Source organism: Dyella sp. PARNA 12/25 (genome assembly GCF_055702865.1).
Genome location: NZ_JBVQCI010000001.1, coordinates 397,514 through 508,419 on the forward strand (window position 1 = coordinate 397,514; position 110,906 = coordinate 508,419).

A 110,906-nucleotide genomic window follows, 5' to 3' on the forward strand; every position below is an offset into this window, starting at 1 on the left:
GAGCGCAGGAATGTGTTTGAGCAGTTGATGGAGGCGGTGAAGTACAACTCGCTGGGGCAGATCAGTCACGCCTTGTACGACGTGGGTGGCGAATATCGCCGCAACATGTAAGCGAGGCGGTACGTGATGGGTGGTGATCTGTTTGGATGGACGGGCGACGAAGGGCTGGAGCCTGAGTGCGAGTACTTCTTTGCGCTGATGCCTGAGGGCCATGCTCTGCGGCGAATCGGCGAGCAGCGCGCACATGCGGTTCGCGCTGTGCAGGCGGCACGTCCTTCGCCCGTCGAGGACCATCGTCTGCATCTCTCGCTTTGCGCCCCGAAGACGCTGCAGCGTCTTCGGGCTCCGTTCGAGGAGTCGCTCAAGCGGGCGGGTGATGACGTGGTCGCTTCAACTTTTGGATTGCGCCTTGACGGGTTTGATACGTTCAACGCCGGCTTCGATCGGTCTTGCCTTGTTCTCCGTAGCGACGAGGCGACGACTGCACGTGTGCAGACGCTGAAGGATGCGATTGGCGAGGCGCTTTTCAAACATGGTTTTGGATGGGATAAGAGCAGCCTTTCGCCTCATGTGACTTTGTACTACGCGAGTGAAATCGCGCTGCCGGAAGGTATGGGTGAGCCCATTGATTGGCACGTGGATCGGTTTGTGCTGATTCGGAGTCATGTAGGGAAGCATCGGCATGATGTGATTGGGCGGTGGTCGTTGCGGGTGGCTGCTTAGGGTTTGTTGGTACTCGGCTTGGGTCGCGCGTTTTGATTTGGGGCTCGATATTGAGGCGCAGACAGGGTCCTGGCCTCATCGCCTCATCGTTGGCGTCATCCCCGCGAAGGCGGGAGGCGCTTTTCAACAGCCGAATGGCTGGTCATCCAGTGACTTTGCTTTTGGCTCTGGCCGGCTTCTCCGCCAGCGTGCCGCCTACGCGGCGGGCGTTTCGACCTTCTGCCGAAGGCCGAGTCACTTTTCTTTTGCTGGCCCAAAAGTCCCACGGGGATTAGCTTCACGTCAAAAGTAACCCAAAGAAAATGGCCTTAAGAGCGGGTTCGTCGCAGCGTCATGTTGAATAAGAGCCTTGGCGCTAACGAAGCTCTGAACCTCACGATCGCCCGACACGCGGTGCGGCTACACCGCAACGCGCCATCGCGGAGAGGACTTAAAGCGCTCGCCAGACTCGTTGCGCTTGGTAATTCGCGATGCACCTCACTTCCCCCTCTCCCCTCCGGAGAGAGGGCTGGGGTGAGGGGTGGGTGCTCGCGATAGCGCTCCGATCTGCGACACCCCGCGGAGACCTGCAACGCGCCCCATGCTAGCCTCAAGCACCTTTCACTGCTGCGGTGCCCCATGCTGATCGTCCACCACCTCAACAACTCTCGCTCCCAGCGTGTGCTCTGGCTGCTGGAAGAGCTGGGCGTGCCGTATGGGGTCCGCAAGTACCAACGCGATCCCAAAACCATGCTGGCGCCGCCGGAGTTGCGCGCGATCCATCCCCTGGGCAAGTCGCCGGTGATTGAGGATGAGGGGCAGGTGGTGGCCGAATCGGGGGCGATCATCGAATACCTGGTGGACCGCTACGACACCGGGCGTCTCGCGCCGCTGTCCGGTTTGCCCGAGCGGCAGCGCTTCACCTATTGGCTGCATTACGCGGAAGGCTCCGCCATGCCGCCGTTGCTGCTGAAGTTGGTGGCCTCGCGTATCGCCAATGCGCCTATGCCGTTCTTCGCCAAGCCCATTGCGCGGAAGATCGCCGCTACGCTGCAGCAGAGTTTTGTCGATCCGCAGCTGGCGCTGCATCTTGGCTATATCAACAACGAGCTGGCTACCACCGGCTGGTTTGTGGGCGATGAATTCAGTGCGGCAGATATTCAGATGAGCTTCCCGCTGGAAGCCGCCATGGCGCGTAGTGGCATGAATGCGAAGCTTCCGCACATTGCCGCGTTTGTCGAGCGCATTCGCAAGCGTCCCGCGTATCGCCGTGCGCTTGAACGCGGCGGTCCGTACACGTTGATCGGCTGACGCGCAACGATTCACATCCAGCGCGAGCGCGCCGCTGCACCAATACGGCGACTACGTTGTCCAGAAGGTTTGCAACCGGAGCCGCAGGTCCGCGATGGCTGCCCGCTTATCTGGCCTACGGTCTCCGGCTGCAAGCCTTCTGGACATCGCAGTCACGCGCAGTGCGTGTCGCGGCGCGAGGCGATGATGCCTGCCGGCTATAGTTGCCGAAGGCGTTGATAAGTCGGGTTGCGTGATGCAAACAGACGCCGCTGCGTCAGACACATCACGAGATAGAGCGAGCTGAGCGCCAACCCTCGCCATGTGCCGGCGTTGGTGTTGGGGTGGAACAGGAGTTCGTACACCGAGAACGCAAATAGCAGGGCTGCAGCCAGCATGCAAAGCCCCGCAGAGGCAGTGGGCGCTGTGTGCGTGTCATCGTCTTCATGCCGCCATTGTGTTGAGTCGCCTCGTAAAGAAGCGATGCGGTGGATCGTCTTCACCCTATAGAAAGCGTAAAGATCTTCTGCTGCCGTGCGTTGCCAAGGCGTCATCAAAGGTGATGGTCGGCACATTTCTCGGCGGCTGCTTTTGGGCGGCTATAACGCTTGTTGCGTTGATCACTTTCATAAGCAATGAGACGACCGCGCTCTTGCGTAAGTTGTGCGTCAGCCTGGCGCCATGTTTGCGTAAGGAAACGCAAAAAGTGCGAAAAAATGCAGTGAAAGCGCCCCAGATCCAGCCTCGTGCAAGGGATGGCAGCGTACGATGGATTTTCTACGTACGGTGGTTAGCTGTCAGGGCGTTTTGTGAAGATTCCGATACTGATGTATCACAACATCGCGCAGGTGCCTTCCGGTATCAGCGTCTATCGCAGCCTCTATGTGTCGCCAGCATCGTTTGCGCGACAGATGGGTTTGCTGCGCGCGTTGGGTTATCGCGGTGTGTCGATGGGCGATGCGATGCCTTATCTGCGCGGCGAGAAACAAGGCAAGGTCGCGGTCGTCACACTTGATGATGGTTATGTCGATAACCTGGAGTCGGCGGCGCCGATTCTGCGCCGTTACGGTTTTACCGCCACGTGTTATGTCGTCAGCAGTCGCATCGGGCAGTACAACGCGTGGGATGACGAAAAGCTAGGCATCCGCAAGCCGCTGATGACAGCCGAGCAGTTGCGCGCCTGGCATGTTGCGGGCATGGAGATTGGTGCGCACACGCGTACGCACGTGCGCCTGAGCCAATGCACCGACCAGCAGCAGGTGGACGAAATCGGCGGCTCGAAGTCCGAACTGGAAGACAAGCTCGGCGTCGCCATCACCCAATTCTGTTACCCGTATGGCGATTGTGATGAACGCGCGGTGCAGGTTGCCCGCCTTGCCGGGTACGAGGCAGCGACAACCACGCATCGCGGTCGTGCTTCTGCTGGCCCGCATACGGACTTCTGGCGGCTCCCCCGCATTCAGGTGGCACGCCATCACCTGTTGCCGCAGGTGGCGGCAAAGGTACTTACCGGCTACGAAGACCAACGCTCATGAAGTTACTTTTCGTTGGCACCAACCCAGAGAACACGGGCGCCGCAACGCACTTCGTCGCGCTGGCGCGGGCCATGGTCGAAGCCGGCCATGAAGTCGAATGCGTGGTGTCGCGCAAAGGGCTGATTGGCGAAGGCGTAGAGGCGGCGAATATTCCCACCTTCTACAGCACCTTTCGCAACGTCTATGACCTGCGCGGCTACACCAGTGTGTTGCAGCGTATCGGCAAGTTCTCTCCCGACTGGCTGGTGGGCAACTTTGGCAAGGAATACTGGCCATTAATCGCGTGTGGCCGCCTTACGCACACGCGAGTGGCGTTGTTTCGGCATCGCAATCCGCGCATGAGCAAGATTTCCGAGTACGGCATACCGCGTCTCGCGCAGCGCTTCATTGCCGTATCCGAGTATTCGCGCAACACCTACCTGGCATGGGGCGTCCCAGCTGATCTGGTGAGTATTTCCTACAACCCGATCGACACGACAGCGTTTCAGCCCGATCTGCAACGCCGCGCGCAGGTGCGGCGCGAGTTCGGTATCGATGAAGATGCCATCGTCATGGGCTTCACCGGACGCATGCATGGTGGCAAAGGCGTTGCCCAGCTGATGCAGGCGGTGAACGAAGCCATGCGGGTGCAACCGAAGCTACAGGCGCTCTGGGTAGGTAATGGCCCCGAAGAACATGTGTTGCATCAGATGGCGGAGCAAGGTGGCATGTCCACTCGTCACCATTTCACCGGATGGGTAGCCGATACCTCGCGCTATCACAACGCGTTTTCGTTTCTGGCGTTCCCTTCGGTGGAGCCGGAGACGTTCGGACGTGTTGCCATCGAGGCGGAAGCCTGCGGCGTGCCCGTGTTGGGCAGCGACATCGGTGGTGTGCCAGAAACCATGCTGGATGGTGTCACCGGCTATCTGATCGAACCCGGCAATATTGCCGCCTGGCGCGATCGCATCCTTGCCATGTGCGACGAAGTGCGGTGCAAATCGATGGGCGCCGCTGCGCGCACGTATGCCGCAGAGCATTTCAGCAATGCCGCGGTGGCTCGAGACTTCGAGCGCCTGCTTCGATACGGCAACGTCTCGCTACATCACCTGGGCCACGCGGCAATGTAACGCGTGTTGTTTTGCAAAAGACGGTGGCTTTCACCAGTCGTTGCCGTGTCGGATCAGCGCATACCATGATCAGAGCTGGGCGCTCGTTTCTTTAGCTGAAAAGCACTGCGATTCCTACGCTGGTATCAACGCAGGATGCCGTCCGCCCTCAACCTGGGTATCAAGGTATTGGCGAGGTCTCTGGTGGCCCTGGGTACATTGTCGTTAGATGTGCTGGTGGTCGACGCCAGCCAGACGACGCTCTGGGTGCGGGGATCCCATATGCTGGTTTCCAGCGTTACTTCCTCGCGCACCGTGACCGTAGGCGCCGTACTCCAGGCATTGCCATACCAGCCATAGAAACCGCCGCGACCCGGTCCGCGCCAGCCAGGTCGGCTCCAGCCACGAGAGCCCCACGGGCCACCCCACCAGTCAGGGCCGCGCGCCGGCACGCCGGGCGTAACGTTGACTCGTTGCTGCACGCTGACCGTGCGTGTCACCAATACTGCTTCGGCACCGCTGGTCTTGATCAGCTGGTCGAGCCTCGCCTCAGTGTCGTTCGGTCCGATCTGAGTGTAGCTGGCGGTTGCCCTCACGCCGGCAAGATGCAGCTGCAATACAAAGGTGTCCTCAAACAGGCGTCGCGTGCTGTCGCTGCTGGAAATGCCGACGACCAGAAAGTCGGTTGCCGGAGGACCTTGCCAGGTCGAATCCCTCCACTGGTTGCTTATGCTGACCGTCGCGCAGCCTGCGATGGTGGCAAGCAAGCTCAATGCAACAACAAGTAACAGTTTCATGGCCGTGTTCCCCGGGTGTTCGGAACGCCTGGCGCGATGGATGCGTAAGCCAACAAACGCCTCTCGCACGGCAGAGGATGACAGGTGAAAGGTGGGCGCGGTGTCTTTGACGACGCGCGGCCAGAGCTCCGTCCTATCGCGCCGTCTTCATGTCTTCTTCACGCCGGCATCTGCCGATGCTTCGGTTTCTCACGGCTCAGCAAACGTTTTGCGCCACTAGCAAACCTCGTTACACCATGCCGACACCCAACCTACTTGTCCGGTAGCCGCTGACCTTCGGAAGCGAATCGCTCTGACCCGTGATGCGACGGTCATCGAAGACGTAGTGAATCGGTGCACCGTGGGCATGCGTAACCGACGCTCTGCAAGCACACAGGCGATGTTGAATGATGATGGTTACCAGGATCTGGACCCCATCCATGATGTCGGTTTCGGTCAGGAATTCACCGTGGCTTCTGTGGCAGCAGCGCCAGAGCCAGCGTTTTTACCCTTCACCCATGGGGCACGACTTACTTCCGCCAAAAGGCGGGAGCGGTGGGGAAGCCAACACCCATGCTCAAACTCAGTGCGAAATTAGCGCTTGGGTTCCCAAAGCTCGACCTTGTTTCCCTCAGGATCCAAAATCCAGGCAAAGCGACCGTTTGGGTCGCTGTCGTCACGCTTTAGAACCGGGACACCCTTGGCTCGCAAACGCACGAGCAACGCATCCATATCATCCACGGCGTAGTCGATCATCCATCCACTCGTCGATGGCGCGAAGTAATTCGTGGTCGCGGGAAACGCATTCCATGCCAGCGCGGGAGGGTGCTTTGGCGCGTCATAGCGAAGAGCTGCGCCTCCCCAGACCTCCACCGGCATGCCAAGAACATCGCGATACCATGCCGCGAGAGCCTTGGGGTCTTTGGCTTTGAAAAAAATTCCGCCGACACCGGTGATGTGTCCGGCTGGCGGCGCGGACGCGGCCGTCGCCAGGTCGGCAAAGGAAAGCACGGTTAGACATAGCAGGAAAATCCATCGCCGCTTCATCCAAGTTCTCTCAGTTTGCGTGGTTCGCCATATCTTGCGCGCAAATTGTTGCGCTCTCGGTAAAGTCCATTTCGAGTCGAATGTGCACACTTGCGCGACGGCCGATTTTCGCATTTATTACCCACGGATAGGTGGCTGCGTACCTTGTTAGAACGCATCCGGGCAGGAAAGACAATCTGGACCACGCATCTTCTCCCCTTGGTGACATGTAACCCGAGGCGATCAGCTTGATTCTCTCGACCAACAACACCCCGACGGCGCATCACGCCCTTTCCGTGTGGTCTCCCGTCTGGAAGATGATGTTGATCTGCTTTGGTGTGGCTGCGCACATTTCGATATGGCGGTCCATTTGCCAGTGTGGGGTGAAATGATCATGAAGCCGGCTTGGGAACAGAGCCAAGCGACGCGTGTGGAACAGGACTAAGCTGCCGAACCATTGAAAGCTTTGGGCGCCGCGAGATAAACGCGCCCATGGAGAACGGGCTGCGAGAGGCTTCGCTGATACCGGCGGTTTCCTCTACCAGGCGGCTCATGACGTTGTCTAACTTGTCACACGTGGCGCATTCGCCGTAGGAGGACGAAGTGGATTGCGGACAAATCTCGCCTGCTAAAAAGACTGGGACCAAAGACTGCAAGCAGATCGGCATGCTAACGATGGCGATGGTGTTCGCCATGGGCATGTCTTCGCTGGCTGCTGCCCAAGGATCACCATCCCAACAGGCTGCTGAGGCTCAAGGGGCAAGTACGAAAGCGGCCGATGGAATTCCCAGCCGCTGCAACACTTACGATATGAGTGAGCGGATAGAGCATCAGCTACCTCGCATGGTCCATCATGGAGGGAGTGTCGCAACCGTATCCAATGTTGAATTTCTAACGGATGCCAAGCGCGTGACTTATGCCCCGGCTGCTGGTCAGGAGCCGGAACTCCACATGCTGCAGTGTCCGGTTCGGATCACCTGGGACAATGGACATCAGGAGTTCGGCTATTACACGGAATGGGAGAACCCCCAACAACAGGTGCAGGTCTCCTTTGCGCCAAAGCCTATGCAACCCCCAGCGCGGAAATAGTGAAACAAGCAGCCCCGCTCCGGCGGGGCTTTTTTTGCCGGAAGCGAGGGATGAAAGAGACCAGAGTCAGACGCGCTGTGTCAGCGTGCCATCGCATTGGAAAGTTTCCGCCACGTTGGCGGCAGGCCTAGCCGTGAACACGCCTGAGGAATGAGTCGCGTCGGGTCAAAAGTGGACACACGATTTTTATGGTTTTGTCTGTAGTCCATCACTTCGCACTTTTAGCCACGAAGAACTCGTTTCTTCCAAGATGTTTTGGTACTGACGAAACGGGGCATCCACCCTGTCGTCAGGCAGTGGGTTCGTCGATCCGGCTTGGAGGTAGAGAAGTTCGGCCTTGACCGCGAGAAGTTGAGATCTTGCCTTCGTGTATCGGATCCAAAGTGATCGATGGACGAAGAAGGAATCCCATGTAGTGAACACGGTCACGAACGCGCTCATGCATAGCGCCACTTTCTTTAGGACAGGCTCGACTAACTCGCTATTGATTCTTAGGCCAAGTAGCACCGTCGTCAGGGCGCTGAGGACAGTACCGGTCATCTTCAATTTGAACGAAAGCGCTCGATTCTTCTCTCTGCGCTTTTGAAAGGATCGAATTCGACTGTCAAGCAACTCCAGCAGGAGGCCTGCTTTTCCTTTCGCTTTTTCGACTTTGCCAAGCGCGACATGGCCAATTTCGGCAGAATTCATGGCCGTCCACCTCCGCGTCAAGGGCGTTCCATGGCGCGCACGGAGCATCCCGAGGAAAGCAGATTGATGGGTCGTTCTTGTCTGATTGCCAATGGTGGTTTTTATGCCAGTTGGGGACGGAATCACACCGGCAGTATGGCTATATCAATGGGTGGAGCGCATGCCCAAGCTGGGGTCGGCGGGACTTCTCGCTTATGCCGAAGAACTGAACTCGGGCCCACGTCGCCTTTTGGGTCCGCTTCGGGTCGGACGTGGACGCAAGAACCCGACGTTCCCGGTTCTGGAAGACTGCCGACCTCAACGCGCACGCTATCCATTCTTCGGCCAAGCATGAGGCTGCACATCGTGCTACCACGATAGTGACCTACGTTCTCACTCCTTCACCGAAACTTATCAGCGCGCTTCGTATTGCCGACAGATAATGCGAGAGCGATTGGCGCCAGGCTCATGCATTCGGGAGAGCAACGATGACCGGTCACAAAGTGAAAGGCGATTCCGACGCAAAAGCGAGAGGTCAAGCTGCAAAAGGCCAAGGCCCCGCACGTGCCGGGCAGCAGCATGCAGAATCAGGGGAAACACCCCATTACGTGGTCGGCCAAGGAGCTCCGGGTGGCACGTGCGACGATGACGGCAACAGCGAAAATCACCAGGTCGACAGTGGCCTCGGCACGGCAAAACCCAACACCGAATAAGGCTTCGGCCCCACCCTCAGACTTTCCTGTCACGCCCGCTTCGGGTTGCCGTTTCAACCGGTCAAGGCAACACATCGCATTTTGCGCACAGGGCCCCCACGCACTCATATAGGTGACACTATTCCAACTTGGCTTTTCGTCGCCAGCGGCAACGCCGCTGGCGAACAGCACACCAGTGGCGGCGGCCAACAGTAGAAGACGAGTCGGGTTCATCCCTATACCCCTGAAAAAGAGACCCTGAATTGCGGCGATTATCTCTCCGTCGACTGGGTCCACTTCGGGTCGGAGGCGGGCCTGCCGGCCATATAGAGGAGTACCCTGACCGCAGCGGGTAACTTACCGCTGATCAGCGGCAGGGAGGGTGCGCAGCGCTCGTCGGAATGCATGTTCCGACCGACCGGGATCCGCCGTCGAGGTCAGCGACTGGCCTCGTTGGCTGCCACCGCCAAGCCTGACACCACACCCAGCGAGGGGTCGCCATGTACCAGGGGGATCTCCGGAAAGCATGCGCCAACCCGTGCCTTCACCTGGGGTGAGCGAGACGTGCCTCCGGTGAGGAAGACGCTGGCGGGCAGGTCCGCCAGATCGGCGCGTACGGTGGACAAGGTGCGTTCCAATTGGGCGAGGAACGGTTCGATCGCGACGTCCAGATCGTCTCGGCTCGCATCCACGATCAGGCCGTGCTCGATGAATTCCAGTTCCGCGCGGTGGGTGATGTTTGCGCTCAGCGTGATCTTGGTGCGCTCGGCGGTCTGATTGAGGCGCGTGGTGGCGCCTAGCTCTTGCAGGGCGCGCAGGCGCGGGCCGTACGGCGCGGCAACCAGGCGATAGTTCTGTTTGCGGAATTCGCGTTGCTTGGGCAGGTTGTGCACGCTGGCGGCTTCCACATACTGATGCTGTGGCACGCGCACGATGTCCTTACCCATCAGCGGCATGAAGCTGTGCAGGCTTATACCCACGTCAAGGTCCGTTCCGCCCTTGGGCAAACCCCAGTTGCGCGCGATCAGTGGCGATGACTCGCCGCCTAGCTCCGCGTGCGTCACGTCGGTGGTGCCGCCGCCGATGTCCACGATCAGCGCGTGCTGCCTGTCGGCAAGGCTCTTGTGGTAGTGCATGGCCGCAGCTGCGGGCTCCTCCAGAAAGCTCACTTCGTCGAAGCCTGCAGCACCAGCTGCTTCACGCAGAATCTCGATGGCCTGCTCCGAGCCTGCTGCACCCATCGAACTGCGAAACTCCACAGGCCGGCCGATTACGGCGCCACGCACCGGTTCGCCGAACTGACGGCTTGCCGTGAGGCGAATGTGTTCGAGGATGTGCGTGGCGATATGCACGATCACCTTGCGCACCTGCGGATCCAGCCGATAGCCAAACATCGACTTGGGCGACTCGATGAGGTTGCCGCCGCCGCTTTCCAGATAGCCTTCCACCGCCTCTTCGCCGAACAAGGCATGCTGAAAGCTGGCGACGGAGCTCGTAGCAGCGCGCGCCTGTTCTTCCATCCATTGACGGCGCACCACGCGCAAAGCGTCACGGCGCAGTTCTTCGTCGGAGCGCGAAACCGTCACGCCAGCTGCTGCCTGTCGGCGCAACTCGTTGCGCGCCGAACGGATATGCGTTTCCAGCTGGGCTTCCAGCTCGGGCGTCAGCTCGAAGTCATTCGGGTCGGGCACCAGTTCCGGAAAATACACGGCGGTGCGGAACTGCTCGGCCGCGCCAAAACGGACCAGGGTGAGTTCACCATCGATGATGGCCGCCGCTGCCGAATAGCTGGTGCCGAAGTCGATTCCGATGTGCATATAGAGGCCGAGCCTGAATGGGCAATCGACCATTATCTCAGGTCCCGTCGTCGCCTGCCTGAAAAGACGCCTCCCGGGGCTTGGCTAGCCCTGGGAGGCGATCCTGGGCCCGAAGGGCAGGGCGGCGCGCTTTACTTCGGGGCTTTGCCATCCACGAAATCACGCACGGCGGCGATGGTGGTGTCAGGCGCTTCTTCCATCAGCCAATGCCCCGCGTGGGGGACGACCAGTCCAGTGACGTTGTCCGCCGCATTGCGCATGACCACGGCCTCATTGGCGCCAAACGACTTCTCCCCGCCGATGGCGAGTACCGGCATGGTGAGCTTCTTGCCCATGCCCGCCTTGTTGTCATCGGCGTCTTGTCGAATGGAGCGAAACTGGGCGAATGAAGCATGGATGGCGCCGGGGCGAGCGTAGAGTTCAGCGTAGTGGTTACGCGATGCCTCATCGATCTTCTTGGGATCGCCCGCAAAATCGTTCCAGAAGCGGTCGAGATAGATGCGTTCACGGCCAGCGACCAGGCGTTCCATGTCGGGTCCGCCAAGGTCGAAGTGCCAGAGCGCAGGCAAGCGTACGATCTGATCCCACGGAGGGATGCCGGGCACGGGCGCATCCATCACAATCAGGCGATCGGTCTTGTCCGGGTAACGGGCGGCATAGGCGTAGGCCACCATGGTGCCTATGTCGTGGCCCACGACGATGGCATGGTCGATGCCGAGGCTGGTGAGAACGGCACGAATGTCGGCGGCCTGCGTTTTCTTGTCATAGCCGCTTTCCGGGTGTGATGAGAGACCCATGCCGCGCAAGTCGGGCACCACCACGGTGTGGTCTCGGGCGAGGTTAGCCGCCAGTGGCGCCCACATGTCACCGGTATCGCCAAAGCCATGCAGCAACACCACGGCAGGACCTTTGCCGCCGACGCGCACGTGAATGGTGGCGCCGTCGGTCTGGATGTCCTGGGTTCGGAACGTCGATGGGAACGGTTTGACGTCGGCCATGGCAGGGAGACTGAGCGCCATGAACAACGCGGCACCGAAGAGGAAACGGGTCATGAGGTGGACTCCTGGAAAGGTGTCACGCGGTGGTGGAGCGGGTCCCCTGGCGCGGCTAGGTGGCCAGGGGACAGTTCACAGGGCAACGTGTCAGGTCCGCGTGATCGAGATGCCGCCATCGACCAGCGATGCGGTGCCGGTGACAAACGCTGAATCGTCCGAAGCCAGATAAAGCACGGAGCGAGCGAGCTCCTCCGGCGTGGCAACGCGCTTGAGAGCATGCAGGTTGGTGATGAATGACTGGGATTCGGCCGAGTTGTTCTTGTCCCGGTACATTTCGGTATCGACGGCACCGGGAAGTACGGCGTTCACTCGCACCCCTTGCGGGCCAAATTCTGCGGCCAGCGCCTGCGTGAGGCCGATCAGGCCCGCCTTGCTTGCTGCGTAAGCAGCTACGCCAGGGAAGGAGAATGAGTAACCGATAAAAGTGGAGGTGAAGATCACCGAGCCTCCGCCATTCTTGAGCATCTGGGCAATCTGGTGCTTGGCTCCAAGGAACGGTCCCGTAAGGTTGATGGCCAATGTTTCGTTCCAACCGTTTTCGCTGACCTCGGTGCTCGCGCCGCCTTCGCCCAGCGTGCCGGCGTTGTTGAATGCCACGTCCAGACGGCCAAACTTGCTGACCGCAAGATCGACCAGCGCCTTGGCGTAAGCCTCGGAACGGACGTCGCCCGCCAGCGCCACCGCAACACCGCCAGCTGCTTCAATCTCCTTCACCAGGGCATTGAGCTCGGCTTCACGGCGTGCACCCACCACAACCTTGGCACCTTCGTTCGCGAAGAGCTTCGCGGTAGCCCGGCCAATCCCGGAGCTGGCACCGGTCACCAAGGCCACTTTGTTGATTAAACGCGTCATTTGAGTATCTCCAGAAGGGTTAGTACAAATGCCGGCGGCATCTGATGGACATACCTTGAACCTGGGCTACAGGAATGACGTACCACGGGGTTGGAGAACATGTTCGAAGTCTTCGAACATGTTGGCGGTGGTGGTGAGGAGTAGCCCCGCCTGCCTACTCGACAATATTTCTCCCCTGGATGAAACGCTTTGCCAGTCGCGGTTGTCGCAATTGCTCCAGCCACCACGTCAATGCGCGTCCTTCCTGATCACTACGCCAGGCGACATAGAGCACGTTCGGTTCGCGTGGGTCGGTGACGCGACGCTGCACCAGTTCTCCGCTGCTGAGCATCGCGCTCACGCGCTGGCGAGGCAGCCAACCAACACCGAGCCCGTCACGCTGACTCAAAGCCTTGGCTCGCATGCTCGGTACGGCCAGTGTTGCCTGCCCACCAAGAACCCCGTAGGCGCGGCCCGCATTCCGATGCGATGTATCCGCCACCACCACGGAGCGGTGCGCGGCGATGACGTCGCGCGTCAGCGGCTCTTTGACCTTGGCCAGTGGATGACGCGGCGAGACGGCGAATACCCATTCCATGACGCCCAGTTCAAACCAGCGCAAATGAGGGGTGGAGGGTGGTTCGTTGGTCGCACCGATCACCAGGTCCGCGCGGCCGTCGCGTAGTGCCTCCCACGTGCCGCCCAACACTTCATGCGTGATGCGCAGTGCAACGCCGGAGCGCAGGGCATCAAAAGATCGAATGAGCGGTATCAGTAACTCATACTCGATAATTTCGTCCGTCACGATCCACAGCCGGTCCTCCCAGCCGTTGGCTACCTGCTTGACGCGTTGAGTCAAACGAGCAACGTCCATACTGAGCCGTGCGGCCTCCTGCGTCAGCAGCTGACCGGCAGGTGTCAGTTGCAAACGGTAGCGGCGCCGGTCGAACAGCAGGGCATCGAAACGTGCCTCCAGCTGACGCGCCGCATGCGAGATGGTCGATGGCGCTTTGCCAAGGCGGGCGGCAGCGGCGGAGAGGCTTCCGCTATCGCGGATAGCTTCAAGCAGGGCCAATTCGTCCTCGGACAACATGCGTGATCCTTTCGAACGATGGTGTCCAAAGCATGGTAGGGCGTTTCTGTTTCGGGCAACAGCATCCGGCGCTTACCGGCTGCCATCGATCCCGATGGGCACATCCCGTTCGAGAGGGCTTTGCTGATACCGACTTGATTGCTTCGTAGGGCGAAGGCCTCATTGGCCATGTCCGTGACGATCGCACTTTCGACTTTGGACGGGGCGGCCGAGGCCGGCATTCCTTTATTCACGTGGAGCGCGCTGAGCAGCCGGCCGGATTGGTGAGCTACGCCATACAGCAGACTTCTGACAAAGCGGCATGGACTTCCATACGATTTCGGTCATCAGTCCGGCCACTGGCTTGCCTATGGTCGGCGGCAACATGGGAGACTTTGTCGCGCGTGGCATCCCCTTCATGCGAAATACGATGCAAGAGAGCCAGCAGAAGATGAACCACGACCATTGATGTTGCTTCGTTGTACCGCCGATGAGCGTGCACGCTATCGGCACAAAAGGGGCGCGGGCGGAATCGAGCCGGGAGCTCATGGGGCGGTGCGGCATCCCCTGACAGACAGGTATGAGAACGCTGGCTAGTTTCGGGCCGTCATCTGCACGCCCTTCGAGAAGGCCGTGTCGGTGGCCACTGCAGCGATGCAGTGAAGCAGCGCGGATCGTGTGAGTTGCAGCTCACACGATCCGCTGACCACCACCAACTTGCTAGGAGTTGATCATGGCTGCGCCAGATCATACGGCACTCGCACGCCGGTTGAATTGCGAAGGAAGTACCCTTGTTCCCACTCCTGGCGGGATGCCACTTTCCCGCGAGGCAGCGGAACTTGTGCGGCAAAGGGGGCGCTCGAAAACCGCCGGGATTGCGATGGCCATCGAAACCATCAGTGGTCTGCTGGCGGATAGTGACGCCTATGCGCGTGCTCGCGCTAACCAGCTCCCAGCTCAGGCGCCCTGTTGGCCGCTGACTTCGGCCAACGCAGACGGTTTGGCAGCGGCCATCCATTTTCTAAGCCAGTACGCCAGTGCGCTCGCGTCACGTGCCGAGCGCTAGTGCTTCACAAAGTGGGTGACTGCAGGGCATCGCCCGCCCATCAGCCGACCTACCGCCAGGTCGCATCCGGACATGGATCAGCATTGGCGCTGATCCTCCGTTTCATCGTGCCCCACACAGGGATTCTCTGTATGACCGCACTGATTTCGCTCCATCCTCAGTTGGAGGTATCCCCGCTGTTTCCGGTACGTTCGCCGGGGGAGGTGCTTCGGCAAGACTTTCTGCAGGCGCGTAACTTGTCGGCGGCACGGCTGGCCCGTATGACGGGTATCCCCGCTGCCAGTATCAGAGGCCTCGCCTCAGGCCGGCGCACAAGCCCCATGACGCTGGACATGGCCTTACGTCTTGCCGCCGTGCTTGGCACCAGTGCGCTGTACTGGCTGGTGCTGCAGGCTCGATACGATCTCGATCGTGTGAGGCGAGCTCAAGAATCCGCCCACAAGCCGCGGCGTAGGCAGGGCTAAGGCTTGGCATCGGGCGAGATCGTGTGGCCCGGCATCGCAGGCGGGGCAAAGCTGCATCCCGCCTGCGGTAGTGACATGACGTACGGGGGAGGCGATTACTCCTCGCCTTCTTCCTCGTCTTCCTCTTCTTCTTCCTCGTCTTCTTCAAACTCGGCCAGCTCTTCCACGCGCTGGAAGTTGGCTTCGTTATCGGCGAAGCCGATGCCCTTGCCGACGACGCGCATCGGGCGCACGTCGCGGCGCTTGTTGCCGTTCTCTTCGGTTTCCACCAAGGCAAAGCAGACCAGCGACTCGGCGGTTTCTTCGCTCGCTTCGTCGTAGACGGCAACCCAGCCGGTTGCCGGCATGATCTGGATGATGGTTTCTTGCTTGGACATGACCGCTCCGCGTTTGGTTAAACGGCAAAGCTTGCCCGGCGCCCAGGGGGACTGCAAGCGGTACAGCTTGGAAAGCTGCCCCGCGCTGATGTCGCCTGTCTTGTGCCCTGGCGCGGTCGATCGGCTTTCTTGTGCTTTAGCGGCGCACCGCCAGCACCCCATCCAACGCAAGTTCAGCCTTGAAGCCTGCAATTTCCAGGCGCTTCGCCACTTCGCGTGGCACGTCACGGTCGCTGGTCAGTTTGTTGGGGCTGCCGGTGTAGTGGAACAGGCGCCCGCCGCGCCGTAGCACGCGGGCCAGCTGGTGATAGAACACCTGCGAGTAGAGCTCGCCGGCGATGCCGAAACGCGGCGGATCGTGCAGCAGCGCATCCGCCGAAGCGTCTGGAATCGCGGTGATCGCCTCGGACACGTCGGCATGGGTTAGTTGCAAGCGTCCACCGCTGCTGGGCGCATCCGGATCCGGCGACCACGGGTTGAGCGTGCGCAGCCACAGCACATCGGGGTTCTTTTCGAACGATTGGATGCGCGCTACGCCAGCCTCCAGGCAGCACGCAGCGAAGTAGCCGAGGCCGCCGCAGGTATCAAGCACCACCTTGCCGCGTGGTTCCACCAGTGCCACTTTGCGGCGCGCGTCCTCAAACGGCGACTCCTTCGACGTGGGCAGCATCTTGATGCCGTCGATCTCGAAGGTCGGGGCGCCCCATTCGGTGGGCACCAGCTTGATCAGCGAGCCAGAGAAGCGTGATACCACCGAGAATTCGTCTCCGTCCCAGTAGTAAATCGTGCGGTCTTTCAGCTTGGCCGGGTATGGATAGCGCTGTCCCTTCCACTCCCAGGTATCTGCATGCAGCAACGCGCTGCCGTCGGTGCGACCCAGGTCCATCGACCCGGTCCACTCGCTTGCGCCGGCATCGCGCCTGGCCAACAGTGTTTCGGTAACAGGGCGGGTGAGCAGGGGGCCGTGGTAATGCGACACGAAGGGGATCTCTTGAAACGGGCGGTTGCGAATTCTCGTACAAGCGGGACCAGGACGGGCCACAGGGGCTGACGGCTTGCTTACGAAATACACGCCACTTTAACTTAGATCTGCTATTACGTTCCTGCTGTCGGCATGGTTGGGGGTGGTGTCGCCGATGGTGTTATCAAAACTTCAAGGGGAGGCATCGTGATGAAGCGGCAGTTGATGACCGTTCTGATGGCCGGCTGCGTGCTTGTGCTGGCTGCGTGCTCCGATAAGCAGGCGGGTTCCAACACGGCAAACAGTTCTGCCGCTCCGGCGGCGGCTTCGTCGGTGGCCGGTGATTTCGGCCCCCCGCAAGGCGAGCCCATCCACGCCGTGCTTGGCATTCCGCCGAATGTGCCGCCGCCGATCCATCGCAATTATCCCGCCAAGGTCATTGTCGATCTGGAAGTGATCGAGAAGGAGATGCAGATCTCCGAAGGTGTCACCTACACCTACTGGACGTTCGGCGGCACGGTACCCGGCAGCTTCATCCGCGTGCGTCAGGGCGATACGGTCGAGTTTCATTTGAAAAACTCGCCGGACAGCAAGATGCCGCACAACATCGATTTGCACGGCGTGACGGGGCCGGGTGGCGGCGCGGCATCCAGCTTCACGGCGCCGGGCCATGAAAGCCAGTTCACTTTCAAGGCGCTCAACTCCGGCATCTTTGTCTATCACTGCGCGACAGCGCCGGTCGGCATGCATATCGCCAACGGCATGTACGGCCTGATCCTGATCGAGCCGCCGGAAGGCATGCCGAAGGTGGATCACGAGTACTACGTGATGCAGGGCGACTTCTACACCACGGGCAAATACCGCGAGAAAGGTCACCAGCCGTTCGACATGGACAAGGCTATCGACGAGAAGCCGACTTACGTGCTGTTCAACGGCCACGAGGGCTCGCTCACGGGCGATAAAGCGCTGACCGCCAAGGTCGGCGAATCGGTGCGCTTGTTCGTGGGTAACGGCGGCCCGAACCTGGTGTCGAGCTTCCATGTGATCGGTGCCATTTTCTCCAAGGTCTATTACGAAGGCGGCAAACACGCCCAGGAGAACGTGCAGACCACGTTGATCCCTGCCGGTGGCGCGATGATGGCGGAGTTCCACGTCCCCGTGCCTGGCAGCTACGTGTTGGTTGACCACTCCATCCTGCGCGCCTTCAACAAGGGCGCCTTGGGCATCCTCAAGGTGGATGGTCCGGAGAACAAGGCGATCTACTCCGGCAAGGAAGTGGATTCGGTGTACCTGGGCGATCGTGCCGGGCCGAACCTGCAGGCGGTGGCGGTGGCTGCCGAAGCGCACGCCAGCGGCACACTCAGCAAGGACGACCAGATTGCCGCCGGCAAACAGCTCTTCGCCGGCACCTGCTCGGTGTGTCATCAGGCCAATGGTGAGGGTCTTGAGGGCGTGTTCCCGCCGCTGGCCAAGTCCGACTTTCTGGCCAAGCTGAGCAAGGACGAGCTCATCGCCATTCCGTTGCACGGTCATACCGGCAAGGTGACCGTCAACGGCAAGGAATACGATTCGGTGATGCCGCCGATGAGTCAGCTCACCGACGATGAGGTGGCCAACATCCTTACCTTCGTGCTCAACAGCTGGGGTAACCCGGGTGGGCAGATCAAGAAGGAAGATGTGGCCAAGATCCGTGCGCAGCCCGCGCCTGCTGCGGCAGCAGCGCATTGACAGGGCAGGGTGCCATGCGTTGGCTGTGGCTGGTCATTTGGATAGGTGCAGCAGTGCCGTCGCTGGCAGCGGACTACGTGCCGCTGCCAGGCGGCAGCTTCGACAGCGTGATTGCGGCTGACAACAAAAGCGCGGCCGCGCAGATCAAGCCGTTCCAGCTACGCATCGAGCCGGTGACGAATGCGGAGTTTCTCGCCTTCGTCAATACGCACCCGCAGTGGCGGCGTGATCGTGTTGCGCCGATTTTTGCCGACGGCCAATACCTCTCGCAGTGGGCCAGCGCAGATGCGCTTGGCCCTAATGCCTTGCCAAAACAACCCGTCACCCGGGTCAGCTGGTTTGCTGCGCAGGCGTTCTGCCAAAGCGAGCAGGCGCGTTTGCCGACGTGGTACGAGTGGGAGTTCGCCGCGGCTGCCGATGCCCATCGAACCGACGCCCGCAGCGATGCGGTATGGCGCGATAGCGTGCTCAACTGGTACAGCCGCCCCTCCAACACCGCCTTGCCTGCGATTGGTGGCGCGCCCAATGTGTACGGCGTACGCGACGTCAACGGCCTCGTGTGGGAATGGGTGGATGACTTCAACGCGCTGCTGGTCAGCGGCGATAACCGCGAGCAGGACGGTGCCGACAAACTGCGCTTCTGCGGCGCCGGTGCCGCCAACATGCAGCAGAAGGAAAACTACGCCACGCTGATGCGTGTGGCGATGCTTTCCGCACTCAAGGCATCGGACACCACCAACAATATGGGCTTCCGCTGCGCCAGGCCCAAGTGAGGTAAGCCCCATGAAACGCCTGTGGATGTTCTGCCTCTCACTGATGCTCGCAGGGACGGCAAGTGCGGCAACGCCCTTGCCCAATGACTCGATCTACCAACTGGGCATCAAGCTCACCGATCAGGACGGACACAGCTGGACCTTGCCGGAGCGTCGCGGGCGCGTGCAGTTGATGACGATGTTCTACACGTCATGCACCATGGTCTGCCCCATGACCGTGGACACCATGAAGGCCACACGCAAAGCCGTGGAAGAGCCCGCGCGCGACAAGCTGGATCTGCTCGCGGTGAGTTTCGACCCCGCTCGCGACAACGTGACGGCGTTGCATCAGTACGCGGAAAAACGTCAGCTGGATGCGCCTCACTGGACACTGGCGCGTGCAGAGCCGCAGGACGTGCGCGCGCTCTCGGCTCTGCTGGGCCTGCAATATCGCCAACTACCGGATGGCGACTTCAATCACTCCACCGAGCTGATCCTGCTCGACCCGGAAGGACGCATCATCGCCCGCACCACCATTATCGGACGACTCGATCCTAAGTTCGTGAAAGCGGTGCGCAAAGCGCTGGGCCTGGGGTGACATGTAGCTGTCCCCGCGACCTGTCACCTCGCGTCTGGCATGCGCGCTCAATGCGCGATTTGGACTGCCATCCATATACAGCGGCGGAGAAGGGGCGATGAGAACCACAGACCACAGCGTTACTCAGACACGCCCGGCGCATGGGCCTGCCGCCGACCGTGTGTCCCCTGGAAACATAGCCCCAACCCCTGATCTTTTCGGCACCAGCCCGCGGATCGTCACGCAAGCGCAAGCCATAAAAGCCGCGTTTGGAGGTGCGGCACGCCCGGCATCGCCCGCGCACGTGGTGATTCAGAGGAACGGGCCGGATTATCAAGAAACCTCCCCGGAGAAACGCCAAGTCCAAGGGCTTGAAGAGGGTTGGGCCGCAATCCTTCATGCGGGCCTTCCTGCCAAGGACACCATCGATCAACTGGCCGTGTTCATCCAGCAATTCATGCCAATGATGCCTATCAAGCGCGTCTTGGAAGTTGTGCGCGCAAGACACTTGTCCGGAGCATTGGACGTTTGGAAGTTCCTGATGCTGGATAACGAGAACCGCAGGGATGGCAAGGAGGCGGACCTTCGTGGGGCCCAAATACCGGGTCGCTTCAGCAACTGGAAACTCGCCGGCTACCTGAATAGAGGCAGCGAGGCCAATGTCTATTTGGGCCTCAATAGGCAGCCAGGTGCACCGGCTGCCATCAAAGTGTTCCGTGGCGATACCCCTGAGCACGAGGGGGCTTTTCGCAACGAAGTGCAAGCGCACCGCCTGATTCAGCAGTTTGAAAGCGAAGGCGACATCATTCCCCATGTCGTTCGAATGCTCGACTTCAACAGCTACGTGCGTGCGGTGGTGATGTCTCTAGTACCGGGCGTTTCGGTGGACAAGTTGGAAGAAGTCCTGAAGAACCCCGAGCGCCCTTATTTGATCCGCAGCAACGCAGAAGGTGACTTTGAGGACGTTCCTGCCCCGCCTGTCAACGTCGACGCAGTGATGAGGCGCATGCGGGAGCGATACGAGCAAGCGCTGCAGGAAACTCAGGGTGCCTTGAGGAAACGCGGTTGGGAACTTGCTGACGTCCAGCCGCGCAACACGATGTACGACTACCTGTCCGAAACCATAACCTTTGTCGACATTTCGTTGCGAAAGGTCTGAGAAGTACCTCGCCATAGATCAACGGTGAATACACCGTTGCCGGTCTGCGCCAAGCATTGCCGGCAAGGCCATGCAGCCTTGCCGGCAAATGGCGGTGGAATGACAAAACTCCGCGCTACGGTTTGACGAACTTCAAGGTCATGCGATCGGATTCGCCGATGTCCTTCATCTTGGCGTGCTCGTCCTCAGGGCCGGAAAGGTCGGGTGGCAGGCGATGGATGTTGATGTCCTCGGGGTCCTTCGGGTTGGCATTGATCTGCGAGACATCCGCCAGGCGGAAGCCGGCCTTGATGGCTTGCGAAATCATGTAGTCCTCGGAGATGCGATGCAGCGCGCCGGCCGTGGCTTGCCCCTCGGAGAAGGGCTTGGCGCGGTGTTCCTCGATACCCAGAACACCACCGGGCTTGAGCACGTCGAAGGACGCCTTGAACACGGAAGCGAGGGTGTCGGGGCTATTGATCAGCCAGTCATGCGTGTTGCGGAAGGTCAACACCATGTCGGCCGATTGGGCGGGCCCCAGATTCACATGATCGGGTGGTGAAAACGGGATGACTTTGGCGATATGGCCGAACACGGCCGGATTGCTTTTGAGCAACGCGTTGAACTTTTCGGCCTTGGGCGGCGCAGCCTCAATCAACTGACCATGTGCGGCGAGGTAAGGCGCCAGTATCTCGGTGTACCAGCCGCCACCCGGCGACAGCTCGATCACGGTCATGCCCGGCTGGACGCCAAAGAACTGCAGCGTTTCCACAGGGTGCCGGTAAACGTCACGAGCTTTGTGGGCGTCTGAACGCCAGCTGCCGCTCACGGCCTGCTGCAGCGAAACCTCCTTGGCCGGAGGCGCCGTGTCGGCTACGGAGACGGTGCTGACGAACAAAAGCAGTGCAGGAAGCAGGGCGAGCGACTTGCGGGTGCAGTGGAGCATGGTTCAACCCTCCTGGCGGTGATGCCACTAAGCGTACGCCCAAACCACTCCGGGAAAGAAATAGCCGGTGAATGGCCGGGCTGTGTCGATCCATGAGACGCCTATACGTCGTAATCATGAACTGCCACGCCAAGGCTATCCCTGGCGTGTTGTCACGGATGACACGGGTTATCCGTTATCCCCACCTCGAGGATCAAGCATATGCGGTTTATTCCCTACCTGAGTTTCGACGGTAATTGCAGGGAGGCGTTCGATTTCTACGCCAAGGCGCTCAACGGCAAGATCACCATGCGCATGACTTACGGCGAGTCGCCCATGGCCAACGACATGCCACCGGATACGCACGGCCGCGTGATGCATTCGCAACTGGAAACGGCCGACAGCATCCTGATGGGGGCGGATGGTCCGCCGCACTCGGGTGACAGCCGTGGTGTGGTGAACGTGGATGTCACGTCGCCAGAGGAGGCAGACCGCGTGTTCAAGGCGCTTGCCGATGGTGGCAGCGTGCAGTTGCCCATCGCCGAAACTTTCTGGGCGCATCGTTTCGGCATGCTCACCGATCGTTACGGCAAGCCCTGGATGGTGAACTGTCTGAAGACGATGTGATGACCATCGGCGGCGGGCTGCGCCTGGTACAGCCCGCCGCGCATCGGCGTTTCAATAGTCGAGCTTGGGATACCAGTGGGTACCGCGCCCTTCGGGTACGCAGTCGAGAATGGTCCAGATGGGCATAAGGTCCGGGGCGCCGCGCGGATCCTGCCCAGGGTCGGCCGTTGCGAAACCCATCTCGCCTGCCCAGAACAATCGGATCTTGCCATCACGGCGGGTGAATACATTGAACGCGGGCTCGTCGCCGCCGTTGGCATCCATGGCGTTGTAGTCGCGGCTGAAGTCACCGTTGAGGTCCGAGTACAGCTTGAGATGCCGCCACCCGCGTTCCAGCTTGAACGACACCAGCTTTTCGATGGGCGACCGCGCAATCACCGCCAGCGCCACGCGCTGCTCGATATCGCGCGCCTCACCCTCCCATGCGCTCAGCAACGAGGTGCACATGGGGCAGGGGCGTTCGCGCTGCGGGCCGAACATGTAGCTGTAGGTCACCAGCGTTGGCTTGTCGCCAAACAGGCCCGCGAAATCCACCGGGCCGTGTTCACTCATGAAACGGTAATCGCCCTCGACGGTGGGGCCGGTCGGCAGTGCACGGCGCTGCTCTGCCACCCGTTCGATATGCCGACGCAATTCAATTTCCTCGGCAAGCAAGGCATCACGCGCGCGGCGGTAGTCGTCGCTTTCGCGGGCAAAGCGCATGCCATTGCGGCGCACGAGTTCGGCAGCGGGAACCAGATGGGCGACATCGTTCATGGTGGTGATCTCAGCGGAGGGGTGAGAGGGCACATCACATTCTCCCCACGGCGTTGTACTGGCCGCGTCGAGGGGCTTTGTCATGACGACGAATGGGAAACAACGAATTCGACACTATTCCACGCACGACGACTTGCCCCGCCAGGGGGGAGCAGGCGGGCTCCACCGTCTCTCTACGGCGAGTCAGCCGCCATCAACCGTGGCGAGATCAGGCGGCGAGGCGGTCAGCGAGATAGGGCGACAATGCCGCGTTGAGCGTGGCTACCATCTGGCGCGCCAGCTCCGCGTAAGTGACGGCACGCGGCACGCGTGCGCGTTTCGGTGCATGCGTCAGCACGTCGACGCGCCTGGTGCCCTGTGCATCGGAGAGGTAGGCAAAAACGCAGGCGCGCGGTGAATCCAGAAACACGCGCATCTCGATCATGGCGGTGGTTTCGAGTGGCTCCGCCTCGTTGGGCTTTACAAGGATGGTGAGTGAGCGGTCACCGCGTCGGCGCAACAGGCGCAGGCACTCGTCCAGTTCAATCACCAGCTGGTGGCCACAGGGGATGTGCAGGTCGCGCAGCAGCACCGCTTCCATCTCGGCGACTACCTTGCGCACTTCATTCTCGATGCGCCCCAGAAACCCGGTGCGCAGCTCGTGGCGCGAGTAGCGCACGGGCATAGTGGAAACCTGAACATCGTTCTTGCGCACCAGGGTGGAGTGGTTGATGCGTGTGAAGCTGAGCCCGGCGGCCTCGTAGCTTTGCCCGGCGTTGGTGCCGCTAATCCCCGCAAAGGCGGCCCAGGCAGCTTTGAGATAGGCAATGTTCGGCGCCGCTTGCAGCATAGGTTTCTCACCATGAAGGGTACCGGGCGTTGGCAAGGCCGTTCGCCGGGGTGTATGCGCTATATCGGCGATGGGTGGGGAAACTTCAGTGCCTCGGGTGGCACCGGACCCTAGGGGCGGAGTTCCGGACGGACATGCGCAGGGAGCCGCTCACCCATTCAAATCATCCGGGCCACTTGCTGACCCAAGTCAGCGACACTGAATAAGTGGGGGCGTACGTTGAGCCACCCCCTCATCGAAAGGTCTGCCGTACCGCTATGTCCATCGACACCATTCCCGAGGCTGGCGTTCATTGCTTTGATGCCAGAGGCGTTGCCCGCCGTTTTCGCCACGCCGCAATCTTTGGCGCCCTTGGCGCATTGCAGCCTGGCGAAACCATGCGCTTCTTCAACGACCACAATCCACTGCCGTTGCTTGCCCAGTTGCAAGAGCGTTTTGGCAACAGTCTCACGATTACCTATCGACAGACCCAGCCCGATCTGACCGTCATCGACATCAGTGTTGTCGACCCTTCGGCCAAGGGCCGGGACAAACATGCAGAAGGTGGCTGTTGCGGTAGTTGCGGTTGAGCTGACAACGGTTACCGGCCAGCCGGGCCGGGTTTCAACGGGCTCCGGCATGGGCTGATCATGGTTTTGCGAAGGCAGCGTGCTACTCGCTGCCTTCTGTTTTCACGACGCGGATTCTTGCCTCCCGCATGGTGAGAGAACGCCTCACCGAAAAAGCGGCAATGGGTTGACCTTCATCCGACGTCGATACCAAGGGGAACTCAATCTGGTACCGTCCTTGGAGACCTTGGAGGGAGATTTTCCATGGCAAAGCTCGTCTTCGGAATGAACGTGTCCCTGGATGGCTACGTGGACCACCAGGCATTTGCACCGGCCCCGTCGCTCTTTCGTCACTTCATAGAGCAGGTGCGCGAGCTGTCGGGCAGCGTGTACGGACGTCGCATGTACGAGGTCATGCGCTATTGGGACGAAGACGATCCCGAGTGGAGCGCAGAGGAACGAGCGTTCGCGGTGGCATGGCGGAGCCAGCCGAAGTGGGTTGTGTCGCGCTCGCTGAAGTCAGTCGGTCCGAACGCCACGTTGGTCACCGATGACATCGAGGCGGTGATCCGCAGGTTGATGTCCGAGCTTGTCGGCGAGATCGAAGTCGCCGGACCCGAGCTGGCGCAAAGCCTGGCCGAGTTCGGTCTTATCGATGAGTACCAAATCTATCTTCACCCCGATGTGTTGGGGCGCGGCAAGCCGTACTTCGCGGGCCCACGGCCGCCGCTCCACCTTGTAGGAAGCGAGTTGATGGGCGAGGACGTGATCAGGTTGACGTACGTCCCGGCTTGATGGCGCGACTCATTCGAAAAGACCGTGCGAGCAAGGGGCAACCCACATGGTTGTTGCCTCCGATTCTGCGAATGCTTGCTTCGAGTCGGAAGAGGACATGGCAAGCACGTTGCGTGCTGTGCCCCACCATTCCACTCGATGCACGCCACGGAACCCATCGTTCACACCGCCTCCATTGCAAGCACCCATCCCTGGTGCTCTGATTTCGTATCTCTCGCCGAGGGGGCGGCTCTTTCGAAAGGAGAAGGGCGATGCGCCAGAACGGGGTGGGGGTTTTCATTGGCCGGGCAGTTTCGCTTGCAGCGATGCTCATCCTGCTCGTCAGCGGCCCGGCTATCGCTTCTGCGGGAATGGAGAGTGCGGCGCTGCCTCATTCGGCAGCCCGCATCACCATCTTGTATGACGCCTTCAGCAAAAATGCGTCGATGCAAAAGGATTGGGGCTACGCGGCGCTGATCGAGGTGGCCGGCAAGCGAATACTGTTTGATACGGGTGGCGATCCGGACATTTTCGCCCACAATGTCAAGGCTGCCGGCGTTGACCTTACGAAGCTCGACTTCGTAGTGATGTCGCATCGTCATGGGGATCACGTCGGTGGTCTCACTTATCTGTTGAGCGTCAACCCCAAGGTCAAGATCTACGTGCCATCGGAAGGGCTCGGCACCGTGTTCGGGTCTGAAAAGCCCAGCAAGTTCTACCGAAAAGATGAAACGCTGCCCGCCGAGATGCGCTACTACGACGGCAACCCGCCGCCGGTGATACGGTTGGGCACGGCCTGGCCTGGCGCCCATTTCGAGCTGGTCGATAAGACCACGGAAATATCGCCGGGCATCACGCTGATCGCTCAGGTTTCCGACGTGCCAGGAACACGCGAACTGAAAGAGTTGTCGCTCGCGTTGAATACGCCGGAAGGGCTGATCCTCATCGTCGGCTGCTCACATCCCGGGATCGAAAACATCGTCGCGGAGGCTGCCAAGCTCAGTCCGCACATCCACCTTATTGTGGGTGGCTTCCATCTGGTGACTGCGACCGATCCCGATATCGCCCACGTTGTCACGGCGTTGCACGAGACTTACCACGTCGAATGGATTGCTCCGGGACATTGCACCGGCGAACCGACCTTCGCGGCGCTCAAGCGGGCCTTTGGCAAGCGCTATCTGTACGCAGGTCTGGGGACAGTGCTCGATCTTGGCGCGATCAGTCAGGCTGGGAACGTCGCCTGGGGCTTTGAAGACCACACCAGTTATCGCCGCCTGTTAGAACACAGCGACGACCGGCTTGCGCCAGTGACGCAGGCGACTCCGTTGGCATCGTCTACTCGATCCGACTAGCCTCGGTTCAGTCGGTCCGCAAGGGTGATACAAAAGGCGAGGGTGCGCTCACCTGCGCAACGCCCACTCTCGCCTACACCTTTTTCGCTATTTCCAGGGTCTATTCAGGGGGGCATACTCCCGCGGTCTCTTTTTCGGAGGGACGGAGATGTCGGCAAAAGTGCCTCCCGATTCACAGGCTGTACGCAGGCCGGCGGAGCGTGTCGCCGCTCCAGCCACCCAGGCAAGGGCGAAGCGTCTGTCGCCGACGCATGCATTGGCTTGGCTGCACCTCATTCCGGAGTCGTTCTTTCCGATTCGGTCCCGAAGCGATATGGCGGCCAAGATTTCGGCGGGTTTGCTTGGCGGCCCTTCGCCGGTAGCTCAACGAACTGGGCACACGCTGCCGGCTGCGGCGCAGCAGGCGCCTCGAAAGACATCAGGCGAGAGCTGACTTTCGACAAGCGAAGGAGACGTCCATGGGCCTCTGGTATCAGAACGGCTATACCGATCCCGTCTATATCGCGATCCTGTGGTTCGACTCGGGCTGCAATGTCGAGCCTTGGCGCAAGAGTGGTTGGTACGAAGTCGACCCCGGATCTTCGGTCGAGATCGTTGGCGCGAATCTGCAAACGATTCCGGATCCCAATTTTGCCTGGTTCGCCCAAGCCGATGGAGCGGATGGGCCGTGCTGGTCGGGTGACCCTGCGCATAACTGGTATGCGATCCCGCATAACGCCGCTTTCGATCAATGCTATACGGACAATAACGGCTGCAACGCGGCGTATCCATTCAACGCGGCAACGCTTAATCAGGCATCGCCCGATTGGACCATTGTTCTCCTGCAGCCTGGCGTTGCGGGGCAAGGCCACCAGGGCTGCTCCTACGGTATGGCCGGCTTACCGACTGCGCGTCGCCTGAACTTCACCGTGCCATCGCAACTCGAGTCCAACTGGTGCTGGGCAGCGGTTTCGACGGGCGTGGCCCATTACTACGACAGCAGCAGCACCGTCACTCAGTGCGAGGTCGTCAACAACCAACTCGGGCGAACCGATTGCTGCATGAACCCTGCTTCCAGCAACTGCAATGTCTATGGCTATCTCGATCAAGCACTGACCTTTGTCGGCCATCTCAAGTCCCAACAAGGCTCGGCAGCAACCTATGCCGCGACATCCGACGCGGTGAACGCAGGGACACCGCCCTGCATCCGCGTCACGTGGTCCGGTGGTGGTGCCCATTTCATTGGCGTTTTTGGCATTGAGCCGAACAATATGCTTTGGGTCACCGACCCCATTTACGGCCAATCGCTGGTCAGCTATGCAACGCTGACCGGTGGAACATATGAAGGCACCGGAACATGGGCTAACTCCTATTTCACGCAATGATGCGAGTGCAATGCCATGCCGATCGAAATGCTCGAGCCGCCACGACTTTCCATCACCGCGCTGGAGGCTGTGCTGCCTACACTCGCCGGCAACGCTGGAATCCTGCACCAGGCACCGCGATTTGCTGCCAGCCTTCTTGCCTCGCCACGAAGCCTGTCGCATCCGGCGCTGTCCTATCCGGTCTATGCACTTGGGATTGACCACATCGCGGCGGGCGCCGGTTTGAGCAAAGCAAAACTTGTAGCCTGGCGGCACGAGTTCTCTAGTGGTGACGAGGTGGTCGCTGCAGAGATCTCGGCGGGACGCAAGCCGCACTTCGCTGGGCTCAACGTGAACTCGAGCTTTCGCTCGGTGCAACACGAGCTGCGCTCGGCGGTCGAAACGGGCAGGGGGTTTGCTGACCGGACCTATCAGCCGAGGCTGCTGCAGATATCGGCGTTGGGAACTCGCGCGCTGTGGTTGAAATCGGCGGCGCGAACGCATCCTGACGTGGTCATCCCGCTTGCACCAGCGCAGTTCGGCCTGACCGCGAATCGGCACTACTCACCGGCTGAGTTCATCGAAGCGCTCCGATCGCCAGCCGAGGTCATTCTGCGGACTGATGCTCCCGGAAAGGGCGGCTGACTACCTGCGAGGTCGCAGTCTGATCTGTGAATGGGTCGGGTAACGCCCAGTGACACAGGTGCCGATGTTGTGCTCGCCGCAAAGCCGTGGACAGGGTACCCTGTCGGTCGCGCTCGCTAGTCCGCACGAACTGTGACGGATGGCTAGTGGACACACCTTGCCGGTGATCGCATGCTCCCTGCGATGGGTCGCGAGCCCCGATTTCGGCAAAGGATAGAGACATATGTCGAAGTTCACGATCCCATCGCAACGTGCCGCCTGTGAGTGCGGTGCCTGCCAGATGGAGGTCAGTGCTGGACCGGCCGCCCGCTTCATCTGCCATTGCAGAATTTGCCAGGCCTTCACCGGAAAGCCGTTCTCAGATGTGGTGATGATGCGCTCCAGGAACGTTGCCGTCAGGAGTGCCGAGAACATCGAGTTCAAGAAGTACCGGCTCCCTCCCAATACCCTGCGGGGAATCTGCAAGGAATGCGGCAAGCCGGCTATCGAACTTGGCGGCATCGGGCCGACGAAATTCGCCATCATTCCGACCCCGAATTTTTTTCAATTGGAATGGCTTCCGCCCGTAGCGATGCACATCTTCTACCACCGAAGGCAGGGGGACTCATCAGACCATCTGCCCAAGTACAGTGGCTACTTCCCTAGCGAACTAGCCGTCATTAAGCTTCTTTTTGAGATCTTTTAGAACTTCGCTGTGGATGGCAGTGATGGCTGGACAGCGTTCCGGCCCAATTTGGGCTATCGCGAAAGGTCCGCTCTGGGAGGGAAGCAATGGGATGGACTCCTCCCCGCCCTCGGCATCTAAGAGTGCCAGACTGGAGTTGCGAAGCCACCAGTCACAGCGAGGAGGAGTCCGCCATGAAGCTTACGCGCATGCGGGCGACATCGCCGAACAGGTTTTCCAGTTGCACGGCACCGACCGTTCCGAGCGAACGGTATGGCGTCGGCGCCTACCGCGCGACCGCTGGCTGCAGGCGCTTGGTAATGTCGCTGAGCCGGGCTGTGAGATCGGCATGGAGGCGTGCGGCGGCGCCCATCACTGGGCGCGCCAGCTGCAGGCGATGGGCTATGGCGTGAAGCTCATCGCGCCGCAGTTCGTGAAACCGCCCGACTGGCCTGGGCGCTTCTGCTTCATCAAAGCGACTATCAACCGGCCCGCGCGGCTGCCTGAAACAGACGTCCAAACACCTTCCATCCACGATTGCTAAGCCCACCGCACGATGGCAAACCGGTCGAACCGGCGCTTGCAAAACCCTCTAAGGTCGAAGTGCCCTTGAGTACGCGTAAGCGATTGGGAGCCAGCGCGCGACTAGCCCATCATGGCCCGACACCGCCACGCGGTGTGGTTGTTAGAGGCCGGATATACGTGTGCAGTCGATACGGACGCCAGAGCACGAGGGGCTTGCAATGGGGAGGTGTCCAAATACGGACCTTTCCACACGTTTGTAGTCGCGCTATTTGCGGCCTATCGACAGCTTTATGACGTCCCGAAACAGATCAATATCTTCCCGCGTGGCGAAGAATCGCTTCGGAACGATCTGGAACATTTGATCGGAGAGATACAGCAGGAAAACGTTTTTGCCTTCTTTCCATTTTAGGTAGTCACTCCAAGGCTTCGCGCTATAGCCCTGTTCGGTACGCGCCTCCATGCCGGAGTTCGTGACACACATACTGATTTCGTGCTGGAAATCCTTCCGTTGGGAATAGCTTCGACGGACCTTTATTGGAACCCAGACGAAGGCTGTGACAGCCAGGTACGCAAGGATGCCAGGCAAGATCCAAGCCGATGGATCCGTCAAAGATTGCCTTCGCGAAACGAACGATGCCGCCATGACGAAAGCCACCAGGGCAAGCAGAAAAATGCCCACCACCGCCAAAGAGCGTCTTGGCCGAACGTGAACCCACTGCGCCGCCATCAAGTCCTCGGCGGCGATTTTTCCCCTCAGCTCCACGGTCTCCCCCTGTCCTGATTGGTCTCGTCTGATCGTAGCGCTGGCGTTCTCTGATGTCTGCTCCGGGTCGAAACCAGAGCTTGCCATGGTCCATTGCGGCACAGCATCACCGCACGCTTGGCACGGTGACGCTGGAGGTGGGGGCGATCAAATGCATTTAACTACCTCCACCTCGTGCATCGTTGTATTTCTATATAGAGGCCAATGCCTCGTTCGTCTCTTGGGTGCTTGTGCGTTCTTTCCACTTTACGACGTTGACGCCCCTGATAAGCAGCCATAGGCAAAATGTTGTTTCGCCGATGAGTGCCGGGATCAGGATGGCTGGCGTGATCATGTTGGCGAAGGTCGGGGCAAGCAACGCGGCGAAGCAGGCGATCAGGTAGCACAGGCCGGCTAGTTGCATCAGTAGGCCGACCAGTCGGGGCAGGTAGCCCGATTTGAAAATCAAATAGCCATCCACCAGGCAGCTGAAGCCAAAGAATATCAAGGCGATATTGAATGCTATGTCATGGAAGACCAGCGAGAGATGGGCGAGGGCCTGTGCCTGGTGCGGTTCGAATGCTCCCGGGTGACTGGCGCTTGCCAGGATGGGCATGACTGCAAGAAGAAATAACTTGCTGACGGACTCGACGGACAGGGATACCAGCACCAAGAACACCGAGAGCAGAACGAGCTGCTTGCTCACTGGCCTCAGCAACAGATAGAAGATCCAGGCCTGCGCAACAGCGAATACCGGCACGAGCAGATTGCCGGCGACGCTGAGGTTCCATAAACCCGGCGAAGCCATGATGTTGTGGGCCGTGGCTGCAGCATCACCAGCCACAATCAGACTGTTCATTACGAACCCCTCGGCGAAGCCACCAAACACGATGATGAGCAGGTAAAGCAAGCCGCCCATTCGTGCGTATAGCTGTGGCGAGTTCTCGATCGTTGTCATTGGACTACTTCCTTGGTCGGCCGATCTGTCATTGCGTTCCTGTGCTTGTTCTGAACAGCGACGATGGCCACCATCAGGCACAAGAGCGTTGGGTTTTCGTCGGGAACGCGCGAACGGAGCATGTCTGCTTCGGCTCAGAAGCGGACCTCACGTTGGATCGTGCTCATGGTCACCAATAAGGGTGACAAATCCTTCTGCCCAGTGATCTTTATCCAGTTGGTATGCGCCAATGTAGAAGCCACCTTCCTCGTTGGTGACGCCCGGATCGATGACTTCGGGGTACTTGGAGAACCCCGGCTGACCCCGAAGGCGGTCCACCGACGCGTTGGCTGCGTCTAGCATGCGATAAACACCGATCATTTTTATGTCTTCCACGCCACCTGGAAGAGTGTGGTTGTGCGTTACGACGAACACAGGATCAACCATCACTTCCCCCGTTTAACGCAGGGCCCCGAACGATCCGAATTTCCCCATGTTCGCCCGGGTCGACAGCGGCTATTTGCGCAATATAGCCGAGAGACCTGGCCGCGGCCGGCGACCCGTCGCCTTTCAGGATTGGAAGGTGCTTGGCGCCCGCCGGAATCCATGTGCTGTCCCACCAGATTCAGCCATGTAGCATGTTCATGAACGCATCCCGCCTTGTGCGTCAGGTCACGCCAGCGAAACGCCGCGATGATGAAATGACAGCAAGCGACCGGGCGAATGGCGATCATCCTGTCCCAGGCAGGCGCAAGCCAGCTGTTGGCGATCAACCACATCGTGGTGTTGATGCCGGAGAACCGGTCTTTTGATCACATGCTGGGCTATCTCAACTTAGATAGCGGCAACGATTCGCCCACCGGGCAGCCTTTCGAAGGGCTGACGGGCAAGGAACCCGATCCCGGGGTCAGTGGCGGGGCACCGGTGACGGTGTTTCCCATCCAACTGGGTACGCCCGTACGTATTTCATGCTGGGTGCGGATCCTGGGGAAGGCTACGCGGCGACCAATTTGCAATTGTTTGGCAGCAACACACCGCTGGTGCTGTCGGTGGCCACCAATCAGGGTTTCGTCAGCAACCACGCCGCCGCGCTGACTCGAGAGGCCGGACTGAAGTGGCCGATGGTGCCGGGCACCATGGCGGCGGACATCTTTCGCCACGGATACCTGCGGGTACCGTGTTTCGCGTACCTGCGTACGGCATGCCGTTCGATCACACGTCCATTCTTCGCACCATCGAAAAGCGCTGGAATGTGCCTCCGCTGACGGCGCTCGACGCCGCGGCATCCGATGTGGCGGCGGAGCTGAGCCTGGCCACGCCACGCCACGCACGAGGGATCCGCTCGCTGGCGTTATCGTGCCGACGTCGAAGGGCATCAGCCCTGCAGCGGGTGTGCCGTCGCAACTGCAGCAGGTGTATGCCGAACTGGTCTTGAACCTGCCCGTGTCGGATGCGCCGCTCGAAGCCAAGCTGTCGCCGCCGGTGTTGCAAACGGAGGCGAACGTCGATCGCTATATCGACGAGCGGTTGGCCTAGTGGAAAGCGTGGAAGGCGACCCGCGCGCCCGCCTGACGGCCGCGTATGCATGACCTCTGTCCTAGGCGCGTGTACGTCATGCCTTGCTATAACTGCCGCGACAGGATTTCTCGTTTGAGCTCGCTGCCTCGGCGACACGCGCTGAGGCATCCACGACGGAGGTCGTGGGGGGCGGGCTCTCTTTGGCAGCAACACTTTGCATGACCATTTGGGGAGAGAGACCGCATGACCCGTTTGACGATACGGCCCTTGCTGGCGGCTTGCCTGCTTGCCTCCATGGGCTCGGCTATGGCTTCAGCCGACAACAGCCCCGGTAACAAGGGCATGCTCGGCTTCAGCGCCGATGGCGTCGCCGCGCAGCAAAGTCTTGAACAGCGTTTCGATGCGCTGCTCGATCCGGCCGACCAACGCGAATGGCTCAAGCAGATGTCGTCTGGCCCCAACCATGTGGGCTCGCCGCACGACAAGGCCAACGCGGAGTTCATGCTCGCCAAGTTCAAGGAATGGGGCTGGGATGCGCACATCGAGACGTTCAACGTGTTGTATCCCACGCCCAAGAAGATTGCGCTGGAACTCAAGGGGCCGCATCCGTACACCGCCAAGCTGAGCGAGCCGGAAGTGCAGGGCGACGCCACCTCGGGCATTCGCGACGGCGTGCTGCCGCCGTACAACGTGTATGGCGGCGATGGCGATGTCACTGCGCCTCTGGTCTACGTCAATTACGGCATGCCGGACGACTACAAGGAGTTGGAACGGCGCGGCATCGACGTGCGTGGCAAGATTGTCATCACCCGCTACGGCGGTGGCTGGCGCGGCCTGAAGCCAAAGCTGGCGCAGGAACACGGTGCGATTGGCTGCCTGATCTACTCCGACCCGCGCGATGACGGTTATGGCGAAGGCGACACCTACCCACAGGGCGGTTGGCGCCCGGAAGACGGCGTGCAGCGCGGCTCCGTGGCCGACATGCAGCAGTACCCCGGCGATCCGCTGACGCCAGGCGTCGGCTCCACCCCCAATGCCAAGCGGCTGGCCTTGAAGGATGCGAAAACCATCCTGAAGATTCCGGTGTTGCCGATTTCCTATGCGGATGCGACGCCGCTGCTGCAATCGTTGACCGGCCCGATGGCGCCGTCCAACTGGCGGGGCGCGTTGCCGCTGAGCTACCACGTGGGCCCGAGCAGCGCACCGGTGCACCTCACCGTGCAGTCAGACTGGGGACAGAAGCCGGTATACGACGTGATTGCGGTGCTCAAGGGTTCCACCGAGCCGGATCAGTGGATCGTGCGCGGCAATCATCACGACGGCTGGGTATTTGGTGCGTGGGATCCGCTCGCGGGCAACGTCGCGCTGATGGCGGAAGCCAAGGCTATCGGCACGCTCAGTAAGCAAGGTTGGCGCCCGCAGCGCACGTTGGTGTACGCAAGTTGGGATGGCGAGGAGGCCGGGCTGCTCGGTTCCACCGAATGGGCCGAGACGCATGCCGATGAGCTGAAGCGCAAGGCGGTGCTTTATCTCAACTCCGACACCAATGGTCGCGGCTTCCTCAACGCCGGCGGCAGTCATTCGCTGCAACACCTGGTGAATCAGGTGGCGGCTGGCGTGACCGATCCGGAGACGAAGGTGAGCGTGCTTGATCGCATGCGCGCCCGCGTCGTAGTAGAAGGCCATGCGAAGGGTGCCAAAGACGAGGCGAAGGAGTTCGCCAAGTTGGCAGCGGCAGGCGGCGATGTGCCGATTGAAGCGCTGGGTTCGGGGTCCGACTACAGCGCGTTCCTGGAACACCTTGGCATCGCCTCGCTTGACCTGGGTTTCAGTGGCGAGGACGAAAGCGACGGCATCTATCACTCGCGCTACGACTCGTTCGACCACTACGCCCGCTTCGGCGATCCCACGTTCGAGTACGGCGTGGCGCTTTCCAAGGTGGCCGGCCATGTCGTGCTGCGCACGGCCAATGCGGAGGTGTTGCCGCTACGTTTCGGCGACTTCAGCGACACCATGGGCCGTTACGTAGAGCAGCTGCATCAGCTGGTGGACGACACCCGAGAGGCTACGGAGACGCAGCACAAGTTGCTCGACCAGCATGCGTACGCCTTGGTGTCCGACCCGTCACGGCCGATTGCGCCGCCGATGCGTGACTCGGATATGTCCGAGATTAAGCTCGCACCGCTGGATGACGCCGCCAAGCGACTCAAGGCGAGCGCGCAAGCCTATGAGGCCGCCTACAACGAGCGTGCGGCTGCAGGGTTCCATTTCTCGACCTCGCAGCAGCAGCAAGTGAATGCACTGATGGCGAAGATGGAGCAATCCCTGGCTGATCGCTCTGGCCTGCCGGGGCGCCCATGGTTCCAGCACATGATCTACGCACCGGGCATGCTGACCGGCTACGGTGTGAAGACAGTGCCGGGCGTGCGTGAGGCATTGGAGGCACGTCGCTGGGATGAAGCTAACCACTATGCGCAGGCGACGGCGAAAACGCTGGATGGTTACAGCGCGCAACTCGATCAGTTGACGGCGATGCTGAAGAAGGCGTCGTGATGAAGAGGGTTTGACTACTGGTGAAGCGCCGCCACCTCAGTTTCGGCTGGGGTGGCGGTTCATAGGGATACACCCGAGTAAAGTCACTTCGCATACGTTCCTATGGCTCGTCATTCCCGTGAAAGCGGGAATCCAGTGCCTTGGCACTCACGGTAAGAAAGTCGCTGGCTGACTAGCTTCGCTGTTTTAAAGCGCCTCCCGCTTTCGCGGGAATGACGAGTTACCAAGTCAATGGCGAGAGCCGGCGTCTTCCGCCATCAAATACGCAACTTTACGTCGCTTCGGCAACTTCTTGATTTCCCACTCCGCACGAGACGCCGCGGCCCTATCTGCATAGGGCCGCGCGCCAATCATTCGCATGGGTGGATGCGACCGCGTGTATCGCGCACCTTTACCAGCCACATGGGCTTCATAACGCGCATCGAGATCGTTCGTGATGCCGGCGTAGTACGAACCATCCCGGCATTCAATCAGGTATAGCCACCACGTGTTCGGTGGTGGTGCGGTTTTCTCGCTGTTGGTCATGAATGGGGCGATGGCAGGTGCACTCGCCCCTAGTTTAGCGGGCGGCTGGCGTCAGCTTCGCCTTGGCGTAGAACGCCACGATCCAGCCGAACAGCAACATGGCCGCCAGGTTCGCGACAAAGCTGAACACGCTGAAGTGCGGGACCGCGTGTATGGCGGAAAGCGGCACCACCACGTAATTCATGACGAAGAAGACGATGGCGCCATAGGCCACACCCCAGATCGGCCACTGACGGGTGGTGCCGATGCGGCGACGCGTGGCCAGCACAAAGATCGCGGCAATGATCAACGACATGGCCCATTGCAGCACCAGGCCGAGTACCGCGTTGGAGACACCACCGGCCATCGATGGTTTGCCGAGCAGGCCGGCAGCGATGTACTTGAGGATGACCATCGGGTTGTAGCCACTGATCAGCGATGCCGCACCAACATCGATGGTACCGGCGACAAAGCCGCCCCAAAGCGTGGCGACAAGAGCGGGATGACGTGTTCCAGACATGACGTTCTCCATGAGGGCGCAGTGGTCCAACAGGAACTTAGCCGCGCCACTCTAATGGCCGGCCCAGCCTCAGGCGATATGACTTTTTGCAGGGGGTCAGACGTCCATCAAAGCATCGGCGGCGAATACGCCAGAGAACATGGAGGTGCTCACGCCAAAGCCGGGATAGGTGGTTTGTCCCGCCAGGTACAGGCCGTCGATGGGCGTCCGGTGCGGGAACTGCTGATCCGGCCTGGCCGCGGGTGACAGCCCGTAAACAGCGCCCTGATAGAGATGCCACTGGTTGGCGTAGTCGCGTGGGCTGATCAGTCGCGTCGTGGCAATATCCAGTGGCTGGTGTCGGCCGAGGGCCGCAATGCTGGCGTCGGCCAGGTCGGCCGTGAATGGTTCGGTCCAGCTCTCCATGGGCAGGCTTTCATCCACCGCGGCGAACATCTCCACGATGCTGCCTCCCGAAGGCGCCAGTTCGGGCATGGGCTGGGTGGGCACCGTGTAGTTGAACCAGCGCACGCCCTTGGGCTGTGGCGTGAGAAACAGCTGCTGCTCTTCGATCAGAGGAATGTGATTCACCGAATGGGCCGGCGGCAGCAGGCGATTGCGCAGGCCGAGCTGAATGCCCAGCGTGCGTTGCGACAAGGGTGCGCGTTGCACGCGACGCTGCATGGCTTGGGGAACCAGTGCGGGGTCGAGCAGTTGCGTGAAGGTGGTCATGCCGCCAGTGGTGGAGATGACGGCATCCGCAGCGATGACTTCACCCGTGTGGAGCGACAGCCCACGCACGCGTCCGCCTTCGATGCGGATGCGCGATACCGCCGCTCCGGTGCGCACCTCGCCGCCAAGACGGCGGAAGGTATGTTCCAGCACATCGCTGATGGCACCCATGCCGCCCTCAGGCAGATGCAGGCCATCCTGCAGCATCGACACCAGGCCGAAGATCTGAAAGATCGGGGTGCGCTCAACCGGCAGCCCGGTATACAGCGTCACCGCAGCGACTGCAGCGCGCGCCTCGGGATCGCTGAAGCTGCGGCGCAGCTCATTGGCCAGCGTGCCGCGCAACTTGGGCAAATGCCGCCACGCCTTGATCAGCACGCGTGAAAGCGACATCGGCTGGGTAAGCAGGTCATTGGCGAAGATCTTGAGCAGCGGATTCCATCGGGCCACACAACGTTCGACTTCACCTTGCAGCGTGGCCGTGCGTGCTTCGCCGTTCTTGCCTTCGATACGCACGTGATGCCGGTCGCTGAGTGTGACCAAGGTGTCGTCCGGCAGCACTGACGCTTGCGGTGTCGCTATGCGGCGCAGTGGCAAGGTGGTGGCGCGATCGATACCAAGACGGGCAAAGGCATGATCGAGTAGTTCAGGCACGGCGAGGAACATGGCACCGTTGTTGAAACGGTATCCATCAATCACCGTGGTGGAACAGCAGCCACCCAACGTATCGCGTGCTTCAAACAAGCTCACGCGCACGCCCTGGCTGACCAGCCGAATAGCGGCCGCAAGCCCGGCCACACCGCCGCCGATAATGGCGACATGCTTGGGTTTCATCCATGGACTCCGTGGGGTGGGGACGTCACACCTTAATGCATAGAAGGTGACGATAGTCGTCACGCGTTCTGCCGGCAGATGGCCGATGCCGTTACCATCGCAGGCATGCTCTTTTCCGACATCCACGCAGGCCCCGCTGAAACGCTGGTGGCCGAACTGCGCGATTACCCTGAGTGGCATCGGGGGCGCGAGCGCTATGGCGTGTGGTTGGTACCGGTCGACGATGCGGCACTACTGACCTATATCGAGCAAGCACGGCACCAACTGGCAGACCTGCTGCATCCGAGCCCGCTACGTCAGCCACACCTCACGGTATTCGTTTGCGGTTTTCATCAGCAGCAACGCGTGGCCGACGATGATTTTCCACCGGAGTGTTTGCAGCAACAGTTGAGTTTGCTTAAACGTGACGTGGGGGCGTCTTTGACGCTGCCGCTGGCGGCGCCAGACAGTTTCGCCAGTGCGGCTTTCATTCCGGTGGGCGATCCGCAGGGCGGCCTGGCGCACTGGCGCAAGCTGCTGGGGCAGGTGAGTACCGAAGTGCGTCAATCACCCTATGTGCCGCATATCACGTTGGGCCTGTATCGGCGCAATGTAGGTGCAGAGGTGGTGCGTGAGCGGCTGCGTGCGATCAAAGCGCCGGCCCTGTCGTTTTCAGTCACGCAATTGCATTACGCCACATATGATTCGCGTAGCCAGTTTGGTCCCTTGCGGAGTCACCACCAGCTGGCGTTGGGTGCGCGTGCTGTGCCTGACCAGATTTACGTCAGCATCGTATAAGCGCGAAAGGGCAAGTGCGTGGCGCCGGCTTCCTCGACGATGGGTTCTGCGATGGACAACAGCTCCTTGTCGCAGTCGATGACCACAAGGATATGGCCAGACGCGATCTCGCCCTTGAAGCGGCGATGGATTACGTCGGGCACTTCAGAGCCGACCAGTGCGCCAGTCCAACCGCCGACCGCTGCCGCGGCAAGCGCCATGGCACCTGCACCCGTCAGGGTGACACCCAGGGGTGGAATGGCAGTGGCTACCAGCCCAAGCACGATCGCGGCTCCGCCGCCACATGCCGCGCCACGCATGGCTGCGGGATAAAAGTCGGTACAACCGGCGAGCAGATGATCGGGAATGGCGTCATGCTCGATGTCTTCGCGAGCGATCAGGGCGATGTCGTCGTCGGGAATGCCCGCTTGCAGCGCTGCCTCCATGGCCGCGTGGGCAGAGTCGAGGTCGGGCGTGCTGAACACGGTGCGGATTTTCATGATGTGCTCCTGCCATGGCGACACGTGGCGCTGGTACCTGCGATGCATGGTGGCGCGACGGTGAATACGCGACAGGGGCTACATGGTTCATGCGGTGGGTCACTGGCCACCTGCCTGAGTACAAGATACTCCCACACGGGGCGGCCGTGCGGGAGCATGGCGATCAAAACCGATCAGTTCGCGTCGAGGAAATTGATCTTTTCCAACCCTTGCCGCTTGGCGTCGGCCATCACGCTTGCCACCACCTGATAGGTCACACCATCGGCCGGGTCGATCAGCAGACTGGGCGCCACTTTCTGGTGAGCCGCCAGCATCAGTTGCGTGGTGAGTGTTGGCGTGTCGATGGGCACGTCATTCCAGTACATCGAGCCATCGGCGTGGATGGCCAGATGCACCGTTCCCGGCGGTGTCAGTTCATCTTTGAAGCTGTGCTGCGGCAGGTCGAGCTTCAGCTTATGGGTGAGTACCGGTGACGTGATCATGGTGATCACCAACAGCACCAGCAACACATCCACCAGTGGCGTGACGTTGATCTGGGCGAGAGGCGCATCCGAAACACGTGCAGAGAAAGCCATGGTTCTTCCTCCTGACGGCGTGATGTGGCATCGATGTGGAGCGCCGGGCGTGGGGACGCACCGGCAGCTCCAGCTTATAACGGTGCTGAGGGCCCGTACCAGTCACCCATCAAGGTTGCGTCTAGACCCTCAGCTCAGCGGGCAGTGGTATGCCTGGGTTGCCAGTCGTGCGTGCGGGCACTAGCTTGCCGTTGACGCAGAGAACGGTCAGCCGGTATGGATGTCCTGCGCAAGCCTGTGGGTGAGCGCGAAGTACGCATAGACGACCGCGACGCGTTTCTGCTGGCCACGGGCGCCAGGCTGCGCCAGCACTGGTATTGATATGAGATCATGCACGTCTCTCATTCGTTGTTTGATGCGTTGTCATGTCTACGCGTAACCCTGGCTCGTCACCCGAGCAGTTCGATCTGCTGGGTGGCCATGCGCCTTCGCCGATCCATCGCCTTTTCTTCGCGCTGCTGCCGGATGATGCTGTAGCCCACCGCATCGAGACCGCGGCGGCGGAGGTGGCGGCGACACAGCATCTGCGTGCACGCATGATTCGGCGATCGCGCTACCACGCCACCCTGCATTTTCTCGGGGATCACCCGATGGTGCGGGACGATATCGTGCAGGCGGCCATCGGCGCAGCGCGCAAAGTGCGTTGCGCGCCATTCGATCTGGTACTCGACGGCGCGTCGGGTTTCCATGGGCGCGAGCCGCCGTGCGTGCTGCGTTGCACTCAAGTGCCGCCGGCGCTGACGGGTTTGTGGCAGGACCTTCGCCAGGCGTTGGTACTGGCCGGGCAGGGCACCCATATATCCCGTAGCTTCACGCCGCATGTCACGTTTGCCTATAGCCGTGGTGCGCTGCCGCAGGAGACGACCATCGACCCCATCACATGGCGCGTGGAAGGTTTTGCGCTGCTGCATAGCGTGGTCGGTGGTGGTGAATACCACACGCTGGATGCGTGGCGTTTTGCACCTGCTTGAGTTCACCGTGCATGGCCGTATGGCCGTCCACATCGCAAGAAAAATCTTGAAGAAGGATGTGTCGCAGAAAGCGGTATCAGGACATACTCACGGCTCCTACCGACGCCGGCGAGACGCTACATGTTCAAACCCCTGTTTGCTGCTACCTTGCTGACCTTTGCAGTGGCGCTTCCCGCCACGGCCGCCTCGCTGGATGCCCACCAGGCCCAGGCGCGCGACATTTTCAGCCATCTGATCGCGTTCAAGACCGAGATCGGACAGGGACAGGTGCCGGTGATTGTCAACTACCTCGCGGATCAGTTCCGCGCAGCAGGTTTTCCGGCCGACGACATCCACATCATTCCCCATGGCGAAACGGCGGCCATGGTGGTGCGGTATCGCGGCAATGGCAGTGGCGGCAAGCCCATTGCTCTGATGGCGCATATGGACGTGGTGACGGCAAAGCCGGAGGACTGGCAGCGCGATCCGTTCAAGCTGATCGAAGAGAACGGCTACTTCTTTGGTCGTGGCACGGATGACATCAAGAGCGGCGTCACTGTGCTGGCGGCCAACTTCATCCGGCTGAAGAAGGAAGGCTTCGTACCCACGCGTGATCTCATCATCGTGTTCACCGGCGACGAGGAAACCACGCAGGACACGATGGAAGACCTGGTCAAGAACCATCGCGATCTGGTGGATGTGGAGTACGCGCTCAATACCGACGCCGGCGGCGGCGAATTGAGCGAAGCCGGCAAGCCCCTGGTGTTTGGCGTGCAGACGGCAGAGAAGGCTTACGCCAGTTTCGAGCTGACCACGCGCAACCCTGGCGGCCACAGCTCACTGCCTCGTGCCGACAACGCCATCTACGAGCTGGCTGATGCATTGAAGAAGGTGCAGGCCTACCAGTTCCCGGTCATGTCGAACGACACCACCATCGCCTCATTCAAGGCCTTGGGCGACAAGCGGCAAGACAAGGTAGGGGCAGCAATGCGCGCCTTCGCCAAAGATCCGCATGACGCCGCGGCAGCAGCGGTGCTCGCCGCCGAACCCTCTGAAGTCGGCAAGACGCGCACCACCTGCGTAGCGACCCTGCTGCGCGGCGGCCACGCCGACAACGCCTTGCCGCAGTCCGCCACAGCCACCATCAACTGCCGCGTTTTCCCGGGCGTGGCCATCGATACCGTGCGCAAGGCGCTACAGGATGCGGTAGGCCCGAAGGTAGAAGTCACCCTGGTGGGCAAGGCCATGGCCAGCGATGCCTCGCCACTGCGCCCCGATGTGATGGCGGCGGTGACCAAGGCCGTGCACTCGATTCGCCCGGGCGTGGAGATCACGCCGGTGCAGGAATCGGGCGCGACCGACGGTTTGTACTTCCGTGCGGCCGGCATTCCCACTTATGGCGTGAATGGCATGTTCATGAAGAACAGCGATGATTTTGCGCATGGTCTTAATGAGCGCGTGCCGGTCAAGGGGTTCTATGACGATGTGGCGTATTGGTATGTGCTGCTGAAGACGTTGGCGGGCCCTGCGTCGTCGAAGTAAGAAGCGCTGATAAAGCCGGCCTTGCCCGTGTGGTGAGGCCGGCTCTTTAGTTTGGGTGAAGTGATGAGGCTAGATTGACCCCTCACCCCAGCCCATCTCCTCGCTCCTCAATGCCGTGGTCATCCATGGCCGCTCTCCGCGTGCCCCGGAGGGGAAAGGGAGAAATGCCGTGTCGCCGCGCAGGGATTTAAGCCCTCTCCGCTGTGGCGCGTTGCGGTGTAGCCGTTCCGCGTGTCGTGCGATCGTGACAATCCGGGCTTCGTCAGCAGCAAGTCTTTTATTCAACACGACGCCATGAGCTCTTTCAGGCCATTTTCTTTGGGTTACTTTTCTTTTGGGCCAACAAAAGAAAAGTGACTCGAGCGCCGGCAGGGGATCGAAACGCCCGCCGCGTAGGCGGCACGCTGGTGGAGACGCGACAATCAAGCGCAAAGTCACTGGACCCCGGCCTGCGCCGGGGTGACGGTGCTTATGAGGCGGCGGGGCGAGAGTGCCCCTCACCCCAAACTCATCAGCCACTTCACATCCCCCCGATATGCCGAAACTCCCAAAGCGGTTTATCCTGCAAGAGCGCAAACTAGCGCCCCCACCTCAGACTACGGAGTTCGTTATGCGTCCGACCGTTCTTGCAGTGCTGGTAGCCCTCGCTTTCCCTGTTTCAGCCGCTTTGGCCGCGACGGCTGCGCCAACAGATATCCCCGCGTATGTCACCGCCGCCATCAACGACCCCGCCCGCAAGGACGACACTGCCGCCGACGAGCGCCGCAAGATCGGCCAGCTGATGACATTTGCCGAGGTGAAGCCGGGTCAGGCCGTGGTGGATCTGATCCCCGGCGGTGGTTACTTCACTCGTGTGTTCAGCGCCATCGTGGGCCCGAAGGGCCATGTGTATGCGGTGTGGCCGAACGAGTACGCGCAGGAATCGAAGACCGACGTACAGAACTCCAAGGCCCTTGCCGCTCAACCCCATTACGCCAATGTGGCCGTCTTTCTGGGGCCGGCGGCAGCGTTCAAGACGCCCGAGAAGGTCGATCTGGTGTTCACCTCGCAGAACTACCATGACTATCCGGACCCGTTCATGGGTAAGGTCGATCCGGTGGCGTTCGACAAGCAGGTGTTCGACGCGCTCAAACCGGGCGGCCTGTTTGTGGTGATTGACCACGCGGCTGAAGCGGGCTCGGGCATGCGCGACACCGACACGCTGCATCGCATCGATCCGGCCATCGTGAAGAAGCAGGTGGAATCGGCCGGTTTTGTGTTCGACGGCGAGAGCGACGTGCTGCACAATGCTGCCGATCCGCACAACATCAAGGTATTCGACAAGTCGATCCGTGGTCATACCGACCAGTTCGTCTATCGATTCCGTAAGCCTGGTTAATGGTTTGACTGATACATCACTTTCTCATGTCACGGAGGGTGCATCCGCACCCTCCAACGATCCGCCACCCACGCGCCCCCAGCGTCCCGATGACGAGGATTGCTGCGGCCAGGGCTGCGTACCCTGCATCTTCGACCTCTACGATGAGGCCATGGGGCGCTACCGCGAAGAGCTGGCGGCCTGGCAGCAGCGGCATCCCCTCCAATCGCCCGATTGACGCACTGTAGGAGCGCACTTGTGCGCGACCGCAGCGTCGCATGGTTCTCCCATCCGTCGGTTTTCACCGCTGCGATTACTGGCGCCTGAAGGGACTTGCTGGCTTGCGGTCGCGCACAAGTGCGCTCCTACAGGCTTGCGTTTTACACTTGGCGCCCTGTTTTCCCGGAATTCGTCGATGCGCCCCACGTCGCTGCGTGCCCTCCTGTGCGGCCTGATGCTGTTCGCTACCCAGGCTTCCTTTGCGCAAGCGCCGCGTACGGTGCTGCTGGAGAACCTGACCTGGACGGAGATCCGCGACCAGGTGCAGGCCGGCAAGACCACCATCATCATTCCCATCGGCGGCACCGAGCAGAGTGGTCCGGGCATTGCCGTGGGCAAGCACAATGCGCGCGTGGCTTACCTGTCTCAGAAGATCGCCGAGCGACTGGGCAATGCGCTGGTGGCACCTGTAGTGGCTTATGTGCCGGAGGGTGGCACTGCGCCAACCACCTCGCATATGCGCTTCCCCGGAACCATCACCATTCCCGACGCGGTGTTCGAGCAGATGCTGGAATCGGCCGCGCAGAGCTTCGCCGTGCATGGTTTCCGCAACATCGTGTTTCTGGGTGACCACGGCGGTTACCAGAAAGACCTGGACCAGGTTGCCGCCAAGTTGAACAAGGCCTGGGCCGGCAAGGCCAAGGCCATCGTGCCGCCTGAGTACTACGCCAGTTCGTCCGAAGGCTTCGCGCAGCAGCTGCGCCAGAAGGGCATCAAGGACGACGAAATCGGGACGCACGCCGGGCTGGCCGATACCTCGCTGCAGCTGGCGGTGGCGCCGCAGATGGTGCGGCTGGATCAGTTGCAGCACGGTCCCAAGCTGGGGCAGGCCGATGGCGTGTACGGCGGCGACCCGCGCCGCGCCTCGGCCGATCTCGGTCAAATGGGCATCGATGCTATTGTGTTACACACCGTTGACGCCCTGAAGAAAGATACTCAGGGCCGCTGATGCGCCTTTCGGGGTGCCCCCTGGACTCCCACCCATAAGTTGTCTGCCCATGGCTATTGCTAAAACCAAGCGCTTCTCCCGCCTGTTCCGTCTTGCACCGTTCGCGCTCGCCGCGGCCTGCCTGGGCGGCAACGCTCTGGCGGCATCGTCGGTGATCACCGTTCCCGGCATGCCGCCGGTGATCAACCCGAACAACATGTACAGCGAAGTCGGCGCCAATCACCTGAGCGCCGCCGTGGCCAATGACCCGGCGCGCATCTATGTGCCGAACCTGCGCTCGAACGACGTCTACGTGATCGATCCGACCACCTACAAAGTGGTGGACAAGTTCAAGGTGGGCGAGAGCCCGCAGCACGTGGTGCCGTCGTGGGATATGCGCACGCTATGGGTGACCAACAATGCCGAGCGCAAGAAGACCGGCAGCCTGACCCCGATCGATGCGCACACGGGCAAGCCCGGCACCGCCATTCCGGTGGATGACCCGTACAACATGTACTTCACGCCGGATGGCAAGGAAGCGATCGTGGTGGCCGAAGCGTTTGCGCGCCTCGACTTCCGCGATGCACACACCATGCAGATGCACTCGAGCCTCGAGGCTCCGGAGTGCAAGGGCATCAACCACGCCGACTTCTCGATTGACGGCAAGTTCGCCATCTTCACCTGCGAATTCACTGGCAAGCTGGTGAAGATCGACATGGTGAACCGCAAGGTGCTCGGCTACCTCGCGCTGTCCAAGAAGGGCATGCCGCAGGACATTCGCGTGTCGCCCGAAGGCAAGACCTTCTACGTGGCCGACATGATGGCCGATGGCGTTTACCTGGTGGATGGCGACAGCTTCAAGGAAGTGGGCTTCGTCAAGACCGGCGTGGGCACGCATGGCCTGTACCCGAGCCGCGACGGCACCAAGCTCTACGTGGCTAACCGTGGCTCCAACAAAGTGCACGGTGCTCCCAAGGGCAAGGGCAGCGTGTCGGTGATCGATTTCGCGACGCAGAAGGTCGTGGCCAACTGGCCGGTTCCCGGCGGCGGCAGCCCGGACATGGGCAACGTAAGCGCAGATGGCAAGACGCTGTGGCTGTCGGGTCGCTTTGACGACGTGGTCTATGCGTTCGACACCACCACCGGCGCCGTGCATTTCGTCAAGGTGGGTCAGGAACCGCACGGCCTGGCCGTGTGGCCGCAGCCGGGCCGCTTCTCGCTGGGTCACACCGGCATCGTGCGCTAAGCCAACGCTTGCGCTGCAAACAGAAAGGCGGCCTCGATGAGGCCGCCTTTTTTTGTGCTCAGATTTCCAGATGCAGACGGCCACCCCAGATGCGCACCGGCCCGCGGCGATCGGCGTTGTAACCGGGGTTGGTGATCTGCTGGAAGTCGAAACTCACCTGCACGCCCTTGATCACCTGGAAGTTGTAGTACGCCTCGAACGCCTGCTCACGACCGTAGCGCGTCAGCTGGCCATCGCCCAGGAAACCACCGAGACCGCCGGCTGCCAGATAGTCACGATGATCGCGGTTGAGGCCGGATGAGGAGTACGCAATGCCCACCACGTCGTCCGGTCGTGTCCATCGCGTGCCGTTGATGGAAACACCACCGGAGATGGTGTCGTCGATTTCAGTGAAGGCGTATTCCTCCACTTTGTCGTCGGCTTTGCTGGCGCGCAGGAAGGCGCCGATATCATCGGTGATGCGCTGCTCGAAGCTGATGCCGTAACCGACTTTGTCGGCGTCCTTGCGCACGGCGGTCACGTCCGGCGTGCCACCGGTAGCCAGCGCCTGATTGATGGCATCACGATAGCTGCCCGCAAATGCGTGGTTGCGAAAACCCATTACACGCACCAGTCCGGGTTGACTCCAGAGGGTGTAATTGCGCTGCAGCTCCACCGTGTCACCGTGATAGCGGCTGATGTTGTAGTTGAGCTTGGGACCGTTGGCGATCGTTGGCTCCATAAAGCGCCCCGCGCGAATGACCCACTCGTTCCAGTACAGCTCGACGGCGCCGCCAATGGTGTAGGCGCGGGCATCCGCGGCATAGTCCCAAGCACCGTGAGTGATCATCGACCAGTTGAGGAACTGGGTGCGTGGATCATTGGCGTAGGTGTTCTTTTCAAACAGATCGGTCTGCGTGATCTTGCCCAGCGTGAATACCAGGCGCTCCTTCTGATAGTTGCTGGCGAGCTGGTTGGCATCGGCATCGACGTGAAACGATTCGCCGCCCAGGTTGATCACCTGGCGCAGAAACGCACGTGCGTAATAGCCGCGCGGCTTCGTGCCACCATTCTTTTGGATTTCGCCGTTGTTGATGCTGGCGAGGCCGTAGAGATGCGAAAGCGGCAGGCCCTCGACCACCTCGGGGTTCACGTAAAGCTCGCCACCTTTCCAGAAGCGCGCACCGAGAAAGGCGGTGAACGTCCAGGTGTAGCTACGCTCCGCCTCGGGAATCAGGCTTTGTGGGCCGGTGTAGGGCGCATCGAAGGAATCCTTGTGCTGCCACACGTAGGTGGTTTGTGCGTGAGCGCTCCAGCGATCTTCGCTGGTATCCGGCTCGGTCGACGGTTGCGGCTCGCGCGACGGTACGGCGGCGCGATCAGCCGCGGAGGCTACGGCGGTTGTCTCGGTATCCTGATTCGCTGCATGGGCGGTGGAGGTGAGGCAGCCGGCCATGATCGCGGCAGTCAGCGCGCGACGGGCGAGGGGGGCGAGGGTGTGGTGCATGACAAGTCCTTTGAAGAAAAACAGGCAAAAAGAGTCCTGACACCCCGCCAAAGCAAGGGTGTTGAAGAGAGAGCCAGGTCAATCAGTGAGTGATCAGTGCTTGGCGATGATCATCTGGACGACCTTCACGATGGCCATGATCAATGCGGCCGCGAGATAGGCGCGCAGCACGCCCAGCCACAGGCGTCGGCGCAGGCTCATTTGCGCGGGAGGCAAGCTTTGCAGCGGCGGCATGCGCCAGTGCTCGCGACCCTCGCGGCTGACGGGTACCGTGACCGGCGCATGGCGCAAACGTCGCGCTACCAGCAGGCCAAACGCGACGATCGCTGTCAGCACCATGCCGCCGATGAGAATGCTCAGGATCTGCGCGCTGCTGATGGCCGGATACAGCACCGATGCCGTGAGAATGATCGATAGCAGCACCAGTACGGTGACGACCGTGCCGGTGAACACATTGGTCATGCGGCCGTTGACCCACGGGCCAAGCACTGCTTTGTCGTTGCACAACAGCAGCAGGAACACTGAAGCGCCAGGCAGCAGAATGCCGGCCAGGGTCTGCACCGCGTTGGTGATCAGGCCTAGCGGCGTGTTGGGCATCAGCACCAATCCCGCTGCGGCGGCGATCAGCAATGCATAGACGGCATAGAAGGTCTTCGCGTCGGACGGCTTGCGGTGCAACGAGTGATTGATGGCAAACACGTCGCCGATGGCGTACGCCGTCGACAACGACACGGCTGCGGCACCGATGATGCTGGCGTCGATCAAGGCAATCGAGAACAGCGTGGCCGGTACTTCACCCACGTACTTGGCCACGCCAGCCGCTACAGCTGCAGCGTCGGTGAACTGGCCCATCTCTGGACGGCCAGCGAATGTGGCAGCGCTGAAGCCCATCATGGCGATGGCGCCGACGATCACCAGCACGATACCCACCACCAGATCGACCTTTTCGTAGGTCATGAAGCGTGGCGTGATGCGCTTGTCGATCACATAGCTCTGCTGGAAGAACAGCTGCCACGGGGCGACCGTTGTGCCTACGATGGCGATGATCAACAACATCACTTCGCTGAGCGGTGCGCCTTTGGGCATGCCCGGTACGGTCATGTCACGCAGCACCTGATGCATGGGCGGATGCACCATCACCAATACCGGCACCAGCAACAAACTGCCCACCACCAGCATCAGCGAGAAGCGTTCAAAGCGCCGCAAGTTGCCGGTGCTCGCGGCCAGAATGATCATCAATGCCGATATCGCGACGCCCCAATTGCGCGGAATGCCCAGGTGATCGAGGCCGAGGCTGATGCCGATGAACTCGGTGACGATGGTTAGCGCATTGAGAATGAAGAGATCGATGACGCTGAAGGCGCCCCAGAACTTGCCGAAGCGCTCAAGGATGAGTCGCGCGTGACCGACGCCTGTGACCGTGCCAAGGCGCAGCACCATTTCCTGATTTACATAGAGCACCGGTATCAACAGCGTCAGCGTCCACAGCAGGGTGGTGCCGTAGTTTTGGCCAGCCTGCGTGTAGGTGCTGAAGGCGCCGGCATCGTTGTCGCCGACCATGACGATCAAGCCGGGGCCGAGAATGGCGAGCAAGGTGCGCCAGCGTGCGCCCCAACTGGTTCGGTGCCCGGTGTCGTGGCGCGCGATGGTGCCCAGTGCACCTTGGATATCGCCTACATGGGCGCTGTCGAGTACTGCCGAGTCGCTGATGTCTTGCGTTGAGTGTCTGTTGAGCATGTAACACCGTGATAGGTCCGGCCATGGATGGAAGCGACCGGTGGCAGTGGCGAAAGAGATGTCGCAGCGTGTCGTTCGCGCCGCGACCAGGTTGGTTGAGATGGCTCAGGTACTAGGCGGCGCGCCACCTCTCGGCACTGAAGGTCTGCGTGGGGGCAACGGGTGTTCGTCCTGCCGGCATGGCGTCTACGCCGTGCTGCACGCGATGCAGCACGGTGCGGGCTGGCTTGAAGTCATCGCAAAGGCCTGTCAGCAGCTGGAATACCGTCGCCATATCCGATCCGTGCTCCGGCGTGACATACAGGTCGACGTTCATTGCGTCGCGTTCTGGAAAGGTGCGCACCACGATGTGCAGGTCGTCCGCCATCACGGCGCCAATCACGCCGTGACGGGCGGAGATGGTGAAGAAGTCATAGGCAATCGCCACGTGATGGCGCATCACGTGTTCGACGCACAGAGCGCGAATGGCATCGGGGTCGCGCATGGCGGCCAGCGAAGCGCGGCAGTCGAACCATTCGCCAAGGAAATGCATGCTGTTCATGAGAGTGACTCGCGCGGGTTCGCCGTGCCGGACGCGGCGCAGGCGCAAATGGGCGGCGAGCGGCTACGCGCTCGCGCCTGCGCCGGACGCAGGTCCGCACGGGAAGCGATGAAAAGCTGGGGGTGAGTGCAGCGACGGGTTTATCGCTGCGATGCGCGTGTGATCAGCGCGACGGAGGGCGCATGTCGGCGTGGATGTCACGGCGCGGCATGCTGGCTACCTGGCAAAGAGGAAAGGGTGCTACATCGATTGAGCAGTGCGCCGGAGCGGCATGCCAATGGCAATGCAATGCGCCCGTTGCCGGGTCTCGCGTCCAGCTCGCAACTAGCGGGCGAATGCGCACCTGCACTTCCTCGCGGCGCGGGCCGCGAGGCGTCATGGCGTAACGGATGTTGTATAGACGAGCGGGCCGGACCAAACGACGGCCAGCACGACATTTACGCGGCCAAATCGGGCCCGCGGCGTGGTGAAAGAGGTTCATGACTCACCTCCTGTTCGCCAATAGCGGCGCAGGAGGCGGCCGGACTTCCCTAGTCGAGGAAAGCGCCGGTCGACCGGATGCGGTCGCTGCAGGCGTCCAAGTTGTCAGGGCGCGCCAACATCAGGATCGTCGATCCGACATGGGCGCTGCTACTAGGGTAACTGTCCATTTCTCGCAGGTTGATAACCAGACAAGTGCCACGGGAGGCCCGTAAGGCGCGGGCACAATACTTACCGTTACGGGCCTGTGTCAACGAAAATTTCCCATATGAAACAATGTATCGCGGGCACCGTTATGGAGTAACGGAATAGACGGCCAAACGCGACAGATTGCCGTCAGGTAGTCCGCGCGACGCCCATTCAGACGTGCCGATGCCGATGATGAATATCTGGGAAGTGGGGATGCGTGTGCGTGATCGGTTCGTGATGATGCGGATGCGTATGGGGCTCCGTGCCATCCCAGTCGAAGTCGTGATCGTGCTGGTGATGTTCGTCATGCACATGGCGATGTGAATGGAACAACGCTTCATGCGTGTGCTGATGCTCGTGCCGCTCGGTGAGATGCAGCCATACGCCCATGGCCATCAATGCCGCCGAAGACCAGAACGCCAGCGAGGCATGTTCGCCGAACAAGAGAATAGCCACGGCAGCGCCAATGAACGGGGCGGTGGAGAAATACGCACCCGTTCGAGCTGTGCCCAGGCCGCGAAGGGCCAGCACGAACAACACGAGGCTGACACCGTAGCCAAGAAAGCCGATCAACATGGCCGGCACGACGTGTGTCCATGAGGGCATCGCAGCGCCTAGCGCCAATCCAAGCGCGGTGTTGATGATGCCGGCCACCAGCCCCTTGCTGCCGGCGAGAAAGAGTGCGTCCTGTGCCGACACCTTGCGCGTGAGGTTGTTGTCGATGGCCCAGCACAGGCAGGCACCGGCGATGGCCACGGGGCCACTCCATGAGCCCGCACTCCCACCCACGCCTGACCACGAGAGCAATACACCGCCGGCCACGATAAGCAGCATGCCTGCCACGATGCGTCGATCCGCGTTCTCCTTGAATACCAGCCAGGCCAGCACGGCAGTGAGTACCGCTTCCAGATTGAGCAGCATGGACGCCGTCGCCGCGCCGGTCTGCGCCAAGCCCACCATCAGCAGCAATGGGCCAAGCACGCCACCAAACACCACTGCGCCCAGCCACCACCACCATTCGTTAGCGGGTAGCGAGGGCGGTCGTATCGCTTTGTCGCGGGCGATGCGAACCAGGGTCAGCCCAACGCCGCTACCCAGGTAGAGCAATCCGGCCATCAGGAAGGGTGATGTCTGGCCGACAAGTTGCTTGGCGAAGGGCGTGCTGGCGCCAAACAGCGCCGCTGCCAGAAGCGCGGCGAGCACGGAGGAGGAAAGCGTCGTCTTCGTCATGGGTTTAGGGTAGCGAGCAGGGCATTTGCGTCGCCATTCTATGCTCGCCGCGTCGCGCTGGCGCGTGAAGCGATCTGTCGCGATCGTGCGAAAGTTTGGACGTCTATCTGAGTGTGCTTTCACGTGACGGTTTGGCCGACCGGTTTCTCCCATCACCGAATGCCGCCACCGGTGCTCAAGAAGGTGACAGGGCAGGGGCTGGCATTTCCGAACCCCGCCCCCACGTGGAAGGTTCCCCGACGAGGAAGTCACATGATTCCCTTTTCTGTACTCGACCTGGCGCCCGTGACCCAGGGCAGCACCATCAGCCAGGCATTTGCCAATACGCTGGATCTGGCGCGCCGCGCCGAGCAGCTCGGCTATACACGCTACTGGCTGGCGGAACACCACAACATGCCAGGTATCGCCAGCGCGGCTACCGCAGTGCTGATCGGTCACGTGGCAGGCGGCACATCGACGATACGCGTCGGCGCGGGCGGCATCATGCTGCCCAATCATGCGCCGCTGCAGGTGGCGGAGCAGTTCGGCACGCTGGCGTCGCTGTATCCCGGGCGTATCGATCTCGGGTTGGGACGCGCACCCGGCACGGATCAAGCCACGGCACGTGCGCTGCGGCGTTACTTCGATAGCGCGGAAGCGTTCCCCCAAGACGTCTCGGAGCTGCTGGCCTATTTCGAACCAGCCACCAACGAACAACCGGTGCGAGCGGTGCCCGGCGCGGGCATCGATGTGCCGGTATGGTTGCTGGGCTCGAGCCTATTCAGTGCAAGGCTGGCGGCGGCGATGGGCCTGCCATTCGCTTTCGCCTCGCACTTCGCCCCGGATGCGATGGATGAGGCCTTGGCCTTGTATCGGCGCGATTTCCGCCCCTCACATCGCCTGTCGTCACCTTACGCCATGTTGGGCATCAACGTGGTCGCTGCCGAAAGCGATGCGGAAGCGAAGCGCCTGTTCACCACCCAGCAGCAGAGCTTCATCAATCTGCGACGCGGCATGCCGGGCCTCATCCCTCCGCCGATCGACACTATCGAAAACTACTGGACGCCTACTGAGAAGTTCGGCGTCGAGCGTGCGTTGGCGTGCGCCGTCGTGGGCGACGCGGATACCGTGAAGGAAGGTATCGAAGCGTTTGTGGCGCGTCATCGCCCTGATGAGCTGATGATCACCGCCAATGTGTTCGATCACGAGGCGCGCTGCCGCTCGTTCGCTACCGTTGCCGACGTGAGGGAGCGCATCGCTGCGGGTCGCTAGCGACCGGGAATTCCCTCAGAGCGCGGCCGTGGCGAAGCTCTGCCGCAGATCCTGTTGGCAACGTGCGAGCAACGGTGCCGGAAACGGGGCGATAGCGTCATCGGCATAGCCGGCCTCGCCATTCAGTACGCCTTGTTCAGTCAGTACCTGGCACATGGCGAGTCGTTGAGCCGCATGCAGCACGCGGCTCATCGGCAGGGCGAGAGGCGCGTTGCCATGCTCGGCATGTTCGACCAAGGCCTCCAGAACCGGTGGCGGCAGATCCCAATGTCGTCCCGCTTCAACGCTGAGCTGGGCGGCGAGGCTGGCGCAGCCGTCAATGAAGGCGGGCGAGCAGGCAGGCAGATCGCCGCCGGTCTCTTTGTCTAGCAGGCGTGCCACTGCGCCCAGGCCGCTGTAGCCGACCAAGCCTCCTAGCGATGCTTCGAACGGGTCGCACTGGCCCTTGCTGAGAAATACCGCGGCATGGGCGCAGCGTTCGGCGTGATCCCATAGCCGCTGCCCGACTATCTGGCCGTTGGTGCCGGCGGTGGCCATCAGGATGGGTTTCATCACGTAGACGGATACCACGTGGCGCAGGCCGATCTGGCCCAGCAACACCACCGCATGCTGCAGGCTGCCCACCGGATGCGCGGTGCGGTAGGCCACGCTGCCGGTGACCCGCATCACCTCGCCGACCAGCACCGGATCACGGCGGATCAGGTCGGCCAGTTGCGCGCCGTTGAGGTTGTCGCTTTTCATGGCGCGCATCAGTTGCGGCAGCACGGAAGGCATGCGGGGCAGGCTGCGCACATCAAAGCGGCCGCTTTCGCACTGATCCTTCATGCGCTGAAGGATGGCCTGTTCCCGGGCTTGGTTGGCGCTGTCGCCAGCGTTGATGGGCTGGTTGAGGATGTAGCGGAAGAAGCACTGGGCGATGTCGTCGCCCGACACCACGCCCCCCGGCGGCGCGATGACCCTCGGTACTTCCTTACGAGGCACGGGCGCACGCGGCATCGGCGTTGCCGCCTCGCGATCACGTGCGAAAAATCGCCACCAGTTGCCCATCATCCGTTGCTCGCTCCCACGCTCGCGCCCCCGCTCCGCTGCTGTATCGGCACGGCCTTTAAAACTTGTAGCGCGGATTTGTCGTGCTGGGACGGGGCGCTCAATGTTGCGACGGTGAACGCAAATAGCGGCTAGCGCCCAGGCCGGCAAGGCGTCCGCTGGCGAAGCAGGCGGTGAGCAGGTAGCCGCCGGTCGGCGCTTCCCAGTCCAGCATTTCGCCAGCGCAGAACACGCCGGGCAGGGCGGTGAGCATCAGCTGATCGTCCAGCGCCAGCAGGCGCACGCCGCCGGCGCTGCTGATAGCTTCTTCGATGGGGCGCGCCCGTTGCAGGCGAAGCGGAAGGCGTTTGATGGTGCGGGCCAGGGTTTCCGCATCGTGGAACTGCGCCTTGTCCAGCACCTCATGCAGCAGGGCCGCCTTGACTCCGGCCAGCCCAGTCTGGCGCCGCAGGTGCTCGCTCATCGAACGGCTGCCGCGAGGCTTGGCCAGGTCCGCGCGCAGGCGTTCCAGCGTACGGTCAGGCGCCAGGTCGAGCTCGATAGTCGTGGCGCCGTGGGCCGCGATGGCATCACGCAGGAGACCGGAGAATGCGTAGATCAGGCTGCCTTCGATGCCGGTGGCGGTGATGACGCACTCGCCCTGCCTCGCTTGGCCATGACCCGCCGCATCCCGCAAGTGGATAACCACGGGCTTGAGCGGTGCGCCCGCAAACCGACCAGCGAGATGTTCGCTCCAGCCGATATCGAAGCCGCAGTTGGACGGTGCCAGCGGCGTTACATCGACCCCGCGTGCCACCAGCCAGGGCTGCCAGGCGCCATCGGAGCCGAGCTGCGGCCAGCTGCCGCCGCCAAGCGACAGCACCGTGGCATCGGCACGAATACTGAGCTCGCCCTGGGGCGTGGCCATGCGCAGCGTGCCGTCGTCGTTCCAGCCCAACCAGCGGTGATGCACGTGAAAGCGGACGCCGCTCTCGCGCAGGCGATGGACCCAGCCGCGCAGCAGTGGCGCGGCTTTAAGGTCACTGGGAAATACCCGGCCTGAGGTGCCTACAAAGGTTTCCACACCCAGGCCGCGAGCCCATGCGCGCAATGCATCTGCGTCGAAGTTCTCGAGCCATACGCCAACTTCCGCCGCACGCGGGCCATAACGTTGCACGAAGTCCGGCTTGGGTTCGCCATGCGTGAGGTTCATACCGCCTTTGCCGGCGATAAGGAACTTGCGGCCAACCGAACCCTTGGCCTCAAAGACATCCACCTCGATGCCCGCCGCACGCGCCGTTTCAGCGGCCATCAGCCCGGCAGGGCCGCCGCCGATAATGGCCAGGCTGACGTGGGTGGGGGAGCTGGACATGACGGCACACGTGATGGATGGCTGGGTATTGTACAGGGAGGTCCGCCCGGCCTTTCTCTACTCGCTCGGCCATTCCTTACTCTGTAGGAGCGCACTTGTGCGCGACCGCAGACGACAAGCCAATGAAGCGTTGCAGTGTTACGAGGGACGCGAAAGCCGGGCCGCGACGCACAACATTGCGCAGCGGTCGCGCACAAGTGCGCTCCTACAGGGGGCGAAGGCGCTCAGCTCATTTTGCCGAGCAATGGCTTCAGCAGGTCCAGTGGCAACGGGAAGAACACCGTCGACGTTTTGCCGCCGCTGGCCATATCTGCCGCTGTCTGCATGTAGCGCAATTGCAGCGCCTGGGGTTGCTGGGCGAGCAGGGCTGCGGCATCACGCAACTTCTCGGCAGCCTGCAGCTCGCCTTCGGCATGAATTACTTTCGCGCGCCGTTCGCGCTCTGCCTCGGCCTGGCGGGCAATCGCGCGCACCATGGTTTCGTTGAGGTCCACGTCTTTGATCTCGACATTGCTGACCTTGATACCCCAGGGGTCGGTGGCTTCGTCGAGGATCTGCTGCAAACTGTGATTGATCGAGTCGCGCTGAGAGAGGATGTCGTCAAGCTCATGCTGGCCCAGCACCGAGCGCAACCGTGTCTGCGCTAGCTGGCTGGTTGCCTGGAAGAAATCGGCCACCTGCAGGATCGATTTATCCGGCTCCACCACGCGGAAATACACCACCGCGTTGACACGTACCGACACGTTGTCACGCGAGATCACGTCCTGCGGCGGCACGTCCATCACGGTAACGCGCAGGTCTACGCGCATCATGCGTTGCACGATGGGAATCAGGATCACCAGGCCCGGCCCCTTGGTGCCGGTGTAACGGCCGAGCGTCAGCACCACGCCACGCTGGTATTCCGGCAGCACCTTGATCGAGAGAAACAGCAGTGCCACAACCCACACCACGATGACACCAAAGAAACCGAGCATAGGAGTCTCCATAGCTATCCGGCCGACGTGACCCGCAACAGCAGGCCGTCACGCCCCACCACGCGCACCCGAGCACCGGCAGGTAGTGCCGACTCGCAGTGCACGCGCCATTGTTCGCCACTGATACGCGCCCAGCTCTCACCACCGGCCGGCACCGCCTGCAGCAATTCGCCAGTGGCGAGCATCATCTGCGTATCGCCAAGGAAAGGCCTCGTCCGTCTCGACCGCGCCACCAGACGAAGCAACAACACAAGCAACACCACGGCGGAGCAAGCGATGCCGCCAATCACGCCAAGGTTCACCGCATAACCCGGCACGCCGCTGCTGAACAACATGATCGAACCAATCACGAAAGCGATGACGCCTCCGATGCCGATGGCGCCGACTGACGGCGCCAGTGCTTCGGTAAGCATCAAGCCGATGCCCAGCGCCATCAAGGCGAGGCCTGCATAGTTCACGGGCAATAGCTGCAACGCATACAAGCCGATCAACAGGCAGATGGCGCCCACGACGCCAGGCAGCAACGCACCGGGATGAAACGCTTCGATGATCAAGCCATACATGCCAGCGAGCAGCAGCATGTAGGCGATGGTGGGATGCGTGATGATGCCAAGGAAGCGTGTGCGCCAGTTCGGCGCGTAGTCGCGAACCGGCAGGCCTGCTACATGCAGGGTGACATCGTTGCCACCCACACGCACGTGCTGACCGTCAGCCTGCGCGAGCAGGGCAGTGGTGTCGTTGGCGATCTGGTTGATAACGTGCTTTTGCAGTGCATCTTCGGCCGTCAGCGTGGCTGCGCCGCGTACCGCCTGCTCAGCCCAATCGGCGTTACGTCCATTGAGTTGCGCGAGTGAGCGGATCGATGCGATGGCATCGTTGAGTACCTTGGTGGCTTCGGCATCCGTGGGTGGTTTGGCGGCGGTACCGGCAGGCGAAGGCGCGTTGCCCATGGGCAGCGGACTTTCCCCGCCCAACGGTACCGGCGTGGCAGCGCCGAGATGGGTGGCTGGCGCCATCGCCGCAATCTGGCACGCATAAAGGATATAGGTGCCCGCCGATGCGGCTCGAGCGCCGCTCGGCGCGACGTAACCCAGGATCGGCTGCTTGGCGGCAAGAAGGCTGGCGATGATTTGGCGCATCGAGTCGGAGAGTCCGCCCGGTGTGTCTAGTTGCACCAGAATGGCAACGGCGCCGTCGCGGGATGCGCGTTGCAGAGTGTCGTCGACGTATTCGGCAGCGGCGGGGCCGATGGGGCCGTTGAGGTCGATGCGCGCTACAAAGCCGTTGGCGCGCGGCGGCCCTTCAGCAGCGGGTTCGGCTGCTGTGGCTACGGCAAGCAGCATGACCAGCAGGGTGCTTGCCATCATCCCGAGCCATTGCCTCATACGACCCTCCTTGGGGGCGTTTACACAATGCGCTTGGGGGTGTTGTTTCGGTGTGAGGTGTTGTGGGTGTCAGGTTGTTGCCGAGGGGGCGCTTTGGCTCCCTCTCCCCTCCTGGGAGAGGGTTGGGGTGAGGTGTGGGTGCTCGCGATTACGTGTTGTTCCCCTCTCCGTCACCCCGGCGCAGGCCGGGGTCCAGTGACTTTGCGTTCGGTTGTCGCGCTGCCGCCAGCGTGCCGCCTACGCGGCGGCAGCGTTAGGTCAAAAGCGAAAGTCACTGGATGACCAGCTTCGCTGTTGTATAGCGCTTCCCGCTTTCGCGGGGATGACGGTGAGGGGATCACGCGATGGTGAGGGGAAACACGCGGCCGTTAGCGGACCGCGCGTTCTCGCAGGCACCCACCCTTCTCCACAACCTATTTTCGGCAGGGAGAAGTGCGAAGCACCCACCAGCCCATCAACAGAAAACCGGCCGCCCCTCTCCATCCAACAACCCATGCTCGATCAACCACAGCAACGCATTCCCCGCATCCTGCTCAAACCAGGCCCGCGTCGAGCCCAGCCGAAACGAATAACCCCACGCATCCATGTCGAGCATCAGGCGGTCGCGTCCCACACCTGGCAACTCATCCGCCAGGACAATCTGCAGGTAGCAGGTGGCATCTTCTTCGTCGATGGAATCGGTAGCGTCGGTGTGCACGAAGGCACGACGCTCGGACGGGAGCACAATCAGGTGCCCCGCCTCATGCAGTAGTGAATGCACCGGCGTGTCGTCACGTGCGTACACCTTGGTGCCGATGATGCCGGCTTCGTCATCGCCCCAGAAACTGCCGGGAATAGGCGCACCGGTTTCAACGCGTTCAAGGCTCAACCCATAACGCGCAAGCAGCGCAGCGGGGGCGTCAAAGCCGATCTGGCCAACGCGCTTGACGCTGGCTTCAGTAAGAGTGGTAGAGGAGGGTGCTGACATGATGGTGAAAGTCGCCGCATGGACGCGGCGACGGGGTTGGCGTGGCACGGGAACGCCCGTGCCACTGCATCAACCTGGCTTGGCTTCCCCGTGCTCGGGCAACGCAACCGAAAGCTCGAGGATTTCGTGTCCGCTGTCGCGCTCGACGTTGATGTTGATGGCTTCGAGATCGACGTGGACGTATTTCTTGATCACTTCGAGCAGCTCGTTGCGCAGCAACGGCAGGTAGTCAGGCGCGCCACGAGTGGAACGCTCCTGAGCCACGATGATGCGAAGGCGCTCCTTGGCGACGGTGGCGGTGGGCTCCGGTTTGCGCTTCAGGAAATCAAGAATACCCATCGCTATCAGCCTCCGAACACGCGCTGGAGGAAGCCCTTCTTGGGCACTTCGAGGAAGCGCATGGCGCGCTCCTCACCGAGGAGGCGGGCGACCGTGTCGCTGTAGGCCTGGCCGGCAAGCGAATTGTCGTCCAGGATCACCGGCACGCCCGCGTTGGACGCGGCCAGTACGTTCTCCGATTCGGGTATGACGCCCACCACGTTGATGCCGAGGATTTCCTCGACGTCCTTCACGCTGAGCATTTCGCCCACGGCCACGCGGGCCGGGTTGTAGCGGGTCAGTAGCAGGTGCTGCTTGATGGCGTCATCACCCTTTTCGGCACGGCGGGTCTTGCTGGACAGCAGGCCGAGGATGCGGTCGGAGTCGCGCACCGAGGATACTTCCGGGTTGACCACCACCACGGCGTGGTCGGCGAAGTACATCGCCAGGTGCGCACCCTTTTCGATACCGGCCGGCGAGTCGCAGATGACGTAGTCGAAGCCTTCCTTGCCCAGATCTTCGAGCACCTTTTCCACGCCTTCCTGGGTGAGGGCGTCTTTGTCGCGCGTCTGGCTTGCGGCCAGAACGTAGAGGTTCTCGTAGCGCTTGTCCTTGATTAGCGCCTGCTTGAGCGAGGCTTCGCCGTGCACGACGTTGACGAAGTCGTACACCACGCGCCGCTCGCAGCCCATGATCAGATCGAGGTTGCGCAGGCCGACGTCGAAATCGATCACCGCGACTTTCTTGCCGGCCATAGCGAGGCCCGTGGCAAGCGAGGCACTGGTCGTTGTCTTGCCAACGCCGCCCTTGCCCGAGGTGACAACGATAATTTCAGCAGTCAAGGCTCATCTCCGCAAAATGCTTTGTTGTAATAGTGGGCTGTTCGTCAAAGCTTGGCGATCAGTAATTTTTCCCCTTCGAGCCAGCATTGCACAGACTGGCCTTCCAGGTCTTTCGGAATCTGTTCAAACACGCGGTAGTGACCGGCGATGGCCACCAACTCCGCGCGGAAGTCTGAAATGTATATGCGCGCTTTCTCATTGCCCTGTGCGCCGGCCATCGCACGGCCGCGCAGGCTGCCGTAGATGTGGATGCTGCCGTCGGCGATGACTTCGGCGGCGTTGGCGATGGCGCCGGTGACGACGAGGTCGCGGTCGCGCGCATACACCTGCTGGCCGGAGCGCACCGTGCCGTCGACGTGCTGCGCACCCAGCGTAGCGACGACGGGTGCGGGCTCGCTGTGTACCGGTTCGGCGCGACGCACGGGTTCTGGCGCCGGGGCGGAAGCGGGCGGTGCGATGCTGCCGCCATCGGCGGGCTCGTAGGCCGCGCGGAATTTGGCGATCAATGGCAGGCCCATGCGCTGCGCCAGTGCGTCGACTTCGCTGGTGCCGTAGGCCAGGCCCACGGGCAGCATGCCGGCGCTGCGCACAGCCTCCAACAGCGCATCCACCGTGCCGTCATCCGGCAGGGTCAGCAGATGGCTCAGGTCCAGCACCACCGCGGCGCGGGAAAACAGTTGAGGGGCGGTGCGCACGCGGCGCTCGAGTTCTTCGCAAAGCGCGGCAGCGTCGACACGACGAATGCGCACGTTGGCAATGCCGACCTGGCCGAAGCGCAGGTCACAAGCGTCTTGAGTATCCATTCTTGCATTCATGGGCGCCGCTCTCCGGCGAGGCGGCGCTGAGTGGTATCAGGGTGGGAAGGGCGCTGGCGTTCTGCCAGCCAGGGCACGTCGGGCAGGCCGCCGTGTTCCAGATAAGTGTCGCGTACAAACGCGTAGCTGGGCAGGTCCTTGGCCAGCAGGCTCACCTGCGGACCTTCGGTCGCCATGCGCTGCTGGCCCACTTCCTGGAAGCCGTAGGTGCCATGGAACAGCACCACCACGTCGTCGCGCGGCTCCAGGAACACTTCGCAGGTCAGCAGCGGCACGCGTACCTCGGCATAGCTGGTGACGTCGCAATAGAAGATGCGACCCAGGCCGTGGCGGCGGTAGGTGTTGGCGATGACGATGCGATCGATGTAGGCGAACTGCGGGTAATGCTCGGAGAACCAGCGATAGTTGGGGCTGTCGTAATCGCTGCCTTCGCGCAGGGCGATCAGGAAGCCGGCGAGATGGCCATCAATCTCGGCCACGCGGAAATAATCGGCGTGGTCGAAGAAGAAGCGCAGCTGTGCGGCGTCCAGGGCGAGGATGGTGCGGCCGGCGGCGTTGTTGAGCGCCAGTACGGCATCCAGGTCGTGCTCGCGCACGTCGCGGATGGCAAGGGCCATTCGTTGCTCCGCTTTTCTGTGGTTCGAGGACAAGACCGTCAAAGCGGCCCCGCGTATCGGGCCGCATTATGACATGCGTCCGGCGGGCGCACATAACACGGCGCACCATGTAAAACCTTTGTAAAGCCAAGGGATCCTCTGAGTTCTTCCACGTGCCCGGCATGACATTCAGGAGGCCCCTTGGTGGCATCCCGTGGCGCAGGGCAGACTGGCCGTCTGTTCAAGCCGCGCGATGCCGCCAAGGGGCCTCCTGAACGTCACCCTTAAGCTTCATTGAGATCGTTGGGGCCGCCCTGTATGCGCGCAACGCTTCGCCCCAGCGTCTTGACAGACGGCCAGCCTGCCTTCGCCGATGGAGCTGTGCGTTGCGCGCATACAGGGCGGTGACGGGTACGTGGAAGAACTCAGAGCATTCCCTCCGCCATGGCTTCTGGCAGGGGTGGGGGAGTGACTTCTCACGCATTGCACCACGCCCGCGACTGGCTAATGATTCACCTATGGCATGGTCCAATATCAATCACATCCGGCTACTTCGTTATGCCGGGCTTACCACCTACCTCTGTGTGGCGCTGCCGCTGCTTTCGGGGCCGGGAGGACTCGCCGAAGTCAGCGCGTGGTGGAGCAACCCCGACATTACGGGCTGGATATTTTCCTACCTTACCTTCGGCGCCACCTATGTTCTGCTGACGCGCCGGTCCACGCTCAACCGGCAAAATGGGCTGCCGCCTATCAGCCGGCTTATCGGGCTGGTGGTGCTGACCGGTTCAGCCATCGCCATGGGCTGGTTCAGCCAGAGCGGCCTGTCGGCCATGCTGATGCTGGTCATTGCGGTGGTGCTGCCCTGGCAGCTGCCCGTGGGAGCCGGGCTGGCGTGGATGCTGGCCCAGAACCTCCTGCTTATCCCCATCATCGCCAGCTACAAGGGCTGGACCACGGTGACTGCCATCCTCCAGGTCTGCATGTACCTGGGAATTTCGGCGTTGGTGTTCTTCACTTCAATGATCGCCAGCCTGCAGGCGGAGGAGCGCGAAGCCCAGCGCCGGCTCAATTCCGAGCTGCGTGCCACCCGTGCGCTGCTGGCCGAGTCCACCCGTATTGCCGAGCGCATGCGCATCGCCCGTGACCTGCACGACCTGGTCGGCCACCACCTCACCGCGCTCAGCCTCAACCTGGAAGTGGCCAGCCACCTGGTCAATCCGCAGGCCGCCGAGCACGTGCAGAAGGCGCAGGTGACGGCCAAGCATCTGTTGTCGGACGTGCGCGAGGTGGTGAGCGAGCTGCGCCAGGACGACGCCATCGACCTCACCCAGGCCTTGCGCAGCCTCGTCGAGGGCGTGCCGGGGCTCACCGTGCACATGCATACGCCGCCGCGCTTCAGCGTGGAAGATCCGCGCCGTGCGCAGGTATTGCTGCGCTGTGCTCAAGAAATCATCACCAACACCGCCAAGCATGCCGGTGCGCGCAACCTCTGGCTGCGTTTTGACTACATCAACGCCAATCTGCTGGAGCTTGCCGCTCGCGATGACGGCCGCGGCGCAGCGAACTTCAAGCCCGGCAATGGACTCTCAGGCATGCGTGAACGACTGACCGAGTTCGAAGGCAGCGTGATGGTGGACCCGGCCTTGAACCAGGGCTTCGCGCTTACCGTGCGTCTCCCCCTGGGGGAGGTCAAGGAGCTGGCGCATACGCCGTCACGATTCGAGCCACCCGCGCTCGGCATGTTGTAAGAATTCACGCCAAGGCAACAGGACATGCCAAAATGGTGACTTGCTTGGATAGCAGCATCGGTCTTCCCCGTTGGCCGCGCACATCTCGCGAAGGCCACCACCGTTTCGAGGATTCGCGATGATTTCCGTCTGTCTTGTTGACGACCAGAACCTGGTTCGCCAGGGTGTCCGTTCACTGCTTGACCTGGCGGAGGACATCCGCGTAGTGGCCGAATGCGCCGACGGCGCACAGGCCGTGCAGGACATTCCGCGGATCAAACCCGACGTGGTGTTGCTGGACCTGCGTATGCCCAACATGAGCGGGCTGGAGGTGCTGCAGGCACTGTCCGCACGCAACGAACTGCCGCCCACCATCATTCTCACCACCTTTGATGACGACCAGTTGGTGCTGCAGGGCCTCAAGGCGGGGGCCCGTGGTTACCTGCTGAAGGATGTCTCGCTGGAACAGCTGGTGGAGGCCGTGCGCACCGTGGCCGCTGGCGGCTCGCTGGTGGCGCCGATGGTCACCCAGCGGCTGCTTGCCGGGGTGGGGCGCATGCAGAACCAGTTCACCAGCCTGGAGCAGCCCGATCCGCTGACCGAGCGCGAGACAGAGATCCTGCGCCTGCTGTCCGGCGGCTACAGCAACAAGGAGATCGCCAACTCCCTGAAAGTGGCCGAGGGGACGGTAAAAAATCACGTCTCCAACATCCTCTCCAAGCTGGGTGTGCGCGACCGCACCCGTGCCGTGCTCAAGGCGTTGGAGCTGGGCATCGTCTGAACCCTCGCCAGGCCTTGCCTGAGAGCTTGCTCTATATCTCCTCGTAGCCCGCGTTGCGCCCCAATGCCGGCGTCATCGGTCGGTCGTGTACCGACGTACACTCCATCCCTCTTTCTTGGCCTGCGCGCAAGCAGTTTCCGGCGCGGGCTGCGAGGAGACATAGAGCAAGCTCTGGAGCCATTCGCGGGCGTCTGGAAGGCCATTTCACAGCCGGATGGCGTTCCTGCGCGCGAGCAAGTAGTATCGGTGGCTTCGGCGCTGGCCGACCCCCTGTCACGACTCGATTCTTCGGGAATTCCCGTGGCAGGCCGGTCTCCGGCGACTCGACTGCCCTTAGTGCCGTGTACCAGAGAGACGTGCGGAGAACCCCGGAATGATGCGTGTTCTTGAATTTATTGTGGCCCTGATCATCGTCGCTGTGGCGGCGGTGGTGGTGGGTGTTGTGATGCCTGGCAGCGGCCATGTGGAAAGGTCGGTGGTCATCGGCAAGGACATGCGTCAGGTCTATGACGTGGTGAACAACCTCCGCCGTTTCCCTGAGTACTCCGTGCAGCATGAGTACGACCGCAACGTGAAGTTCGATTTCGCGGGCAAGGCTTATGGCCCGGGTGCCGAGCTGACCTGGTCCAGTGCTGACGACAAGGTTGGCAGCGGCAAGCTGACCATCGCTTCGGCTGATCCGAGCTTCGACAAGGTCGACAGCACCGCCAAGAAGGCTTCCATCGTCTGGAACGTCGACAACGACTGGCGTGGCAACGACAAGCACTTCACGCTCGACCTCGACCGTCAGGGCAGCCGTGGTCAGCTGACCAAGGTCACCTGGTCGTATGACGTGGACTACGGTTTCAACCTGATCAACCGTTATGCCAACCTCTACATTCATGGCGATCCGGATGCCTTCATCCAGTTCAGCCTGAACAACCTGCAGAACGTGCTGGCCGGCATTCCCAATGTCGACTACACCAAGCTGGTTCCGTACATCGAGCAGACCCAGCCGACGCCGGTGCTTGCGGTTTCCACCTCGGTCGAGATCAAGGGCGGCAACGACGCCTTTGAAGACGCGGTCAAGAAGGGCGTCGAGCAGATTCAGGCTGCTGCCAAGAAGCTGGGCGTGACCACCACGGGTCCGCGCATCATCTTCAACACCAACTTCGGTGATCAGACCTGGACCTTCGACGTCGCCATGCCGATCAGCGCGACCAGCCTGACCGTTGGCGGCCAGTCGGTTGAGCTCGCGGCCCCCAAGGCGCCGGAACTATCCACTGCAGCCGGTGCCAGCACCAGCGCCGACGCAGCTGCCAGCACCACGCCGACCGACAACACCCCGGGTGGCCATGACCGCTTCGGCCGCCTGATCGTGGACAACGATGTGCGCGCCTACCTGGCCTTCGGTGGCCCGGCCCTGAAGGCGGTGTGGAATGGCAATGTGGCTGGTGTGCGTCCGACGCGTGAGGCCCTCAAGGTTTACGCCCAGACCCACGGTTACAAGTTCGACGAAACCCTGAACCGTCCGTACGACATCAAGGTGAAGGAAGGCGACAACGTCAACACGTACGAGCAGTACAACGTGTTCCTGCCGCTGAGCTGGGGCCCGGACCAGACGCCGGAGCAGGAAGCCGGCATCAAGCCGCCGTCGCTCGACGACAGCGAGCAGGCTCCGGCTTCGCCGGGTACTGCCGCCGCACCGGCCAGCGCTTCCAGCGCCGCCAAGTAAGTCGCCGTAAGGACAAGTCTAGAGAGGCCCTTCCCAGTGAAGGGCCTTTTCTTTTTTGCGCGATGCACTGCGCGGCTTCTCCGAACTTTTCGGTTACATTGCGGGTCGACTTCGCATTCCCGCTGGCACGCCCATCGCGAATACTCGACCGCTGCCCTGACTGGACATGATCGAAACCGAACAGCTCACCCGCCGTTATGGCGCCCTGACCGCCGTGGACTCGCTGAGCATTCGCGCCGAACCCGGGCAGGTGCTCGGCCTGCTCGGCCCCAATGGCGCCGGCAAGACCACCGCCATGCGCATGATTGCCGGGTTCCTTGCCCCCAGCTCGGGTACCGCGCGCGTGTGCGGACACGATGTGCGCAAGGAGCCGTTGAAGGCGAAGCGCGCGCTAGGTTATCTGCCCGAAGGTGCGCCCAGTTACGGCGAACTGACGGTGCGGGAGTTCCTCACCTTCATCATTCGCATGCGCGGGTTGCAGCGCGATGAGGGCTATCGGCGCTACGAGCGCGTGGTCGCCGGTCTGCAGCTCGAAGGCGTGCTGGATCAGTGCATCGATACCTTGTCCAAGGGTTTGCGTCGCCGCGTAGGCCTGGCGCAGGCGATCGTGCACAACCCGCCGGTGCTGATGCTGGATGAGCCGACGGATGGCCTCGACCCAAACCAGAAGCACACCGTGCGCCAGCTGATCGACACCATGGCGCGCGATCGCACCATCCTTATTTCGACCCATCTGCTGGAAGAAGTGCACGCCTTGTGCAACCGCGTGGTGATCATCGCCAACGGTCGCCTGCTGGCCGACGCCACGCCGGCCGAACTGGAAGCACGTTCGCGTTACCACGGCGCGGTGTCGTTCAGTGCGCCGGGCAGCGGCGTGTCGCAGGAGATGTTGGGGCGCCTGCCGCAAGTAGCATCGATCGAAGTGGACCCGATGGACGGGCGCATTACCGTATTCCCGTGCCGCGGCGAACGCATTCTTGAACCCGTGGAAACGTTGTTGCGCGAGCAAGGCCTGGAAGTGTCGGAAATTCAGCTGGAGCGCGGACGTCTCGACGAAGTGTTCCGTCAGATCACCACCGGTGCGGAGGGCAGGGCATGAGCCCCATCGCAGCGGTTGCGCGCCGGGAGCTGCGCAGCTATTTCGTAACACCGGTGGCGTACGTGTTCCTTGTCATCTTTCTGGTGCTGTCGGGCATCCTCACGTTCTATGCGGGTGACTTCTACGATCGCCAGCAAGCGGATCTGCAGCCCTTCTTCGTGATGCATCCCTGGCTATACCTGGTGCTGGTGCCCGCGGTGTCGATGCGCATGTGGGCGGAGGAGGCCAAGGGAGGCACGTTGGAGCTCCTGCTCAGCCTGCCGTTGAGCCTGGCCCAGGCCATGCTGGGCAAGTTCCTCGCGGCGTGGTTGTTCGTCGGCCTGGCGCTGGTGCTCACCTTTCCGATCTGGATCACGGTGAATTACCTGGGCTCGCCCGACAACGGCGTGATTCTCGCCGGCTATATCGGCAGCTGGCTGATGGCAGGCTCGTTCCTGGCCATCGGCGCGTGTCTTTCAGCGGTCACGCAAAGTCAGGTGGTGGCCTTCGTGCTGACCGTGGTGGTGTGCTTTCTGCTGATCCTGGTGGGGCAGCCGCAGGTCATGGAGTTTTTCCAGGGTGCCATGCCGCGCAAGCTGGTCAATGGCATTGCGCATCTGAGCATGCTGCGGCACTTCGAGGCGATTTCGCGCGGCGTGCTGGATCTGCGTGATCTGTTGTTCTTCGTGTTGAGCATGGCTACCTGGCTGACGGCCGGTGTGCTGGTGCTCGACCTCAAGCGGACGCCATGACCATGGCCCGCATCCATTTCAGTCGTCGCACGGTTTTGCTGGGTCTGCTGGTGCTGCTGGCGACCGCGTTTGTGCTTGTTACCCTCGGCAGTAGCCGCTGGTTGCGCATGGGGCGCGTCGATCTCACCGCCGACAAGTTGTACACCTTGACGTCGGGCACCACGCACATCGTCGACGGTTTGCATGCGCCGCTGCGCCTGACGCTGTATTTTTCCAGTCATGCTGCGCGCGACTTGCCGCAGCTGCGGAGTTACGAACAACGCGTCAGCGAAATGCTGCAGGAGATGGTGGCGCGCTCGCACGGTCGCCTGCGCCTGCAGATCGTGGATCCGGTGCCGTATTCGGATGACGAGGCCAGCGCCGAGGGTTACGGCCTCACGCCGATCAATGGGGGTACCAACGGCGAGCGTGTGTTCTTTGGCCTGGTGGGGAGCACGTTGCCCCCCAATGCGGACAACGATGGGGAGAACGACGAGCACGTTCCGGGCAAGACGCTGGCCATTTCGCTGTTCGATCCTTCGCGCGAGACCTTCCTCGAGTATGACATCGCCAAGCTGCTCTTTGAGCTCGATCAGCCATCGAAGCCGCCCATTGGCCTGATCAGCAGCCTGAGGGTGGAAGGCAACCCGGTGATCAGCGAAGAGCCCTGGACGGTGATGCGTCAGCTGGGCCAGCAGTTCGAGGTCAAGACGCTCGACCCCTCCAAGCTCACGCACATCGACAGCCACATCAAGGCGCTGTTGGTGATTCATCCCAAGCACCTGCCACCCGACGCGCAATATGCGATTGACCAATATGTGCTCGGTGGCGGGCATCTGGTGATTTTTGTCGACCCCGTGGCCGAGATGGACACCACGCCGTTTGTCGACAGCAACGGCGTCACCGATGACCACAATTCCAATCTCGCCAAGCTGTTCGCCGCGTGGGGCGTGCAGTACGACCCGCAGAAGGTGGTGTTGGATCGCTCGCGCGCTTTGCGCATCGAATTGGCCGACAGCACATCGATGAGCCATCCTGCCATGCTTGCGTTGGGGCAGCAGGAGCTCAACCACGACGACGTCATCACGGCGAGCCTGCAGCGGATCAATGTATCCAGCGCGGGCTATTTCGATCTGGTGCCGGGCACGATGTCGCGACTGGTCCCGCTCATGCAAAGCACCACCGATGCCATGGCGGTGTCCAGCCAGCGTGTGCGTGAGTCCATCAACAACCCCGCGGCCTTGCTCGACAACTACCGAGCGGACAACAACCGTTATGTGATCGCGGCGCGCCTGCGCGGACAGTTCAACAGCGCCTTCCCCGAGCGGGCAGGGCAGCCGGGGCATGTGGCTGCCACCGCCGGCAATGTCGAAGTGATTCTTGTCGCCGATACGGATCTGCTCAGCGATCGTCTGTGGGTGTCGTATACACAGAGTCTGCTGGGTCAGCCGCAGCTGAGCGCGTTGGCCAACAATGGCGATCTGCTGACCAATATCGCCGACCACCTCAGTGGCTCGTCGGCGCTGCTGTCGATTCGCGGCAGGGTCAGTTCGCAGCGACCGTTTACGCGCGTGCAAGCATTACGCAGCGCGGCGGACCAGAAATACCTGTCCAAGATGCAGGAGCTGCAGCGCGAGCTGGCCGTCACCCGAACCCGCTTGAGTGAGTTGCAGCCGTCCAAGGCCGGCCGTGGCGATGCGGTGAGCGCCGAGCAGCGCACGGAGATCGAGCAGTTCCTGCAGCGCCAGTTGGCAATCAACAAGGCACTGCGCGATGTACAGCATCAGTTCAATGCCGAGATCGACGCACTGGGGCTGCGCCTCAAGTTCATCAATATCGTGCTGATGCCTTCGCTTGTAGTGGTGGTGGGTTTGCTCTATGGATGGCGCCGTTCGCGGCGTAATCGGCGACGCGCATGAGGCGGTTCGCAAGATCGTGTGCGCTGCTGTGTCTCAGCATGCTTGCGCAAAGCTGGTATCGAGATCGGACTATGATGGGCGTTCGCTTTAAGTCGAACCGAGCCTGACCTGATGATGGCAAGCGTGCTCAAGTGGATCGTGCCCTGGGAGTTCTCCTGGGTATTCCTGTTGACCTTCGTCGGTTGCAGCGTGCTGTACGTGCGCGGTTGCCGCCGCTTGCCGGTCAGCTTTGGGCGTCGCCTGTCATTCTGGACCGGCATGGCGATGATTTATGTGTCGCTGCATACCTACCTGGATTTTTTCTTCGAGCATGAGTTCTTCATGCATCGCATTCAGCAGATTCTGCTGCACCATCTGGCGCCGCTGCTGATCATCGCTTCTTATCCCGGCACGGTGCTGCACAAGGGGCTGCCGTTCTCGTGGCGTTTGCGCCTGCTGCGGCCCGCACTGCGTTCATGGCCATGGCGCGTGGTAAGCGCCGTGCTGCTCAACCCGGCAGTAGCGACCGTGCTGTTCGTTGCCTTCATCGTGATCTGGCTTATCCCGTCCATGCAGACGCTGGCCATGCTGGATTGGCGCATCTATCGCTTCATGAACTGGTCGATGCTGGTCAGCGGGTTCAGCTATTGGTGGCTGGTGCTGGATCACCGTCCGCGGCCGCCGGGTCGCATGACGCCAGGCATCCGTGTGCTGTCGCCGGGCATCACCATGACGCCACAGATTCTGGCGGGCGCCATCGTCACGTTCTCCAAGACCGATCTCTATCCGATCTTCGAGATCTGCGGCCGCGCCTTTACCTTCAACGTGCTGACGGCACAGCTGGTGGGTGGCGTCATCATGTGGGTGCCGGCGGCCATCATCGAATCCATCGGCGGTTTGCTGGCCATGCGTCAGTGGCTGCGGCTGTCGCGCGCCGGGCGTATCCGGCGTAAGCCATGGCCCCGCCGCACATCCCCCGCCGCCGATTCTCGCCCGTCTACCGCTACGGATGCTCTGTAGGAGCGCACTTGTGCGCGACCGCAGCGTTCGCATTACCGAGATGCGCGGTTCTCCTGAGAGGTCTGACGCGCACGAGTGCGCTCCTACAGGTGCGTGTCAGTGACCAGCGTCAGTGGCTGCGACTATCATGCGCCGGGCACTTCCATCGCAAGCCATGGCCCTGCCGCACATCCGCCGCCGATTCTCGCTCGTCTACCGCCACCGACTCTCTGTAGGAGCGCACTTGTGCGCGACCGCAGCGTTTCGCATTACCGAGGTGCACGGTTCTCCTGAGAGGTCTGTCGCGCACAAGTGCGCTCCTACAGGTGCGTGTCAGGGACCGGCGTCGGTGGCGTTGGCCGGTCGCGCGATGAAATCCGCATCCAGCGTGCTGCCGTCTGCAAAAGCCAGCGTGACCTTCACCGTGTCGCCGGGCTTCACCGGTGACGCGGCTTTGGTCAGCATCAGGTGGTAACCGCCTGGCGCGAGTTGAGCCTCGCCGTGCGCGGGGATGACCAGCGTTTCGACCATGGCCATGCGGCTCACGCCACCTTCGTCACTGCTCTTGTGCAGCATCACGCTGCCATAGCTGGCGCTGCGGGCGCTGCGCAGGGTGGCCGGCTGGTCGCCGGTGTTCTTCAGCGTGACATAAGCCCCGGCGGGCAGATCGCCCGGCAATACGCGTAGCCACGCTTTGCTGGCGCTCACATGCGCTGCCTCCGTGGCGTGGGCGCCTGCCGTCATCAGCAGGCCGGCGGCAAACAGGGGCAGGACGCGCGCAAAACGAAAACTCATGACTGGGTTCCCTGGCTCAGCAGTTGGTGCAGGTCGTGGACGAGGTCTTCCTGTTGGTTGGCCGGTGTGGCCAGCAGGCGCGCCTTGCCGTCGCGATCGAACACATAGATGGCCGAGCTGTGGCTTACTTCGTACTGCCCGTTACTTTGGTCAGGCTCACGCGAAAATGCCGATCGATAGCGTTTGCTCAATGCCTCGATATCACGCGGCGTACCCGACAGGCCAACCGCGCGTGGGTCGAAGGCGTTGACGTAAGCGTGCATGACGTCCGGTGTATCGCGTGCCGGATCGACACTGACAAACAGAATGCGCACATCGTCAGCAAGCGGCCCCAGCTTCTGCAAGTTCGCGTGCAGTTGAGCCAGGGTGAGCGGGCAAACGTCCGGGCAATGGGTGTAGCCGAAGTAGAGCAGCACCACCTTGCCGCGATAGTCCTGACCGGTGACCGTTTTGCCCTGATCGTCCACCAGCTTGAAGTCCAAGTCAGGCATGTGACCGGTGACATTGGTGAGCCGCCAATCGGCCGAGTCGCCACCATGGCAGGCGGACAGCAGCGTGATACCGAGGGCAAGCGTCAGCGCCATCAAGGCTCGGCGAACGCGACGAAGCTTCATGCGAGAATCGGTGGGAGTCATTCTCTCAGCATACGACACTGGCCGCCCCGACGGAGCCCAAGGACCACCGCCCATGCGACAACCTTCTATCGTGACCGGTGTGCTGGTGGGCCTGGCGGGTGCCAGCGCCGTGGCGCTAGGAGCCTTCGGCGCGCATGCACTGCGAGATGCGCTCGATGCGCGCGGCAGTGAGTTGTGGCATACCGCGGTGAGTTATCACTTCTGGCATGCACTGGCACTGGCATTGACCGCGATGGTTGCACGCGGCCGGGCGCGTTGCATCGCGATGGCCGCCTTTGCATTGGGTATCGCGATTTTCTGCGGCAGCTTGTATGCGCTGGCCCTGGGCGCGCCGCGCTGGTTTGGCGCGGTCACGCCTGTGGGTGGCGTGGCCTTCATCGTCGGCTGGGTCGCCTTGGGCGTTGCGCTGACGTTGAAGACCTCATCGGATAGGGCAGGTTAGGCTCGATCCACGCGGGCCGCATAGCAGCCGGGCCGCGCCATGTGAATGTGCAGATACGCCACCTGGTCATCGGCGAACAGCCGCTCGATCAGTGGCTCCAGTGCCGTGCCTTGAACCACATCGGCATCGCACAGCATGTCTTGCTTGTCGAAACCACGCACCGATAGCAAGCGGCGCCGCAGCTGGTCGGGCACTTCGTCCATGCGGTCGTATTGCTGCTCACCCTCGCGGACGTAGATGGCGTAGTTGGAACGATAGGGCGTTTCCGCCGGCTGGTGTTCGTAGTTGACCAGAATCAGCGTCTGCCCCGGTTCGGCATCGGTAAGGCTGACGCGGCAGGGATAGCCGCCACCTTCTTGAGCCACCATGCGCACGGCGCGGCGCGCGGCCAGCGCGTCGTCAGTCAACGAGAACAATTCGGCGAAGGGTTCGGCGGGTAGGCCGGAGAGGCGGAAGTGCATAGGTGAGACTCCTGGGGAGAAGGCGTCTCAAGTTTGTGTGCGGGGGGGCGAGGCGGCCATCCGAATCTTGCTGTCCGGGCAGTGATCGAAACGTTCCATCGCTTCGTTCGAATCGTTTCTAATCCGTTTCGTTGTCCATCACGGGATCGGACATTTCGCGCTTGAGCCGCCCCTGTTTGCGCAACGCATCGCGCAAAACGAACTCGATCTGCGCATTGACGCTGCGCAGATCGTCGTCGGCCCAGCGCTGCATGGCTTCGAGTACGGCAGCGCTGATGCGTAAGGGGTAGGCTTTTTTATCAGCCGCCATAGAGCGTGCCGGCATTCACCACGGGCTGGGTAGCGCGATCACCACACAGCACCACCAGCAGATTGCTCACCATGGCGGCCTTGCGCTCTTCATCCAACTCCACCACGCCTTGCTGGCGCAGCTTGTCCAGCGCCATCGCCACCATGCCCACGGCGCCTTCCACGATGCGCTCGCGAGCGGCGACGATGGCGTTCGCCTGCTGGCGCTGCAGCATCGCCTGGGCGATTTCCTGTGCGTAGGCGAGGTGACTGATGCGGGCTTCGATGACGCGCACACCGGCCTTGTCCAGGCGCGCCTGGATTTCGTCGCGCAGGTGGTTGTTGATCACTTCGCCATGGCTGCGCAGGGCGGGCTTGCCGTCGTCGTGCGCATCGTAGGGATAGTTCTGCGCCATCTGACGCAAAGCGGATTCGCTCTGAATGGTCGCAAAGTTCTCGTAGTCGTCCACGCAGAACACGGCTTCGGCAGTATCGATCACCTCCCACACCACCACCGACGCGATCTCGATGGGGTTGCCGTCGCTGTCATTGACCTTGAGCTTGCCGCTTTCGAAGTTGCGCACGCGCAACGAGACACGGCTGCGGCTGTAGAAGGGGTTGGTCCAGCGCAGGCCTTCGTCGCGCACCGTGCCGGCGTACTTGCCGAACAGTTGCAGCACCTGGCCTTCATTGGGCGCTACCTGGAAGAAGCCCTTCAGCATGAACAGGGTGACTGCCAGCATCAGCACGCCCAGGGCACTCAGGCCGGTGCCTTGACCAAGCACGATGCCCGCGCCGCAGGCCAGCGCCAGCAGGATGAAGAAGAAGACGGTCGGGATGCCGGTGACCGAGAAGCCTTGCCGTTCGTTCATGAGGGTTCCTCCCTAAGTTGGGAGGATTAGATATCAAAATGATATCTATCCGCAAGGGTCAGCGGCTGAGGCCCACGGCCGGGGCGTCGGTCGGTGGCTGAAGATGGCCCGCCAGCAACGTGGGCGAGCTGATGTCGTCAATACGCATCCGGCCCAACAGGTCGGAGATATTGAAGAAATGCCATGGATCACCGTCACCGACATCCAGTGCGATATGCGTGCTGTCGAACCGCAGCAGCGCGGCATCGAAGCTCTGCCAGCGCCCTTCGACCCAGGCCTGCATCCACGCGTGCGGCACGAACTCGTTCGAGCTGCCTGCATAGTGGGGGACATAAACCATGCCGGTGACCACCCGCGCCGGAATACCCTGGGCCCGCGCCAGCGCAGCCAGCAACACCGAGTACTCGGTGCAGTCGCCCTCGTGGGTGCGCGCTACTTCGAGTGCCGAGGCGTAGCCCACGTCCAGCCCATGCGCTTTCACGTAATGGCTGACGTAGTTGCGCAGGCGGCGCATCTTCTGCAGGTCTTCATGGGCCCCGCCCACGGCGTTGCTGGCCATGCGGCGAATGAGGGGGGCATCGGATTGCACCCAGGCGTTGGGCAAGCTGTCCTCCGGCGTGGGCGGCGCTTCGCTGCCGGCCTGGGCCTGCCCGATATCGACCATCCAGTCGCCGTGGCCAAGTGAGGTGACGTGCTGCTCATCGGTGGTAATGGCTGGCTGAGGCGCGCCCTCAGGGACATGGATGCGGTAGCGCAGGAAGGTGTCGCGCTGGTCCGGGGTGATCGCCCGCGGTGATTCGATAAGGGCGACATGGAACACATCGATACCCTGCAGCGAGGCCATGGCGCATGCCTCGCTGCACGCAAGCATTTCCAAGGGCTTCCCGAGCATGATCAGGGTGCTCTTGCGGACATCACCGGTCTGGTCGAGCCATACGTCCATGGTCTGTGCGCCACGCGAGCTCTGCATCACTTCGCGCTGGTGGTCCAGCAGCATCGGGCCGTCGGGGAGTGCGACGCGCTCATCCCCCAACACCTCCATGTCCACGTCGGACACCACCTGGCTGGCGGGGTCAAACATGCTCAACACGTAATGCTCGCCGGGGTGGCTGGCCGCTTTGAGCATGGCCAGCCGCTGCCCCTCGCTGAGTACCGCGCCGGTAGGCCATGTGAAGGTGGTGTGTCGGGCAGCCCCCGCGACGGTGGTGGTCACATCGTAAGTGCCATCCGGTTCGCGACGGCCGTCGACTGTGCTGTCGGAACTCGACAGGGTGCTGCGCGAATAAAACGCCAGTGGCTGCCCGTCGGTGCTTTCCACGCTGCGGGTGAGCACGCTCAGCGGGATGCTCTTCCCCTCGCGGTCCAGTTGGATGACGAAATCCTGCGCGGTGGTGATAGCGCCACCTTCGCGCGTGCGGTCGACGCGCAAATGGCCGACGCGGTGGCCGGCGAGCAGCACCGTCATCCAGGTGGTGTCGGTGGATGCACCCTCCGCGGCCCGGGCGTCAGGCCCAGGAAAGAGGCATGTAGCCAACGCAAGCGAAAGCGTGGCAAAACGCTTGCTCATGGTCGCTCCGCGGGGACGGTGGCAATGACAGTCAATGCCGATTCGTTCCACCCGTCAATCACCATTTTGGGTAACACTCACTCGTCTGGCGCGTCCATGACACTGGCCGCTTACAATGTGTTTTTTGCGATTTCCGGAGACCCTGATGAAGCCGTTTGGCACGCCTTATTCCGACCATGCCCTGCGGGTGCTTTTGCTGGGCTCCGGCGAACTTGGCAAAGAGGTGGCGATTGAATTGCAGCGCTACGCGGTGGAAGTGATCGCCGTGGATCGCTACGCCCATGCGCCCGCCATGCAGGTGGCGCATCGCAGCCATGTCATTGACATGCTCGATGGCGCGGCGCTGCGCAAGCTGATTGAAGAGGAGCGGCCGGATCTGGTGGTGCCGGAAATTGAGGCGATCCACACACCCACCCTGATCGAACTGGAGAAGGAAGGTCTGCGTGTCATCCCGACCGCTCGCGCCGCCTGGCTCACCATGGATCGCGAAGGCATTCGGCGGCTGGCTGCTGAAGAACTCAAGCTGCCCACGTCGCGCTATCGCTTCTGCGATACGGAAGCGGAATACCGCGACGCTGCCGCTGCCATCGGCCTGCCGTTCGTGATCAAGCCGGTGATGAGTTCCTCCGGCAAAGGCCAGAGTGTGGTGCGGCAGGAAAGTGAATTGCAGCACGCGTGGGAGTACGCGCAATCCGGCGGCCGGGCCGGCAAGGGCAGGGTGATTGTCGAAGGCTTTGTGGATTTCGACTATGAGATCACCTTGCTCACCGTGCGTCATACGAACGGTGTGAGTTTCTGCGCGCCTATCGGCCATCGTCAGGAAGATGGCGACTATCGCGAGTCATGGCAGCCGCAACCCATGAGTGAGGCTGCGCTGGTCGAGGCGCAACGTCAGGCGGCGGCGATCACTGGCGCGCTGGGCGGCTGGGGTGTGTTCGGCGTGGAGTTTTTCGTCAAGGGCGACCAGGTGATTTTCTCCGAAGTGAGCCCGCGTCCGCATGACACCGGCCTGGTCACGCTGATCTCGCAGGATCTCTCCGAGTTCGCGCTCCACGCACGCGCCATTCTGGGCTTGCCGATTCCGGTGATCCGGCAGCTTGGTCCGTCAGCGTCCTGCGCCGTGCTGGTGGAAGGTGAGGGTGAGGCGCCGCGCTACTTCCATGTGGCCGACGCACTCACCGAACCCGACACGCAGCTGCGTATCTTCGGCAAGCCTGCCGTGAAGGGCCGTCGTCGCATGGCCGTTACGCTGGCACGCGATGAGAGTCTCGATGCCGCCAACGCAAAGGCCATCAGAGCTGCAAAAGCGCTGCGCGTCGAGCTCTGAATGCTCTACATGCATACCCGACGAGGGTGTGGATGAACGTGAGGGGCTGGTGACTGCAGAAGGAAGTCCGCAGCACCCGCCAACGGGCTTGTCGCAAGATGGCCGCCTCACTTTGGCCCTCTCTTCATGAGAAGAGAGGGCGACCTACATGACAACCGGAGACAATGATGGAATCGTCGGGATTTGCGCACTGGCTCGTGGTGGTGGTGGAAACCTTTGCCGCCCTGTTTCTTCTTTTGCTGGTGCTGCTGGTCATGGTGGTGCTGGTGGTGTGGTTTATCGATCGCAACCAGACCACCAACTCGGTATTGCGCAACTTTCCGGTGATCGGCCATTTCCGTTACTGGTTCCTGCACCTTGGTGAGTTCTTTCGTCAGTATCTGTATTCAAGCGATCGCGAAGAGCTGCCGTTCAATCGTGCGCAGCGCATGTGGGTGTATCGCGCCGCAAAGAACGTGGAGAACACCAACGCGTTTGGCTCCACCCGAGATCTGCGTGGCGAAGGCGTGCCGTTCTTCGTCAATGCCCCGTTCCCTTCGCTGGGCGAGAAGCATGTGAACCCGAAGCCGGTGATACTGGGGCCTTACTCGCGCGAACCCTATGAGCACGCGGCGTTCTTCAATATCTCGGCAATGAGTTTCGGTGCACTGTCCGCACCGGCAGTGCGTGCGCTATCCCATGGCGCTGCCAAGGCCGGCATCTGGATGGATACCGGCGAAGGCGGGCTGGCGCCGTATCACCTTGAAGGTGGTTGCGACATCATCTTCGAGATCGGCACCGCCAAGTACGGCGTGCGTACGCCTGACGGCAAGCTCGATGACCAGAAGCTGCTGGCCATCTGCGCGCACAAGCAGGTGAAGATGGTGAGCATCAAACTCGGTCAGGGCGCCAAGCCTGGCATGGGCGGTTTGCTGCCGGGGATCAAGGTGACGCCGGAGATCGCTGCCATCCGCGGTATCCCGGTGGGCGAGGATTCGCAGAGCCCGAATCGTCATCTCGACATCGGCAGCGTGACGGAATTGATGGACGCCATTCGTCACATCCGCGAACTCACCGGCAAGCCGGTCGGCTTCAAGGCCGTCATGGGCGATCTGGACTGGATCGGCGAGCTGTGCAATGAAGTGCACAAGCGCGGCATTGAGAGCGCACCTGACTTCATCATTGTCGATGGCTCCGAAGGTGGCACCGGCGCTGCACCGCAGACGCTGATGGAAGGCGTGGGCTTGCCGCTGCATGAATCGTTGCCGGCACTGGTGGACATGCTCATCGTGAAGGGCCTGCGCGAGCGCATTAAGGTGATCTGCTCGGGCAAGTGCATTACCGCTTACGACGTGGCGTGGGCCTTGTCGATGGGTGCGGACTTCGTCAATTCTGCGCGTGGCTTCATGCTGGCGCTTGGCTGCATCCAGTCGCTGCAATGCAATCGCAATAGCTGCCCCACCGGCATCACCACGCAGAATCCCAAGCTGCAACGCGGTCTCGTGGTCACCGACAAGAGCGAGCGCGTGGCGCATTACGCCACCAACGTGATGCATGAGGTGGGCATCATTGCGCACAGCTGTGGCGTGGATGAGCCGCGGCAACTCAATCGCTCGCATTGCCGCATCGTGGGTGATGATGGCTTGTCGATGCCGCTGGTGAAGTTGCACCCGTATCCGGTCGTGCCGCACGCATCAACACTCAAGCACTGAAGCGATAGAAATGGCCGGCATCATGCTGGCCATTTCGTCTTTGCGTTTTGTATTTCAAGCGTGCGCAACATGCTCGCCAAAGTGTCGCACGTTGTTGAATCTGGTCACCGTGCCATCACGCCGGGCGCGGCATCTTTGCCGAGTGGCTCGTTGCGCGCGGCTCCGATAGCTGCATGACGCGATCGGGCCATTGAGTTTCTTGGCTCAAGGAGATGGCGTTATGACCCCAAAGACCATGAAGGCCGCCGTTGCGCATCGCTTCGGTGAACCGTTGCGCATCGAAGAGGTGCCCGTGCCGGCACCCGCTCGCGGCGAAGTGCTGGTAAAGATCGTAAGCACCGGCGTTTGCCACACCGACGTGCACGCGGTGGACGGTGACTGGCCGGTGAAACCGAATCCGCCCTTCATTCCCGGTCACGAAGGTGTGGGTGTGGTGGTGGCGCTGGGTGAGGGCGTGGAAAACCTCAAAGTAGGTGATCCCGTCGGCATCGCCTGGTTGCACGACGCCTGTGGCCACTGCGAGTACTGCATCACCGGTTGGGAAACGCTGTGCGAAACGCAGCATGACAGTGGCTACAGCGTGAACGGTAGTTTTGCCGAGTACGCCATCGGCAACGCTGCATATGTGGCGCGACTGCCGAAGGATGTGGACTTCGCCTTGATGGCACCGATCCTTTGTGCCGGTGTGACCACCTACAAAGGCATACGTGAAACCGAAGCACGACCCGGTGAATGGATCGCCATCTCCGGCATCGGTGGTCTAGGGCATCTCGCGATTCAATACGCAACGGCGATGGGCTTGCAGGTCGTTGCGGTGGATGTCGCCGACGACAAGCTCGCACTCGCCCGCAAGCTGGGTGCATCAGCAACCGTGGATGCACGTAAGCCGGACGCTGTAGAGGAAGTACTGGATGTGACCGGTGGCGGCGCGCATGGCGTGCTGGTAACGGCTGTGTCAGCGCCCGCATTCTCGCAAGCGCTGCGCTTCACTCGCCGCCGCGGCACCATGAGTCTGGTGGGTCTGCCGCCGGGTGACTTCGCCACGCCCATCTTCGATGTGGTGCTCAAGCGCCTGACGATTCGCGGCTCCATTGTCGGCACGCGCAAAGATCTCGCCGAAGCCGTGGCCTTCGCTGCAGATCGCAAGGTGGTGCCGACTATCGAGCGGCGCAAACTGGAAGATGTGAACGATGTGCTGCAAGGGCTGCGCGAAGGGCACATCCAGGGACGCGTGGTGCTGGATATCGGCCAGCCGTAACACCTTTGTGGGAGCGCACCCTGTGCGCGACGGCGATGCGTCAGTTCGTAGCGCGGGCAGTCGCGCACAGGGTGCACTCCCACAATCATTCTTCGGCGTCAGTCGTCCATCATCTCGACCCAGCCTTCGCTGGTGCGAATCTGCAGGGGGCGAAACTTGCGCTTGTAATCCATCTTGGGGTGTCCGGCGATCCAGAAGCCGAGATAGATCCATGGCAGCCCACGGCGTTTGGCCATGGCAACCTGTTGCAGAATCGCGAACGTGCCCAGGCCGCGCGCCGTTTCTTCCGGGTCGTAGAACGTATAGACGGCGGAAAGGCCCTGCTGGCACACATCGGTGACCGCCACGCCGAGCAGGCGCGAGCCCCGGCGGAACTCCAGGAACATGGTGGGGCTCCACGGGGCCGTCAGAAACCTGCGGAAATCGCTGGCGTCCGCCTCGTCCATACCGCCACCGGGGTGGCGCTGGCGCAGGTAACGCTCATACAGCGCGTGCCGTTCGGCGTTGTAACCGGCCATGGACTCCACCACCTGCAGGTCGTCGTTGCGCTTGAGGCAGCGGCGCTGGCTGCGATCGGGCGCGAAATGGGCGACGTCGATACGGCAGGGCGTGCAGGCGCGGCAGTTGGTGCAATAGGGGTAGTAAAGATGGCCACCGGCGCGGCGGAAACCTCGCTCCAGCGCCGGGCCATACAGCTGGTCCAGCTGCGGCGCGGCCGGGTCGATCACCAGGTTCTGTGCCGTGCGCTCAGCAAAATAGCCGCAGGTGTGCGGCAGGGTTTGGAAGAGGCGGACACGGTCGGAGCGCATGCCCCGATTCTATGTCCGTATCGGCTCGCCGTGGGAGTGGGGGAAGCCTGATAAACGGCCTCAGCCGCGACTGGGCTTAGATGACGCCCATGTAACGGAGCATCAGGACGACGAAGGCGCCGGCCACCGCCAGCATGACAATGCGGCGGATCCGATTGGAGACGCTCTGGCGCTTAGTGTCAGGTGAAGGGTTGCGAGCCAGGGCCAGCTCTTCGCCGTGGCGGATCACCGGCTCGATGCCCAGTTCCTTGAGCACGGCGCGCGCGGCCGTGTAGTCGTCGGCCTTGCTCACCCACACTTGGGCCCAGTTGTCGCGGTTTTCCTGGCGCTGCGAGTAGCTGAAGCGCTGGTAGCTGGGCTTTTTCCAGTTGGAGCGGTTCTCGACGGTGCACTCGATGCCCTTCTCGGCCAGCAGAGCGACAACGCGATCGATATTTTCCGGGCGGGGCGAGGTATAGAGCTGACGCATGGTGAAAGCCTTTCGTTCGTCGCCGGAGCGCGTGACGGGGATGTCCTGGCCCGGCTGACCCACCGGCGCGACCGCGGTCGCGCCGGTGGCATGAGCCGATTTTACTACGCCGGGGAGTGCGGCCTCAGCCGCGCAGGCGGATCAGGCCTTCCTGCGCGGTGGAGGCTACCAGGCGGCCGTCCCGGCTGAAGATCTGGCCACGGGCCAGGCCGCGGGCGCCCTGGGCGGTCGGGCTGTCGAAGGAGTAGAGCAGCCAGTCATCCACCCGGAACGGGCGATGGAACCACAGCGCATGGTCCAGGCTTGCCATCTGCACGTTGTGCGTGTAGTACGAGATGCCATGCGGCAGCGTGGCGGTGCCGATCAGGTTGAAATCCGAGGCGTAGGCCAGCATCGAGCGGTGCAGGTCCGGCGAGTCGCCGATCGGTGCGGTCAGGCGAAACCAGATGTGCTGGAACGGCGGGCGCTTCACCGGGTGCAGCTTGTCCTGCGGCCACACATGGCGGAACTCGAATGGTGCATCCACGCCCAGCCAGCGTTGGAGCTTTTCAGGCAGCTTGGCCAGCTGTTCCGGCGGCAGCGGGCTCATCGGCTCGATGTCCTCGGGCATCGGCACCTCGGGCATGGAGGACTGATGCTCGAAGCCCGTTTCCGGTACCTGGAACGAGATGGCGCCGTTGAGGATGGGCTGGCCGTGCTGGATGGCCACAACACGCCGGGCCGAGAAGGTGCCGCCGTCGCGGGCGCGCTCCACGCTGTAGACGATGGGCGCGTTAATGTCGCCGGCCCGCAGAAAATAGGCATGCATCGAGTGCGCTTCGCGCTCGGCGTCCACGGTTTGCTGCGCGGCCGCCAGGGCTTGGCCCAGTACCTGGCCACCAAACACGAAATGGGTACCGATGTCCCGGCTCTGGCCGCGGAACAGGTTGTCCTCCAGCCGCTCCGGCTGAAGCAGGTCGACGAGTTCGCGGACGTGGGTTTCCGTCATGGAAGGCGCTCGGGGGCTAAAAGAAGACGCGCGATTATAGCTGGCGCATTCGGGCGCCGCTTCAGTGGCCGGGGGCGGTGATCCGCTGCAAGCCGCTGCCTTCCAGTACCTGGCCCCAGGGGAACAGCGGGCCCGGATCCAGCTTGCGCGGCACCTCCACCGTCGGCTCATCGGTAGCCGGCAGGCGGGCGAGGTCCAGGTCTTCGTGGCCGGCGATCAGGTGCAGATGCGGGTAGTCCTGGCGCAACTGCGCGAGCAGGGCGCGCAGGGCGGCAATCTGCTCTGGGGTATAGGGCTCGGTCATGGTCTGGCGCTGGGAATGCCACCAGTCCGGGTAGCGCCCCAGGTTCACCAGCTCGATGCCGATCGAGTTGGGGTTGTGCCCCCGCACATGGTTGGCTACCCGGTTGCCAGGCACATAACGGTAAATGCTGCCGTCGCGGTCGATGTAATAGTGGCCGCTGGCCCCGGCCCCGCTTTCGTACAGCACACGCTCGCCGTACTCGCGGGCGGTGGCAAGGTCGGGCAGTTCGGTGCAGTGGATCACCACCATTTCCACCGCGCTGGCAGGGCGCTCGGGCAGCAGGGAAACGTAGGGCAGGGGCTGGTCGATGACGGTCACAGGCATGCTGGGCAGTCTAGCGGCGGTGGGTTGAGACGTCGCCTGTTACGATGCGCGGCCTGATGGACGCTGTTTCGGAGACCGCATATGCGCGGCCAGATCATTCTTTCGCACGGTTCGGACTCCGGTCCGGACGCCACCAAGGTCAGCGTGCTGGCCGCTTTCGCCGAGTCGCTGGGTTGGAAAACCCAGCGCCCGGATTACCGTAGCGATGACGCGTCGGGCTTTGCCGGCTCAGTCGATCCGCGCCTTGAGCGCCTCACTGCCGCCATCGACAGCCTGGATGCGCCTCCGGTGCTGGTGGGCTCGAGCATGGGTTCGTTCGTGTCGGGCCTGGCGTCATTGCAGCGTCCGGTCGCTGGCCTGTTCCTGCTGGCTACCCCGAGTGAGATTCCGGGCTACCGCCAGTCCTTCGACCTGAGCGAAGGCGTGCCGACCTTGCTCTTTCACGGCTGGAGGGATGATGTGTGCCCGCCAGAGGGTGTGTTGGCCTTTGCCGGTCGCCGCCGATTGCCGCTGATCATGGTCGATGACGACCATCGCCTGGGCGACAGCGTCGAGCGCATCGTCGACCAGTTCGGTTTGTTCCTTGCACAGTTGGGCACCGCATGAGCGCGTTCTTCGCTACCTGCCCCAAGGGCCTGGAATACCTGCTGCGCGACGAACTGGTGGCGCTGGGCGCCGAAGACGTGCGGGAAGCGCTGGCTGGTGCGCATTTCTCCGGCTCGCTGGAAACCGCGTATCGCGCCTGCTTGTGGTCGCGCCTGGCCAGCCGCGTGCTGATGCCGTTGGCGGAGTTCGATGCCGTGACCGATGACGCGCTGTATGCCGGCGTGCAAGCCATCGACTGGTCGCGTCACCTCGCTTCGCACGCCACCTTGGCGGTGGACGCCAACTCGGCGCAGAGCAAGCTCACCCACAGTCAGTTCATTGCGCAGCGCGTGAAGGACGCCGTGGTCGATCAATTCCGTCAGCGCGATGGTTCGCGCCCGGGCGTGGATACCGACGAACCCGATGTGCGCATCAACCTGCGCCTGCGTCGTGATCGCGCCACGCTGTCGATCGATCTGGCCGGCGCGCCCTTGCATCGCCGCGGCTGGCGGGAACTGCAGGGCGAAGCGCCGCTCAAGGAAAACCTCGCCGCCGCCATGCTGCTGCGTGCTCGCTGGCCGGAGGTCTACGCCGAAGGTGGCGCATTGCTCGACCCGATGTGCGGCTCCGGCACTTTGCTGATCGAAGGCGCCTGGATGGCGGCGGACGTCGCGCCCGGTTTGCACCGCGAGTATTACGGTTTCCTCGGCTGGGCCCAGCACGACATTGCCGCGTGGCGAACCTTGCTGGACGAGGCGCGTCAACGCGCCGAAGCCGGCCTTCGCGCGCTGCGCAGCTGCTTCTTTGGCAGCGATGCCGACCCGCGCATGGTGCAGACAGCCAAGCGCAATGCTCAGGAAGCGGGCGTGTCCGGCTTTCTGACCCTGGACAAGCACGACGTCACGCACGTGTCGCCGCCGCCGGGCTACAGCCGAGGCTTGGTCATCACCAATCCGCCTTATGGCGAACGCCTGGGTGATCGCGCCGAAATGCCCCGTCTCTATCGCGCACTGGGCGAAACCCTGCGCGAGCGCTTCGCCGGCTGGCGTGCGGCCGTGCTGGCGGGTGACACTGAGCTGGGCCATGCGATTCCGCTGCGGGCCGAAAAGAAATACGCGCTCTACAACGGTGCACTGGAAACCGTGCTGCTGGTGTTCGAGCTGCATGCGCGCAGCGAAACGCCGCGCGAAGTGAAGCCGTTGTCAGAAGGTGCGCAGATGCTGCGCAACCGTTTGGAAAAAAACGTACGCCATCTGCGCAAGCGGCTCGAGCGCGAAGACATCCATTGCTGGCGCGCCTACGACCAGGACCTGCCGGAGTACGCGGCAGCCATCGACGTGTACGGTCAGTCGAAGGGTGAGCCCTGGCTGCATGTGCAGGAGTACCGCGCACCGGCCGACATTCCGGCGGAAACCGCCAGGCACCGTTTGCGCGAGATCGTTCGTGTGGCGGGCGAAGTCCTCGGGGTGCCGCGCGACCGCATTGCCCTGAAGACGCGCGAGCGCGGCAAGGGTGGCTCCAAGTACGGTCAGTTCGACCAGCGCGGCGAGTTCATTGAGGTGGGTGAGGGAGGCCTGCGCTTCCTGGTCAATCTCACGGATTACCTGGACACCGGGCTATTCATCGACCACCGGCTGGTGCGCGCCAAGGTGCGCGAGCTGGCCTCCGGCCGGCGCTTCCTCAACCTGTTTGCCTATACGGCCACGGCGAGCGTCTATGCCGCCGCTGGCGGGGCGCGTGACACCACCAGCGTGGACCTTTCGGCCACCTACCTGGATTGGGCGTCGCGCAACCTGGCGCTGAATGGCTACACCGGTGCCGGGCATCGCCTGATGCAGGCCGACGCCATGACCTTCCTGCAGCGGGATCGCGAACGCTACGGGCTGATCTACGTCGATCCGCCGACGTTCTCCAACTCCAAACGGGCAGAGGACTTCGACGTCCAGCGCGACCACGTTCAGCTCTTGCTGGCCTGCGCCGAGCGTCTCTCGGCGGACGGTGTCATCGTGTTTTCGAACAATTTCCGACGCTTCAAGCTGGATCATGAGGCGCTGGCTGAACGGTTCACTATTGATGACTGGAGCGCCCCGAGTATCCCGTTCGATTTCACCCGCCGTTCGGATATCCATGGCTGCTGGTTGCTGCGTTTGCACACACAGGCGTCCCCTTGGGGAGAGAGTGTGAACCACGTCCGTAATCAGGGGCGACGTTAGTCGTCTTCACGCTTTCTACTCAGTGCGGATTCAGCGCGAAAGTCAGAGCATTAAGCACGGCAAAGAGCGGTAGAAGGCAGCCTCGAGTCCTTCCGCCGGAATCAAGCCTCCCTTGGGAGACAACCTCATGAAGAACACTAAGACTTCCATCGTCAAGCGCGTTGCCATTGCGACTGCCATGCTGATCGGCTGCGCCGCCGTGGCGCCCGCTTTTGCTGGCCACGTCAGCTTGAATATTGGCGTGGGTCTGCCAGCGGTGGGCGTCGGCTACTACGCACCGGCTCCGGTGGTGTACGCACCCCCGCCGGTGGTGTATGCGCCCCCTCCGCCGCCGGTCTACTACGCTCCGGCCCCGGTGTATTACGCCCCGGCTCCCGCATATTACGGTCCTGGCGTTGGCGCTACCGTCATTGTGGGTGGTCACGGTGGTTATTACCGTCGTGATCGTGATCGTGATCGTTACTACTATCGCGACGGTTACCGCCACTACGGTCACTGATCTCGCGCCAGGGTTACACGCCCATAGTACGAAGCCCGGCTCCGGCCGGGCTTCGTCGTTTCTGTAGCAACCCATTCAAACAAGTACACCTGTCGGATTCCTGACTGGCTTCCTTGCATAACCCTCGCTGTCAGGTATTCGCCATCGTCGCATCACACGATCTGAACAGTCGCTGCGGCATGGTGCGCGAATGTCACCATGCGCCGACCGCCGTTCGAAACATGTGCATAAGCTCCGCGGTGCGGAGCATGGCGCCGTCCATTGCAGGGGGCGCCAATGACATTGGCGCCATCGGCCGTACAAGCCGAAGCGCTGATGCTGCGATTCCGGCGAATCCGCTCCCGCAGCATAGCCCTGTGCGCGCCGCTCAGTGCCGAAGACATGATGGTGCAATCCATGCCGGATGCGAGTCCGGCCAAATGGCATCTTGCGCATACCACATGGTTCTTCGAGCAGTTCGTACTTGAGCGTGATGCTGCTTATCGTTCGCTGCATCCGGAATGGCACTATCTGTTCAACTCCTACTACCAGACCGTAGGACCCATGCACGCGCGGCCGCGGCGTGGGTTGTTGTCGCGACCGGGCGTCACGCAAATTCGTGATTACCGCGAACGCGTCGACGAGGCTGTCAGCGAGCGGCTGGTGCGCGGTGTCGATGCGACCACACAGGCCATCATCGAACTGGGGCTGGAACACGAGCAGCAGCACCAGGAATTGTTGCTCACGGACATCAAGCACGCCTTTGCTTCCAATCCGCTGTTGCCGGCTTACACGGCGCCTCTCGCATCGACAGGAACCACGTCACCGGTGCCGCTGGAGTTCATCGCTGGTAGCGATGACGTGGTAGAGATCGGTCATGGTAGCGTGGGCTTTGCGTTCGATAACGAATCACCCCGACATCGCGCGCTGTTGTCGCCGCACGCATTGGCCAACCGGCTGGTGACCAATGGGGAATACGCGGCCTTCGTCCATGACGGTGGCTATAGCGAGCCATCGTTGTGGCTTTCGGACGGATGGGACACGGTGTGCCGCGAACAATGGCAGCGCCCCCTGTACTGGCAGGAAGATTTGTCCAGTGAGTTCACGCTGGCCGGCGTGCAGCAGATCGATCCCGAAGCACCGGTCAGTCATGTCAGCTACTACGAAGCCGATGCCTTCGCCCGCTGGGCCGGGGCGCGACTGCCCACCGAAGTGGAGTGGGAGAGCGCGGCATCGGCGTTGCCCGTGCATGGCAATCTGCTGGATAACCATGCGTTGCATCCGCAGGCGGCCGAGTCCGCTGCAGGGATGTTGCAGATGTTCGGCGATGTCTGGGAGTGGACGGCGTCGCCCTATGTCAGCTATCCCGGGTTCCGGCCGCTCGCGGGTGCGCTGGGCGAGTACAACGGCAAATTCATGTGCGGGCAATGGGTGCTGCGTGGCGGTTCCTGCGTCACGCCGCGCGAACACATTCGCGCGAGCTACCGCAACTTCTTTCCACCCCATGCGCGTTGGCAGTTCATGGGGATTCGATTGGGTCAGGACCGATGAATGTACGAGCCTTTGAACTGCACGATGACGATCGTCGCCCGCCTGTCGATAGCCTGACCGGCATTGTGCAACGCGGTCTGCGTTCCCGCCCCAAGCGCCTGCCATCCTGGCTGTTCTACGACGAGCGTGGCTCACAACTGTTCGAGGCCATCTGCGAGCAGCCGGAGTACTACCTCACCCGTTGCGAAATCGAACTGATGTCTGCGCACGCGGACGAGATGGCGCACGTGCTGGGTGAGGATGTACGGCTGGTGGAATATGGCAGCGGCAACGCGGTGAAGACACGCATGTTGCTGGAGCACCTTCACCACCCGGTGTCCTACGTGCCGGTTGAAATATCACCCGAGCCGCTACGTCGCTGCGTACATGATCTCGCCGAGAGTTTCCCTTCGTTGCCCGTACAGCCCTTGCTGGCGGATTTCACTCGTCCGCTGCGTCTGCCGATTCCGCCTCGTGCACCACGGCATACCGTGCTTTACTTTCCCGGTTCCACCATCGGCAACTTCGAATCGCGCGAAGCCGCGGAGTTGCTGCGCAAGATGCGCGCCGAAATGGGCGATAACGGCGGCATCCTTATTGGCGCGGATCTGAAGAAAGATGTGGCGACCATCGAAGCCGCTTACAACGATCGCGCGGGCGTCACCGCCGAGTTCACCCTAAACATGCTGGTGCGGCTCAATCGCGAGATCGGCAGCGACTTCAACATCCCCGAGTTTCGCCACGTTGCACATTACAACGCCATGGCTGGCCGCATCGAGACCTTTCTGGTCAGCAAGAGCGACCAGAAAGTGCGCGTCGGCAAGCAGCAGGTGAGCTTCGGTTGCGAGGAAGCGATGCAGGTGGAATACAGCTGCAAGTACTCACCCGATGACTTCGCCACCTTGGCCGGCAAGGCTGGCCTGGAAGTGGCGCACTCATGGACCGATCCGCAGCACATGTTCGCCGTGTACTACCTGGTGCGTGCGGGCGCCAGGACGGCGCCGCACGGCTGATCTTTAGCCATTAGGGGCTGAATACGAGCACCACGAATACGGCGAACATCGACAGGTGTACGGCACCCTCCAGCATGGTGGTGCGCCAACCTGAGAACGTCAGCGAGCTCAACACCAGCGTGGAGGCGAGCAGCACGATGCTGGCGGGCGGCAGGCCCAGCACCACCGGCTTGCCGGTGAGCAGGCCGATCGCCAGCACCGCCGGCACCGTGAGGCCCACGGTGGAGGCCGCACCGCCAAGGCAAAGGTTGATGGCGCGCGTGAGTTCGTCGCGGCGAATGGCGATAAGCGCCGAGATGCCTTCCGGCGTAAACACCAGCATGGCGATGATGACGCCGCCTAGGGCTTGCGGCGCGCCGGTTGCCTCGATGCCATAGTCCAGCACCTTGGCCAGGCTCTTGGAGAGGATCACGATCGGCAGGATGTTGATCAGCAACAGCAGCACATGAAACATCAGCTCACCTTTACGCGGCTTGCGCGGCGGCGGTGGCGGCGATTCCGGCAGATTCATGTCCGAGTCGGATCGCGGCGCGACGAAGTAACCCTTGTAGCGTCCGGTCTGCAGCCACAGGAATAAGCCGTAGAGCGCAATGGTGAGGATCGAGAAGCTGACGGCCTGTATCGAGGTGAGCGAGCCATCGGGCGTCGACGCAGTGAAGTTGGGCAGCACCAGGGCGATGGTGGCCAACGGAATGATCACCGCGAGAAATGCGGACGCGCCATGCAGGTTGAACGCCTGCTCGTGATGACGAATACCACCGACCAGCAAGCCCAGCCCCACGACACCGTTGAGCACAATCATCAGCACCGCGAACATGGTGTCGCGCGCGAGGGTGGCCGTGTCGCCAGCGCCGAGCATCACGGCAGAGATCAGAACCACCTCGATGATCACGATGGATAGCGTTAGCACCAGCGTACCCACCGGTTCGCCGAGTAGGCTCGCCAATTCCTCCGCTTCGTGCACGACGCCGAAGGAACCCCACACGATCACGAAGAACAACCATGCAAACAAGCCGAGGCCGACATCGTGGCGGCTCAGGTGCTGCATCCAGTCCGAGCCGTAGATCAGGAACAGGCTGACCGTGACCCAGGCAATGACGGGACGGATCAGCATCCTGGGATTGAACTGCCAGCGCGACTCGGAGGAAGGTTGTGCGTCGTGCGTCATAAGGTCTCCTGCTTTACAGTGTCTCGCGCCAAGTGCCGCCCCAATCGGCGGGATGCACGTCGGCGATGGACTGTGAGAATACCCAGCGATGCCCGCCGATGTCCTCTGCCGTGTATCGCCGTTCGCCAAAAGGGAAGTTCTCGAGTGGGTTGATGATGTGTGCGCCGTTGTCTCGTGCACGGGCATGGTGTTGGTCGACGTCGCTTACGCGGACCATGACGCCGTGGGCCATGTCGACGGGTTGGTCGTCGTCCATCCGTTCCGTGACGACCATTGATGCGCCCTCGAACACGAGCTGTATGCGATGGTCGGCGATGCGCAGGCGTTCCCGGAAGCCAAAGGCGCGACATAGCCACTCTGCGGCGACCGCCACGTTGGCGTATGCCAGTTCGGGGATGAAGATGCCCGGTGGCATGGAGCGGTTGGTGAGCATGGTGGGTAGGGCCTTTGTGCTGGGCACTTGGGGCGCTTACTCTGACGCTTGGCGTGTGGTTGGTTGGTGATTCGCTGTCTGCGACGGGGCGCTGGTGACGCTTGGAGGCTTTTCCAAATGTCCTGCGAGCCCTGTCCGTGCCTCACCGTCATCCCCGCGAAGGCGGGAAGCGCTTTACAACAGCGAAGCTGGTCATCCAGTGCCATTGCTCTTGGCCTTGAATGTGGCGAACCCGCCAGCATGCCGCCTACGACGCAAAGCTAGTCCCTGTGGGACGCGGCGGGCGTTTCGATCACCGTGAAGGTGGCAATGTCGTCTGCCGACGACGCAAAGCTAGTCCCCGTGGGACGCTCGAGTCACTTTTCTTTTGCTGGCCCAAAAGTCCCACGGGGATTAGCTTCGCGTCAAAAGTAACCCAAAGAAAACGGCCTCCAGAGCGAGGTCGTCGTAGCGTCGTGATTAATACAAGCCTTGGCGGCGGCGAAGCCCGGAACGTCACGATCGCACGACACGCGGCGCAGCTACACCGCAACGCGCCAAAGGGAAGAGGACTTAAAGCGAGGTGCGGCTGCGCCACACTTCTCCCTCTCCCCTTTGGGGAGAGGGCCGGGGTGAGGGGCGGGTGCTCGCGGGAAGGCAGCACCGAAGCGGTCAGCGGTCTCTGCAAAGGCCCTTAGCTGGGCCGCCGCGCACCCAACTGCACCAGCACTTCGTGCGCAGAACGAATACGTTCGGTTGCCCCCGGCAGCTCCAAGCTCACCTTGAGCTTGTCCTGACCATCCAGCTTGTAAACCCGCGGCTGCCCCTGAATCAGGCGAATGATCGCCATCGGGTCGACTTCGGGCTTGTCGCGGAAGGTGATGCGCCCACCATTGGCACCGAAGTCGAGTTTGCGAATACCCAACGGCGTGGCCATCAGCTTCAGTCCAGCGATGGCAAAGAGTTGCTTAGCAGGATCGGGCAGCAGGCCGAAGCGGTCGATCATTTCCACTTGCAGGTCGCGCAGGCGCTCGTCACTGCGCGCGCTGGCGATGCGCTTGTACAAGGTCAGGCGCGTGTGGACGTCGGGCAGGTAGTCGTCGGGGATCAGCGCCGGCAGGTGCAGTTCCACTTCGGTTTCGTGCTCGCTGCTTAGATCGAAGTCGGGCAGCTTGCCGGATTTCAGCGCGCGCACGGCGCGTTCCAGCAGTTCAGTGTAGAGACCGAAGCCGATTTCCTGGATCTGGCCGGATTGTTCGTCGCCCAGCAGTTCGCCTGCGCCGCGAATTTCCAGGTCGTGAGTCGCCAGTGTGAAGCCCGCACCGAGCTCTTCGAGCGAGGCAATGGCTTCGAGGCGCTTTTCCGCGTCGGCGGTCATCGCCTTGCGGTCGGGCACGACAAGATAGGCGTAAGCGCGGTGGTGCGAACGTCCCACGCGGCCGCGCAACTGGTGCAACTGCGCGAGGCCGAAGCGATCGGCGCGGTTGATGATAATGGTGTTGGCGGTCGGGATGTCGATGCCGGTTTCGATGATGGTGGTGCACACCAGCGCGTTGAAGCGCTGGCGGTGGAAGTCTGCCATCACGCGCTCCAGCTCGCGCTCGGCCATCTGGCCGTGGGCAATGCCGATGCGCGCTTCGGGGATTAGCTCCTCCAGCTCACGCGCCGCGCGCTCGATGGTGTCGACTTCGTTGTGCAGGAAATACACCTGGCCGCCGCGCTGCAGCTCGCGCTGGAACGCTTCGCGGACCAGCGCCGGCTCCCATTGCGCGATGAACGTGCGCACCGCCATGCGATGTGCGGGCGGGGTGGCGATCAGTGACAGGTCGCGCAGGCCGCTCATCGCCATGTTCAGCGTGCGCGGGATCGGCGTGGCCGTCATGGTGAGCAGATCCACCTCGGCGCGCAGCTTCTTCAGCTGTTCCTTCTGGCGGACGCCGAAGCGCTGCTCTTCGTCGACAATGACAAGGCCGAGATTCTTGAACTTGATGTCCGGCGCGAGCAGCTTGTGCGTGCCGATGATCACGTCGATCTGGCCTTCGCCGAGGCGCTTCAATGCATCGTTCACTTCCTTGGACGATTTGAAACGCGATAGCACGTCGACCTTCACCGGCCAGTCGGCGAAACGATCGGCAAAGTTGCGGTAGTGCTGCTGGGCGAGCAGGGTGGTGGGCACCAGCACGGCGACCTGTCGGCCGGCCGTGGCCGCGGCGAAAGCGGCGCGCAGCGCTACTTCGGTCTTGCCGAAGCCTACGTCGCCGCAGATCACGCGGTCCATGGCGCGCGGTGCGGCGAGGTCTTTCAGCACCGAGTCGATGGCCTGTTCCTGGTCGGGTGTTTCCTCGAACGGGAAGCTGGCTCCGAATTCCTCCACCATCTGGCGATCGATGGGCATCGACTCGCCGCCGCGCGCTTCGCGCTGCGCATAGATGGCGAGCAGTTCTGCCGCCACGTCGCGCACCTTTTCCGCGGCCTTGCGGCGCGCGCGTTCCCACGCATCGCCACCTAGCGAATGCAGCGGCGCAAGTTCGGGCGCCGTGCCGGTGTAGCGGCTGACCAGGCCCAGCTGCGCCACGGGCACGTAGAGCTTGTCGCCCTTGGCGTACTCGATGGTGAGGAACTCGCCCTCCATGCCACCCAGTTCCATCGAGACCAGGCCCTGATAGCGGCCTACGCCGTGATCGACGTGCACGATGGGTGCGCCGATGGTCAGTTCGGTGAGGTCGCGGATGATGCTTTCCGGATCGCGCGCCGCGCCCCGGCGGCGCTTGCGTTCCGTGCGCACGCGCTCGCCGAACAACTCGCGTTCGGTGAGTACTGTGAACGCGGGGTCGTTGAGCGCGAAGCCCTGTTCCAGCGCAGCGATGGTGATCGAAAGCCGCCGCTGGTCCGCATCAGTGAGGAAGGCCTGCCAACCATCCACGGTGTCCGGCTTGAGGCCGGCGCTGGCGAGCTGTTCGATCAACGCTTCGCGTCGGCCGGCCGAATCGGCGGCAATCAGCACGCGACCCGGGTAGCTCGACAGAAAGTGGCGCAGCGAGGTGCCCGGTTCTTCACCCTTGCGGTTAAGCGGCAGCTCCGGTGCGGGCTGTGTGCCGTTGGGCAGGGCGTGTTCGTGGCTGCTTTCCACCAGCTCCACGCGCAAGCGCTTGTTGAGCTGCTCGCGCAACAGTTCGGGTTGCAGATACAACTCTGCTGGCGGCAACACCGGGCGCTCGATGTCGTGCGCGCGTTGGTCGTAGCGCTCGCCGGTCTGCGTCCAGAACTGATCGGCGGATTCCAGCGCACCTTCGCCCAGCAGGAACACGGCGTTGTCGGCGAGGTAGTCGAACAGCGTGGCGGTCTGCTCGAAGAACAGCGGCAGGTAGTACTCGATGCCGCCCGGGGTCACGCCTTCCTTGATGTCCTGGTAGAGCGGGCAGCGACGCACGTCGATGGGAAAGCGTTCGCGCAGGCGAGTGCGAAAGTCCTTGGCGGCGTTCTCGGTAAGCGGGAATTCGCGCGCGGGCAACAGCTCGATGTGTTCCACCTGTTGCTGCGAGCGCTGCGTTTCCGGGTCGAAGCTACGGATGGATTCCACTTCGTCGTCGAACAGCTCGATGCGGTACGGCTCGACCGCACCCATCGGGAAGATGTCGATCAGCGCGCCGCGCACGGCGAAGTCACCAGGCTCGCCTACCTGCGGCACGTTGCGGTAACCGGCCGCCTCCAGTCGCCGCTGCTCGGCCGCGAGGTCGAGCTTCTGTTTCTTTTTCACCACCAGTCCCGCGCCCGTGATGTGGCTGCGCGGGGCGATGCGCTGCATCAAGGTGGCGATGGGCACCACCAGCACGCCACGTTGCACGTTGGGCAGCTGGTATAGGGTGGCGACGCGCTGGGAGACGATGTCCGGGTGCGGGCTGAACACGTCGTAGGGCAGCGTTTCCCAATCCGGGAAATGCAACACCGGCAGGTTGCCCGCGAATACGTGCAACTCGTCTTCCAAGGCGCTGGCACGCTGCGTGTCACGCGTGACGGCCACCAGCAGGCCTTGGTGCGTGCGTGCTGCCTCGGCGACCAGCAGGGCGCGTGAGGAGCCGTGCGGCGACGTCCAGAAACGACGCTGCTTGGGGGTGGAGGGCAGGGACGGATGGGGGATCGTATAGGCCATGCGGACGCTGGGACTCGAAGTGCGCGGCACCTGGAAAGCGGGCAAGTGTAACGCGACCGCCCCGGAAGGCCGGGGTTGAGCCTGTTCACCATCTCCGCATGGCCCGTGCCGGGAGCAGTTTGCCCGCTAGACAAGGAAGAACGACGGAGTGTATGTCGATACACGACCGAGTGATGACGCCGGATGGTGGGCAAACAGACCCGGCCCGCAGGGTTGTTCGCCAGCGCCCGCCAGGGCGTGGTACGCGGCTTGACCTGACGGCCAGTCAGGCACGGCGCCACGCACCACTCTCTGGCGGGCGCTGGCGAACAACACGGGCTATGCGGAGATGGTGAACAGGCTCTTAGTTCACATCAGCGTATGGGTCAGGCTCAGAGCTGCAGCGAGATCAGCGTGGTGCCGGGCTCATCCGGGATCAGGCGGCGGACGAAGCCCAGCTCCCTGCACAGCTCCAGCATCGGGCGGTTCTCCAGCAGCACATAGCCCCAGATTTCGCTCAGGCCGCGGCGGCGGCAATCGTTGACCAGTCGCTGCATGAGTAGCGCGCCCAAGCCCTGGCGTGCCCAGTCGTGCTCCACCAGTACAGAAAATTCCGCGCTGTCGGCCGCTTCATCTACGTAGATGCGGCCGACGCCGCGAATCTCGGCCGGCCGCACGGTTTCGTCCATCAGCACGAAAGCCGTTTCGAAGGCAGGGTCTATACGGCACAGGCGCTGCGCCATCGGCTCCGGCAGCTCGCACATCGCGTGGAGGAAGCGGCGGCGAATGTCTTCCGGTGACAGGCGGCAGAACTGGCGCTTCAATGCGGCTACATCACCCGGCTCAATACCGCGCAACCGGAGTTCGCGGCCATCGTGCGTGTGGACCAGCTCGCCCTGGGGCTTGGGCAGCTCAAGCAGCCGCGGACGGGCGAACCGTTCGGTGCTGCGCGGAGGAACCAGACCACGTCGGGTTGTGGAGTAGTCGATGGCGGGTGTCATGGCCATACTTTACCGTATTGTGTGCACCGCAACATGAACAAAGGGCCTTCATTCATAACCAATTTTGCGGTGCTATGTCGCACTGCATTGCGGTTGGTGGGCTGACCCCGTGCCGCGGATGGGTGCGATTGGCAGAATGCGCCAACCCATCCGTGGGCGCGTTGAAGGAGAGTGAAATCCATGGGCACTGCGACCAAAGGCATCACCCCCGCCCAGCTAGAGGCCTTGTGCGGCCCCTGGCCTGGAGTAACGCGGGACATCAAGTGGGGTGGCGAGCTGGTCTTCAGCGTGGGCGGCAAGATGTTCGTGGTGATGCCGGTGAACGGTGGGCGACTCGCCTTCAAGGTCGAAGATGATCGCTTCCTCGAACTATCCGACCAGCCGGGTATGATCGCTGCCCCCTATCTCGCCCGTGCCCGCTGGATCCAGGTGGTGGAGCCGCGGCGCTTCACCACCAAGGAGCTGTCAGGGCTCATCCATACCGCTTATGGGCTGATTCGCGCCAAGCTCACCAAGAAGCTGCAGGCGGAGTTGGGTGAGTGGCCGTTACAGAAGGAGCAAGACAAGTGAAGCAATTCATCGGCAGCGTCGCCCTGGTGGTCGCTGACTACGACATGGCCATTGACTGGTACACCCGCGTCCTCGGGTTCACCCTGGTCGAGGACACCGACATGGGCGGCGGCAAGCGTTGGGTGGTGATAGCGCCGCCGGGCTCGACGGAAACGCGTTTGCTGCTCGCCAAAGCCAGCACACCAGAACAAGCCGCGCGTGTGGGTGACCAGACGGGCGGTCGCGTCTTCCTGCTGCTGCATACTGATGATTTCTGGCGCGACTACCAGCGCATGAAGGCGGCTAGCGCCACGTTCTGCGAAGAGCCCCGCGAAGAGGCTTACGGCACGGTGGTGGTGTTTCAGGACCTCTACGGCAACAAGTGGGATCTGTTGCAGCTCAAGCGCGCGTGACGTCGAAACGACGACTGTAGGAGAGCACTTGTGCGCGACAAGCCAACGGAGCGGAGTCGTTGCAGTTCCGCGGTCGCGCACAAGTGCGCTCCTACACGGAGGCCGTAGGCTCAGTCGGTGATATCCGGCTCGAAGAAGCTCCAGCGGATATCCGGGAATTGCGCCTTCATGGCGTGCTCCACAGCATTGATCCCCTCGATCAACGTGGTTTGGTCAGGTGCGGGCGACATACGTGCCTTCACGGCCACCATCACATCAGGCCCCATCTGCAGCGTGACGAGGTTGAGCACCACATCTACTTCGGGGCGGGCATTGATGAAGGCAATGATGGCTTCGCGCTGTTTCGGCTCCACGCCCTGGCCTATCAGCAGTGCTTTCACTTCGTACGCGACGGCAATGGCGACGACCACCAGCAATACACCGATGACAATGGTGCCTACCGCGTCGTAAACATGATTGCCCGTGACCATGGTCGCGAGCACCGCTGCCAGCGCCACACTCAGGCCGAGCAGGGCAGCGAGATCCTCGCCGAAGACCACCAGCAGCTCGCTGGAGCGCGTTTCATGGAACCAGCGCCAGAGGCTGCGTCCATCCCGCACCTTGTTCACTTCCGTCAGGCAGCCGCGCATGGAAAAGGATTCAGCAGCGAAGCCGAAGGCCAACACCCCCACGGCCAGCCATGGCCACCTCAGGGGCTCAGGGTGACTGAGCTTGTGAATACCCTCGTAGATGGAAAACATGCCGCCTACGCTGAACAGCAGCATCGCCACCAGGAACGACCAGAAATACATGGCGCGGCCCCAGCCCAGCGGATACTCGTCGGACGGTGGCTGTTCGGCCTGGCGCATACCAAACAGCAGCAAGCACTGGTTGCCGCAGTCGGCCAGCGAATGCACGGCTTCGGCCAGCATGGCGCCCGAGCCCGTGATCAGAGCAGCGGCCAGCTTGCTGAGGAAAATCGCGAAGTTCGCGCCCAAGGCGAGCAGGATCGCCCTGAGCGAATTGGCATGGCCGGACATCGTGCATTCCTTTGGACGAAGGCTGCAGTTTATGCGGCCTGGCCGATCAGTGGATGCCCACGCCGACACCGAGGCCAAAACTTATATTGGGATGGCCACTCTGTAGCTCAGCGGCCGTCCAAATGTGCGATTGCGTCACGCTCACCAGGGGAAACACATAGGGGGCCTGACCCACCGCGCCTGAGCGCGTACCGTTCAGGCGGCCCACCAGTGTGATGAGGCCTCCGTTCGGGTAGTCGAACGATTCGACATAGCCCGGTACCACTGCGATAAAGCGTCCCCAGCCCGGGCTGTTGTCGATCTTGGGGCGTTGCGAGTCATCGAGCGGATAGGCGGCGATCTCGATCTCGCTGTGGTCGGCGAGGTTGTATACCTCGACAATGCGCCCGCCCCAGATCACATCGGCATTGCCGTACTGCTGCGGCGACTGCGCCACCATGTTCGGCGCGGCAGCTACGGTGGTCGGCGAGGGCTTGTAAATAGGAGCCGGCGCGCACGCGGCCAGCATCGACAGGCCAGCACACAGGGCGCTACGTAGAAGAAAAGAAGCGACAGGTTGATTCATGGCGCACATCCGCGTGGTTTGCCTGAGCTTAAGGCAACGCTGATGAAGTATCACCGTCGTCACCCGCCCTGTCTGTTCGCAGACCACAGGGCCATTGGCGAAGGCAGACTGGCCGTCTGTCGAGCCAAGGGACCGAAGGCATGCGGACAGACAGGGCGGGCCCCAACGCGTTGAATTTGAGTTGACGGGGTGATGTCTGGAAGGCCGGCAGGGTGTGCCGCGCGGCTTGGCAAGACGGCCAGTCTTCCCGGCGCCACGCGACACACTCTGCCGGCCTTCCAGACATCATGACGACGGCGATACTTCATCAGCGTTGCCTTAACGGGCAGGCGTCATGGGCGGTATACACCAGAAGCGGGTTCAACCGGCGCCTTCTTCCACCAGCCAATCCAGTCGCCAGTGTGCCGGCTTGTCCTGGGAGAGCAGGGATGTCATGGCGTGCAACGGTTCGCGTAGCACATCATCGAGTTTCCACGGCGCATTAAGGATGACCATGCCTGAGCCATTGAGGCGCAGCGGCGAGTCGTCAGGGCGCACCAGCAACTCGGCCCGCAACACGCGTCGAGCGCCGCAGCGCTGCAGCCAGCGGTGGAACGGTTGCACCTGGCTGCGCAGCTTGATGGGATACCAGACGGCATAGACACCCGTCGGCCAACGCTCCAGCGCCACCTTCAGCGCCTGCTCGATCACCCGGTACTCGCTGTCCTGCGCCTCATAGGGCGGATCGATCAGCACCAGTCCGCGTTTTTCCTTCGGCGGCAGCAGCGCCTTCAGCGCCTCGTAACCGTTGCGCTGATGCACGTGCACGCGATGATCGTGGTGGAACAGCTCGCGCAGCAGCTTGGCTTCTTCGGGATGCAATTCGCACAACTGCGCGCTGTCGCTGTCGCGCATGGCCTGGGCTGCCTGCAAGGGCGACCCCGGATACAGCTTCAGCCCGTGCTCATTGCCCGGGAGCCGCAGAATGCTGTCCAGCCAGCGGCGCAGCAGGGGCGGCAGCGGCGGAGCTTGGTGGTTCGAAGCATGCATGTCGGGAAACAGCAGGCGCGCGATGCCATCTTTGTACTCGCCGGTCTTGCCCGCTTCGGTGCTATCCAGCGCGTAGCAGCCGCTGCCCGCGTGCGTGTCGATGAACGCGAACGGGGTGGGTTTGGCCTGCAGGGCTTCGATGAGTGCGAACAGCACGGAGTGCTTGAGGACATCGGCGAAGTTGCCGGCGTGGTAGGCGTGGCGGTAGTTCATGGGAATAGGGGTGCCGGGCGGTGGGTAATTATAGGGAGTAAAGACATCCCACGGCTCGCTGCGGCCCACGCCACCCCTGATGATCCCAACTCCAGAGTTGAGCCTCCGCATACACGCTGGTTATCCTCCAGCCCATGACCCACCATCTGCTCCGCCACCTACGCCGTTGCCGCGCCCTGTTGGCGCTGGCGCTGTGCGCCTGGTTGGCGTTGTCCAGCATGGCGTGGGCGCAGCCTGAGGACTGTTGCCCCACGGTCATGGCGTCGTCGATGAGCATGTCGATGCATCACTGCACGATCACGCCAGCCAAAGACGTCCACACCCATGCCGGCAGCATGGCCGCCGATGGCTGCTGCGCTCATGCCGCAGCCACGGTACCGCCTTCCGGCATCCAGCACATGCTGCACGCGTCGCCTGACAGCTCTACCTGGCAGGCTCGCCGTGAGGTGGCGCCGCAGCCTGCTTACGAGCCACCCTTGCGGCCACCGCTGGCCTGATTCTCCGTTCGCAGTGAGGGGCCGGTTGATCGGCTGATGTGACGCACCCGTGCTGCGGGTGCGACTGACGGAGCAAGACTATGAGCAAGCAGGAACCACGCGGCTTTCAGCTGCCGCGTCGGCGTTTTGTGCAGGGATTGGCGCTGGGTGGCGTAGCCGCTGGGCTGGGACTTTGGCGTGGCAATGCGTTGGCTCAGGCGGTAGCGCCGCGCGCCGAGCTGCGCGGCAACTACTTCGAGCTGGAGATCGGCGAGCTGCCGGTGGATTTCACCGGGCGCAAGCGCATCGCCACAGTGGTGAACGGGCAGTTGCCGGCGCCCCTGCTGCGTTGGCGGCAGGGTGATACGGTCACTCTGCGCGCACGCAACCGCCTGCGTGTGCCCAGCTCCATTCATTGGCACGGCATCGTGTTGCCGGCAGACATGGACGGGGTCCCCGGCCTCAGCTTCGATGGCATACCGCCGGGCGGGGAGTATGTCTATCGCTTCACCGTGAATCAGGCGGGTACGTACTGGTACCACAGCCACTCACGCTTTCAGGAACAGACCGGTCTCTACGGCCCCATCGTGATCGAGCCGCGTGATGGCGAGCGCCACGCGGTGGACCGCGATTACGTCGTGCTTTTGAACGACTGGACCGACGACGACCCCGAATCCATCTACGCCAACCTGAAGAAGCAGAGCGACTACTACAACTTCGGCCAGCGGACGGTCGGCGATTTTCTGCATGACGCCGGGCGCGACGGTATTTCCGGCGCGCTCGCTGATCGCCGGATGTGGAACCAGATGCGGATGAATCCCACCGATCTGGCCGACGTCTCCGCTGCCACCTACACCCATCTCGTCAACGGCCAGACGCCGGTGGGCAACTGGACGGGCCTGTTCAGCGCCGGCGACAAGGTTCGGCTGCGCTTTATCAATGGCGCGTCGATGACGTTCTTCGACGTGCGCATACCCGGCCTGAAAATGACTGTGGTTGCCGCGGATGGGCAGGCCATCGAGCCAGTCACGGTCGATGAGTTCCGCATCGGTACGGCGGAAACCTATGACGTGATCGTCGAGCCTTCCGCCGATCGTGCGTGGACCATCTTTGCCCAGAGCATGGATCGGACGGGCTATGCGCGTGCCACTCTCGCGCCACACGCTGGCATGTCGGCGGAGGTGCCCCCGCTCGATCGACGGCCACTGCTGAGCATGGGCGACATGATGGGGGCGATGGATCACGGTGGCATGTCGCACGACATGCCGGGTATGGCCATGCCGGGTATGCCGATGGAACCTGCGCATGGTGCATTTCCGCTGAAAACCGGCCCCGAAGTGGATATGCGTGTGGCCACGCCACGCGGCAATCTCAATGACCCAGGTGTGGGGTTGCGCGACAACGGTCGCCGCGTGCTGACGTACGCCGACCTTCATGCCGTCGATGCGCCGATTTCGCCGCGCGTGGATCGAGAAATCACCCTGCGACTCACCGGCAACATGGAGCGTTACCTGTGGTCGTTCGACGCCAAGCGCTTCTCGCAGGCCGAGCCGTTGCGGCTTCGCTACGGCGAGCATGTGCGCGTAGAGCTGGTGAACGACACCATGATGACCCACCCGATTCACCTGCATGGCATGTGGAGCGAGCTGGAATCACCGGATGGTGGCTTTCAGGTGCGCAAGCACACCGTCGTGGTGCAGCCGGCTCAACGCATCAGTTATCGGGTGAGTGCGGATGCGCTGGGGCGTTGGGCGTATCACTGCCATTTGCTCTACCACATGGAGGCCGGCATGTTCCGCGAGGTGGTGGTGGCATGAGCAGGCAGCTTCGTTTCAGTATTGCGCTGGTGCTGGCCTTCAGTTCGCCGGCATGGGCGCAGAGTGCGGATATGCAGGGTATGCCGGGCATGTCGATGTCGCACTCGCACGCGGATCATGAAGATCACGCCGATAAAGCGGCAGCGCAGCCGGCCACACACGACGCATCAGCGCACGACCACACGTCCATGGATCACGCCGGGCATGACATGTCCTCCATGGATCAGCAGGTGTTGCCGCCCAACGATCACGTTGCACCACTACCGCCGAAATACGTCATGCATGACATGACGCCATCGCAGATGGCAGACGTCATGCAGATGGACGACGCCGCACCCATGGGCATGCTGCTATTCGACCGCCTGGAGCGCAGCCGCAGCACGGCGGGTGATTACGCCACCAGCTGGGAGGCGGAAGGCTGGTGGGGCACGCCGCTCAACCGCGTGTGGCTGAAGACCGAAGGCGAGCGTGGCAGCAACGGCACCCAGGATGGACGCGTGGATGTGCTGTGGAGCCATGCGTGGACCAGGTTCTGGGATTGGCAACTCGGAGCACGCCAGGATTTCGGGCGGGGGCCGAAGCGTCAATGGGCAGCTGTCGGCGTACAAGGTCTCGCACCCTACTGGTTCGAAACGCAAGCGACGTTTTATGTGGGCGAGCAAGGGCGTACGGCGCTTCGGCTGGAAAGCAGCTACGACATGCTATTCACGCAACGCCTGATTCTCACACCCAAGGTGGAGCTCAACTTCTACGGCAAGGACGACCCGCAGCGCGGCATCGCTTCCGGACTATCAGAGCTTGAGGCAGGCCTGCGACTGCGTTACGAGTTCAGCCGCAACTTTGCGCCGTATATCGGTGTGAATTGGACGCGGCGTTGGGGAAGCCACAGTGACGTGCTGGGTGCACCCGAAGTGCATGCGCGCGAGACGACGTGGTTGGCCGGTGTGCGACTTTGGTTCTGAGGAGACTCAACATGAAGTTCATCGTGATTGTGCTGACGAGTCTGTTGCTGCTGGTGTTGTCTGCCGCGGCGTTTGTGTGGTCAGGTGCCTACGATATCGCGGCCGATCGGCCCCACTGGAAATTCACCGAACATGTGGTCGACGTGTTGCGAGAGCGCTCCATCGAGCGCAGGGCGAGTGGCGCGACCATTCCTGATTTGGATGACCCACAGCGTATTCGTCGCGGTGCTGAGCATTACGCCGAGATGTGTACGGCATGCCATCTCACGCCGGGTATGCACACGACGGAGCTGCGGCAGGGTCTCTACCCGCAGCCGCCGGACCTTTCAAAGCATGGCGTGCATGATGCTGCAGAGGCGTTCTGGGTGATCAAGCACGGCGTCAAGCTCACCGCGATGCCGGCGTGGGGACGCAGCCATGACGATGCGGCCATCTGGGACATGGTGGCCTTTGTGCGCCAGTTGCCGAAGATGGACGAGGCACAGTTTGAGGATATGGCCGGCTCAGCGGGGGATGATGGTCATGGGGGTGGGCATGAGCATCATCACCATGAGGGCAGTGCGGACGATGATCACGATGGCGACCATGATCACGATATGTCTGGGCATGATGCGCACTGAGTTGGCTTGAAGCTGCTGTCGTGCAGCGCGCATGACTGTGAAGCGTGCTTGCTTATCTACTGTCACCCCGGCGAAGGCCGGGGTGACGGTTCACATGGAACGGAGAGGCGAGCATCCGCCCATCGCCCGAACCCTCTCCTCGCTCATCAAAGTCGCGTCCCCGGAAGGAGCAAAACACTGGTACCCAGAAGGACCGTGTTGCTGCTCACCTCACGGCAGGACGGCAAAATCAGTAAGCAACAGTAATCCGCTGCTTCAGCGTATCGTTCTTCTCAACCCGGTCAAGCAAGGCGACAGCGTAGTCAGCCACGCTGATATGACTCTTGCCATCGGCATCAACCAGCAACTGATCGCCACCCACACGGTACTTGCCCGTGCGCGCGCCATCCTCAAGCAACGCCGCCGGACTGATATACGTCCAATCAAGATCCGCCTTGCTACCGCGGAAAGCATCGAGTGCCTTGGCCTGGCCGGCGGCTTCCGGCTTCCACGCGTCGGGGAAGTGCGGATCGTCGATCACGCGCACGCCCGGGGCGGTCTCCAGTGAACCGGCACCGCCAACCCACACAAGACGCTTCACGCCGGCGCGGGGCAGGTTGTCCAGCAAGGTGCGTGCATTGTTCGGAATGGCGTCGGGTGTACCGTCGCGGCGGGCGGAAAGGCTAGCGACCACCGCATCAGTGCCACGCACCGCATCCACCCACGTATCGGGTTGAGAGACATCGCCGGTGACCACTTTCAGGTGCGGGTTGGCAGTCGTCAGGCGCGCCGGGTCGCGCACGATGGCGGTGACGTCATAACCGCGGGCAAGGGCTTCGTCGAGGATGGCGTGGCCGACATGGCCGGTGGCGCCGAACAGGGCGAGTTTCATGGGTGTGCTCTCCAGCAGGGGGTAGATGGGACTGGCGAGAAGCATGCGCCACTCGTTGATGCAGATAAACGCACCAAACGGGAATTCACTGTAAAGTTTAGCTTGACAGTGAGGTACGCCATGGCAACAGAAGTCAATCTCAACCGGCTGGCAGTGTTTGTGGCTCTGGTGCGGGCAGGGTCGTTCACGGCTGCCGCCGAAACGCTGGGCATGACCAAGGCGATGGTGAGTCAGCACATCGCGAAGCTGGAAAGCGAGCTGGGCGTCACCCTGGTGTCGCGCAGCACCCGACGCATGACGCTTACCGAAGCAGGCGCCACGTTCCACACAGCGTGCGTCGGCATACTTGCTGAGGCCGAGGCCGCTATTGAGCAAGTGGGGCGCAATCAGGAGAAGCCCAGCGGTACGCTTCGGCTCACTGCCACGGGGGATTACGGCACAGCCATCGTTGCGCCGGCGCTCGCTGAATTCATGCGCGCCAATCCCCAGCTACAGGTGGATCTGGTGCTTACCGACCACATGAGCGACCTGATCGCCGAGCGTTTCGATCTTGCCATCCGCATGGGGTGGCTGCGTGATTCCAACCTGCGCTCGGCACGGCTCAGTAGTTTCCGTCAGTTGCTGGTGGCCGCGCCGAGCTATCTTGCGCAACATGGCAAGCCGCGAAGCCTGGGTGATTTGCCGGGGCATGACTGGGTAGCGCTTACCCTGCTTTCATCGCCATTGCGCTGGACTTTCACCGCACCCGATGGCTCCCGCCGAACGGTACGTATGCGCGCGGTAGCGCAAGCCAACAACGTGGCAGCAGCCCATGCGTTGGTACGCCATGGCGCAGGTGTGAGCGTGCTGCCGGACTATCTGGTCACCGACGATATCCGCGAAGGCCGCTTGACTGTGCTGCTGGCGCAATACAGCTTGCCCGTTTGTGGCATCTACGCCGTCTACCCGGGACGTCAGCCGCCAGCCAAAGTGCGCGCCTTCATCGACCACCTGCGGGCCACGTTGGCCGCGCAGTCGTAAAGCGCTACTCAACGATGTTGTGGCTCTCCGCCGTACCCAGCAATTCGGGCTGCGTGGGCGTGCCCTGTTGGCGACTGAGTAGGGGATGGATGAAGACGGCGGCCAAGATGACCGCAACGCCCGCGTAAAACCATCCATCCAGCTGGCGCTGCTCGCCCAGCAGCACGATCGCAAGCACGATCGCGTAGACGGGTTCCAGGTTGGTCACCATCTGCGTGCCGAACGCGCTCATATGGCGTAGCGCGACCAGTGCCAGCGCAAACGGCAGCAAGGTGCAGCCGAACGACAGCAGCACCAACAGAGCGGCGTCGTGCGCGCTTGGCAGCACAAAGGCAGGGCCGATGTGCGGCAGCAAGGGTGCCAGCAGGGTCAGGAACAGCGTGCCCGTACCCAGTTCCAGGCAGGTCACCGTGAGCGGGTCGGCGTGTTCCACCATGCGCTTGTTGAAGGCGCCGAACAGCGCCACCAACAGCGCCGACACCGCGCCCACGGCAATGCCTGCTCGCATATCCACCGGCACGCCGCCCACCACCATGGCCACACCGGGCACCACGGCGACGCCAATTAGCAACTCACGCGGGTCGAACTTGCGTCGCGCGATCCACGGTTCCACCAGCGACAGGAAGACAGGCCCCAGAGCGATGCAGGTCGCCGCGACCGACGCATTGGCCAGCTTGATGGCGGCATAGAACGTCAGCCAGTGCAGCGACACCAGTACGCCGATGCCTGCATAAGCCCATCGCAAGCGGGCGGGCATGGCCTTCAACCCTCGCCACACCTTGGGCATCAACAGCAGCGCCGCCGACACCAGCAACATGCGCCACCACACCAGGGGCAGTGCGGGCAGGGTGATCAACTTGCCAAGGATGGCGGTGAAGCCCCACAGCAGAACGCAGAAGTGAATCTGCCAGCGGGCTTTGGCGACGGGCTGCATGGAGGGACATCGAGAAGAGGGCCACGCATTCTACCGTCGCCGCCCGCTGCGTGGTGCCAACGACCCCGGTCGTCCTTGGACTGGGCTGGTCTTCTGGCACACTGCGAGGGTTGTTTCCAAGGAGAGGGAGAATCTATGCGTACGCGTTGGCGGCTGGTTTGGTGGATGGCTCTGGTGCCGGTGCTTGCCGGCTGTTCGCATAAACAGGAAGCGAAGCATGCGCCGGTCGCGGGTGAAACATCCAAAGCTGGCGCCATGCTGGCTTACGAGCATCATCTGAGCGTCGAGCTGCCGACTGCACAGATCCCTGATCGATTGGCGGCGACGCGTGAAGCATGCGATACGGCCCGCTTCGGCGCGTGCAACGTGCTTCGCCTTGAACAGAGTGAGCAGCGCGGCCTGCTGGTGGTGCGGGTGGTGCCTTCTGGTGTTGAGCCCCTTTCGGCCTTGGCCGCGCAAGGTGGCACCGTGGCCTCGCGAAGCACCTCGGCGGAAGATCTGGCCGATGCGGTGCATGACAATGAGCGGCAACTGAAAGAGCTCGACGCGTATGCCCACCGGCTGGATGAGCTAGCGCAGCGCAAGGATCTGGCGGTCAGCGACCTGATTTCGCTCAATCACGAACGCGCACAGGTGCAGACGCAACGCGAGGCCCTGCAGAACACCGCCGCACAGCAGCAGCGGCGCATCGATACCAATCTGCTGGAGATCCGCTTCAGCGACTCTGAAGCCAATTCGCGTGGTCATCGCCTGGGCATGACCTTTACGCAACTGCTGGATCAGCTGGTCGATGGCGTCCGCGACGCGCTTTCGCTGTTGGCCTACGGCATTCCGTTTCTGCTGCTGGCCTTTCCGGTGGGGCTGGCATGGCGCTGGGCGTGGCGACGGTTTATTCGGCGGCCGTCCAGAAGTACGCCTTGAGGTGTCGCTCTCGCGGTGCCGCGCGTGAATCGCAGCACCGCGAGAGAACCGGATTAGTGCGGTGCCTTGGCCTCACGCACCGGGATATTGACGCTGCACAGGTCGATCTTGCCCACCGGGCGGCGGTAGAAGTCGTCCTTGCGGTGGCGCTTGGCATCCACCAGCGCAGCAAAGGTGGCGCTGTCGGTGCGGAGCACCTCGACATGTGGCCGTTGATCGGGCGCCAGTTCGGACGCCAGACGTACCGAGCGGATGGATACCCGTTGCTCGGGTTTCTCATAGAAGCCCAGCGGGCCCGCGCCACGCGGAAGGCCGGAGAGATGCTCCATGCCCTGCAGCACGCGACCGACCACCGCGAGGTTGCGATCCAGTGCGCGGGGCGCCTGGCCGATGACGGTGTACAGCTCACTGCCGCTGCCCGTCTGCGGGTCGATATCACGCCCCACGCCCACCATGCCGTAGCAGTGCGTCAGCCACTCTTCGCCACTGGCCTTGTCGCGGCCCACGGGAAACCCTTCGGAGAAACCCACTTCCGGGGCGTAGATGTCGCCATCCGGCAGCGACGCAAAAGGAATCCCCGTATCGAGGCTGCGCGTGTATTCCGGCGGCAGCGTGGCCTTGGCGGTGCCGAGTGACTTGAGCTTGTTCTTGTCGCCGTTGTCGTCGCTTTCGGGGTCGCCCCATTGCGTGACGAAATTGTCCTGCACGCGCACGATGGCCAGCCCGTCGTAGTAGTGCTCGCGGGCAAGCGTGCGGATGTTGGTGACGTGCAATGGCGTGAAGTCCGGCGCTAGTTCAATCAGCACCTGGCCTTGCGGCAGCTGCATCACCAGCAGGCTCTGCGGGTCGGGCGTGCGCCACTCCTGAGCTTGCGACTTAGCCAACAACTCCTTGGGAGTCGGTGTGTGAGCCGGCGAAGCATCGTCGGCCATGGTGGCAGCGGGCAAAACGATAGCGAGCGCCATGGCGGCGGCGAGGCAGTGGCGTAGCAGCATGAGACCTCCGGTGTCGAAAGTCCGCACGTTAGCAGAGCAGGCATTCTCACTGGGCGCCGCGACCGGTGACTATTTCATGGCCCGGGCGAGCACGGGCGGTCCGGCTTCTCTACAATGCCGCCCCTTTGCCGTTTGCCAGCCCCGATCCATGGACATTGTCGTCAACGAAGAACTCAAGGCCTATATCGACCCGCTCACCCCTGACGAGCATGAGGCGCTGGAACGCAGCCTGCTAGCAGAAGGCTGCCGTGATGCGCTGGTGCTATGGGGCAATATCCTGGTCGACGGCCATAATCGCTTTGGCATTTGCCAGACGCACAACCTGCCGTTCCAGACTGTGCAAAACACGCGCTTCCAGTCCATGGAAGACGTGCACCTGTGGATGATCGAGCAGCACTTGGGTCGTCGCAGCGTGTCGGATTTCCAGCGTGGCGTGTTGGCATTGCGCAAGCGCGAGATTCTGTCAGCGCGTCGCAGCGCCAAGGAAGCCGTGGAGATGGTGCCGGTTCCGGCCACCGAAGAGGCCGCACCAGAGGCGGCTGAGCAGGTCGCCGACGTACCGCGTGCCAAGCCCCGGGCCGAAGCCTTGCCCAGCCGCCAGGAGCTGGCGCGCGAGGCCCGCCTGAGCAACAGCCAGGTGGTGGCGATCGAGAAGATCCAGAAACAGGCCGCGCCCGAGGTGGTTGCCGCGGTGAAGTCCGGCACGCTGTCGATCAATGCAGCAGCAGCCGTGGCAAGCCTTCCCGAGGACGAGCAGCGAGCGGCCGCCGTTGCCGGTGGCGACGAGCTCAAACAGGCCGCCAAGCGTGTGCGCGAGTCGCGCCGCCGGCCACCCAAGGAGCAGGACCCCGGGCAAGAGGACGATCTGCCGACCTTGCGCAAGCGCGTAGCCCAATTGACTGCGGAAGTCGCCGAACTGACTGCAGAGAACGATGCCCTCAAGCAGCAACTGGCGCGCTGGCAAAGGCCGGAAGAATGATGCCGGAACCTGCACCCTTCACGTCGCGTTGATGCGCCAAACGGCACCAAGCAGCGTCGAAGGAGGGAGCCGCTATGTGGCGAACGCTGATGATGGCTGTGGCACTGCTCGTTCCGCTTAGCGGATACGCGCAGACCGTCCGGCTCTGGCCCGGCAAGGCGCCGGGTTCGGAGCAGTGGACGCAAAAAGAAATAGCCGAGCAAGGCACGCCGCTCGGTACGGTGATCATCAATGTGGTGACTCCCACCTTGACGGCCTACCTGCCCGAGCCGGGCAAGGCAACGGGAGTCGGCGTCGTCATCGCGCCTGGCGGTGCTTTCGTTGCGCTGGCCGTCGATATCGAGGGCAACGATGTTGCGCGCTGGCTGCAGAGCCATGGCATCGCCGCGTTTGTGCTCAAGTACCGCACTGTCGAGAAGCGCCAGGAAGGCATTCCCGACATGAATATGGATGAGGTAAGCAAGTACGGGATGGCCGACGGCATCCAGGCCATCAAGGTCGTTCGGCAGCACGCGGTGGCATGGGGCGTATCTCCCGACAAGGTCGGCATGGTGGGTTTCTCTGCAGGGGCCATGGTGGTGAGCGGCGCCTTGCTTCAACCGGATGCCGCTGCGCGCCCCAACTTTGCCGGGCTGATCTATGGTGGTCCGTTCGGTGTCATGCCGACCATTCCCGCCAAACTGCCGCCGATTTTCATGGCGTGGGCACAGGACGATCCCGTCGCAGGGAGCGCGGTGGTCAAGTTCTACGAGGCTTTGAAATCCGCCGGCCATAAACCCGAGGTGCACATCTACAGCGCGGGTGGTCATGGCTTTGGCATGCGCAAGCAAGGCACCAGTAGCGATCACTGGATAGACGACTTCCATGCCTGGTTGCTGGCACAGGGGATGGTCAGGAAAACGCCGGAGACGCACGCGCCTTAAGGATTCCGTGGCGATCTGTGGGAACATCCCACGTCGACGGCACCTGTCGGCGAGGCATTCGCATGATTGAGTTCAAGGGCATGCTCTCCCTCTACGCTGGCGAGAGCCTCATGGGTGGGCGGGACCGCATCGAGCTGCTGGCGAAGATCGGCGAGCTGGGCTCCATTGCAGCGGCTGCGCGGGCGGTCGACATGAGTTACAAAGGCGCGTGGGACGCAGTGGACGCGATGAACAACCTCGCCCATGAGCCGTTAGTGTTACGCGCCGTGGGTGGTCGCAGCGGTGGTGGCGCGCAGCTGACGCAGCGGGCATGGCGTTTGATCGAGATGTTTCGCGCCATCGAAGCGGAGCAGCAGCGGTTGGTGGTTCAGTTGAGTTCCGATGAGCTGGCGACACACGACGACATCGAACTGGTGAGGCGATTCATGATGAGAACGAGCGCGCGCAATCAGCTGGCCGGCACTGTGGTGGCGGTCGAAAGTGGTGCAGTCAACGATGTGGTGACGTTGGCGATTCAGGGTGGGCAGCGCATCGTGGCCACGGTGACCAGCGAAAGCACCCGGAGTCTGGGGCTGGCGCCCGGCAAGCAGGCGTTTGCGCTGATCAAGGCTTCATCCGTGCTTATTGGCTTGCCCGGCGACGCCATGCGCCTGTCGGCACGCAATCAGCTGGCGGGAACCATCGCCAAGATCACTCACGGTGCGGTGAATGCCGAAGTGGCTATTCAATTGCCAGGAGGCAATGTCATCGTGGCGATCGTGACCGAGGCAAGTGCTGATGAGTTGCAACTGTCCGAAGGCCTCGCGGTCGTCGCCATCATCAAGGCATCGAGCATCATGATGGCAACCATCGATTGATCGCGAGAGACCCCGTTCATGCAACGGCCGTCCCTGGCCAGCGTGCCTAGAACTTGTAAGTAATCATCAGGCGGTTATAGGTAAACGACTCATTGCCGGGGTTGAGATTGTTGATGCCGCCGGTAGAGCGCTCCCAGCGATTGCGCAGGGTCAGCCCCTTCAGATAGTCGTCCAGGCTGTAGATGATGTCGAAGTAGACGTTGTGGCTGGTGCCGCGCAGGTCGGTGGAGTATTTGGCATAGGCAGCCACCAGCTGCAGCTTCTTGTTGAAGAAGTTGTAGGTGGCACGGGCCTTCCACGCATGTCCAGGACCTTCCTCGACCAGGCCGCGAATCATCGATGTGGTGAACAGCGGGTCGGTGGCGTAGTTGGTGGTGTAGGGGGAGATGAGCGCGCCATCGCCTACCGCCCCGGACTGGTGCGCCAATTTGTTGTAGGCGACATCAATCTTGCCGTCGAAAACGGACGTGCCGAGGTCTACGCCCCATGCCTCACTGCGCACGCGGCTACCCGCCACGCCAAAGAGCTTGGTGTGCGTGTCGACCAGGACATTGTCGCCACTGCTGTTCTGCTTGAGGTACTGCACCGACGCGAACGGATTCAAAGGGGTTTCGGTTTTCAGCGTATAGGTGCCGTCCACGTAACCCATGCGCGCGAAATCTAGAAAATCGTAGTACCACAGCTGGCCCTTGAAGGCCTCGT

114 protein-coding genes (2 of these 114 running past the window's edge) are annotated in these 110,906 nt (G+C 62.2%); 58 read left to right on the forward strand and 56 right to left on the reverse strand.

All coding sequences use genetic code 11. The features are described from left to right. The 3 genes from AC0GUR_RS01795 to AC0GUR_RS01805 form a co-directional block, all read left to right on the forward strand. Positions 1-111, forward strand: partial view of a methylmalonyl-CoA mutase family protein gene (locus AC0GUR_RS01795; protein ID WP_472875749.1) — the final stretch only. It extends 3,357 nt beyond the left edge of the window; 111 of the gene's 3,468 nt are visible here — the last part of the coding sequence; its start codon lies off the left edge, out of view; the stop codon is at positions 109-111. Between the two features lie 15 nt (positions 112-126). Then, on the forward strand, positions 127-723 hold the full coding sequence (locus tag AC0GUR_RS01800) for a 2'-5' RNA ligase family protein (protein ID WP_472875750.1): 597 nt from the start codon (positions 127-129) through the stop codon (positions 721-723). A gap of 618 nt (positions 724-1,341) precedes the next feature. Then, on the forward strand, positions 1,342-2,013 hold the full coding sequence (locus AC0GUR_RS01805) for a glutathione S-transferase (RefSeq protein WP_472875751.1): 672 nt from the start codon (positions 1,342-1,344) through the stop codon (positions 2,011-2,013). A gap of 197 nt (positions 2,014-2,210) precedes the next feature. Here the strand turns inward: AC0GUR_RS01805 and AC0GUR_RS01810 are convergent, their stop codons facing one another. After that, positions 2,211-2,390, reverse strand: a complete 180-nt coding sequence (locus AC0GUR_RS01810; protein WP_472875752.1) for a hypothetical protein — start codon at positions 2,388-2,390, stop codon at positions 2,211-2,213. 429 nt (positions 2,391-2,819) lie between these two features. Between AC0GUR_RS01810 and AC0GUR_RS01815 the strand changes: the two genes are divergently transcribed. Both AC0GUR_RS01815 and AC0GUR_RS01820 read left to right on the forward strand, forming a co-directional pair. Next, positions 2,820-3,527 carry a polysaccharide deacetylase family protein gene (locus AC0GUR_RS01815; RefSeq protein WP_472876281.1) on the forward strand — a complete coding sequence of 236 codons (708 nt, stop codon included), beginning with the start codon at positions 2,820-2,822 and terminating at the stop codon, positions 3,525-3,527. Continuing rightward, positions 3,524-4,636 (forward strand): glycosyltransferase family 4 protein, encoded by a 1,113-nt coding sequence (locus AC0GUR_RS01820; protein WP_472875753.1) that lies wholly within the window; start codon positions 3,524-3,526, stop codon positions 4,634-4,636. The genes AC0GUR_RS01815 and AC0GUR_RS01820 overlap by 4 nt, the downstream gene beginning before the upstream one ends. A 125-nt stretch (positions 4,637-4,761) precedes the next feature. Here AC0GUR_RS01820 and AC0GUR_RS01825 read toward each other — a convergent pair whose 3' ends face one another. Then, positions 4,762-5,412, reverse strand: coding sequence for a hypothetical protein (locus tag AC0GUR_RS01825; protein ID WP_472875754.1), 651 nt, complete (start codon positions 5,410-5,412; stop codon positions 4,762-4,764). Positions 5,413-5,985: 573 nt separating this feature from the next. Then, complete coding sequence (locus tag AC0GUR_RS01830; protein ID WP_472875755.1) at positions 5,986-6,438, reverse strand: VOC family protein; 453 nt, start codon at positions 6,436-6,438, stop codon at positions 5,986-5,988. Between the two features lie 582 nt (positions 6,439-7,020). On the opposite strand from AC0GUR_RS01830, the gene AC0GUR_RS01835 reads away from it, so the two are divergent. Further along, positions 7,021-7,506 carry a hypothetical protein gene (locus AC0GUR_RS01835; protein ID WP_472875756.1) on the forward strand — a complete coding sequence of 162 codons (486 nt, stop codon included), beginning with the start codon at positions 7,021-7,023 and terminating at the stop codon, positions 7,504-7,506. Positions 7,507-7,692: 186 nt separating this feature from the next. Here the strand turns inward: AC0GUR_RS01835 and AC0GUR_RS01840 are convergent, their stop codons facing one another. Beyond that, positions 7,693-8,196: an SLATT domain-containing protein gene (locus tag AC0GUR_RS01840; protein WP_472875757.1), complete on the reverse strand. Its 504-nt coding sequence runs from the start codon at positions 8,194-8,196 to the stop codon at positions 7,693-7,695. 467 nt (positions 8,197-8,663) lie between these two features. Here AC0GUR_RS01840 and AC0GUR_RS01845 point away from each other — a divergent pair, with 467 nt between their 5' ends. Continuing rightward, a complete protein-coding gene (locus AC0GUR_RS01845) occupies positions 8,664-8,888 on the forward strand; it encodes a hypothetical protein (RefSeq protein ID WP_472875758.1) in 225 nt (74 codons plus the stop codon). A gap of 416 nt (positions 8,889-9,304) precedes the next feature. On the opposite strand, the gene AC0GUR_RS01850 is transcribed toward AC0GUR_RS01845, so the two are convergent. The 4 genes from AC0GUR_RS01850 to AC0GUR_RS01865 form a co-directional block, all read right to left on the reverse strand. Beyond that, a complete protein-coding gene (locus AC0GUR_RS01850; protein ID WP_472875759.1) occupies positions 9,305-10,684 on the reverse strand; it encodes an Hsp70 family protein in 1,380 nt (459 codons plus the stop codon). A gap of 131 nt (positions 10,685-10,815) precedes the next feature. After that, on the reverse strand, positions 10,816-11,736 hold the full coding sequence (locus AC0GUR_RS01855) for an alpha/beta fold hydrolase (RefSeq protein ID WP_472875760.1): 921 nt from the start codon (positions 11,734-11,736) through the stop codon (positions 10,816-10,818). A gap of 90 nt (positions 11,737-11,826) precedes the next feature. Next, positions 11,827-12,591: an SDR family oxidoreductase gene (locus tag AC0GUR_RS01860; protein ID WP_472875761.1), complete on the reverse strand. Its 765-nt coding sequence runs from the start codon at positions 12,589-12,591 to the stop codon at positions 11,827-11,829. Between the two features lie 154 nt (positions 12,592-12,745). Beyond that, a complete protein-coding gene (locus AC0GUR_RS01865) occupies positions 12,746-13,663 on the reverse strand; it encodes a LysR family transcriptional regulator (RefSeq protein ID WP_472875762.1) in 918 nt (305 codons plus the stop codon). A gap of 859 nt (positions 13,664-14,522) precedes the next feature. Here AC0GUR_RS01865 and AC0GUR_RS01870 point away from each other — a divergent pair. Both AC0GUR_RS01870 and AC0GUR_RS01875 read left to right on the forward strand, forming a co-directional pair. Then, entirely contained in the window at positions 14,523-14,708 is a 186-nt protein-coding gene (locus tag AC0GUR_RS01870) for a hypothetical protein (RefSeq protein ID WP_472875763.1), read from the forward strand. Between the two features lie 131 nt (positions 14,709-14,839). After that, entirely contained in the window at positions 14,840-15,172 is a 333-nt protein-coding gene (locus tag AC0GUR_RS01875; protein WP_472875764.1) for a HigA family addiction module antitoxin, read from the forward strand. Positions 15,173-15,267: 95 nt separating this feature from the next. Here the strand turns inward: AC0GUR_RS01875 and AC0GUR_RS01880 are convergent, their stop codons facing one another. Further along, a complete protein-coding gene (locus AC0GUR_RS01880; protein ID WP_472875765.1) occupies positions 15,268-15,549 on the reverse strand; it encodes a hypothetical protein in 282 nt (93 codons plus the stop codon). Between the two features lie 136 nt (positions 15,550-15,685). Further along, positions 15,686-16,528, reverse strand: a complete 843-nt coding sequence (locus AC0GUR_RS01885) for a class I SAM-dependent methyltransferase (protein WP_472875766.1) — start codon at positions 16,526-16,528, stop codon at positions 15,686-15,688. 192 nt (positions 16,529-16,720) lie between these two features. On the opposite strand from AC0GUR_RS01885, the gene nirK reads away from it, so the two are divergent. The 4 genes from nirK (at position 16,721) to AC0GUR_RS01905 (ending at position 20,726) form a co-directional block, all read left to right on the forward strand. After that, positions 16,721-18,238, forward strand: coding sequence for a copper-containing nitrite reductase (gene nirK, locus AC0GUR_RS01890; RefSeq protein WP_472875767.1), 1,518 nt, complete (start codon positions 16,721-16,723; stop codon positions 18,236-18,238). Between the two features lie 14 nt (positions 18,239-18,252). Continuing rightward, complete coding sequence (locus AC0GUR_RS01895; RefSeq protein ID WP_472875768.1) at positions 18,253-19,011, forward strand: formylglycine-generating enzyme family protein; 759 nt, start codon at positions 18,253-18,255, stop codon at positions 19,009-19,011. Positions 19,012-19,021: 10 nt separating this feature from the next. Next, the gene (locus tag AC0GUR_RS01900; RefSeq protein ID WP_472875769.1) at positions 19,022-19,588 is read left to right on the forward strand and encodes an SCO family protein; all 567 of its coding nucleotides are present in this window, start codon (positions 19,022-19,024) and stop codon (positions 19,586-19,588) included. A gap of 97 nt (positions 19,589-19,685) precedes the next feature. Beyond that, entirely contained in the window at positions 19,686-20,726 is a 1,041-nt protein-coding gene (locus AC0GUR_RS01905) for a protein kinase family protein (RefSeq protein WP_472875770.1), read from the forward strand. 115 nt (positions 20,727-20,841) lie between these two features. On the opposite strand, the gene AC0GUR_RS01910 is transcribed toward AC0GUR_RS01905, so the two are convergent. Further along, positions 20,842-21,651: a class I SAM-dependent methyltransferase gene (locus AC0GUR_RS01910; RefSeq protein WP_472875771.1), complete on the reverse strand. Its 810-nt coding sequence runs from the start codon at positions 21,649-21,651 to the stop codon at positions 20,842-20,844. 201 nt (positions 21,652-21,852) lie between these two features. Here AC0GUR_RS01910 and AC0GUR_RS01915 point away from each other — a divergent pair, with 201 nt between their 5' ends. Next, positions 21,853-22,257: a VOC family protein gene (locus tag AC0GUR_RS01915; protein ID WP_472875772.1), complete on the forward strand. Its 405-nt coding sequence runs from the start codon at positions 21,853-21,855 to the stop codon at positions 22,255-22,257. A 51-nt stretch (positions 22,258-22,308) separates the two neighbouring features. On the opposite strand, the gene AC0GUR_RS01920 is transcribed toward AC0GUR_RS01915, so the two are convergent. From AC0GUR_RS01920 to AC0GUR_RS01930, 3 genes are all read right to left on the reverse strand, one after another. Beyond that, positions 22,309-23,013 (reverse strand): DUF899 family protein, encoded by a 705-nt coding sequence (locus tag AC0GUR_RS01920; RefSeq protein WP_472875773.1) that lies wholly within the window; start codon positions 23,011-23,013, stop codon positions 22,309-22,311. Between the two features lie 208 nt (positions 23,014-23,221). Further along, complete coding sequence (locus AC0GUR_RS01925; RefSeq protein ID WP_472875774.1) at positions 23,222-23,842, reverse strand: hypothetical protein; 621 nt, start codon at positions 23,840-23,842, stop codon at positions 23,222-23,224. 158 nt (positions 23,843-24,000) lie between these two features. Further along, entirely contained in the window at positions 24,001-24,462 is a 462-nt protein-coding gene (locus tag AC0GUR_RS01930; RefSeq protein WP_472875775.1) for a hypothetical protein, read from the reverse strand. A gap of 192 nt (positions 24,463-24,654) precedes the next feature. On the opposite strand from AC0GUR_RS01930, the gene AC0GUR_RS01935 reads away from it, so the two are divergent. From AC0GUR_RS01935 to AC0GUR_RS01960, 6 genes are all read left to right on the forward strand, one after another. Further along, positions 24,655-25,185, forward strand: coding sequence for a dihydrofolate reductase family protein (locus AC0GUR_RS01935; protein WP_472875776.1), 531 nt, complete (start codon positions 24,655-24,657; stop codon positions 25,183-25,185). Between the two features lie 251 nt (positions 25,186-25,436). Continuing rightward, the gene (locus AC0GUR_RS01940) at positions 25,437-26,516 is read left to right on the forward strand and encodes an MBL fold metallo-hydrolase (protein WP_472875777.1); all 1,080 of its coding nucleotides are present in this window, start codon (positions 25,437-25,439) and stop codon (positions 26,514-26,516) included. A 458-nt stretch (positions 26,517-26,974) separates the two neighbouring features. Beyond that, positions 26,975-27,880 (forward strand): papain-like cysteine protease family protein, encoded by a 906-nt coding sequence (locus AC0GUR_RS01945; RefSeq protein WP_472875778.1) that lies wholly within the window; start codon positions 26,975-26,977, stop codon positions 27,878-27,880. A gap of 15 nt (positions 27,881-27,895) precedes the next feature. Beyond that, positions 27,896-28,504 (forward strand): hypothetical protein, encoded by a 609-nt coding sequence (locus AC0GUR_RS01950; protein ID WP_472875779.1) that lies wholly within the window; start codon positions 27,896-27,898, stop codon positions 28,502-28,504. Positions 28,505-28,727: 223 nt separating this feature from the next. Next, a complete protein-coding gene (locus tag AC0GUR_RS01955) occupies positions 28,728-29,189 on the forward strand; it encodes a GFA family protein (protein ID WP_472875780.1) in 462 nt (153 codons plus the stop codon). A 91-nt stretch (positions 29,190-29,280) separates the two neighbouring features. Further along, complete coding sequence (locus tag AC0GUR_RS01960; RefSeq protein ID WP_472875781.1) at positions 29,281-29,712, forward strand: hypothetical protein; 432 nt, start codon at positions 29,281-29,283, stop codon at positions 29,710-29,712. A gap of 246 nt (positions 29,713-29,958) precedes the next feature. Here AC0GUR_RS01960 and AC0GUR_RS01965 read toward each other — a convergent pair whose 3' ends face one another. The 3 genes from AC0GUR_RS01965 to AC0GUR_RS01975 all read right to left on the reverse strand — a co-directional run bounded on the left by AC0GUR_RS01965 (position 29,959) and on the right by AC0GUR_RS01975 (position 31,819). Continuing rightward, positions 29,959-30,543 carry a YcxB family protein gene (locus AC0GUR_RS01965; RefSeq protein ID WP_472875782.1) on the reverse strand — a complete coding sequence of 195 codons (585 nt, stop codon included), beginning with the start codon at positions 30,541-30,543 and terminating at the stop codon, positions 29,959-29,961. A 103-nt stretch (positions 30,544-30,646) separates the two neighbouring features. Next, on the reverse strand, positions 30,647-31,393 hold the full coding sequence (locus tag AC0GUR_RS01970; protein WP_472875783.1) for a DUF4386 domain-containing protein: 747 nt from the start codon (positions 31,391-31,393) through the stop codon (positions 30,647-30,649). A gap of 147 nt (positions 31,394-31,540) precedes the next feature. Then, positions 31,541-31,819, reverse strand: coding sequence for a hypothetical protein (locus AC0GUR_RS01975; protein WP_472875784.1), 279 nt, complete (start codon positions 31,817-31,819; stop codon positions 31,541-31,543). A gap of 276 nt (positions 31,820-32,095) precedes the next feature. On the opposite strand from AC0GUR_RS01975, the gene AC0GUR_RS01980 reads away from it, so the two are divergent. The 3 genes from AC0GUR_RS01980 (at position 32,096) to AC0GUR_RS01990 (ending at position 35,443) form a co-directional block, all read left to right on the forward strand. Further along, positions 32,096-32,467, forward strand: a complete 372-nt coding sequence (locus AC0GUR_RS01980) for an alkaline phosphatase family protein (protein ID WP_472875785.1) — start codon at positions 32,096-32,098, stop codon at positions 32,465-32,467. A gap of 261 nt (positions 32,468-32,728) precedes the next feature. Beyond that, complete coding sequence (locus AC0GUR_RS01985; protein WP_472875786.1) at positions 32,729-32,908, forward strand: hypothetical protein; 180 nt, start codon at positions 32,729-32,731, stop codon at positions 32,906-32,908. Positions 32,909-33,133: 225 nt separating this feature from the next. After that, positions 33,134-35,443, forward strand: coding sequence for a transferrin receptor-like dimerization domain-containing protein (locus tag AC0GUR_RS01990; protein ID WP_472875787.1), 2,310 nt, complete (start codon positions 33,134-33,136; stop codon positions 35,441-35,443). 228 nt (positions 35,444-35,671) lie between these two features. Here the strand turns inward: AC0GUR_RS01990 and AC0GUR_RS01995 are convergent, their stop codons facing one another. From AC0GUR_RS01995 to AC0GUR_RS02005, 3 genes are all read right to left on the reverse strand, one after another. After that, the gene (locus tag AC0GUR_RS01995) at positions 35,672-35,968 is read right to left on the reverse strand and encodes a GIY-YIG nuclease family protein (RefSeq protein ID WP_472875788.1); all 297 of its coding nucleotides are present in this window, start codon (positions 35,966-35,968) and stop codon (positions 35,672-35,674) included. A 34-nt stretch (positions 35,969-36,002) separates the two neighbouring features. Continuing rightward, the gene (locus AC0GUR_RS02000) at positions 36,003-36,467 is read right to left on the reverse strand and encodes a hypothetical protein (RefSeq protein ID WP_472875789.1); all 465 of its coding nucleotides are present in this window, start codon (positions 36,465-36,467) and stop codon (positions 36,003-36,005) included. A 96-nt stretch (positions 36,468-36,563) separates the two neighbouring features. Beyond that, positions 36,564-38,012 carry a phytoene desaturase family protein gene (locus tag AC0GUR_RS02005; RefSeq protein WP_472875790.1) on the reverse strand — a complete coding sequence of 483 codons (1,449 nt, stop codon included), beginning with the start codon at positions 38,010-38,012 and terminating at the stop codon, positions 36,564-36,566. Between the two features lie 78 nt (positions 38,013-38,090). On the opposite strand from AC0GUR_RS02005, the gene AC0GUR_RS02010 reads away from it, so the two are divergent. Further along, positions 38,091-38,789: a 2'-5' RNA ligase family protein gene (locus AC0GUR_RS02010; RefSeq protein ID WP_472875791.1), complete on the forward strand. Its 699-nt coding sequence runs from the start codon at positions 38,091-38,093 to the stop codon at positions 38,787-38,789. Here AC0GUR_RS02010 and AC0GUR_RS02015 read toward each other — a convergent pair. Further along, entirely contained in the window at positions 38,771-39,268 is a 498-nt protein-coding gene (locus AC0GUR_RS02015) for a hypothetical protein (protein WP_472875792.1), read from the reverse strand. The two genes, AC0GUR_RS02010 and AC0GUR_RS02015, sit on opposite strands and share 19 nt — an antisense overlap. Before the next feature lie 173 nt (positions 39,269-39,441). Then, positions 39,442-39,843, reverse strand: coding sequence for an ExbD/TolR family protein (locus AC0GUR_RS02020; RefSeq protein ID WP_472875793.1), 402 nt, complete (start codon positions 39,841-39,843; stop codon positions 39,442-39,444). Positions 39,844-40,208: 365 nt separating this feature from the next. On the opposite strand from AC0GUR_RS02020, the gene thpR reads away from it, so the two are divergent. The 6 genes from thpR (at position 40,209) to AC0GUR_RS02050 (ending at position 46,145) form a co-directional block, all read left to right on the forward strand. Next, on the forward strand, positions 40,209-40,814 hold the full coding sequence (thpR, locus tag AC0GUR_RS02025) for an RNA 2',3'-cyclic phosphodiesterase (RefSeq protein WP_472875794.1): 606 nt from the start codon (positions 40,209-40,211) through the stop codon (positions 40,812-40,814). 120 nt (positions 40,815-40,934) lie between these two features. Further along, entirely contained in the window at positions 40,935-42,335 is a 1,401-nt protein-coding gene (locus tag AC0GUR_RS02030) for a M20/M25/M40 family metallo-hydrolase (protein ID WP_472875795.1), read from the forward strand. A 610-nt stretch (positions 42,336-42,945) separates the two neighbouring features. After that, the gene (locus AC0GUR_RS02035; protein ID WP_472875796.1) at positions 42,946-43,713 is read left to right on the forward strand and encodes a class I SAM-dependent methyltransferase; all 768 of its coding nucleotides are present in this window, start codon (positions 42,946-42,948) and stop codon (positions 43,711-43,713) included. Beyond that, positions 43,622-43,930, forward strand: coding sequence for an oxidoreductase-like domain-containing protein (locus AC0GUR_RS02040; protein WP_472875797.1), 309 nt, complete (start codon positions 43,622-43,624; stop codon positions 43,928-43,930). Before AC0GUR_RS02035 ends, AC0GUR_RS02040 begins: the two co-directional genes overlap by 92 nt. A gap of 177 nt (positions 43,931-44,107) precedes the next feature. After that, a complete protein-coding gene (locus AC0GUR_RS02045) occupies positions 44,108-44,920 on the forward strand; it encodes a creatininase family protein (protein ID WP_472875798.1) in 813 nt (270 codons plus the stop codon). 49 nt (positions 44,921-44,969) lie between these two features. Further along, on the forward strand, positions 44,970-46,145 hold the full coding sequence (locus AC0GUR_RS02050) for a YVTN family beta-propeller repeat protein (RefSeq protein WP_472875799.1): 1,176 nt from the start codon (positions 44,970-44,972) through the stop codon (positions 46,143-46,145). 58 nt (positions 46,146-46,203) lie between these two features. Here AC0GUR_RS02050 and AC0GUR_RS02055 read toward each other — a convergent pair whose 3' ends face one another. From AC0GUR_RS02055 to AC0GUR_RS02070, 4 genes are all read right to left on the reverse strand, one after another. Next, positions 46,204-47,631 (reverse strand): carbohydrate porin, encoded by a 1,428-nt coding sequence (locus AC0GUR_RS02055; protein WP_472875800.1) that lies wholly within the window; start codon positions 47,629-47,631, stop codon positions 46,204-46,206. Positions 47,632-47,724: 93 nt separating this feature from the next. After that, positions 47,725-49,368, reverse strand: a complete 1,644-nt coding sequence (locus tag AC0GUR_RS02060; RefSeq protein ID WP_472875801.1) for an NRAMP family divalent metal transporter — start codon at positions 49,366-49,368, stop codon at positions 47,725-47,727. 112 nt (positions 49,369-49,480) lie between these two features. Beyond that, entirely contained in the window at positions 49,481-49,909 is a 429-nt protein-coding gene (locus AC0GUR_RS02065; RefSeq protein ID WP_472875802.1) for an S-adenosylmethionine decarboxylase, read from the reverse strand. Positions 49,910-50,749: 840 nt separating this feature from the next. After that, positions 50,750-51,808, reverse strand: a complete 1,059-nt coding sequence (locus AC0GUR_RS02070) for a DMT family transporter (protein ID WP_472875803.1) — start codon at positions 51,806-51,808, stop codon at positions 50,750-50,752. A 252-nt stretch (positions 51,809-52,060) separates the two neighbouring features. On the opposite strand from AC0GUR_RS02070, the gene AC0GUR_RS02075 reads away from it, so the two are divergent. Next, the gene (locus AC0GUR_RS02075) at positions 52,061-53,059 is read left to right on the forward strand and encodes an LLM class flavin-dependent oxidoreductase (RefSeq protein ID WP_472875804.1); all 999 of its coding nucleotides are present in this window, start codon (positions 52,061-52,063) and stop codon (positions 53,057-53,059) included. A gap of 15 nt (positions 53,060-53,074) precedes the next feature. On the opposite strand, the gene AC0GUR_RS02080 is transcribed toward AC0GUR_RS02075, so the two are convergent. The 9 genes from AC0GUR_RS02080 to AC0GUR_RS02120 form a co-directional block, all read right to left on the reverse strand. Beyond that, positions 53,075-54,109: an HDOD domain-containing protein gene (locus AC0GUR_RS02080; protein WP_472875805.1), complete on the reverse strand. Its 1,035-nt coding sequence runs from the start codon at positions 54,107-54,109 to the stop codon at positions 53,075-53,077. A 97-nt stretch (positions 54,110-54,206) separates the two neighbouring features. Beyond that, a complete protein-coding gene (locus AC0GUR_RS02085; protein WP_472875806.1) occupies positions 54,207-55,457 on the reverse strand; it encodes a TIGR03862 family flavoprotein in 1,251 nt (416 codons plus the stop codon). Positions 55,458-55,681: 224 nt separating this feature from the next. Then, positions 55,682-56,431: a slipin family protein gene (locus AC0GUR_RS02090; RefSeq protein WP_472875807.1), complete on the reverse strand. Its 750-nt coding sequence runs from the start codon at positions 56,429-56,431 to the stop codon at positions 55,682-55,684. A gap of 14 nt (positions 56,432-56,445) precedes the next feature. Further along, positions 56,446-57,816 carry an NfeD family protein gene (locus AC0GUR_RS02095; protein WP_472875808.1) on the reverse strand — a complete coding sequence of 457 codons (1,371 nt, stop codon included), beginning with the start codon at positions 57,814-57,816 and terminating at the stop codon, positions 56,446-56,448. Positions 57,817-58,270: 454 nt separating this feature from the next. Beyond that, the gene (locus AC0GUR_RS02100) at positions 58,271-58,783 is read right to left on the reverse strand and encodes a hypothetical protein (RefSeq protein ID WP_472875809.1); all 513 of its coding nucleotides are present in this window, start codon (positions 58,781-58,783) and stop codon (positions 58,271-58,273) included. A 69-nt stretch (positions 58,784-58,852) separates the two neighbouring features. Further along, a complete protein-coding gene (minE, locus tag AC0GUR_RS02105) occupies positions 58,853-59,122 on the reverse strand; it encodes a cell division topological specificity factor MinE (RefSeq protein WP_472875810.1) in 270 nt (89 codons plus the stop codon). 5 nt (positions 59,123-59,127) lie between these two features. Then, positions 59,128-59,943, reverse strand: coding sequence for a septum site-determining protein MinD (minD, locus tag AC0GUR_RS02110; RefSeq protein ID WP_472875811.1), 816 nt, complete (start codon positions 59,941-59,943; stop codon positions 59,128-59,130). Positions 59,944-59,987: 44 nt separating this feature from the next. Next, the gene (gene minC, locus AC0GUR_RS02115; RefSeq protein ID WP_472875812.1) at positions 59,988-60,758 is read right to left on the reverse strand and encodes a septum site-determining protein MinC; all 771 of its coding nucleotides are present in this window, start codon (positions 60,756-60,758) and stop codon (positions 59,988-59,990) included. Beyond that, complete coding sequence (locus tag AC0GUR_RS02120) at positions 60,755-61,375, reverse strand: GNAT family N-acetyltransferase (RefSeq protein WP_472875813.1); 621 nt, start codon at positions 61,373-61,375, stop codon at positions 60,755-60,757. Before AC0GUR_RS02120 ends, minC begins: the two co-directional genes overlap by 4 nt. 497 nt (positions 61,376-61,872) lie before the next feature. Here AC0GUR_RS02120 and AC0GUR_RS02125 point away from each other — a divergent pair, with 497 nt between their 5' ends. The 7 genes from AC0GUR_RS02125 (at position 61,873) to AC0GUR_RS02155 (ending at position 70,303) form a co-directional block, all read left to right on the forward strand. After that, complete coding sequence (locus AC0GUR_RS02125) at positions 61,873-63,102, forward strand: sensor histidine kinase (protein ID WP_472875814.1); 1,230 nt, start codon at positions 61,873-61,875, stop codon at positions 63,100-63,102. Positions 63,103-63,220: 118 nt separating this feature from the next. Then, entirely contained in the window at positions 63,221-63,862 is a 642-nt protein-coding gene (locus tag AC0GUR_RS02130; protein ID WP_026635939.1) for a response regulator, read from the forward strand. Between the two features lie 373 nt (positions 63,863-64,235). Beyond that, positions 64,236-65,576 (forward strand): SRPBCC family protein, encoded by a 1,341-nt coding sequence (locus AC0GUR_RS02135; protein WP_472875815.1) that lies wholly within the window; start codon positions 64,236-64,238, stop codon positions 65,574-65,576. 166 nt (positions 65,577-65,742) lie between these two features. After that, on the forward strand, positions 65,743-66,675 hold the full coding sequence (locus AC0GUR_RS02140) for an ABC transporter ATP-binding protein (RefSeq protein WP_472875816.1): 933 nt from the start codon (positions 65,743-65,745) through the stop codon (positions 66,673-66,675). Further along, positions 66,672-67,406, forward strand: coding sequence for an ABC transporter permease subunit (locus tag AC0GUR_RS02145; RefSeq protein WP_472875817.1), 735 nt, complete (start codon positions 66,672-66,674; stop codon positions 67,404-67,406). The genes AC0GUR_RS02140 and AC0GUR_RS02145 overlap by 4 nt, the downstream gene beginning before the upstream one ends. Continuing rightward, on the forward strand, positions 67,403-69,304 hold the full coding sequence (locus AC0GUR_RS02150) for a GldG family protein (protein ID WP_472875818.1): 1,902 nt from the start codon (positions 67,403-67,405) through the stop codon (positions 69,302-69,304). Before AC0GUR_RS02145 ends, AC0GUR_RS02150 begins: the two co-directional genes overlap by 4 nt. Before the next feature lie 111 nt (positions 69,305-69,415). Continuing rightward, positions 69,416-70,303, forward strand: a complete 888-nt coding sequence (locus tag AC0GUR_RS02155; RefSeq protein WP_472875819.1) for a cytochrome c oxidase assembly protein — start codon at positions 69,416-69,418, stop codon at positions 70,301-70,303. Positions 70,304-70,615: 312 nt separating this feature from the next. On the opposite strand, the gene AC0GUR_RS02160 is transcribed toward AC0GUR_RS02155, so the two are convergent. Continuing rightward, positions 70,616-71,077, reverse strand: coding sequence for a copper chaperone PCu(A)C (locus AC0GUR_RS02160; RefSeq protein WP_472875820.1), 462 nt, complete (start codon positions 71,075-71,077; stop codon positions 70,616-70,618). Then, complete coding sequence (locus tag AC0GUR_RS02165) at positions 71,074-71,691, reverse strand: SCO family protein (protein WP_472875821.1); 618 nt, start codon at positions 71,689-71,691, stop codon at positions 71,074-71,076. Before AC0GUR_RS02165 ends, AC0GUR_RS02160 begins: the two co-directional genes overlap by 4 nt. A gap of 73 nt (positions 71,692-71,764) precedes the next feature. Between AC0GUR_RS02165 and AC0GUR_RS02170 the strand changes: the two genes are divergently transcribed. Next, complete coding sequence (locus tag AC0GUR_RS02170) at positions 71,765-72,154, forward strand: DUF423 domain-containing protein (RefSeq protein WP_472875822.1); 390 nt, start codon at positions 71,765-71,767, stop codon at positions 72,152-72,154. Here AC0GUR_RS02170 and AC0GUR_RS02175 read toward each other — a convergent pair. From AC0GUR_RS02175 to AC0GUR_RS02190, 4 genes are all read right to left on the reverse strand, one after another. Then, positions 72,151-72,615 (reverse strand): DUF1203 domain-containing protein, encoded by a 465-nt coding sequence (locus AC0GUR_RS02175; RefSeq protein ID WP_472875823.1) that lies wholly within the window; start codon positions 72,613-72,615, stop codon positions 72,151-72,153. The two genes, AC0GUR_RS02170 and AC0GUR_RS02175, sit on opposite strands and share 4 nt — an antisense overlap. A 118-nt stretch (positions 72,616-72,733) precedes the next feature. After that, complete coding sequence (locus AC0GUR_RS02180) at positions 72,734-72,925, reverse strand: type II toxin-antitoxin system antitoxin (RefSeq protein WP_472875824.1); 192 nt, start codon at positions 72,923-72,925, stop codon at positions 72,734-72,736. Next, entirely contained in the window at positions 72,915-73,775 is an 861-nt protein-coding gene (locus AC0GUR_RS02185; protein ID WP_472875825.1) for an SPFH domain-containing protein, read from the reverse strand. The genes AC0GUR_RS02180 and AC0GUR_RS02185 overlap by 11 nt, the downstream gene beginning before the upstream one ends. Positions 73,776-73,833: 58 nt before the next feature. Beyond that, positions 73,834-75,342: a transglutaminase-like domain-containing protein gene (locus tag AC0GUR_RS02190; RefSeq protein ID WP_472875826.1), complete on the reverse strand. Its 1,509-nt coding sequence runs from the start codon at positions 75,340-75,342 to the stop codon at positions 73,834-73,836. A gap of 145 nt (positions 75,343-75,487) precedes the next feature. Here AC0GUR_RS02190 and purT point away from each other — a divergent pair, with 145 nt between their 5' ends. The 3 genes from purT to adhP all read left to right on the forward strand — a co-directional run bounded on the left by purT (position 75,488) and on the right by adhP (position 79,618). Further along, positions 75,488-76,669: a formate-dependent phosphoribosylglycinamide formyltransferase gene (purT, locus tag AC0GUR_RS02195; protein WP_472875827.1), complete on the forward strand. Its 1,182-nt coding sequence runs from the start codon at positions 75,488-75,490 to the stop codon at positions 76,667-76,669. A gap of 167 nt (positions 76,670-76,836) precedes the next feature. After that, positions 76,837-78,360 carry an FMN-binding glutamate synthase family protein gene (locus tag AC0GUR_RS02200; protein WP_472875828.1) on the forward strand — a complete coding sequence of 508 codons (1,524 nt, stop codon included), beginning with the start codon at positions 76,837-76,839 and terminating at the stop codon, positions 78,358-78,360. A 220-nt stretch (positions 78,361-78,580) separates the two neighbouring features. Then, entirely contained in the window at positions 78,581-79,618 is a 1,038-nt protein-coding gene (gene adhP, locus AC0GUR_RS02205; protein WP_472875829.1) for an alcohol dehydrogenase AdhP, read from the forward strand. 98 nt (positions 79,619-79,716) lie between these two features. On the opposite strand, the gene AC0GUR_RS02210 is transcribed toward adhP, so the two are convergent. The 4 genes from AC0GUR_RS02210 to AC0GUR_RS02225 form a co-directional block, all read right to left on the reverse strand. Then, entirely contained in the window at positions 79,717-80,427 is a 711-nt protein-coding gene (locus tag AC0GUR_RS02210; RefSeq protein ID WP_472875830.1) for an arginyltransferase, read from the reverse strand. Between the two features lie 76 nt (positions 80,428-80,503). Next, entirely contained in the window at positions 80,504-80,896 is a 393-nt protein-coding gene (locus AC0GUR_RS02215; protein ID WP_472875831.1) for a putative signal transducing protein, read from the reverse strand. 124 nt (positions 80,897-81,020) lie between these two features. Continuing rightward, complete coding sequence (gene tesB, locus AC0GUR_RS02220; protein WP_472875832.1) at positions 81,021-81,884, reverse strand: acyl-CoA thioesterase II; 864 nt, start codon at positions 81,882-81,884, stop codon at positions 81,021-81,023. Positions 81,885-81,945: 61 nt separating this feature from the next. Then, complete coding sequence (locus tag AC0GUR_RS02225; RefSeq protein ID WP_472875833.1) at positions 81,946-82,512, reverse strand: N-acetylmuramoyl-L-alanine amidase; 567 nt, start codon at positions 82,510-82,512, stop codon at positions 81,946-81,948. A gap of 81 nt (positions 82,513-82,593) precedes the next feature. Here AC0GUR_RS02225 and AC0GUR_RS02230 point away from each other — a divergent pair, with 81 nt between their 5' ends. The 5 genes from AC0GUR_RS02230 to egtD all read left to right on the forward strand — a co-directional run bounded on the left by AC0GUR_RS02230 (position 82,594) and on the right by egtD (position 88,331). Next, positions 82,594-83,118: an alpha/beta hydrolase gene (locus AC0GUR_RS02230; protein ID WP_472875834.1), complete on the forward strand. Its 525-nt coding sequence runs from the start codon at positions 82,594-82,596 to the stop codon at positions 83,116-83,118. Continuing rightward, positions 83,115-85,310: a bifunctional 23S rRNA (guanine(2069)-N(7))-methyltransferase RlmK/23S rRNA (guanine(2445)-N(2))-methyltransferase RlmL gene (rlmKL, locus tag AC0GUR_RS02235; protein WP_472875835.1), complete on the forward strand. Its 2,196-nt coding sequence runs from the start codon at positions 83,115-83,117 to the stop codon at positions 85,308-85,310. Before AC0GUR_RS02230 ends, rlmKL begins: the two co-directional genes overlap by 4 nt. A gap of 127 nt (positions 85,311-85,437) precedes the next feature. After that, complete coding sequence (locus tag AC0GUR_RS02240) at positions 85,438-85,809, forward strand: hypothetical protein (RefSeq protein WP_472875836.1); 372 nt, start codon at positions 85,438-85,440, stop codon at positions 85,807-85,809. Positions 85,810-86,085: 276 nt separating this feature from the next. Then, the gene (egtB, locus tag AC0GUR_RS02245; protein WP_472875837.1) at positions 86,086-87,339 is read left to right on the forward strand and encodes an ergothioneine biosynthesis protein EgtB; all 1,254 of its coding nucleotides are present in this window, start codon (positions 86,086-86,088) and stop codon (positions 87,337-87,339) included. Beyond that, on the forward strand, positions 87,336-88,331 hold the full coding sequence (gene egtD, locus AC0GUR_RS02250; RefSeq protein WP_472875838.1) for an L-histidine N(alpha)-methyltransferase: 996 nt from the start codon (positions 87,336-87,338) through the stop codon (positions 88,329-88,331). Before egtB ends, egtD begins: the two co-directional genes overlap by 4 nt. Before the next feature lie 10 nt (positions 88,332-88,341). On the opposite strand, the gene AC0GUR_RS02255 is transcribed toward egtD, so the two are convergent. The 4 genes from AC0GUR_RS02255 to AC0GUR_RS02270 form a co-directional block, all read right to left on the reverse strand. After that, positions 88,342-89,499 carry a calcium:cation antiporter gene (locus AC0GUR_RS02255; protein WP_472875839.1) on the reverse strand — a complete coding sequence of 386 codons (1,158 nt, stop codon included), beginning with the start codon at positions 89,497-89,499 and terminating at the stop codon, positions 88,342-88,344. A gap of 13 nt (positions 89,500-89,512) precedes the next feature. After that, positions 89,513-89,932 carry a VOC family protein gene (locus tag AC0GUR_RS02260; protein ID WP_472875840.1) on the reverse strand — a complete coding sequence of 140 codons (420 nt, stop codon included), beginning with the start codon at positions 89,930-89,932 and terminating at the stop codon, positions 89,513-89,515. A 673-nt stretch (positions 89,933-90,605) separates the two neighbouring features. Then, positions 90,606-94,061 carry a transcription-repair coupling factor gene (gene mfd, locus AC0GUR_RS02265; RefSeq protein WP_472875841.1) on the reverse strand — a complete coding sequence of 1,152 codons (3,456 nt, stop codon included), beginning with the start codon at positions 94,059-94,061 and terminating at the stop codon, positions 90,606-90,608. Between the two features lie 371 nt (positions 94,062-94,432). Beyond that, positions 94,433-95,041, reverse strand: coding sequence for a GNAT family N-acetyltransferase (locus tag AC0GUR_RS02270; RefSeq protein WP_472875842.1), 609 nt, complete (start codon positions 95,039-95,041; stop codon positions 94,433-94,435). Positions 95,042-95,221: 180 nt separating this feature from the next. On the opposite strand from AC0GUR_RS02270, the gene AC0GUR_RS02275 reads away from it, so the two are divergent. Then, positions 95,222-95,611 carry an MmcQ/YjbR family DNA-binding protein gene (locus AC0GUR_RS02275; protein WP_472875843.1) on the forward strand — a complete coding sequence of 130 codons (390 nt, stop codon included), beginning with the start codon at positions 95,222-95,224 and terminating at the stop codon, positions 95,609-95,611. Continuing rightward, a complete protein-coding gene (locus AC0GUR_RS02280) occupies positions 95,608-96,003 on the forward strand; it encodes a VOC family protein (protein WP_472875844.1) in 396 nt (131 codons plus the stop codon). Before AC0GUR_RS02275 ends, AC0GUR_RS02280 begins: the two co-directional genes overlap by 4 nt. A gap of 110 nt (positions 96,004-96,113) precedes the next feature. On the opposite strand, the gene AC0GUR_RS02285 is transcribed toward AC0GUR_RS02280, so the two are convergent. The 3 genes from AC0GUR_RS02285 to AC0GUR_RS02295 all read right to left on the reverse strand — a co-directional run bounded on the left by AC0GUR_RS02285 (position 96,114) and on the right by AC0GUR_RS02295 (position 98,829). Then, the gene (locus AC0GUR_RS02285) at positions 96,114-97,022 is read right to left on the reverse strand and encodes a cation diffusion facilitator family transporter (protein WP_472875845.1); all 909 of its coding nucleotides are present in this window, start codon (positions 97,020-97,022) and stop codon (positions 96,114-96,116) included. Between the two features lie 46 nt (positions 97,023-97,068). Next, a complete protein-coding gene (locus AC0GUR_RS02290) occupies positions 97,069-97,587 on the reverse strand; it encodes a Slp family lipoprotein (protein ID WP_472875846.1) in 519 nt (172 codons plus the stop codon). Positions 97,588-97,947: 360 nt separating this feature from the next. Further along, complete coding sequence (locus AC0GUR_RS02295; RefSeq protein WP_472875847.1) at positions 97,948-98,829, reverse strand: 23S rRNA (adenine(2030)-N(6))-methyltransferase RlmJ; 882 nt, start codon at positions 98,827-98,829, stop codon at positions 97,948-97,950. A 134-nt stretch (positions 98,830-98,963) separates the two neighbouring features. Between AC0GUR_RS02295 and AC0GUR_RS02300 the strand changes: the two genes are divergently transcribed. The 4 genes from AC0GUR_RS02300 (at position 98,964) to AC0GUR_RS02315 (ending at position 102,704) form a co-directional block, all read left to right on the forward strand. Beyond that, positions 98,964-99,326, forward strand: a complete 363-nt coding sequence (locus AC0GUR_RS02300) for a hypothetical protein (RefSeq protein ID WP_472875848.1) — start codon at positions 98,964-98,966, stop codon at positions 99,324-99,326. Positions 99,327-99,406: 80 nt separating this feature from the next. Further along, the gene (locus AC0GUR_RS02305) at positions 99,407-101,122 is read left to right on the forward strand and encodes a copper resistance system multicopper oxidase (protein WP_472875849.1); all 1,716 of its coding nucleotides are present in this window, start codon (positions 99,407-99,409) and stop codon (positions 101,120-101,122) included. Continuing rightward, positions 101,119-102,084, forward strand: a complete 966-nt coding sequence (locus AC0GUR_RS02310; RefSeq protein WP_472875850.1) for a copper resistance protein B — start codon at positions 101,119-101,121, stop codon at positions 102,082-102,084. The genes AC0GUR_RS02305 and AC0GUR_RS02310 overlap by 4 nt, the downstream gene beginning before the upstream one ends. A gap of 11 nt (positions 102,085-102,095) precedes the next feature. Then, a complete protein-coding gene (locus tag AC0GUR_RS02315) occupies positions 102,096-102,704 on the forward strand; it encodes a c-type cytochrome (protein WP_472875851.1) in 609 nt (202 codons plus the stop codon). Positions 102,705-102,933: 229 nt separating this feature from the next. On the opposite strand, the gene AC0GUR_RS02320 is transcribed toward AC0GUR_RS02315, so the two are convergent. After that, positions 102,934-103,620 carry an NAD(P)-dependent oxidoreductase gene (locus AC0GUR_RS02320; RefSeq protein WP_472875852.1) on the reverse strand — a complete coding sequence of 229 codons (687 nt, stop codon included), beginning with the start codon at positions 103,618-103,620 and terminating at the stop codon, positions 102,934-102,936. A gap of 75 nt (positions 103,621-103,695) precedes the next feature. Between AC0GUR_RS02320 and AC0GUR_RS02325 the strand changes: the two genes are divergently transcribed. Then, positions 103,696-104,595: a LysR family transcriptional regulator gene (locus AC0GUR_RS02325; protein ID WP_472875853.1), complete on the forward strand. Its 900-nt coding sequence runs from the start codon at positions 103,696-103,698 to the stop codon at positions 104,593-104,595. 4 nt (positions 104,596-104,599) lie between these two features. Here the strand turns inward: AC0GUR_RS02325 and AC0GUR_RS02330 are convergent, their stop codons facing one another. Next, positions 104,600-105,529, reverse strand: coding sequence for a DMT family transporter (locus AC0GUR_RS02330; protein ID WP_472875854.1), 930 nt, complete (start codon positions 105,527-105,529; stop codon positions 104,600-104,602). A 135-nt stretch (positions 105,530-105,664) separates the two neighbouring features. On the opposite strand from AC0GUR_RS02330, the gene AC0GUR_RS02335 reads away from it, so the two are divergent. Next, the gene (locus AC0GUR_RS02335; RefSeq protein WP_472875855.1) at positions 105,665-106,450 is read left to right on the forward strand and encodes a DUF4349 domain-containing protein; all 786 of its coding nucleotides are present in this window, start codon (positions 105,665-105,667) and stop codon (positions 106,448-106,450) included. A gap of 53 nt (positions 106,451-106,503) precedes the next feature. On the opposite strand, the gene AC0GUR_RS02340 is transcribed toward AC0GUR_RS02335, so the two are convergent. Then, positions 106,504-107,445, reverse strand: coding sequence for a peptidylprolyl isomerase (locus AC0GUR_RS02340; protein WP_472875856.1), 942 nt, complete (start codon positions 107,443-107,445; stop codon positions 106,504-106,506). Positions 107,446-107,593: 148 nt separating this feature from the next. Here AC0GUR_RS02340 and AC0GUR_RS02345 point away from each other — a divergent pair, with 148 nt between their 5' ends. The 3 genes from AC0GUR_RS02345 (at position 107,594) to AC0GUR_RS02355 (ending at position 110,204) form a co-directional block, all read left to right on the forward strand. Continuing rightward, a complete protein-coding gene (locus AC0GUR_RS02345) occupies positions 107,594-108,424 on the forward strand; it encodes a plasmid replication/partition related protein (protein ID WP_472875857.1) in 831 nt (276 codons plus the stop codon). A 74-nt stretch (positions 108,425-108,498) separates the two neighbouring features. Continuing rightward, on the forward strand, positions 108,499-109,347 hold the full coding sequence (locus tag AC0GUR_RS02350) for an alpha/beta hydrolase (protein WP_472875858.1): 849 nt from the start codon (positions 108,499-108,501) through the stop codon (positions 109,345-109,347). Positions 109,348-109,409: 62 nt separating this feature from the next. Then, positions 109,410-110,204 carry a TOBE domain-containing protein gene (locus AC0GUR_RS02355; RefSeq protein WP_472875859.1) on the forward strand — a complete coding sequence of 265 codons (795 nt, stop codon included), beginning with the start codon at positions 109,410-109,412 and terminating at the stop codon, positions 110,202-110,204. Between the two features lie 46 nt (positions 110,205-110,250). Here the strand turns inward: AC0GUR_RS02355 and AC0GUR_RS02360 are convergent, their stop codons facing one another. Further along, on the reverse strand, positions 110,251-110,906 hold the final stretch of the coding sequence (locus tag AC0GUR_RS02360; protein ID WP_472875860.1) for a hypothetical protein. It continues 673 nt past the right edge of the window; the window shows 656 of its 1,329 coding nt (coding positions 674-1,329); its start codon lies beyond the right edge, outside the window; its stop codon occupies positions 110,251-110,253.

Bases quoted from the DNA above. Each gene is read 5' to 3' on its own strand.
- minE (WP_472875810.1), bottom strand. From the start codon at position 59,122: ATGGGTATTCTTGATTTCCTGAAGCGCAAACCGGAGCCCACCGCCACC.
- AC0GUR_RS02005 (WP_472875790.1), bottom strand. From the start codon at position 38,012: ATGAAACCCAAGCATGTCGCCATTATCGGCGGCGGTGTGGCCGGGCTT.
- AC0GUR_RS02040 (WP_472875797.1), top strand. From the start codon at position 43,622: ATGCTGCCGATCCGCACAACATCAAGGTATTCGACAAGTCGATCCGTG.
- AC0GUR_RS01960 (WP_472875781.1), top strand. From the start codon at position 29,281: ATGGACTCCTCCCCGCCCTCGGCATCTAAGAGTGCCAGACTGGAGTTG.
- AC0GUR_RS02010 (WP_472875791.1), top strand. From the start codon at position 38,091: ATGGCCGATGCCGTTACCATCGCAGGCATGCTCTTTTCCGACATCCAC.
- AC0GUR_RS02335 (WP_472875855.1), top strand. From the start codon at position 105,665: ATGCGTACGCGTTGGCGGCTGGTTTGGTGGATGGCTCTGGTGCCGGTG.
- AC0GUR_RS02080 (WP_472875805.1), bottom strand. From the start codon at position 54,109: ATGATGGGCAACTGGTGGCGATTTTTCGCACGTGATCGCGAGGCGGCA.
- AC0GUR_RS01915 (WP_472875772.1), top strand. From the start codon at position 21,853: ATGCGGTTTATTCCCTACCTGAGTTTCGACGGTAATTGCAGGGAGGCG.
- egtB (WP_472875837.1), top strand. From the start codon at position 86,086: ATGACATTGGCGCCATCGGCCGTACAAGCCGAAGCGCTGATGCTGCGA.
- AC0GUR_RS01825 (WP_472875754.1), bottom strand. From the start codon at position 5,412: ATGAAACTGTTACTTGTTGTTGCATTGAGCTTGCTTGCCACCATCGCA.
- AC0GUR_RS01855 (WP_472875760.1), bottom strand. From the start codon at position 11,736: ATGACCCGTTTCCTCTTCGGTGCCGCGTTGTTCATGGCGCTCAGTCTC.
- AC0GUR_RS02285 (WP_472875845.1), bottom strand. From the start codon at position 97,022: ATGTCCGGCCATGCCAATTCGCTCAGGGCGATCCTGCTCGCCTTGGGC.
- AC0GUR_RS01940 (WP_472875777.1), top strand. From the start codon at position 25,437: ATGCGCCAGAACGGGGTGGGGGTTTTCATTGGCCGGGCAGTTTCGCTT.
- AC0GUR_RS02345 (WP_472875857.1), top strand. From the start codon at position 107,594: ATGGACATTGTCGTCAACGAAGAACTCAAGGCCTATATCGACCCGCTC.
- AC0GUR_RS02240 (WP_472875836.1), top strand. From the start codon at position 85,438: ATGAAGAACACTAAGACTTCCATCGTCAAGCGCGTTGCCATTGCGACT.
- AC0GUR_RS02350 (WP_472875858.1), top strand. From the start codon at position 108,499: ATGTGGCGAACGCTGATGATGGCTGTGGCACTGCTCGTTCCGCTTAGC.
- AC0GUR_RS01810 (WP_472875752.1), bottom strand. From the start codon at position 2,390: ATGCTGGCTGCAGCCCTGCTATTTGCGTTCTCGGTGTACGAACTCCTG.
- nirK (WP_472875767.1), top strand. From the start codon at position 16,721: ATGAAGCGGCAGTTGATGACCGTTCTGATGGCCGGCTGCGTGCTTGTG.
- AC0GUR_RS01945 (WP_472875778.1), top strand. From the start codon at position 26,975: ATGGGCCTCTGGTATCAGAACGGCTATACCGATCCCGTCTATATCGCG.
- AC0GUR_RS01950 (WP_472875779.1), top strand. From the start codon at position 27,896: ATGCCGATCGAAATGCTCGAGCCGCCACGACTTTCCATCACCGCGCTG.
- AC0GUR_RS01845 (WP_472875758.1), top strand. From the start codon at position 8,664: ATGACCGGTCACAAAGTGAAAGGCGATTCCGACGCAAAAGCGAGAGGT.
- AC0GUR_RS01815 (WP_472876281.1), top strand. From the start codon at position 2,820: ATGTATCACAACATCGCGCAGGTGCCTTCCGGTATCAGCGTCTATCGC.
- AC0GUR_RS02260 (WP_472875840.1), bottom strand. From the start codon at position 89,932: ATGCTCACCAACCGCTCCATGCCACCGGGCATCTTCATCCCCGAACTG.
- AC0GUR_RS02155 (WP_472875819.1), top strand. From the start codon at position 69,416: ATGATGGCAAGCGTGCTCAAGTGGATCGTGCCCTGGGAGTTCTCCTGG.
- AC0GUR_RS02255 (WP_472875839.1), bottom strand. From the start codon at position 89,499: ATGACGCACGACGCACAACCTTCCTCCGAGTCGCGCTGGCAGTTCAAT.
- AC0GUR_RS02150 (WP_472875818.1), top strand. From the start codon at position 67,403: ATGACCATGGCCCGCATCCATTTCAGTCGTCGCACGGTTTTGCTGGGT.
- AC0GUR_RS02135 (WP_472875815.1), top strand. From the start codon at position 64,236: ATGATGCGTGTTCTTGAATTTATTGTGGCCCTGATCATCGTCGCTGTG.
- AC0GUR_RS02070 (WP_472875803.1), bottom strand. From the start codon at position 51,808: ATGACGAAGACGACGCTTTCCTCCTCCGTGCTCGCCGCGCTTCTGGCA.
- AC0GUR_RS02125 (WP_472875814.1), top strand. From the start codon at position 61,873: ATGGCATGGTCCAATATCAATCACATCCGGCTACTTCGTTATGCCGGG.
- AC0GUR_RS01860 (WP_472875761.1), bottom strand. From the start codon at position 12,591: ATGACGCGTTTAATCAACAAAGTGGCCTTGGTGACCGGTGCCAGCTCC.
- AC0GUR_RS01980 (WP_472875785.1), top strand. From the start codon at position 32,096: ATGGCGATCATCCTGTCCCAGGCAGGCGCAAGCCAGCTGTTGGCGATC.
- AC0GUR_RS01820 (WP_472875753.1), top strand. From the start codon at position 3,524: ATGAAGTTACTTTTCGTTGGCACCAACCCAGAGAACACGGGCGCCGCA.
- AC0GUR_RS02310 (WP_472875850.1), top strand. From the start codon at position 101,119: ATGAGCAGGCAGCTTCGTTTCAGTATTGCGCTGGTGCTGGCCTTCAGT.
- AC0GUR_RS02305 (WP_472875849.1), top strand. From the start codon at position 99,407: ATGAGCAAGCAGGAACCACGCGGCTTTCAGCTGCCGCGTCGGCGTTTT.
- minC (WP_472875812.1), bottom strand. From the start codon at position 60,758: ATGAATGCAAGAATGGATACTCAAGACGCTTGTGACCTGCGCTTCGGC.
- AC0GUR_RS02170 (WP_472875822.1), top strand. From the start codon at position 71,765: ATGCGACAACCTTCTATCGTGACCGGTGTGCTGGTGGGCCTGGCGGGT.
- AC0GUR_RS02035 (WP_472875796.1), top strand. From the start codon at position 42,946: ATGCGTCCGACCGTTCTTGCAGTGCTGGTAGCCCTCGCTTTCCCTGTT.
- AC0GUR_RS01850 (WP_472875759.1), bottom strand. From the start codon at position 10,684: ATGCACATCGGAATCGACTTCGGCACCAGCTATTCGGCAGCGGCGGCC.
- AC0GUR_RS02100 (WP_472875809.1), bottom strand. From the start codon at position 58,783: ATGTCAGCACCCTCCTCTACCACTCTTACTGAAGCCAGCGTCAAGCGC.
- AC0GUR_RS02050 (WP_472875799.1), top strand. From the start codon at position 44,970: ATGGCTATTGCTAAAACCAAGCGCTTCTCCCGCCTGTTCCGTCTTGCA.
- AC0GUR_RS01880 (WP_472875765.1), bottom strand. From the start codon at position 15,549: ATGTCCAAGCAAGAAACCATCATCCAGATCATGCCGGCAACCGGCTGG.
- AC0GUR_RS02015 (WP_472875792.1), bottom strand. From the start codon at position 39,268: ATGAAAATCCGCACCGTGTTCAGCACGCCCGACCTCGACTCTGCCCAC.
- egtD (WP_472875838.1), top strand. From the start codon at position 87,336: ATGAATGTACGAGCCTTTGAACTGCACGATGACGATCGTCGCCCGCCT.
- AC0GUR_RS02300 (WP_472875848.1), top strand. From the start codon at position 98,964: ATGACCCACCATCTGCTCCGCCACCTACGCCGTTGCCGCGCCCTGTTG.
- AC0GUR_RS02095 (WP_472875808.1), bottom strand. From the start codon at position 57,816: ATGAGGCAATGGCTCGGGATGATGGCAAGCACCCTGCTGGTCATGCTG.
- AC0GUR_RS01805 (WP_472875751.1), top strand. From the start codon at position 1,342: ATGCTGATCGTCCACCACCTCAACAACTCTCGCTCCCAGCGTGTGCTC.
- AC0GUR_RS02030 (WP_472875795.1), top strand. From the start codon at position 40,935: ATGTTCAAACCCCTGTTTGCTGCTACCTTGCTGACCTTTGCAGTGGCG.
- AC0GUR_RS02160 (WP_472875820.1), bottom strand. From the start codon at position 71,077: ATGAGTTTTCGTTTTGCGCGCGTCCTGCCCCTGTTTGCCGCCGGCCTG.
- AC0GUR_RS02200 (WP_472875828.1), top strand. From the start codon at position 76,837: ATGGAATCGTCGGGATTTGCGCACTGGCTCGTGGTGGTGGTGGAAACC.
- AC0GUR_RS02075 (WP_472875804.1), top strand. From the start codon at position 52,061: ATGATTCCCTTTTCTGTACTCGACCTGGCGCCCGTGACCCAGGGCAGC.
- AC0GUR_RS02275 (WP_472875843.1), top strand. From the start codon at position 95,222: ATGGGCACTGCGACCAAAGGCATCACCCCCGCCCAGCTAGAGGCCTTG.
- AC0GUR_RS02130 (WP_026635939.1), top strand. From the start codon at position 63,221: ATGATTTCCGTCTGTCTTGTTGACGACCAGAACCTGGTTCGCCAGGGT.
- AC0GUR_RS01895 (WP_472875768.1), top strand. From the start codon at position 18,253: ATGCGTTGGCTGTGGCTGGTCATTTGGATAGGTGCAGCAGTGCCGTCG.
- AC0GUR_RS02000 (WP_472875789.1), bottom strand. From the start codon at position 36,467: ATGTCTGGAACACGTCATCCCGCTCTTGTCGCCACGCTTTGGGGCGGC.
- AC0GUR_RS02340 (WP_472875856.1), bottom strand. From the start codon at position 107,445: ATGCTGCTACGCCACTGCCTCGCCGCCGCCATGGCGCTCGCTATCGTT.
- AC0GUR_RS01870 (WP_472875763.1), top strand. From the start codon at position 14,523: ATGGCCATCGAAACCATCAGTGGTCTGCTGGCGGATAGTGACGCCTAT.
- AC0GUR_RS02120 (WP_472875813.1), bottom strand. From the start codon at position 61,375: ATGGCCCTTGCCATCCGCGACGTGCGCGAGCACGACCTGGATGCCGTA.
- AC0GUR_RS02290 (WP_472875846.1), bottom strand. From the start codon at position 97,587: ATGAATCAACCTGTCGCTTCTTTTCTTCTACGTAGCGCCCTGTGTGCT.
- AC0GUR_RS01930 (WP_472875775.1), bottom strand. From the start codon at position 24,462: ATGCCGGAGCCCGTTGAAACCCGGCCCGGCTGGCCGGTAACCGTTGTC.
- AC0GUR_RS02210 (WP_472875830.1), bottom strand. From the start codon at position 80,427: ATGCGCTCCGACCGTGTCCGCCTCTTCCAAACCCTGCCGCACACCTGC.
- AC0GUR_RS01840 (WP_472875757.1), bottom strand. From the start codon at position 8,196: ATGAATTCTGCCGAAATTGGCCATGTCGCGCTTGGCAAAGTCGAAAAA.
- AC0GUR_RS02270 (WP_472875842.1), bottom strand. From the start codon at position 95,041: ATGACACCCGCCATCGACTACTCCACAACCCGACGTGGTCTGGTTCCT.
- AC0GUR_RS01975 (WP_472875784.1), bottom strand. From the start codon at position 31,819: ATGGTTGATCCTGTGTTCGTCGTAACGCACAACCACACTCTTCCAGGT.
- AC0GUR_RS01800 (WP_472875750.1), top strand. From the start codon at position 127: ATGGGTGGTGATCTGTTTGGATGGACGGGCGACGAAGGGCTGGAGCCT.
- thpR (WP_472875794.1), top strand. From the start codon at position 40,209: ATGTCTACGCGTAACCCTGGCTCGTCACCCGAGCAGTTCGATCTGCTG.
- AC0GUR_RS01935 (WP_472875776.1), top strand. From the start codon at position 24,655: ATGGCAAAGCTCGTCTTCGGAATGAACGTGTCCCTGGATGGCTACGTG.
- purT (WP_472875827.1), top strand. From the start codon at position 75,488: ATGAAGCCGTTTGGCACGCCTTATTCCGACCATGCCCTGCGGGTGCTT.
- AC0GUR_RS02215 (WP_472875831.1), bottom strand. From the start codon at position 80,896: ATGCGTCAGCTCTATACCTCGCCCCGCCCGGAAAATATCGATCGCGTT.
- AC0GUR_RS01965 (WP_472875782.1), bottom strand. From the start codon at position 30,543: ATGGCAAGCTCTGGTTTCGACCCGGAGCAGACATCAGAGAACGCCAGC.
- AC0GUR_RS02065 (WP_472875802.1), bottom strand. From the start codon at position 49,909: ATGAACAGCATGCATTTCCTTGGCGAATGGTTCGACTGCCGCGCTTCG.
- AC0GUR_RS01900 (WP_472875769.1), top strand. From the start codon at position 19,022: ATGAAACGCCTGTGGATGTTCTGCCTCTCACTGATGCTCGCAGGGACG.
- AC0GUR_RS01995 (WP_472875788.1), bottom strand. From the start codon at position 35,968: ATGACCAACAGCGAGAAAACCGCACCACCACCGAACACGTGGTGGCTA.
- AC0GUR_RS02295 (WP_472875847.1), bottom strand. From the start codon at position 98,829: ATGAACTACCGCCACGCCTACCACGCCGGCAACTTCGCCGATGTCCTC.
- AC0GUR_RS01865 (WP_472875762.1), bottom strand. From the start codon at position 13,663: ATGTTGTCCGAGGACGAATTGGCCCTGCTTGAAGCTATCCGCGATAGC.
- AC0GUR_RS02045 (WP_472875798.1), top strand. From the start codon at position 44,108: ATGCGCCCCACGTCGCTGCGTGCCCTCCTGTGCGGCCTGATGCTGTTC.
- AC0GUR_RS01990 (WP_472875787.1), top strand. From the start codon at position 33,134: ATGACCCGTTTGACGATACGGCCCTTGCTGGCGGCTTGCCTGCTTGCC.
- AC0GUR_RS01925 (WP_472875774.1), bottom strand. From the start codon at position 23,842: ATGCTGCAAGCGGCGCCGAACATTGCCTATCTCAAAGCTGCCTGGGCC.
- AC0GUR_RS02020 (WP_472875793.1), bottom strand. From the start codon at position 39,843: ATGGCTTTCTCTGCACGTGTTTCGGATGCGCCTCTCGCCCAGATCAAC.
- AC0GUR_RS02325 (WP_472875853.1), top strand. From the start codon at position 103,696: ATGGCAACAGAAGTCAATCTCAACCGGCTGGCAGTGTTTGTGGCTCTG.
- AC0GUR_RS01970 (WP_472875783.1), bottom strand. From the start codon at position 31,393: ATGACAACGATCGAGAACTCGCCACAGCTATACGCACGAATGGGCGGC.
- adhP (WP_472875829.1), top strand. From the start codon at position 78,581: ATGACCCCAAAGACCATGAAGGCCGCCGTTGCGCATCGCTTCGGTGAA.
- AC0GUR_RS02060 (WP_472875801.1), bottom strand. From the start codon at position 49,368: ATGCTCAACAGACACTCAACGCAAGACATCAGCGACTCGGCAGTACTC.
- AC0GUR_RS02145 (WP_472875817.1), top strand. From the start codon at position 66,672: ATGAGCCCCATCGCAGCGGTTGCGCGCCGGGAGCTGCGCAGCTATTTC.
- AC0GUR_RS01875 (WP_472875764.1), top strand. From the start codon at position 14,840: ATGACCGCACTGATTTCGCTCCATCCTCAGTTGGAGGTATCCCCGCTG.
- AC0GUR_RS01955 (WP_472875780.1), top strand. From the start codon at position 28,728: ATGTCGAAGTTCACGATCCCATCGCAACGTGCCGCCTGTGAGTGCGGT.
- AC0GUR_RS02355 (WP_472875859.1), top strand. From the start codon at position 109,410: ATGATTGAGTTCAAGGGCATGCTCTCCCTCTACGCTGGCGAGAGCCTC.
- AC0GUR_RS02140 (WP_472875816.1), top strand. From the start codon at position 65,743: ATGATCGAAACCGAACAGCTCACCCGCCGTTATGGCGCCCTGACCGCC.
- AC0GUR_RS02190 (WP_472875826.1), bottom strand. From the start codon at position 75,342: ATGAGCAAGCGTTTTGCCACGCTTTCGCTTGCGTTGGCTACATGCCTC.
- AC0GUR_RS01830 (WP_472875755.1), bottom strand. From the start codon at position 6,438: ATGAAGCGGCGATGGATTTTCCTGCTATGTCTAACCGTGCTTTCCTTT.
- AC0GUR_RS01910 (WP_472875771.1), bottom strand. From the start codon at position 21,651: ATGCTCCACTGCACCCGCAAGTCGCTCGCCCTGCTTCCTGCACTGCTT.
- AC0GUR_RS02055 (WP_472875800.1), bottom strand. From the start codon at position 47,631: ATGCACCACACCCTCGCCCCCCTCGCCCGTCGCGCGCTGACTGCCGCG.
- rlmKL (WP_472875835.1), top strand. From the start codon at position 83,115: ATGAGCGCGTTCTTCGCTACCTGCCCCAAGGGCCTGGAATACCTGCTG.
- AC0GUR_RS02185 (WP_472875825.1), bottom strand. From the start codon at position 73,775: ATGAACGAACGGCAAGGCTTCTCGGTCACCGGCATCCCGACCGTCTTC.
- AC0GUR_RS02330 (WP_472875854.1), bottom strand. From the start codon at position 105,529: ATGCAGCCCGTCGCCAAAGCCCGCTGGCAGATTCACTTCTGCGTTCTG.
- AC0GUR_RS02165 (WP_472875821.1), bottom strand. From the start codon at position 71,691: ATGAAGCTTCGTCGCGTTCGCCGAGCCTTGATGGCGCTGACGCTTGCC.
- AC0GUR_RS02175 (WP_472875823.1), bottom strand. From the start codon at position 72,615: ATGCACTTCCGCCTCTCCGGCCTACCCGCCGAACCCTTCGCCGAATTG.
- AC0GUR_RS02315 (WP_472875851.1), top strand. From the start codon at position 102,096: ATGAAGTTCATCGTGATTGTGCTGACGAGTCTGTTGCTGCTGGTGTTG.
- AC0GUR_RS01920 (WP_472875773.1), bottom strand. From the start codon at position 23,013: ATGAACGATGTCGCCCATCTGGTTCCCGCTGCCGAACTCGTGCGCCGC.
- tesB (WP_472875832.1), bottom strand. From the start codon at position 81,884: ATGACGGAAACCCACGTCCGCGAACTCGTCGACCTGCTTCAGCCGGAG.
- mfd (WP_472875841.1), bottom strand. From the start codon at position 94,061: ATGGCCTATACGATCCCCCATCCGTCCCTGCCCTCCACCCCCAAGCAG.
- AC0GUR_RS02090 (WP_472875807.1), bottom strand. From the start codon at position 56,431: ATGCTCGGTTTCTTTGGTGTCATCGTGGTGTGGGTTGTGGCACTGCTG.
- AC0GUR_RS02085 (WP_472875806.1), bottom strand. From the start codon at position 55,457: ATGTCCAGCTCCCCCACCCACGTCAGCCTGGCCATTATCGGCGGCGGC.
- AC0GUR_RS02180 (WP_472875824.1), bottom strand. From the start codon at position 72,925: ATGGCGGCTGATAAAAAAGCCTACCCCTTACGCATCAGCGCTGCCGTA.
- AC0GUR_RS02230 (WP_472875834.1), top strand. From the start codon at position 82,594: ATGCGCGGCCAGATCATTCTTTCGCACGGTTCGGACTCCGGTCCGGAC.
- AC0GUR_RS02320 (WP_472875852.1), bottom strand. From the start codon at position 103,620: ATGCTTCTCGCCAGTCCCATCTACCCCCTGCTGGAGAGCACACCCATG.
- AC0GUR_RS01905 (WP_472875770.1), top strand. From the start codon at position 19,686: ATGAGAACCACAGACCACAGCGTTACTCAGACACGCCCGGCGCATGGG.
- AC0GUR_RS02225 (WP_472875833.1), bottom strand. From the start codon at position 82,512: ATGCCTGTGACCGTCATCGACCAGCCCCTGCCCTACGTTTCCCTGCTG.